Source organism: Rhizobium sp. 05L429 (assembly GCF_056397645.1).
In genome coordinates, this window is the sequence record NZ_JBFTNV010000039.1 from 1 (window position 1) to 112,485 (window position 112,485).

General features: G+C 61.1%; 115 protein-coding genes and 1 pseudogene (1 of these 116 only partly in view). 55 read left to right on the top strand and 61 right to left on the bottom strand.

The window, feature by feature from the left end; genetic code table 11:
* A partial coding sequence (locus tag AC1DNW_RS29955; RefSeq protein WP_477855275.1) for a porin occupies positions 1-920 on the top strand: 920 nt, incomplete at its 5' end.
* A gap of 441 nt (positions 921-1,361) precedes the next feature.
* Entirely contained in the window at positions 1,362-2,294 is a 933-nt protein-coding gene (locus AC1DNW_RS29960; RefSeq protein WP_113301419.1) for a LysR substrate-binding domain-containing protein, read from the top strand.
* Here AC1DNW_RS29960 and AC1DNW_RS29965 read toward each other — a convergent pair.
* Together AC1DNW_RS29965 and AC1DNW_RS29970 are read right to left on the bottom strand one after the other, a co-directional pair.
* Positions 2,263-2,976 carry a DNA alkylation repair protein gene (locus AC1DNW_RS29965; protein ID WP_477855276.1) on the bottom strand — a complete coding sequence of 238 codons (714 nt, stop codon included), beginning with the start codon at positions 2,974-2,976 and terminating at the stop codon, positions 2,263-2,265. The genes AC1DNW_RS29960 and AC1DNW_RS29965 overlap by 32 nt on opposite strands.
* Before the next feature lie 13 nt (positions 2,977-2,989).
* Positions 2,990-3,859 (bottom strand): NAD(P)-dependent oxidoreductase, encoded by an 870-nt coding sequence (locus tag AC1DNW_RS29970; protein WP_477855277.1) that lies wholly within the window; start codon positions 3,857-3,859, stop codon positions 2,990-2,992.
* Positions 3,860-4,123: 264 nt separating this feature from the next.
* On the opposite strand from AC1DNW_RS29970, the gene AC1DNW_RS29975 reads away from it, so the two are divergent.
* From AC1DNW_RS29975 to maiA, 5 genes are all read left to right on the top strand, one after another.
* Positions 4,124-5,089 carry an aliphatic sulfonate ABC transporter substrate-binding protein gene (locus AC1DNW_RS29975; RefSeq protein WP_113301422.1) on the top strand — a complete coding sequence of 322 codons (966 nt, stop codon included), beginning with the start codon at positions 4,124-4,126 and terminating at the stop codon, positions 5,087-5,089.
* Positions 5,090-5,296: 207 nt separating this feature from the next.
* Positions 5,297-6,472 (top strand): FMNH2-dependent alkanesulfonate monooxygenase, encoded by a 1,176-nt coding sequence (ssuD, locus tag AC1DNW_RS29980; protein ID WP_477855278.1) that lies wholly within the window; start codon positions 5,297-5,299, stop codon positions 6,470-6,472.
* Positions 6,473-6,512: 40 nt separating this feature from the next.
* Positions 6,513-7,364: an aliphatic sulfonate ABC transporter permease SsuC gene (gene ssuC / locus AC1DNW_RS29985; RefSeq protein WP_477835252.1), complete on the top strand. Its 852-nt coding sequence runs from the start codon at positions 6,513-6,515 to the stop codon at positions 7,362-7,364.
* Positions 7,365-7,374: 10 nt separating this feature from the next.
* Complete coding sequence (locus AC1DNW_RS29990; RefSeq protein WP_477855279.1) at positions 7,375-8,196, top strand: ABC transporter ATP-binding protein; 822 nt, start codon at positions 7,375-7,377, stop codon at positions 8,194-8,196.
* A gap of 150 nt (positions 8,197-8,346) precedes the next feature.
* Complete coding sequence (maiA, locus tag AC1DNW_RS29995) at positions 8,347-8,997, top strand: maleylacetoacetate isomerase (RefSeq protein ID WP_113507683.1); 651 nt, start codon at positions 8,347-8,349, stop codon at positions 8,995-8,997.
* Positions 8,998-9,012: 15 nt separating this feature from the next.
* On the opposite strand, the gene AC1DNW_RS30000 is transcribed toward maiA, so the two are convergent.
* The 6 genes from AC1DNW_RS30000 to AC1DNW_RS30025 form a co-directional block, all read right to left on the bottom strand.
* Entirely contained in the window at positions 9,013-9,696 is a 684-nt protein-coding gene (locus AC1DNW_RS30000) for a glutathione S-transferase family protein (protein ID WP_113308393.1), read from the bottom strand.
* A 70-nt stretch (positions 9,697-9,766) separates the two neighbouring features.
* A complete protein-coding gene (locus tag AC1DNW_RS30005) occupies positions 9,767-10,588 on the bottom strand; it encodes a class I SAM-dependent DNA methyltransferase (RefSeq protein WP_113308411.1) in 822 nt (273 codons plus the stop codon).
* Positions 10,589-10,631: 43 nt separating this feature from the next.
* The gene (locus AC1DNW_RS30010; protein ID WP_113301428.1) at positions 10,632-10,898 is read right to left on the bottom strand and encodes an usg protein; all 267 of its coding nucleotides are present in this window, start codon (positions 10,896-10,898) and stop codon (positions 10,632-10,634) included.
* A gap of 162 nt (positions 10,899-11,060) precedes the next feature.
* The gene (locus AC1DNW_RS30015) at positions 11,061-11,891 is read right to left on the bottom strand and encodes an ABC transporter permease (protein WP_477855280.1); all 831 of its coding nucleotides are present in this window, start codon (positions 11,889-11,891) and stop codon (positions 11,061-11,063) included.
* Positions 11,888-12,694 carry an ABC transporter permease gene (locus AC1DNW_RS30020; RefSeq protein ID WP_113301430.1) on the bottom strand — a complete coding sequence of 269 codons (807 nt, stop codon included), beginning with the start codon at positions 12,692-12,694 and terminating at the stop codon, positions 11,888-11,890. Before AC1DNW_RS30020 ends, AC1DNW_RS30015 begins: the two co-directional genes overlap by 4 nt.
* A 113-nt stretch (positions 12,695-12,807) precedes the next feature.
* Positions 12,808-13,581, bottom strand: coding sequence for a transporter substrate-binding domain-containing protein (locus AC1DNW_RS30025; protein WP_113301431.1), 774 nt, complete (start codon positions 13,579-13,581; stop codon positions 12,808-12,810).
* 326 nt (positions 13,582-13,907) lie between these two features.
* Here AC1DNW_RS30025 and AC1DNW_RS30030 point away from each other — a divergent pair, with 326 nt between their 5' ends.
* Positions 13,908-16,142, top strand: a complete 2,235-nt coding sequence (locus AC1DNW_RS30030; protein WP_477855281.1) for an OmpA family protein — start codon at positions 13,908-13,910, stop codon at positions 16,140-16,142.
* A 252-nt stretch (positions 16,143-16,394) separates the two neighbouring features.
* On the opposite strand, the gene mobB is transcribed toward AC1DNW_RS30030, so the two are convergent.
* The 3 genes from mobB to AC1DNW_RS30045 are packed head-to-tail and all read right to left on the bottom strand — an operon-like array spanning position 16,395 to position 18,498.
* A complete protein-coding gene (gene mobB / locus AC1DNW_RS30035) occupies positions 16,395-16,928 on the bottom strand; it encodes a molybdopterin-guanine dinucleotide biosynthesis protein B (RefSeq protein WP_477855282.1) in 534 nt (177 codons plus the stop codon).
* Between the two features lie 14 nt (positions 16,929-16,942).
* Positions 16,943-17,572: a molybdenum cofactor guanylyltransferase MobA gene (mobA, locus tag AC1DNW_RS30040; protein ID WP_477855283.1), complete on the bottom strand. Its 630-nt coding sequence runs from the start codon at positions 17,570-17,572 to the stop codon at positions 16,943-16,945.
* A 17-nt stretch (positions 17,573-17,589) separates the two neighbouring features.
* A complete protein-coding gene (locus tag AC1DNW_RS30045) occupies positions 17,590-18,498 on the bottom strand; it encodes a DMT family transporter (RefSeq protein WP_477855284.1) in 909 nt (302 codons plus the stop codon).
* Between the two features lie 312 nt (positions 18,499-18,810).
* On the opposite strand from AC1DNW_RS30045, the gene AC1DNW_RS30050 reads away from it, so the two are divergent.
* Entirely contained in the window at positions 18,811-21,366 is a 2,556-nt protein-coding gene (locus AC1DNW_RS30050) for a methyl-accepting chemotaxis protein (RefSeq protein ID WP_113308409.1), read from the top strand.
* A gap of 117 nt (positions 21,367-21,483) precedes the next feature.
* On the top strand, positions 21,484-21,690 hold the full coding sequence (locus AC1DNW_RS30055; protein WP_113301435.1) for a CsbD family protein: 207 nt from the start codon (positions 21,484-21,486) through the stop codon (positions 21,688-21,690).
* Between the two features lie 166 nt (positions 21,691-21,856).
* Here the strand turns inward: AC1DNW_RS30055 and AC1DNW_RS30060 are convergent, their stop codons facing one another.
* Entirely contained in the window at positions 21,857-22,639 is a 783-nt protein-coding gene (locus tag AC1DNW_RS30060; protein WP_477855285.1) for an SDR family NAD(P)-dependent oxidoreductase, read from the bottom strand.
* A 125-nt stretch (positions 22,640-22,764) separates the two neighbouring features.
* Positions 22,765-23,811, bottom strand: coding sequence for a GTP 3',8-cyclase MoaA (moaA, locus tag AC1DNW_RS30065; protein ID WP_113308387.1), 1,047 nt, complete (start codon positions 23,809-23,811; stop codon positions 22,765-22,767).
* A 136-nt stretch (positions 23,812-23,947) separates the two neighbouring features.
* Here moaA and AC1DNW_RS30070 point away from each other — a divergent pair, with 136 nt between their 5' ends.
* Both AC1DNW_RS30070 and AC1DNW_RS30075 read left to right on the top strand, forming a co-directional pair.
* Positions 23,948-24,322 carry a gamma-butyrobetaine hydroxylase family protein gene (locus AC1DNW_RS30070; protein WP_113308386.1) on the top strand — a complete coding sequence of 125 codons (375 nt, stop codon included), beginning with the start codon at positions 23,948-23,950 and terminating at the stop codon, positions 24,320-24,322.
* 33 nt (positions 24,323-24,355) lie between these two features.
* Positions 24,356-25,543 carry a low temperature requirement protein A gene (locus AC1DNW_RS30075; RefSeq protein ID WP_113301438.1) on the top strand — a complete coding sequence of 396 codons (1,188 nt, stop codon included), beginning with the start codon at positions 24,356-24,358 and terminating at the stop codon, positions 25,541-25,543.
* Here AC1DNW_RS30075 and AC1DNW_RS30080 read toward each other — a convergent pair.
* Positions 25,540-26,007, bottom strand: coding sequence for a MarR family transcriptional regulator (locus AC1DNW_RS30080; RefSeq protein WP_113308385.1), 468 nt, complete (start codon positions 26,005-26,007; stop codon positions 25,540-25,542). The genes AC1DNW_RS30075 and AC1DNW_RS30080 overlap by 4 nt on opposite strands.
* A 45-nt stretch (positions 26,008-26,052) precedes the next feature.
* Here AC1DNW_RS30080 and AC1DNW_RS30085 point away from each other — a divergent pair, with 45 nt between their 5' ends.
* Both AC1DNW_RS30085 and AC1DNW_RS30090 read left to right on the top strand, forming a co-directional pair.
* Positions 26,053-27,003: an alpha/beta hydrolase gene (locus tag AC1DNW_RS30085; protein WP_477855286.1), complete on the top strand. Its 951-nt coding sequence runs from the start codon at positions 26,053-26,055 to the stop codon at positions 27,001-27,003.
* Positions 27,004-27,051: 48 nt separating this feature from the next.
* Positions 27,052-27,663 carry a pyridoxamine 5'-phosphate oxidase family protein gene (locus AC1DNW_RS30090; RefSeq protein ID WP_113308383.1) on the top strand — a complete coding sequence of 204 codons (612 nt, stop codon included), beginning with the start codon at positions 27,052-27,054 and terminating at the stop codon, positions 27,661-27,663.
* Between the two features lie 152 nt (positions 27,664-27,815).
* Here AC1DNW_RS30090 and metG read toward each other — a convergent pair whose 3' ends face one another.
* Entirely contained in the window at positions 27,816-29,363 is a 1,548-nt protein-coding gene (gene metG, locus AC1DNW_RS30095; protein WP_477855287.1) for a methionine--tRNA ligase, read from the bottom strand.
* Positions 29,364-29,561: 198 nt separating this feature from the next.
* Positions 29,562-30,467 carry a LysR family transcriptional regulator gene (locus tag AC1DNW_RS30100; protein WP_113308381.1) on the bottom strand — a complete coding sequence of 302 codons (906 nt, stop codon included), beginning with the start codon at positions 30,465-30,467 and terminating at the stop codon, positions 29,562-29,564.
* A gap of 115 nt (positions 30,468-30,582) precedes the next feature.
* Between AC1DNW_RS30100 and AC1DNW_RS30105 the strand changes: the two genes are divergently transcribed.
* From AC1DNW_RS30105 to AC1DNW_RS30115, 3 genes are all read left to right on the top strand, one after another.
* Complete coding sequence (locus tag AC1DNW_RS30105) at positions 30,583-30,963, top strand: DUF2255 family protein (protein WP_113308408.1); 381 nt, start codon at positions 30,583-30,585, stop codon at positions 30,961-30,963.
* A 126-nt stretch (positions 30,964-31,089) separates the two neighbouring features.
* Positions 31,090-32,073 (top strand): aldo/keto reductase, encoded by a 984-nt coding sequence (locus tag AC1DNW_RS30110; RefSeq protein ID WP_477855288.1) that lies wholly within the window; start codon positions 31,090-31,092, stop codon positions 32,071-32,073.
* A gap of 114 nt (positions 32,074-32,187) precedes the next feature.
* Positions 32,188-32,571, top strand: coding sequence for a GFA family protein (locus tag AC1DNW_RS30115; RefSeq protein ID WP_477855289.1), 384 nt, complete (start codon positions 32,188-32,190; stop codon positions 32,569-32,571).
* 12 nt (positions 32,572-32,583) lie between these two features.
* Here AC1DNW_RS30115 and AC1DNW_RS30120 read toward each other — a convergent pair whose 3' ends face one another.
* On the bottom strand, positions 32,584-33,738 hold the full coding sequence (locus tag AC1DNW_RS30120) for an ROK family transcriptional regulator (protein ID WP_113308378.1): 1,155 nt from the start codon (positions 33,736-33,738) through the stop codon (positions 32,584-32,586).
* A gap of 190 nt (positions 33,739-33,928) precedes the next feature.
* Between AC1DNW_RS30120 and AC1DNW_RS30125 the strand changes: the two genes are divergently transcribed.
* The 6 genes from AC1DNW_RS30125 to AC1DNW_RS30150 all read left to right on the top strand — a co-directional run bounded on the left by AC1DNW_RS30125 (position 33,929) and on the right by AC1DNW_RS30150 (position 39,937).
* Entirely contained in the window at positions 33,929-35,239 is a 1,311-nt protein-coding gene (locus AC1DNW_RS30125; RefSeq protein ID WP_113308377.1) for an extracellular solute-binding protein, read from the top strand.
* A 62-nt stretch (positions 35,240-35,301) separates the two neighbouring features.
* Positions 35,302-36,192: a carbohydrate ABC transporter permease gene (locus AC1DNW_RS30130; protein WP_113301445.1), complete on the top strand. Its 891-nt coding sequence runs from the start codon at positions 35,302-35,304 to the stop codon at positions 36,190-36,192.
* 9 nt (positions 36,193-36,201) lie between these two features.
* Entirely contained in the window at positions 36,202-37,119 is a 918-nt protein-coding gene (locus tag AC1DNW_RS30135) for an ABC transporter permease subunit (protein ID WP_113308376.1), read from the top strand.
* 1 nt (position 37,120) lies between these two features.
* On the top strand, positions 37,121-38,218 hold the full coding sequence (locus AC1DNW_RS30140) for a sn-glycerol-3-phosphate ABC transporter ATP-binding protein UgpC (RefSeq protein ID WP_113308375.1): 1,098 nt from the start codon (positions 37,121-37,123) through the stop codon (positions 38,216-38,218).
* A gap of 11 nt (positions 38,219-38,229) precedes the next feature.
* Positions 38,230-39,060 carry a glycerophosphodiester phosphodiesterase family protein gene (locus AC1DNW_RS30145; RefSeq protein WP_113308374.1) on the top strand — a complete coding sequence of 277 codons (831 nt, stop codon included), beginning with the start codon at positions 38,230-38,232 and terminating at the stop codon, positions 39,058-39,060.
* 16 nt (positions 39,061-39,076) lie between these two features.
* Positions 39,077-39,937, top strand: a complete 861-nt coding sequence (locus AC1DNW_RS30150) for a glycerophosphodiester phosphodiesterase family protein (RefSeq protein WP_113308373.1) — start codon at positions 39,077-39,079, stop codon at positions 39,935-39,937.
* A gap of 60 nt (positions 39,938-39,997) precedes the next feature.
* Here AC1DNW_RS30150 and AC1DNW_RS30155 read toward each other — a convergent pair whose 3' ends face one another.
* Both AC1DNW_RS30155 and AC1DNW_RS30160 read right to left on the bottom strand, forming a co-directional pair.
* On the bottom strand, positions 39,998-40,396 hold the full coding sequence (locus AC1DNW_RS30155) for a cupin domain-containing protein (RefSeq protein WP_113308372.1): 399 nt from the start codon (positions 40,394-40,396) through the stop codon (positions 39,998-40,000).
* A gap of 130 nt (positions 40,397-40,526) precedes the next feature.
* Positions 40,527-41,387 (bottom strand): NmrA family NAD(P)-binding protein, encoded by an 861-nt coding sequence (locus AC1DNW_RS30160; RefSeq protein WP_113308371.1) that lies wholly within the window; start codon positions 41,385-41,387, stop codon positions 40,527-40,529.
* A gap of 257 nt (positions 41,388-41,644) precedes the next feature.
* Here AC1DNW_RS30160 and AC1DNW_RS30165 point away from each other — a divergent pair, with 257 nt between their 5' ends.
* Positions 41,645-42,163 (top strand): 2'-5' RNA ligase family protein, encoded by a 519-nt coding sequence (locus AC1DNW_RS30165; protein ID WP_162748456.1) that lies wholly within the window; start codon positions 41,645-41,647, stop codon positions 42,161-42,163.
* 14 nt (positions 42,164-42,177) lie between these two features.
* Here AC1DNW_RS30165 and AC1DNW_RS30170 read toward each other — a convergent pair whose 3' ends face one another.
* Complete coding sequence (locus AC1DNW_RS30170) at positions 42,178-42,339, bottom strand: YjiS-like domain-containing protein (protein ID WP_113308369.1); 162 nt, start codon at positions 42,337-42,339, stop codon at positions 42,178-42,180.
* Positions 42,340-42,508: 169 nt separating this feature from the next.
* Between AC1DNW_RS30170 and AC1DNW_RS30175 the strand changes: the two genes are divergently transcribed.
* Positions 42,509-43,399 (top strand): LysR substrate-binding domain-containing protein, encoded by an 891-nt coding sequence (locus AC1DNW_RS30175; protein ID WP_477855290.1) that lies wholly within the window; start codon positions 42,509-42,511, stop codon positions 43,397-43,399.
* Between the two features lie 17 nt (positions 43,400-43,416).
* Here the strand turns inward: AC1DNW_RS30175 and AC1DNW_RS30180 are convergent, their stop codons facing one another.
* The gene (locus AC1DNW_RS30180) at positions 43,417-43,806 is read right to left on the bottom strand and encodes a YkvA family protein (RefSeq protein ID WP_113308407.1); all 390 of its coding nucleotides are present in this window, start codon (positions 43,804-43,806) and stop codon (positions 43,417-43,419) included.
* A 176-nt stretch (positions 43,807-43,982) separates the two neighbouring features.
* Here AC1DNW_RS30180 and AC1DNW_RS30185 point away from each other — a divergent pair, with 176 nt between their 5' ends.
* A complete protein-coding gene (locus tag AC1DNW_RS30185) occupies positions 43,983-44,279 on the top strand; it encodes a hypothetical protein (protein WP_477855291.1) in 297 nt (98 codons plus the stop codon).
* A gap of 21 nt (positions 44,280-44,300) precedes the next feature.
* On the opposite strand, the gene AC1DNW_RS30190 is transcribed toward AC1DNW_RS30185, so the two are convergent.
* The 3 genes from AC1DNW_RS30190 to AC1DNW_RS30200 all read right to left on the bottom strand — a co-directional run bounded on the left by AC1DNW_RS30190 (position 44,301) and on the right by AC1DNW_RS30200 (position 46,562).
* Positions 44,301-44,528 (bottom strand): hypothetical protein, encoded by a 228-nt coding sequence (locus AC1DNW_RS30190; RefSeq protein WP_477855292.1) that lies wholly within the window; start codon positions 44,526-44,528, stop codon positions 44,301-44,303.
* A gap of 160 nt (positions 44,529-44,688) precedes the next feature.
* On the bottom strand, positions 44,689-46,032 hold the full coding sequence (locus tag AC1DNW_RS30195; RefSeq protein ID WP_113308366.1) for a GAF domain-containing protein: 1,344 nt from the start codon (positions 46,030-46,032) through the stop codon (positions 44,689-44,691).
* A complete protein-coding gene (locus AC1DNW_RS30200; protein WP_477855293.1) occupies positions 46,029-46,562 on the bottom strand; it encodes a hypothetical protein in 534 nt (177 codons plus the stop codon). Before AC1DNW_RS30200 ends, AC1DNW_RS30195 begins: the two co-directional genes overlap by 4 nt.
* Positions 46,563-46,672: 110 nt before the next feature.
* Between AC1DNW_RS30200 and AC1DNW_RS30205 the strand changes: the two genes are divergently transcribed.
* A complete protein-coding gene (locus tag AC1DNW_RS30205) occupies positions 46,673-47,380 on the top strand; it encodes a hemerythrin domain-containing protein (protein WP_113308364.1) in 708 nt (235 codons plus the stop codon).
* 240 nt (positions 47,381-47,620) lie between these two features.
* Here AC1DNW_RS30205 and AC1DNW_RS30210 read toward each other — a convergent pair whose 3' ends face one another.
* From AC1DNW_RS30210 to AC1DNW_RS30225, 4 genes are all read right to left on the bottom strand, one after another.
* A complete protein-coding gene (locus AC1DNW_RS30210; RefSeq protein WP_113308362.1) occupies positions 47,621-47,770 on the bottom strand; it encodes a hypothetical protein in 150 nt (49 codons plus the stop codon).
* Positions 47,771-47,846: 76 nt separating this feature from the next.
* Complete coding sequence (locus tag AC1DNW_RS30215) at positions 47,847-48,725, bottom strand: NmrA family NAD(P)-binding protein (RefSeq protein ID WP_113308361.1); 879 nt, start codon at positions 48,723-48,725, stop codon at positions 47,847-47,849.
* 62 nt (positions 48,726-48,787) lie between these two features.
* Positions 48,788-49,684: a helix-turn-helix domain-containing protein gene (locus AC1DNW_RS30220; protein WP_113308360.1), complete on the bottom strand. Its 897-nt coding sequence runs from the start codon at positions 49,682-49,684 to the stop codon at positions 48,788-48,790.
* 92 nt (positions 49,685-49,776) lie between these two features.
* The gene (locus AC1DNW_RS30225; RefSeq protein ID WP_113308359.1) at positions 49,777-51,330 is read right to left on the bottom strand and encodes an acetolactate synthase large subunit; all 1,554 of its coding nucleotides are present in this window, start codon (positions 51,328-51,330) and stop codon (positions 49,777-49,779) included.
* 153 nt (positions 51,331-51,483) lie between these two features.
* On the opposite strand from AC1DNW_RS30225, the gene AC1DNW_RS30230 reads away from it, so the two are divergent.
* Entirely contained in the window at positions 51,484-52,707 is a 1,224-nt protein-coding gene (locus AC1DNW_RS30230) for an alpha/beta fold hydrolase (RefSeq protein ID WP_113308358.1), read from the top strand.
* Here the strand turns inward: AC1DNW_RS30230 and AC1DNW_RS30235 are convergent.
* Positions 52,645-53,574, bottom strand: coding sequence for a LysR family transcriptional regulator (locus tag AC1DNW_RS30235; protein WP_113308357.1), 930 nt, complete (start codon positions 53,572-53,574; stop codon positions 52,645-52,647). The two genes, AC1DNW_RS30230 and AC1DNW_RS30235, sit on opposite strands and share 63 nt — an antisense overlap.
* Positions 53,575-53,671: 97 nt before the next feature.
* On the opposite strand from AC1DNW_RS30235, the gene AC1DNW_RS30240 reads away from it, so the two are divergent.
* A complete protein-coding gene (locus AC1DNW_RS30240) occupies positions 53,672-54,418 on the top strand; it encodes a sulfite exporter TauE/SafE family protein (protein ID WP_113308356.1) in 747 nt (248 codons plus the stop codon).
* Positions 54,419-54,427: 9 nt separating this feature from the next.
* Here AC1DNW_RS30240 and AC1DNW_RS30245 read toward each other — a convergent pair whose 3' ends face one another.
* The gene (locus AC1DNW_RS30245; protein ID WP_113301064.1) at positions 54,428-54,820 is read right to left on the bottom strand and encodes a RidA family protein; all 393 of its coding nucleotides are present in this window, start codon (positions 54,818-54,820) and stop codon (positions 54,428-54,430) included.
* A 130-nt stretch (positions 54,821-54,950) separates the two neighbouring features.
* Between AC1DNW_RS30245 and AC1DNW_RS30250 the strand changes: the two genes are divergently transcribed.
* Together AC1DNW_RS30250 and AC1DNW_RS30255 are read left to right on the top strand one after the other, a co-directional pair.
* Positions 54,951-55,841 carry a LysR substrate-binding domain-containing protein gene (locus AC1DNW_RS30250; protein ID WP_477855317.1) on the top strand — a complete coding sequence of 297 codons (891 nt, stop codon included), beginning with the start codon at positions 54,951-54,953 and terminating at the stop codon, positions 55,839-55,841.
* Between the two features lie 113 nt (positions 55,842-55,954).
* Positions 55,955-56,266: a hypothetical protein gene (locus AC1DNW_RS30255; protein WP_113301137.1), complete on the top strand. Its 312-nt coding sequence runs from the start codon at positions 55,955-55,957 to the stop codon at positions 56,264-56,266.
* Positions 56,267-56,279: 13 nt separating this feature from the next.
* On the opposite strand, the gene AC1DNW_RS30260 is transcribed toward AC1DNW_RS30255, so the two are convergent.
* Positions 56,280-56,495 (bottom strand): hypothetical protein, encoded by a 216-nt coding sequence (locus tag AC1DNW_RS30260; protein ID WP_113308354.1) that lies wholly within the window; start codon positions 56,493-56,495, stop codon positions 56,280-56,282.
* A 255-nt stretch (positions 56,496-56,750) separates the two neighbouring features.
* On the opposite strand from AC1DNW_RS30260, the gene AC1DNW_RS30265 reads away from it, so the two are divergent.
* Positions 56,751-56,948 (top strand): hypothetical protein, encoded by a 198-nt coding sequence (locus tag AC1DNW_RS30265; protein WP_113308353.1) that lies wholly within the window; start codon positions 56,751-56,753, stop codon positions 56,946-56,948.
* Between the two features lie 171 nt (positions 56,949-57,119).
* On the opposite strand, the gene AC1DNW_RS30270 is transcribed toward AC1DNW_RS30265, so the two are convergent.
* Positions 57,120-58,049: a LysR family transcriptional regulator gene (locus AC1DNW_RS30270; RefSeq protein ID WP_113308405.1), complete on the bottom strand. Its 930-nt coding sequence runs from the start codon at positions 58,047-58,049 to the stop codon at positions 57,120-57,122.
* Positions 58,050-58,180: 131 nt separating this feature from the next.
* Between AC1DNW_RS30270 and AC1DNW_RS30275 the strand changes: the two genes are divergently transcribed.
* Positions 58,181-59,599, top strand: a complete 1,419-nt coding sequence (locus AC1DNW_RS30275) for an MFS transporter (RefSeq protein WP_477855294.1) — start codon at positions 58,181-58,183, stop codon at positions 59,597-59,599.
* 89 nt (positions 59,600-59,688) lie between these two features.
* On the opposite strand, the gene AC1DNW_RS30280 is transcribed toward AC1DNW_RS30275, so the two are convergent.
* Positions 59,689-61,506 carry a chloride channel protein gene (locus AC1DNW_RS30280; protein ID WP_477855295.1) on the bottom strand — a complete coding sequence of 606 codons (1,818 nt, stop codon included), beginning with the start codon at positions 61,504-61,506 and terminating at the stop codon, positions 59,689-59,691.
* A gap of 85 nt (positions 61,507-61,591) precedes the next feature.
* Here AC1DNW_RS30280 and AC1DNW_RS30285 point away from each other — a divergent pair, with 85 nt between their 5' ends.
* Together AC1DNW_RS30285 and AC1DNW_RS30290 are read left to right on the top strand one after the other, a co-directional pair.
* Positions 61,592-62,038 (top strand): MarR family transcriptional regulator, encoded by a 447-nt coding sequence (locus tag AC1DNW_RS30285; RefSeq protein WP_113308350.1) that lies wholly within the window; start codon positions 61,592-61,594, stop codon positions 62,036-62,038.
* 25 nt (positions 62,039-62,063) lie between these two features.
* Positions 62,064-62,519, top strand: coding sequence for a MarR family winged helix-turn-helix transcriptional regulator (locus AC1DNW_RS30290; protein ID WP_477855296.1), 456 nt, complete (start codon positions 62,064-62,066; stop codon positions 62,517-62,519).
* 7 nt (positions 62,520-62,526) lie between these two features.
* On the opposite strand, the gene AC1DNW_RS30295 is transcribed toward AC1DNW_RS30290, so the two are convergent.
* Entirely contained in the window at positions 62,527-62,901 is a 375-nt protein-coding gene (locus AC1DNW_RS30295; protein ID WP_477855297.1) for an HIT family protein, read from the bottom strand.
* Positions 62,902-63,114: 213 nt separating this feature from the next.
* On the opposite strand from AC1DNW_RS30295, the gene AC1DNW_RS30300 reads away from it, so the two are divergent.
* Positions 63,115-64,779, top strand: a complete 1,665-nt coding sequence (locus AC1DNW_RS30300; RefSeq protein ID WP_113301071.1) for an arylsulfatase — start codon at positions 63,115-63,117, stop codon at positions 64,777-64,779.
* 104 nt (positions 64,780-64,883) lie between these two features.
* Entirely contained in the window at positions 64,884-66,338 is a 1,455-nt protein-coding gene (locus AC1DNW_RS30305; RefSeq protein WP_477855298.1) for an MltF family protein, read from the top strand.
* Positions 66,339-66,383: 45 nt separating this feature from the next.
* Here the strand turns inward: AC1DNW_RS30305 and AC1DNW_RS30310 are convergent, their stop codons facing one another.
* From AC1DNW_RS30310 to AC1DNW_RS30320, 3 genes are all read right to left on the bottom strand, one after another.
* Positions 66,384-66,956: an OmpA family protein gene (locus AC1DNW_RS30310; protein WP_477855318.1), complete on the bottom strand. Its 573-nt coding sequence runs from the start codon at positions 66,954-66,956 to the stop codon at positions 66,384-66,386.
* A 10-nt stretch (positions 66,957-66,966) separates the two neighbouring features.
* Positions 66,967-67,389, bottom strand: coding sequence for a hypothetical protein (locus AC1DNW_RS30315; RefSeq protein ID WP_113308346.1), 423 nt, complete (start codon positions 67,387-67,389; stop codon positions 66,967-66,969).
* A gap of 117 nt (positions 67,390-67,506) precedes the next feature.
* Positions 67,507-68,142, bottom strand: coding sequence for a LysE family translocator (locus tag AC1DNW_RS30320; RefSeq protein ID WP_113308345.1), 636 nt, complete (start codon positions 68,140-68,142; stop codon positions 67,507-67,509).
* Between the two features lie 286 nt (positions 68,143-68,428).
* Here AC1DNW_RS30320 and AC1DNW_RS30325 point away from each other — a divergent pair, with 286 nt between their 5' ends.
* The 3 genes and pseudogenes from AC1DNW_RS30325 (at position 68,429) to chrA (ending at position 72,068) form a co-directional block, all read left to right on the top strand.
* Positions 68,429-69,913, top strand: a complete 1,485-nt coding sequence (locus AC1DNW_RS30325) for a DUF1254 domain-containing protein (RefSeq protein WP_477855299.1) — start codon at positions 68,429-68,431, stop codon at positions 69,911-69,913.
* Between the two features lie 33 nt (positions 69,914-69,946).
* Positions 69,947-70,720, top strand: a pseudogene (locus tag AC1DNW_RS30330) (DMT family transporter); the annotation flags it as partial.
* Between the two features lie 106 nt (positions 70,721-70,826).
* The gene (gene chrA, locus AC1DNW_RS30335; RefSeq protein ID WP_477855300.1) at positions 70,827-72,068 is read left to right on the top strand and encodes a chromate efflux transporter; all 1,242 of its coding nucleotides are present in this window, start codon (positions 70,827-70,829) and stop codon (positions 72,066-72,068) included.
* Between the two features lie 15 nt (positions 72,069-72,083).
* Here chrA and AC1DNW_RS30340 read toward each other — a convergent pair whose 3' ends face one another.
* Positions 72,084-72,953 (bottom strand): acyl-CoA thioester hydrolase/BAAT C-terminal domain-containing protein, encoded by an 870-nt coding sequence (locus AC1DNW_RS30340; RefSeq protein ID WP_477855301.1) that lies wholly within the window; start codon positions 72,951-72,953, stop codon positions 72,084-72,086.
* 59 nt (positions 72,954-73,012) lie between these two features.
* Here AC1DNW_RS30340 and AC1DNW_RS30345 point away from each other — a divergent pair, with 59 nt between their 5' ends.
* On the top strand, positions 73,013-73,801 hold the full coding sequence (locus AC1DNW_RS30345; protein WP_113308342.1) for a class I SAM-dependent methyltransferase: 789 nt from the start codon (positions 73,013-73,015) through the stop codon (positions 73,799-73,801).
* Here AC1DNW_RS30345 and AC1DNW_RS30350 read toward each other — a convergent pair.
* Positions 73,798-74,610, bottom strand: a complete 813-nt coding sequence (locus AC1DNW_RS30350; protein WP_477855302.1) for a class I SAM-dependent methyltransferase — start codon at positions 74,608-74,610, stop codon at positions 73,798-73,800. The two genes, AC1DNW_RS30345 and AC1DNW_RS30350, sit on opposite strands and share 4 nt — an antisense overlap.
* A 55-nt stretch (positions 74,611-74,665) precedes the next feature.
* A complete protein-coding gene (locus AC1DNW_RS30355; protein ID WP_113301079.1) occupies positions 74,666-75,406 on the bottom strand; it encodes an ROK family protein in 741 nt (246 codons plus the stop codon).
* A gap of 156 nt (positions 75,407-75,562) precedes the next feature.
* On the opposite strand from AC1DNW_RS30355, the gene AC1DNW_RS30360 reads away from it, so the two are divergent.
* Positions 75,563-77,971, top strand: a complete 2,409-nt coding sequence (locus AC1DNW_RS30360) for a glucan 1,4-alpha-glucosidase (protein WP_477855303.1) — start codon at positions 75,563-75,565, stop codon at positions 77,969-77,971.
* Between the two features lie 141 nt (positions 77,972-78,112).
* On the opposite strand, the gene AC1DNW_RS30365 is transcribed toward AC1DNW_RS30360, so the two are convergent.
* Positions 78,113-79,183 carry a GGDEF domain-containing protein gene (locus AC1DNW_RS30365; RefSeq protein WP_113308340.1) on the bottom strand — a complete coding sequence of 357 codons (1,071 nt, stop codon included), beginning with the start codon at positions 79,181-79,183 and terminating at the stop codon, positions 78,113-78,115.
* A 360-nt stretch (positions 79,184-79,543) separates the two neighbouring features.
* Here AC1DNW_RS30365 and AC1DNW_RS30370 point away from each other — a divergent pair, with 360 nt between their 5' ends.
* Entirely contained in the window at positions 79,544-79,780 is a 237-nt protein-coding gene (locus AC1DNW_RS30370; RefSeq protein WP_113308339.1) for a hypothetical protein, read from the top strand.
* 13 nt (positions 79,781-79,793) lie between these two features.
* Here AC1DNW_RS30370 and AC1DNW_RS30375 read toward each other — a convergent pair whose 3' ends face one another.
* From AC1DNW_RS30375 to fumC, 3 genes are all read right to left on the bottom strand, one after another.
* Positions 79,794-81,401, bottom strand: a complete 1,608-nt coding sequence (locus AC1DNW_RS30375; RefSeq protein WP_477855304.1) for a fumarate hydratase — start codon at positions 81,399-81,401, stop codon at positions 79,794-79,796.
* A 478-nt stretch (positions 81,402-81,879) separates the two neighbouring features.
* Entirely contained in the window at positions 81,880-83,163 is a 1,284-nt protein-coding gene (locus tag AC1DNW_RS30380; RefSeq protein ID WP_477855305.1) for a carbohydrate porin, read from the bottom strand.
* Between the two features lie 211 nt (positions 83,164-83,374).
* Entirely contained in the window at positions 83,375-84,766 is a 1,392-nt protein-coding gene (gene fumC / locus AC1DNW_RS30385) for a class II fumarate hydratase (RefSeq protein ID WP_113301085.1), read from the bottom strand.
* A 418-nt stretch (positions 84,767-85,184) separates the two neighbouring features.
* Here fumC and AC1DNW_RS30390 point away from each other — a divergent pair, with 418 nt between their 5' ends.
* Together AC1DNW_RS30390 and AC1DNW_RS30395 are read left to right on the top strand one after the other, a co-directional pair.
* Positions 85,185-87,074, top strand: coding sequence for a L,D-transpeptidase family protein (locus AC1DNW_RS30390; RefSeq protein ID WP_477855306.1), 1,890 nt, complete (start codon positions 85,185-85,187; stop codon positions 87,072-87,074).
* A gap of 640 nt (positions 87,075-87,714) precedes the next feature.
* On the top strand, positions 87,715-88,152 hold the full coding sequence (locus tag AC1DNW_RS30395; RefSeq protein WP_162748455.1) for a hypothetical protein: 438 nt from the start codon (positions 87,715-87,717) through the stop codon (positions 88,150-88,152).
* 8 nt (positions 88,153-88,160) lie between these two features.
* Here the strand turns inward: AC1DNW_RS30395 and AC1DNW_RS30400 are convergent, their stop codons facing one another.
* Positions 88,161-88,877 (bottom strand): HAD family hydrolase, encoded by a 717-nt coding sequence (locus AC1DNW_RS30400; protein WP_477855307.1) that lies wholly within the window; start codon positions 88,875-88,877, stop codon positions 88,161-88,163.
* A 193-nt stretch (positions 88,878-89,070) separates the two neighbouring features.
* On the opposite strand from AC1DNW_RS30400, the gene rpiA reads away from it, so the two are divergent.
* The 3 genes from rpiA (at position 89,071) to gor (ending at position 91,862) form a co-directional block, all read left to right on the top strand.
* On the top strand, positions 89,071-89,769 hold the full coding sequence (gene rpiA, locus AC1DNW_RS30405; protein ID WP_113301089.1) for a ribose-5-phosphate isomerase RpiA: 699 nt from the start codon (positions 89,071-89,073) through the stop codon (positions 89,767-89,769).
* Positions 89,770-89,786: 17 nt separating this feature from the next.
* Positions 89,787-90,368: a DUF2059 domain-containing protein gene (locus tag AC1DNW_RS30410; RefSeq protein ID WP_113301090.1), complete on the top strand. Its 582-nt coding sequence runs from the start codon at positions 89,787-89,789 to the stop codon at positions 90,366-90,368.
* 108 nt (positions 90,369-90,476) lie between these two features.
* Positions 90,477-91,862: a glutathione-disulfide reductase gene (gor, locus tag AC1DNW_RS30415; protein WP_113308335.1), complete on the top strand. Its 1,386-nt coding sequence runs from the start codon at positions 90,477-90,479 to the stop codon at positions 91,860-91,862.
* A 47-nt stretch (positions 91,863-91,909) separates the two neighbouring features.
* Here the strand turns inward: gor and AC1DNW_RS30420 are convergent, their stop codons facing one another.
* Entirely contained in the window at positions 91,910-93,193 is a 1,284-nt protein-coding gene (locus AC1DNW_RS30420) for a pilus assembly protein TadG-related protein (protein ID WP_113308334.1), read from the bottom strand.
* A gap of 254 nt (positions 93,194-93,447) precedes the next feature.
* Between AC1DNW_RS30420 and AC1DNW_RS30425 the strand changes: the two genes are divergently transcribed.
* Positions 93,448-94,824 (top strand): class II 3-deoxy-7-phosphoheptulonate synthase, encoded by a 1,377-nt coding sequence (locus tag AC1DNW_RS30425; protein WP_477855319.1) that lies wholly within the window; start codon positions 93,448-93,450, stop codon positions 94,822-94,824.
* A 189-nt stretch (positions 94,825-95,013) separates the two neighbouring features.
* On the opposite strand, the gene AC1DNW_RS30430 is transcribed toward AC1DNW_RS30425, so the two are convergent.
* Entirely contained in the window at positions 95,014-95,826 is an 813-nt protein-coding gene (locus tag AC1DNW_RS30430; RefSeq protein WP_113308333.1) for a hypothetical protein, read from the bottom strand.
* Positions 95,827-95,904: 78 nt separating this feature from the next.
* On the opposite strand from AC1DNW_RS30430, the gene AC1DNW_RS30435 reads away from it, so the two are divergent.
* Positions 95,905-96,381, top strand: coding sequence for an NUDIX domain-containing protein (locus AC1DNW_RS30435; protein ID WP_113308332.1), 477 nt, complete (start codon positions 95,905-95,907; stop codon positions 96,379-96,381).
* Between the two features lie 182 nt (positions 96,382-96,563).
* Positions 96,564-97,850: a tyrosine--tRNA ligase gene (tyrS, locus tag AC1DNW_RS30440; RefSeq protein ID WP_477855308.1), complete on the top strand. Its 1,287-nt coding sequence runs from the start codon at positions 96,564-96,566 to the stop codon at positions 97,848-97,850.
* A 32-nt stretch (positions 97,851-97,882) separates the two neighbouring features.
* Here tyrS and AC1DNW_RS30445 read toward each other — a convergent pair whose 3' ends face one another.
* Both AC1DNW_RS30445 and AC1DNW_RS30450 read right to left on the bottom strand, forming a co-directional pair.
* A complete protein-coding gene (locus AC1DNW_RS30445) occupies positions 97,883-98,641 on the bottom strand; it encodes an NUDIX hydrolase (protein WP_477855309.1) in 759 nt (252 codons plus the stop codon).
* Positions 98,638-99,120, bottom strand: coding sequence for an HIT family protein (locus AC1DNW_RS30450; protein WP_113301094.1), 483 nt, complete (start codon positions 99,118-99,120; stop codon positions 98,638-98,640). The genes AC1DNW_RS30445 and AC1DNW_RS30450 overlap by 4 nt, the downstream gene beginning before the upstream one ends.
* Before the next feature lie 136 nt (positions 99,121-99,256).
* Here AC1DNW_RS30450 and AC1DNW_RS30455 point away from each other — a divergent pair, with 136 nt between their 5' ends.
* Positions 99,257-99,640: an NUDIX hydrolase gene (locus AC1DNW_RS30455; protein WP_162748454.1), complete on the top strand. Its 384-nt coding sequence runs from the start codon at positions 99,257-99,259 to the stop codon at positions 99,638-99,640.
* On the opposite strand, the gene AC1DNW_RS30460 is transcribed toward AC1DNW_RS30455, so the two are convergent.
* Positions 99,637-100,092 carry a GNAT family N-acetyltransferase gene (locus AC1DNW_RS30460; protein ID WP_477855310.1) on the bottom strand — a complete coding sequence of 152 codons (456 nt, stop codon included), beginning with the start codon at positions 100,090-100,092 and terminating at the stop codon, positions 99,637-99,639. The two genes, AC1DNW_RS30455 and AC1DNW_RS30460, sit on opposite strands and share 4 nt — an antisense overlap.
* 84 nt (positions 100,093-100,176) lie before the next feature.
* A complete protein-coding gene (locus AC1DNW_RS30465) occupies positions 100,177-100,926 on the bottom strand; it encodes an aminoacyl--tRNA ligase-related protein (RefSeq protein ID WP_113308327.1) in 750 nt (249 codons plus the stop codon).
* 387 nt (positions 100,927-101,313) lie between these two features.
* Here AC1DNW_RS30465 and AC1DNW_RS30470 point away from each other — a divergent pair, with 387 nt between their 5' ends.
* A complete protein-coding gene (locus AC1DNW_RS30470; protein ID WP_113308326.1) occupies positions 101,314-101,688 on the top strand; it encodes a DUF4440 domain-containing protein in 375 nt (124 codons plus the stop codon).
* A 111-nt stretch (positions 101,689-101,799) separates the two neighbouring features.
* On the top strand, positions 101,800-102,195 hold the full coding sequence (locus AC1DNW_RS30475) for a GFA family protein (protein ID WP_113308325.1): 396 nt from the start codon (positions 101,800-101,802) through the stop codon (positions 102,193-102,195).
* A 41-nt stretch (positions 102,196-102,236) separates the two neighbouring features.
* Here AC1DNW_RS30475 and AC1DNW_RS30480 read toward each other — a convergent pair whose 3' ends face one another.
* Positions 102,237-102,488, bottom strand: coding sequence for a DUF6894 family protein (locus AC1DNW_RS30480; RefSeq protein WP_113301100.1), 252 nt, complete (start codon positions 102,486-102,488; stop codon positions 102,237-102,239).
* A 101-nt stretch (positions 102,489-102,589) separates the two neighbouring features.
* Here AC1DNW_RS30480 and AC1DNW_RS30485 point away from each other — a divergent pair, with 101 nt between their 5' ends.
* Positions 102,590-103,309 (top strand): Crp/Fnr family transcriptional regulator, encoded by a 720-nt coding sequence (locus AC1DNW_RS30485; protein ID WP_113301101.1) that lies wholly within the window; start codon positions 102,590-102,592, stop codon positions 103,307-103,309.
* A 61-nt stretch (positions 103,310-103,370) separates the two neighbouring features.
* Here the strand turns inward: AC1DNW_RS30485 and AC1DNW_RS30490 are convergent, their stop codons facing one another.
* The 9 genes from AC1DNW_RS30490 to AC1DNW_RS30530 form a co-directional block, all read right to left on the bottom strand.
* Positions 103,371-104,312 (bottom strand): MBL fold metallo-hydrolase, encoded by a 942-nt coding sequence (locus AC1DNW_RS30490; RefSeq protein ID WP_113308324.1) that lies wholly within the window; start codon positions 104,310-104,312, stop codon positions 103,371-103,373.
* Between the two features lie 105 nt (positions 104,313-104,417).
* Positions 104,418-104,618, bottom strand: coding sequence for a type 1 glutamine amidotransferase family protein (locus AC1DNW_RS30495; RefSeq protein WP_113308323.1), 201 nt, complete (start codon positions 104,616-104,618; stop codon positions 104,418-104,420).
* Positions 104,619-104,719: 101 nt separating this feature from the next.
* Positions 104,720-105,550, bottom strand: coding sequence for an alpha/beta fold hydrolase (locus AC1DNW_RS30500; protein ID WP_477855320.1), 831 nt, complete (start codon positions 105,548-105,550; stop codon positions 104,720-104,722).
* A gap of 382 nt (positions 105,551-105,932) precedes the next feature.
* Entirely contained in the window at positions 105,933-106,724 is a 792-nt protein-coding gene (locus AC1DNW_RS30505; protein ID WP_477855311.1) for an aminoglycoside phosphotransferase family protein, read from the bottom strand.
* A 30-nt stretch (positions 106,725-106,754) separates the two neighbouring features.
* Entirely contained in the window at positions 106,755-107,996 is a 1,242-nt protein-coding gene (locus tag AC1DNW_RS30510) for an MFS transporter (RefSeq protein ID WP_477855312.1), read from the bottom strand.
* Positions 107,993-108,631, bottom strand: a complete 639-nt coding sequence (locus tag AC1DNW_RS30515; RefSeq protein ID WP_113308319.1) for a winged helix-turn-helix domain-containing protein — start codon at positions 108,629-108,631, stop codon at positions 107,993-107,995. The genes AC1DNW_RS30510 and AC1DNW_RS30515 overlap by 4 nt, the downstream gene beginning before the upstream one ends.
* Before the next feature lie 83 nt (positions 108,632-108,714).
* Positions 108,715-109,254 (bottom strand): type 1 glutamine amidotransferase family protein, encoded by a 540-nt coding sequence (locus AC1DNW_RS30520; protein WP_113308318.1) that lies wholly within the window; start codon positions 109,252-109,254, stop codon positions 108,715-108,717.
* 79 nt (positions 109,255-109,333) lie between these two features.
* Positions 109,334-112,057, bottom strand: a complete 2,724-nt coding sequence (locus AC1DNW_RS30525) for an ATP-binding protein (RefSeq protein WP_477855313.1) — start codon at positions 112,055-112,057, stop codon at positions 109,334-109,336.
* Positions 112,058-112,174: 117 nt separating this feature from the next.
* On the bottom strand, positions 112,175-112,485 hold the 3' portion of the coding sequence (locus tag AC1DNW_RS30530; protein WP_113301109.1) for a DUF1003 domain-containing protein. 226 nt of this gene lie beyond the right edge of the window; only the last 311 of its 537 coding nucleotides appear in the window; the start codon falls outside the window, past its right edge; it ends in the stop codon at positions 112,175-112,177.

The following is a 112,485-nucleotide window of genomic DNA, read 5'->3' on the forward strand; positions in this document are numbered from 1 at the left end:
CTTACGGCACCGGCTACTTCTACATCCCGGGCACGGAAACCTGCCTGAAGATCGAAGGCTACATCCGTTTCCAGGTTAACGTTGGCCCGAACGCCGGCGGCACCTCCGCCACCAACGACTCTAGCTGGGATGCTGTAACCCGTGGTCAGGTTCAGTTCACGGCCAAGAGCGACACCGAGTACGGTCCGCTCACCGGCGTAATCGTTCTCCAGGCCAATGCCGACAACGCTTCCAACCAGGAAACGATTCTCGACTCCGCTTACCTCGACGTCGCTGGCTTCCGCGCCGGTCTCTTCTACTCCTGGTGGGACGATGGTCTCTCCGGCGAAACGGACGATATCGGTTCTGTCGTAACGCTGCATAACTCGCTCCGTTATCAGTACGAAACCGGTTCCTTCTACGCTGGCCTCAGCGTCGACGAACTGGAAGACGGCGTCTTCAAGACCGGCGAAGCTCCGAACAATGTCGGCGTTGCCTTCGGCATCGGCGGCACGGCTGGCGCCTTCAGCTACCAGGTTACCGGCGGCTGGGACTTCGACAACGAAGACGGCGCTATCCGCGCTATGGGTACGGCTGAACTCGGCCCGGGCACGCTCGGCCTCGCTGCTGTCTACTCCAGCGGCCCGAACTCCTACTACTCGCAGGCTGAATGGGCAGTTGCTGCCGAATACGCCATCAAGGCAACGGACAAGCTGAAGATCACCCCTGGTGTTCAGTACTACGGCAACTACTACGGTACCCCGGTCACGACCGGTGTTGCTGACGACTTCGAAGGTCTCGGCGATGCTTGGAAGGTCGGTCTGACGGTTGACTACCAGATCGTTGACAACTTCTACGCCAAGGCTTCCGTCCAGTACCTGGATCCGGAAGATGGCGACGACGTCACGACCGGCTACTTCCGTCTGCAGCGCTCGTTCTAATCTGAACGACGGAACCCCCGGCTTCGTGCCGGGGGTCTTCCAACCCATGAGTTTCTGATCAGAATGACCTCCGATCAGTAACGAGGGACTGGTCCGGTTTTCCCTGCTGGGCCAGTCCTTTGCAGCTGAAAAACGGATATAGGACTTGGAGCGCCGCCACGCTCGCCGGTTTCATCTTTCAGCGGCCTTTTCTCGGAATTTTCCCTGGTCGCACGCACACTTAAAATATGAATCTACCTGTTGTCTTTGATTAGTCGCGCCACATCATATTGCGCGATATGCATCCTGTCGTTGAATGATCTTTTCCGGAAAACTGCGCGTTTGGATAGGTTTTATCCTGGCGGATTCGATGCCATTAATTTGACTGTAACGTGACAGGTGAGGCGTTATAAGCATTTTCAGAGGCTGGCATTCATTAGTGCTGTCGGGTAGGTTTCGATAATGGACGATCTTAACGACTACTTTTATTACGCCGCCGTCGTCTCCAGCGGTGGGTTTGCTTCCGCAAGTAGAACTCTCAAAATACCCCGTTCAAAACTCAGCAGGCGCGTCAGCCGGCTGGAGGATTGCCTGGGCGCAAGACTGATCGAACGCTCCACACGTCACTTCCGGGTGACAGAGATCGGCCAGGCCTTCTACGAACAGTGCCAGACGATTCTCCGAGAAGCCGATCGTGCCAAATCGATCGTCACGGAAGCTCAGTCCGATCCGCAGGGGATCGTCCGCATGGGGTGCCCGCTTGGCCTCGTCGATATTTCGCTCGGCGCAGTTCTGCCCGAGTTTCTGGAGCGTTACCCCAAGATCAAACTGCAGATCATCGGCTCCGACCGGCGCACCGACCTCATCAATGAGCGCATCGATGTCGAAGTGCGGGCGGCCAGTGAGCCGGAAACGCAGACGAGCCTGACGATGCGCAAGCTCGACCGGGCGCGCCGCATCCTCGTCGCCAGTCCCTCGCTTGTCGAGCGCATGGGCGAACTCGGCTGTGTGGATGAACTCGGCAATGCACCGACGCTTGCCATGTCCACCTGGATGTCTTTCCACACCTGGGAATTGGTCGGACCCGATGGTGAAAAGAAGGTCGTGCGGCATCAGCCGCGGCTTACCTGCCGCAGCATGACGGCGATCCTCGACGCCGCACGCGCCGGTGTAGGCTACGGGCTGATCCTCGAACATGCCTGCGCGTCTGACATACAGACCGGCCGCCTGGTTCGCGTGCTGCCGGACTGGCAGACGGTGGAGAGCCAGTTCTATCTCGTCTTCACGACGACCAAGGGCATGCCGCCGGCGGTGCGCGTGCTGATCGATTTCCTCGTCGAGAAATCCAAGCAGCATCAGATCGTCACGACGAATGCGGCGATTGCGGCGCAGTAGGGTTCAGCCGCGACAGCAGCTTTTCGCCGGTCAATTCCCTGACCGCATCCTTGCCGATCCAGTGGGCGGTCTTGTCCGTGCTTGCGGCAAGGCGCTCGGCAAGGGCGAGGGCAGGCCTATGACAGATGCTGCTGCGTTTGCCGATATTGCGGAGCGCCCAGTTGACGGCCTTGCGGACGAAGTTTCTGTTGTCGGTCGCGTGGGCCTCGATCAGCGGCAGGAAGGCAATCAGGCTTTCGTCCGGATCCTTCTTCCTGTGCACGGCAGCGCCGGCGATCATGGCGAAAGCGGCTCGCCTGACGAATTCGCGCTCGTCGGCAGCAAAGTCCGGGATCAGCGCGTCGAGCTTCGCCTCGACGAACAGATCGGCGGCGCAATCGACAATTTCCCAGGAGTTGAAATCAGCGGCGAGGGTGCGGGCCTCCGTGGCCGTCAGTCTCTTCGGCTCGAAGGTATAGAGCGCCAGCAAGCGCGCTTCGCGGATATCGCTTGCCCACAGCTGTAGCGCCCTGACATGATCCTTCTTCGCCAGCCGGGCAATCTTCTGCAGGTCGGGATTGGAGATGCCGATGGCGGTTTCCGTGACGATGCCGAAACGCGCCATGCCGGCGATATTCTCTTCAGAGCGCAGCGTCTGCAGATGCTCGATCAGGTCTACTGCGCTCGAAGAAGGGCAGATCATCAGGAACGCCAGATCATTTTTCGAGGCGGGCGAGCAGCGAGGACGTATCCCACCTGTTACCGCCGAGCGCCTGTACATCGCCGTAGAACTGGTCGACGAGTGCCGTCAGCGGCAGCCTGGCGCCATTGCTGCGGGCCTCGGTCAAGATGATGCCGAGGTCCTTGCGCATCCAGTCGACGGCGAAGCCGAAATCATATTTGCCCTGGTTCATGGTCTTGTGACGGTTTTCCATCTGCCAGGAGCCGGCCGCACCCTTGGAGATGACGTCGACCACTTTTTCGATGTCGAGGCCGGCGCGCTTGCCGAAATGCACGGCTTCGGCAAGGCCCTGCACGATGCCGGCGATGCAGATCTGGTTCATCATCTTGGTCAGTTGGCCAGAACCTGCCGGACCCATTAGGCCGACCATGCGGGCATAGGCGTCGATGACGGGCCGCGCCATTTCGAAGACGGCTTCATCGCCGCCGCACATGACGGTCAGTACGCCGTTTTCCGCACCCGCCTGGCCGCCGGAAACCGGCGCATCGATGAAGTCGACGCCCTTTGCCTTGGCAGCTTCGTAGAGTTCGCGGGCGACTTCGGCGCTCGCCGTCGTGTTGTCGATCAGCACGGAGCCGCGCTTCATAGACTTGAGCACGCCGTTTTCGCCTGATGTTACCGAGCGCAGATCCTCGTCATTACCGACGCAGACGAAGACGAAATCGCAGTCTGCGGCAGCTTCGGCAGGCGTCGAGGCGGACTTGCCGGAGAATTTTTCCACCCAGGCGGCGGCTTTTTCCGCAGTGCGGTTATAGACGGTGACGTCGTGGCCGCCCTTTGTCTTCAGATGCCCCGCCATCGGGAAACCCATGACGCCGAGACCGATGAAAGCGACTTTCGCCATATGCTGTCCTCCGTAACTGCTTGCAGACTGGTTTCGAGGATTAGCGGAAACGGCTGATGACGGAAAGCCGCAAGGAGGGGCGAGGCGGCTTCTCTTGGAACAAAATTTCTCCAAGCCGAAAGAAATGGGGTCAGGAAAGTTTCAGCGATCGCGAATATGGTAATTTTAATTGTCGATCTAACTTATAGACTAAATCATCATCATCCCATCGAAACGAAGAGGTCGACGCATCAGCAGCGCCGGCCAACTAAAATGGGGATAGAGATGATTACACGTCGACAGACGCTCGGGCTTTTCGGGGCCGCTGCCGCGACCGTCATTCTACCAGCAGTTCGGCCGGCCCGCGCCGCCGCCACCGAATTCCGCATCGGCTGGCAGAAGAACGGCGTACTGGCACTCGCCAAGCGTCGTGGCGCCTTGGAAAAACGGCTTGCCGATCAGGGGATTACGGTGAGCTGGTCGGAATTCACGTCCGGCCCGCCACTGCTCGAAGCGCTCGGCGCCGGCGCTCTCGATTTCGGTGCGACGGGCGACGTGCCGCCGCTCTTCGCGCAGGCAGCAGGCGGTGCGCTCTATTATGTCGGCGTTTACAGGGGCAGCCCKGCGGGCTCGGCCATCCTGGTGCGCAAGGATTCGCCGATCAAGACACTGGAGGATCTGAAGGGCAAGAAGGTTGCCTTCAAGCGCGGCTCCAGCGCCCATAACGTAACGGTAAAGGTCTTACGCAAGGCGGGGCTGAAGCCCGACGATGTCGAGCAGCTCGATCTTGCGCCGCCGGATGCGGCCGCTGCCTTCAAGAACGGCAGCATCGATGCCTGGTCGATCTGGGATCCCTATCTCGCCATCGCCGAAGCCGATCCGGATACACGCATCCTGACGACGGCCGAAGGCATCGTCGATTCCTACAGCTACTTCCTCGCCAACAAGGATTTCACCGACGAGAACGGCACCGTCATCGTCAATGTGCTGGACGAGCTCGCCAAGGTCGGCCGTTCGGCGCAGGACAATCTCGATGCGACGATCAAGGAGCTCTCGGAAATAACAGGCGTTCCCACCGAAGTGACGAGTGTGACGCTGCAGCGCCCCGGCGCCGATCTCGGCAGCGTGACGACGGTGACGGACGCGGCAGCCGCCTATCAGCAGGCGCTTGCCGACGAGTTCTACAATCTCGGCATCGTGCCGAAAAAGCTGACGACCGGCGATATCGTCTGGCGTCCGAAGGCGAGCTGATAGCCGCCCAGGCTAGCTTACTCTCCTGCAGCTTGGGGCGGGGTCCTGCGGGCCGCGGCATGGGAGCATACCCATGCTGCGGAACGAGGCAAAATTATTCTCCAGACCGAGGCAGAATAGCAAATTGATATTGTCGATATAATTGGTCGCCTATGTCACGATATCCCCAATGGCTGATTTCAGATATCCATAGCAAGGAATGCGCTCATGACCGCTTCATCCGACCCGATCAATTTCCTCTGGTTCATCCCGACATCCGGTGACGGCACCTATCTCGGTTCCACCGATCTCAATCGCGCCCCGGAAATCGGCTATTTGACGCAGATYGCCCAGGCGGTGGACCGTCTCGGTTATTCCGGCGTGCTGCTGCCGACGGGTGTCGCGTGCGAGGAATCCTTCGTGATGGCCTCGGCGCTGGCTGCCAAGACCGAGAAGCTGCAGTTCCTGGTCGCCATCCGTCCGGGTACGGCATCGCCCGCCTATTATGCGCGCCTTGCCACCACGCTCGACCGCATCTCCAACGGCCGCCTGCTGCTCAACATCGTGGTCGGCGGCAGCCCGGCCGAGCTTGCCGGCGACGGCATCCATCTGCAGCATGACGAGCGTTATGCCCATGCCGAMGAGTTCTTCCATGTCTTCGAAGAGCTGCTCGAAAAGGGCGTGGCCAGCTATGACGGCAAATATATCAAGGCGACCGAAGCCCGCCTCGGCTTTCCCTCGGTGCAGACGCCGCGCCCGCCGCTCTATTTTGGCGGCTCTTCGGATGCCGGCATCGATTTCGCCGTCGGCCGCGTCGACAAGTATCTGACCTGGGGCGAGCCGCCGGCGCAGGTTGCCGAAAAGGTTCAGAAGGTGCGTGCCGCTGCCGCCGGCAAGGGCCGTGACGTTTCCTTCGGCATCCGCCTGCATTTCATCGTCCGCGAGACGGACGAGGAAGCATGGGAGGCAGCCGATCGCCTGATCCGCCATCTCGATGACGAGACGATCGCCGAGGCGCAGGAGCGCTTCGTCAAGGAGTCCGACTCCGTCGGCCAGAAGCGCATGGCAGCGCTCCATGGCGGGCGCCGCGACAAGCTCGAAGTGTCTCCGAACCTCTGGGCCGGTATCGGTCTGGTGCGCGCCGGTGCGGGTACTGCGCTCGTCGGCTCGCCGAAGACGGTTGCTGCGCGCCTCAGGGAATATCAGGAGGTCGGCATCGATACGGTCATCGGCTCCGGCTATCCGCATCTGGAAGAGGCCTATCGCGTAGCCGAACTGCTCTTCCCGGAACTCGGCATCGAGCGGGACGCACAGCGCCTGAGCTTCAACAATGAGTTCGGCCGCAAGAAGGTCTTTGCCGGCGGCAGCCATGGCGGCAACCTGAAGGTCGTTTCCGGCTCCTGATGCCGGAATTGCTCTGAACCAAAGCGCGAGGATATCATCCATGTCGACTTTCGATACGCCGTTTGCGCGAGTTGCCGCTGAAGCCGGCAAGCCCAAGGCAGGTGGGGGCAGGGCAGGTTTCCACCTGCCGCTGCCCGGCCGCGACAGGTTGTTGCCCTATCTGGTGCCGGTTGCGATCATCGCGCTCTGGCAGATCGGCTGTTCTCTCGGCTGGATTTCCTCGCGCATCATGCCATCGCCGGCCGATGTCGCCTCGGCCTTCTGGACGACGACGATGTCAGGGCAATTGCCTGAAGACGTGCTGGTGAGCAGCGCGCGCGCCTTTGCCGGTCTGCTGGTCGGCGGCTCCATCGGCTTCCTGCTCGGCATCGCCAACGGCGTATCAAAGCTTTCCGAACAGCTGACCGATACGACATTGCAGATGCTGCGCACCATTCCGCATCTGGCGATGATCCCGCTCGTCATCCTCTGGTTCGGAATTGGCGAGGAATCAAAACTGTTCCTCACCTCGCTCGGCGTGCTCTTCCCCGTCTATCTCAACACCTATCACGGCGTTCGCAATGTCGACCGCGACCTGATCGAGATGGGCAAGGTCTATGGCATGAGCGGCTGGACACTGTTTCGCAAGGTGATCTTTCCCGGTGCTCTTCCGTCGATCTTCGTCGGCCTGCGCTATGCGCTCGGCATCATGTGGCTGACGCTGATCGTGTCGGAATCGATCGCTGCTTCCGCGGGCATCGGCCATATGGCCAATAATGCCCGCGAATTCATGATGACCGATGTCGTGGTGCTGGCGCTCGTCATCTATGCGGTGCTCGGCAAGCTCGCCGATGTCGTCGCCCGTGCACTGGAGCGCCAGATGCTCAAGTGGAACCCGGCTTACGCCAAGTAGGAGACAGGTCATGACCGTCATCACGCATGAGCGTTTCCATCCTTCCGAACCGGTGGAATTTACCGAGAGCCCGACGGTAGCGGCAGGCGCAGGCGCCGCAGCGATCACGCTTTCCGGCCTCGAAAAGAGCTTTGATGCCAACCGGGTATTGCGTGGCATCAACCTGCATATTCCGGCCGGCCAGTTTGTCGCCGTCATCGGCAAGAGCGGCTGCGGCAAGAGCACGCTGCTGCGCATCCTGATGGGCCTCGACGAACCGACCGGTGGAGAGATCAGCTTCGAAGGTGCCGATGGCGCCGAGATCCAGCCGAATGCCCGTATCGTCTTCCAGGAGCCGCGGCTTCTGCCCTGGCTCAGTGTCGCCGACAATGTCGTGGTTGGGCTCGGAGAAGGCGTCGAGAAGAGGCGGGCGCGCGAGGAAGCAAAAGCCGTTCTCGATGAAGTGCAGCTTGCCGAAAAGGCCGGCGAATGGCCGGCGCGCCTTTCCGGCGGCCAGCGTCAGCGCGTGGCGCTGGCCCGCGCGCTCGTCAGCAAGCCTGGCATTCTGGCCCTCGATGAACCGCTCGGTGCGCTGGATGCTTTGACCCGCATCAGCATGCAGCAATTGCTGAACCGTGTGTGGCGCGAACTCGGCTGCACCACCGTGCTCGTTACCCATGATGTCAGCGAGGCCGTGCACCTTGCCGACCGGGTGATCGTATTGGAGGAGGGGCGCATCGCGCTCGATCTCGCCATTCCCTATCCGCACCCGCGCCGCCACGGCAATCCGGCGCTTGCGGAGCTCGAAGGGCGGCTCCTGTCGGCGATCCTCGGGAGCGATGGCGGGCACTAGGCTCGCCATTCGTCGCCTTCCGGAAGGCGGGCAAGTGACATTGCGTCGCTGCAATGGCACGAGGCGAGACGCGAGGGCGGATCATCCGCTAGATAAGGGCAGGTCCGCATCATCGCGAGACCTGGCATTCAATCAGAGCGGATCACTCCCATGACCATTCAACTCTACGGCTTCTGGCGCTCAAATGCGGCTTTTCGCGTCCGCGTCGCGCTTGCCCTGAAGAAACTGCCTTTCGAGGAAATCGAAATCGATATTCTCTCCGGGCGTCAGTTCGATGCTGCTTATGCCGAAGTGAACGCCGAGCATGTCGTGCCCACGCTGGTTCACGAAGGCCATCGCGTCTTTCAGTCGTTGGCGATCATGGAATATCTCGACGATATCCATCCGCAGCCCCGCCTGATGCCCGAGGATGCCAAGGAGAAAGCCTATGCTCGGTCGCTGGCGCTGGTTGCCGTCGCTGATGCCCACCCGCTGATCGTGCCGCGCGTGCGCAAACATCTCGGCCAGGCATTCGGCGCAGATGCATCCGCGATCGAGACATGGTGCCGGCATTGGACGACGGAGGGACTTGCGACCTACGAGCGCCTGCTCACCCGGCGCCCTCCGGCACCGTTTGCGCTCGGAGGGGCCCCCGGCATTGCCGATATCTGCATCGCCGGCCAGATCGTCTTGGCCGAGTTCAACAAGATCGACCTATCGGCCTTTCCCTCCCTGGCAGCTCTCGGGAGACGCTGTTTCGACCTTCCGGAATTTGCGCAGGCCCATCCGTCTCGGCAGGCCGGCTACTCGAACGCTCACTAGCAAGGCGGGCGCCCGCTATTCCTGCGGCCGGAACTCGTCCGGCAGATTTTCCTTGTAGGGGTAGAACTTGAAATAGGGCAGCGCCTCTTTCAATGCTCGGGCGAAGGAGGGGCGCTCCAGCAGGCGGCGGTAATAGGCTTCGAGGCCGGGACGTTTTTCGGTGAAGGGCACCAGCGTGCGGGCGTAGAAGAGGGCCGGGGCTGCGGCGCAATCGGCCATGGTGAAGGCGTCGCCGGTGATCCAGGCTTTTCCGTCGATCTGCTTTTCGACCATGTCATAGGCGAGGGACAGCATGCCGCGCGCTTCATTGACGCCATGCGGATCGGCCGCCCCTTCCGGGCGTATCCGGTCGATGACGATTTTCTGCATCGGCACCTGCACATAGAGATCGAAGAAGCGGTCCCAGAGGCGAACCTGCAGGCCGGCATTGGTCTCCTCGGGGACGAGGGATACCGGGCCGGGATAATGCCGGTCCAGATATTCGACGATGACGCTGGTTTCGGGAACCGTACTGTCGCGCGTCTCGTCGCGCAAAATGGGAATCTTGCCGACCGGCCAGAAGCGCAGCAGATCGGCGCTCGACTGTTCGTCGGCGAGATCGACGAAGCGATTTTCGAAGGGCGTTCCGTTTTCGTAGAGGGCGATCAGCACCTTGTGGCAGAAGGAGGCAAGCGGATGCTGGTAAAGAACGAGCGCCATGCGTTGACCTTTCCTGAGAAAATCAGGTCAGGACATTAGCAAGGCGCCCGTAAAATGCCACATGGCACGTTCAGCCCGTGTAACGCGCCGTCACCAGATGGCCGGGGCTCGGAAGGCCTTCCTGCATGCGCACGTTGATCACCATCATCTCGATGAGCTCGAAACCGGTCGCAGCCAGGCGCTCGCGAATATAGGTCTCGGTATGGATGAAACGCTGGTGCGGACCGACCATGTAGGAGCGGGTTTCAGCCGGCTCTTCGGGCAGGGTTTCGGAGGAGAAGATGAAGATGCCACCGGGATTCATATTCTCGGCTGCGCCGAAAAACAGCGGCTCCAGCGCGCCGAGATAGGGCAGCACGTCGGTGGCGGTGATCAGGTCGAAGGGGTCCTCGTCATTGTCGTCGAGGAAATCCTCGACCTCGGCGACGAAGAGCGTCTCATAGATTTCCTTCTCGTCGGCGATGACGACCATGTTTTCGGAGATATCGATGCCGATCATCTCCTCGCAGAGATCGTTCAGCGCGCTGCCGGTGAGGCCCGTGCCGCAGCCGAGATCGAGCATGCGCTTGAAGGGGCCGAGCTTCAGATCCTGCAGGCGCTGGCGCACGAGCATCGGCACATGATAGCCGAGCTGCTCTACAAGCACATCTTCGAAGACTTCGGCATGCTGATCGAAGAGAGTTTCCACATAAGCGTCCGGCGCTCGAACCGGCGTTTCGCCGCGGCCCATGGAAGCAATGCGGACGGCCGCGCCGCCGTGATCGTCGGGATCGATTGCCAGGACTTCCTGATAAGCCTCGACGGCCGCATCGATATCACCGGCTTTTTCAAGCTCGAGAGCGCGGTTATAGGCTTCCGCGAGAGCGTCTTCGTCGATCTTCTTTTTGTTCATGCGGGCGTTGTAGAGCCCACAGCTTACCATCGCAACTGCAATTTCAGTGCAGTATGAATTCGCCCTTAAGGGAGCGCCATTCCGTTGCTGAAATGAGCCTGCGGTGGATATAGCGCACCGAATGCAGCGGTCCGTCCAGTTTTTCCTGCCAGAACTTCAGGAAACCACGCATTTCCGGAAAGTCCGGGGCGAGGTCGTAGTCCTGCCAGACATAGGTCTGGAGAAAGGCTGGGTGATCCGGCATGTGATAGAGGATCTGTGCCGTTGTCAGCCCGTAACCCTTAAGCTGCTTTTCCATGTCCTTGTGCATGTTGTCTCGCTTCTTCTTGTTCCCACTCAGCGCTTATTAACGCAGTATGAAATGAGATCACGCCGTGGTTAACGGAAGCTTGACAGATACCGCATAGAAGAGCTATTTATTTTTGATTTCAATGACTTGGCAGCAGGAATGGGAGAGTGCTGCCAAGCCTCATCAACGCTTCAGGTGGCGCGTCAGACGGCGTTCGATCCAGTTCCAGAGGTGGCGCAAGGCTTCCACGATGGAGAGATAGAAGATCGCCGCCCAGAGATAGGTCTGGTAGTCGAAGGTGCGCGAGAAGGCGTAGCGCGTCTCGCCCATCAGGTCGAGCACGGTGATGATGGCGACGACGGCCGAACCCTTGATGAGCAGGATGATCTCATTGCCATAAGGGCGCAGCGCCACAATGAAAGCCTGCGGCAGGACGATCTTGCGGAAGGCGATGGCCTTGTGGATGCCGAGGGCAGCCGCCGCCTCATGCTGGCCGTGGGGCACGCTTTCGATGGCGCCGCGCAGGATTTCCGCCTGATAGGCCGCGGTATTGATGGTCATGGCGAAGACGCCGCAAAACCAGGCATCGCGGAAGAACCACCACAGACCGACCGATTCCAGCTGTGGCCGGAACGCGCCGAGGCCGTAATAGACCAGGAAGAGCTGGGCCAGCAGCGGCGTGCCACGGAAGAAATAGATGTAGCCGTAGGCGAGCCAGTTCAGCACGCGGTTTTTCGACATGCGCGCCATGGCGAGCGGCAGCGACAGGACTGCGCCGCAGACGACGGAAAGGMCCACGATGCTGAGCGTCATCCACAGGCCGTGCAGATAGCGAGGCCCATAGCGGGTAAACTTCTCCGGATCCCAGCCATTGATGACGGCGTAGACCAGGAGTGCGGCAAGCAGTGCCCAGAATGCCACCAATATATTGCCGGCGAGGCGTGAGGCCGTGACCGGCTTTGCCACCGCGCGGGGTGCCGGCTGCGGGGGAATCAATGTTTCAGCGTAGCTCATCGACGAACCTCCGAGCGCTTGGCCCAGCGGTCGACATAGACGAGCAGGAAAGACGAAAGGATGGCGAGCGCCAGATAGAGACAGCAGGCAATACCGTAGAAGAAGAAGGGCTCCTTGGTCACGCGCACTGCGACGCTCGTCTGGCGCAGGATATCCGCAAGGCTGATAATCGACACATAGGACGTATCCTTCAGCAGCACCATCCAGAGGTTCGTGAGGCCCGGCAGGGCAATGCGCACGAGTTGGGGCAGAACGATGAGGCGCAGCGTACGACCACGGTGCAGGCCAAGCGCGTCTCCCGCTTCATACTGCCCTTTGGGAATGGCGCGGAAGGCCGAGAGCAGCACTTCCGAGCAATAGGCGGAAAAGACGACCGACAGTGCGATTACGCCGGCAAGGAAGGCATTGATTTCGACCGGCGGACCACTATAGCCGGCGAGATCCAGCAGATACTGGATGAGGATCTGCATGCCGTAATAGATGATGAAGAGCGTCAGAAGCTCCGGCAGACCGCGGAAGATCGTGGTGTAGACGCCGGCCGCAAGCCGCAGCGACTTTTCTTCCGATTGCTGGCCGAGGGCGACCAGAAAACCGATGACGAGGCCGATCGGCAGGGTGACGACCGCCACCGAAACGGTGACCTGCAGGCCGAGTGCGATCTCATCGCCCCAGCCGGTATCGCCACAGGCAAGAATCGTCGACTGACCTAACCAGGTGAAGATGCCGACGGGCCCGCACAGTGGATCGACGATGTGCACAATCAGGCTCCAGAAGGAGCCAAGCGCGGAAAATAATCCGCCCATGCCAGAATTCCCCTCACGGCTTTTGCCGTTTTGATATTGCCACCTTTGTCAAACAAAAATGGCGGAAGAGCAAGCCTTCCGCCATTATCTTCATCGGCCAGATAGCGAATTTATCATTCGCCGTAAACGTCGAAATCGAAGTACTTTTCCTGGATCTTCTTGTACTCGCCGCTGGCGCGGATCGCGGCAATCGCGGTGTTCAGCTTTTCCTTCAGCGGGTCACCCTTGCGGATGGCGATACCGGCGCCGTTGCCGTTGATTTCCTTGTCGACCGGCAGGGTCGTCAGGATCTTGCAGCAGGAGCCCGCGTCGGACTTGACCCATTCGGAGAGAACGACGACGTCRTCGATGACGGCATCGACGCGGCCGCTGGAAACGTCGAGCTTATATTCGTCAGCCGTCGGGTAGAGCTTCAGCTCGGTGTCGGCGAGATGCTTCTCGGCGTAGTTGGCATGGGTCGTGGAGGTCTGCGCGCCGATCACCTTGCCCTTGAGGCCGGCAACATCAGTGATCGTGGAGTCCTTCGGCACGGCGATTGCCGGCGGGGTGTTGTAATACTTGTTGGAGAAGTCGACGAGCTTGAGGCGCTCGGGCGTGATCGACATGGAAGAGACGATCATGTCGAACTTCTTGGCGTTCAGAGCCGGGATGATGCCGTCCCAGTCCGTGGACACGAAGGAGCAGTCGGCCTTCATTTCAGCGCAGAGCGCCTTGGTGATATCGATATCGAAGCCTTGAATGGTGCCACTGGCGTCGACGAATTCGAAGGGCGGATAAGTCGAGTCCGTGCCGATCACATATTTTTCGCCGTCGGCAAGAGCCGCGCCGGCAAAAAGAGACATTGCCGCCATCGAGGCAGCAGCAAGGAGCTTGGTGGAAATGCGCATGAGGATCCTCTCTGTTGGTGGCTCCGGGTCTTTTTGTTTTTCGCCGGAGACCGCACACTTCGACGGTGCCACCACCGTCTTGCGGCGATAATCAAACCTTTTTTCGCAAAAATGCAACAGGAATCCCCGAGCAGTTGTGCGCTGCAATCTGCGGCCGTTATGAACGCCGCCCGACTGCAATGTTCAGCTAGGGTTAATCCTCCCCTACCTAGCTTCCGGAACAAATCGACATTTTGGCGCTTTCGGATTCGGCCGATGCTTAAAATGCCTTGATTGCGGGGCAGTGAGCCCCGGTCGAAGTCAAAACAAGGACGAGGAAACCCCTGATGGGCATGAAATCCAGACTGTTTGCCAGTGCGGCCTTTCCGCTGCTTTCCCTTGCCTTTGCGGTGCCGTCGGTGGGCGCTTACGCCGCAGTGAGCAGCGTGCCGCAGGGCGCAGTTCGCCCCGTTGTCGAAGGAAGCTACGAGGTGGCGCAGGATGCGCCTTCGGAAGAGGAACTTCTGAAAAAGAAGAAGCAGGAACTGGAGCAGCAACAGCAGCAGGAGGCGCCTGCCGAAAAGCCGCAGCAGAGCGAAGCACCCGCCGAGAGCGCTCCGGAGCAGAAGCCGAAGCGTCAACGCGAGCCCGAACCGCAGGCGGCACCAGAGGCCCAGGCGCCGGCCGCTGAAGAACCCGCCCGTCCGCGCCAGCGCCAGCGCGAAGCCCAGCCGGAACAGGCAGCCCCCGATCAACAGGCGCCCGCCACCGAGGAACCGCAGCGTCCGCGCCGCCAGAAGCAGGCACAGCCGGAACAGCCGGCCGAACAACCTCAAGCAGAGCAGCCCCAGGCCGAACAGCCAGCACGTCAGCGGCCGCGCGACCGCAACAAGCGGAACAGCGAACAGGCCGCACCGGAGGCCCAACAGCCGGCCGAACAGGCTCCGGCCGCCGGCGAGGCTACCCAGCCCGCCGAAAAGCCGCGCCAGCGCCCGCAGCGCCAGAAGCCTGAAACCACCGAACAACCGGCAGAGCAGACCACGCAACAGCCTGCCGAGCCGCAGCAGGGCGGCAAGCGTCCGGCCGCCGGCGGCAAGAAGCCCGCGGCCACCGAGCAGCAGGCGGCACCAGCAGGCGAAGCGCCTATGCCGGCCGAGAAGCCCGCAGCGGCTGAACAGCCCGCAGGCGAGAAGCCTGCCGCCGAAAAACCTGTTCCGGCGGAGAAGCCGGCGACCGCTGAAAAGCCTGCCGCCGGCGCAGCGCCCGCCGATGGTCAACAGGCCGAGCAACCTGCCGCAGGCCAGCAGCCCGAACAGCCCGCGGTCAACGCACCCCAGCCGGGCGAACCGCCGGCAGCAGCCGCGCCGCAGCCGGCCGAACAGGCGATCCCTGCACCCGAAAAGGTCACGCCGCAGGAGCTGGACCGCCGCAAGGAGATCGCTAAGGATCCTGCCAAGAGCAACGAGACCATCGTCCTGCCGGTCGAAAATGGTGCCGCCGTTCTCGACAGCGACAAGGATGCCGATCGCAGCCAGGGCAGGCAGGGCCGTCGCGATCGCGATCGCCAGCGCGCCGACAGCCGGGATTTCAAGCTGCCAACCTCGGATGCCGAGGCGCAGTCACTCAGCGCCACCCAACAGCGTGCGCCGGTGCAGATCGAGGCCATCACGCGTGAAGAAGGCCGGCGCATCGACCGCCGTCCTCAGTTCGCCCAGCCGGATGGCGCGCGTTATGGCGAGCGCGCGGACGACAGCCGCGTCATCATCCAGTTCGGCAACCGCACCGTGGTACGCAGCGATGACGACCGCCGCTTCCTGCGCGACGGCGAACGGCCAAGCTATGAAGAGCTTTCGGGCGATCGTTACCGCGAAACGATCATGCGGCCCGAGGGCTATCGCATCGTGACGCTCCGCAACCGCTATGGCGACATCATCCAGCGCTCGCGCGTCGATGCCCGCGGCCGGGAAGAGGTGCTCTATTATTCACCTGAGCTCTACGAGGATCCGGATCGCGACTATTTCGAGGATCCGGGTGCCGACCTGCCGCCGATGCGCCTGCGCGTGCCGCTGAACGACTATATCATCGACACCAGCACCGATCCGGACCGTGACTATTACGAGTTCCTGAGCGAACCGCCCGTCGAGCCGGTCGAACGCGTCTATTCGCTGAACGAGGTGAAATATTCCGCCCGTATCCGCGACAAGGTGCGCCGCATCGACCTGGACACGGTGACCTTTGCGACGGGCAGTGCGGAAATCCCGATGACCCAGGCCCGCACGCTGCGCAAGGTGGCCGACGCGATCAACGAAGTGCTCGACAAGAACAAGAGCGAGACCTTCCTGATCGAAGGCCACACGGATGCGGTGGGTTCTGACCAGAGCAACCTGATCCTCTCCGACCAACGCGCTGAATCGGTCGCCAACGTGCTGACGGACGTCTACGGCATTCCGCCGGAAAACCTTGCGACGCAGGGCTATGGCGAGCGCTATCTGAAGGTGAATACGGTCGGACCGAACCAGGAGAACCGACGCGTGACCATCAGGCGTGTCACACCTCTGGTGCGGCCGGTGGCGCAGAGGTAATTGGTTACCGGTGTGATTGAGGAGGGCGGGGTCGCGAGACCTCGCCCTTTTGTTTTGTGGATTCGACGGCGCGGCGCGTCTTCCGCTTCTCCTCAGCGGGGAGAATGTGGCCCGAAGGGTCGGATAAGGGGCCGCACAGTAGAACATGTGCCGTCTTCGCTWCCGCTCAGACGTTCGCTCCTGGCGTCGCTCACCGCCTCATCTGTCCTATCGGACATCAGCCGGGGTCGAGCCGCGGGTCTTGACCCGTCCTCAGGACCCCCGCTGGGGCGAAGGGGGAGCAAGCCCAACCGTCTGTGCAACAAAATCCGCGATCGCGGCTGTATCATCCAAATCAAACACCGCGAGCCCTGCAGCATCCTCCACCTCATGATCCGCCGCAATCGCCACGATATGCGGATCCTCCGGCGCCAGAGGATCGCGTCTCGCCGCCGCCAGCCGCCGTGCCTCGATCTTCGGGATCGGCTCGCGCTTGTAGCCCTCGATCAGCACGAGATCGCAGGGCGCCAGCCGCGCCAATATCTCCTCGAATGTCGGCTCTGCCGCACCGCGCAACTCGTGCATGATCGCGTAGCGGGTGCCCGAGACGATCGTCACCTCATGCGCGCCGGCCTGGCGGTGGCGGTAGCTGTCGGCGCCGACCTTGTCGATGTCGAAATCGTGGTGGGCGTGCTTGATGGTGGAGATGCGATAGCCACGGCGGGTGAATTCCTCGACGAGGCGAACCGCAAGGCCTGTCTTGCCGGAATTCTTCCAGCCGGCGATGCCGAAGATCTTCTGTGTCATCCCCGCATCTTTTGTCATGCGCGAAGTGCCTCCAGCCAGCGTTCGGCCTCCATTAAATCATCAGGCGTGTTGATGTTAAAGAAGGGGTCGAGGACGCTGGCGCGGGTCGGATGCAGCGGGAAGGGCACTTCCGTAACGTCATGACGCAGGAGGAAGTCTCGCACGCGGCGCTTGTCGTCGGTCTTCACCCATGTTGCGAGATCGGCCGCCAATGCGGTTGGCCACAGGCCGAAGACCGGATGGCTGCGGCCTTGCGAGGCGGCAATGGCGATACGATCCGGGTGGTCGAGCGCGGTCACTAGCCGGCTAACGAGATCAGTGGGAAAGAAGGGGCAGTCGACCGAGACGGTGACGACATGGGTGGCGGGCAGGCCCGCGCCATAGACCATCGCCGCATGGATGCCTGCCATCGGACCCGCCTTGCCGGGAATGCGGTCGGAAACGACCGGCAGGTCGTGGCCGCCGACTTTATCGGCATTGATGGCGATCTGCGTGATCTGTGGTGAAAGGCGGGACAGCACGTGGTCGAGCAGGCTGCGGCCGCCCAGTGTGACGCCCGCCTTGTCGCGGCCCATGCGCGACGAGCGCCCGCCGGCCAGGACGACGCCCGGAATGGTCGATTGGTCGAGCACGAAGTCAGTCATGGCGATCCCTCGGACTATCACACGGGCGAGCGGGGCGCCGATTCCTGCGCGACCGGCGGCACATGGCGCTTGGCTTCACGATAGAACGTATAGAGGCCAGACGCGATAACGATGGCGGCACCCACGAGCGTCCAGAAGTCAGGCACTTCTGCAAAGAAGAAGAAGCCGAGCAGCGAGGAGAAGATCAGGCTCGTATAGCGGAAGGGCGCGACKAAGGAGATTTCGCCGGTGCGCATGGCGACGATGACCGACTGGTAGCCGACGAGAACAAGCACGGAGGCGAGCAACAGATGCGTGAGCGAGGTGACGCTGACCGGCTCCCAGCCGCCGAGGAAGGGGATCATCAGCGCGCCGAAGATCGCGACAGAGATCGCCGTCACGGTCGTGATCATCAGCKAGGGAATGTCCTTGCTGATGCTGCGGGTAGCGAGATCGCGGCCGGCAGTGGAGGCGACGCTGCCGACGCAGAGAAGGGCGGCGGCGGTAAAGCCCTCGGGGCCGGGGCGAATGATGATCATGACGCCGATGAGGCCGACGAGGATTGCCATCCAGCGACGCCAGCCGACAGGCTCCTTGAAGAAGAGTGCCGCGCCGAAGGTGACGACCAGTGGCAGGGACTGGAGGATCGCCGAAGCATTGGCGATCGGCATCATGCCGAGCGCGGTGATATAGGTGACGGCTGCAATGATCTCGCAGGCGATACGCAGTGCGATGATGGGTTTGACCATGACCCGCCAGGGCCGCAATGCGCCGAACTTCCAGGCGATCAGATAGACGAGGATACTGGTGAAGAGGCCGCGCAGAAACATGATCTCCCCGGCATTCATATAGGAAATGACCGATTTGGAGAGTGCGTCGCTTGCGGAAAAGCCCGCCATCGCCATGCTCATATAGATGGCGCCTTCGGTATTGCGTGATCGCGGCATGCTGGAGAATCCCTTACCTTACAAGCCCTTTTAGAAGGGAACGGACGACAAGGGAATCGGAGGAATGCCACACCTCGGATAATTCGTTGCTGCAGTGCGGCACAACCTGCCGTAAGGAAAAGCAAATCCTTGTGCACCTGCGGCAAATATTAGAAATATAAGGATAATTCCCAAATCTTCCGGTTGCGGATTAAGGTTGTATCAACCGATTCAGCCAAAGATGCGACCACTCTCCATGATGGAGGATGCCGCCGAACCATCCGGAATGATTGCGGAATGGACGGTTCCATCAGTTTCAAGGCGCCGCTTCCCATGCACTTCATCGACCGACTTCTGCAAAGCCGTCGTATCGTCACCAAGGTCCTGCTGTTCGTCATTCCGCTCGTCGTTCTGATCGCCGGCGTCGGCATCCTCGGTTACCACACGGCCAATATCCTGAACGGCCACATGACGGTGACGCGGGCGACGATCGAGAACATCTCCGATTTCGAGAACCTGCAGGCAGCGCTGCAGGAATTCGTGTCCGACCCGTCGGATGCGAGCAAGGCGGATTTCGGCAAGGCGATCGATGCGCAGGAGAGCGGCGTGGTGCGCCTCAACGGCCTGCTGAAGACCGACGACCAGCACAGCCAGCTCACCGAAGTCAGAGGCCTTGCCGCCGCCATGCGCAAGCAGCAGGAGGTGCTGTGGGGAGTGCGCCAGCGCGAAGATGCAAGCGTTGAGGCTATGAACAAGACGGTGCAGGCGATCTCTGTTGCGGCTGAGGAGGCCGGCGGCCAGACGGATCTGGTTCGCAAGGATTTCACCGACAAGGAAGTCTTCGCCAAGGCACTGCTTTACGATACCGCCGCCTTCAAATCGCTGACCGACATCATGGGCGCGATGCGCGTCGATATCCAGATGGGGTTCACGCCGGAGGAGCAGATCGAGGCAGCCCAGCAACACATTGCAAAGATCCTTGCGCAACTCGATGTCGCCAAGAGCATGGTGTCCAAGGACGGCCAGCCGCTGATCGGGCAGGTCTCCGAGACAGCCGGCAAGCTCGATGCTCTGTTGAACGGTACCGGCACGCCGGATGAAAAGGCTTCCGGCATGGCGCCGATCCTGACGGGTTTCGTCAACACCGAAGGGCAGATGACGCTGCAGGCGGCCAAGAACAGCGATACGGCATCTGCCCGCTTCGTCAGCCTCGACAAGAGCATTGCCGAACAGCGCGAGTTGCTGACCTCGGTCGATCAGGTGCGCGAGATCACCGACCGCCTGCAGGTGCATGTCAGCCAGATGCTGAGCGCACGTGTTGTCGCGTCGCGTGAGGTCGTTCTCGCCGATCTCAAGGCGCTGACCGAAACCGCGGCGAAGATTTCAGCACTCGGCGCCAACGATGCGGTCATGAAGGCCCTCTCGGACGAGGTCGCCTCGGCTGCCGCTTCGCTGACATCAGGTTCGGCCGACATGCTGAAGGCGGCTGCGGACTGGAAGGCGGCCCGCCAGCAATCCTCCGAAATCCTCTCCGGCGCCATGGCCTCGCTTCGCCAGTTCGTAAGCCAGGCGCAGGAACTCGGCAAGGAAGACAGCGAGCGTTCGGCCAACGTCTCCGTCTTTGCGATGATCCTCGGCACGCTGCTTGCCATCGTCGGCGGGTTGATGCTGGTCGAGACGCTGCGCGGCCCGCTGAAGCGCGTCTCGGATGTGATGACACGGCTTGCCAATGGCGATCTCGAAGTCGCCATCGAAGGCCGCAGCCGCGGCGACGAAATCGGCGACATGGTGCGCTCGGTCGCCGTCTTCCGGGATGCGGCGGTTGAAAATGTCCGCCTCGAAAAGGAGGCCGAAAGTGCGCGGGCGCTGTCGGCCGATGAAACGAACCGCCGCGCCGCCGAGCGCGCCCGTATCGAGGCCGAGCAGAAGCAGGCGCTGAATGCGCTCTCCGACGTGCTGCAGCAGCTCGCCGAGGGCAATCTGGAAGCGGGCATGCGCAGCGATCTCGCCGACGATTTCGTCGAGATGGCCGATACTTATAATCACGCCGTCGAGGCGCTGCGCCAGACGCTGTCGGATGTGCGCGGCGCGACTGTCGAGATCAAGGGTGGCACGGGCAACCTTGCATCTTCCGCCGACGATCTTGCCCGCCGCACCGAACAGCAGGCGGCCGCACTTGAAGAAAGCTCACGAGCGCTGCGTCACCTCAGCGACGTCGTGCGCTCCACCGCCGACCGCGCCAAGCAGACGGCGCATTCCGTCAACGAGACGCAGGTTTTCGCGACCCGCTCCGGCGAAGTCGTCGCCAAGGCTGTCGATGCCATGGGCGAAATCAACCGCTCGTCCGACAAGATCGCCACGATAATCGGCGTGATCGACGAGATCGCCTTCCAGACCAACCTCCTGGCGCTGAATGCCGGCGTGGAAGCCGCGCGTGCAGGTGAGGCGGGCCGCGGCTTTGCGGTCGTTGCGCAGGAAGTACGCGAACTGGCCCAGCGCTGCGCCAAGGCGGCCCGCGAGATCAAGGAACTGATCTCGGCAAGTTCCGGCCAGGTGCAGAGCGGCGTGCAGCTGGTCGAGGAAACCGGCCGGGCGCTCGCCGAAATCATCAGTCATGTCGGTGGCGTACAGCGCCTCGTTGCCGAGATTTCAGCGGCAACCGGCGAACAGTCGACCGGCATCCACGAGGTCAGCAAGGCGGTGCATGACGTCGAGCTCATCACTCAGCAGAATGCGGCGATGGTGGAAGAAAACAACGCCGAAATCCAGGGCCTGCGCCAGCGCGTCGACATGCTCTCCGACAAGGTCAACCGCTTCCGCACCGGCGGCGAGGACGAGGTGCGTGGCTATCAGCGCGCGGACGGCCGCTGGGGCGGCCGGGCTGCTTGAGCTAGCCCATCAGGATGATGTCGAAGAGCCCGCGGTCTTCGGACCGCGGGTTTTTTCTTTTGAACAATTTGGCGATCCGGTCGTTTTCCAACCATGTCCAACAAAGGAGATTTTGGAATGGATTGGAACCGTGTTGAAGGCAACTGGAAGCAGATGAAGGGCAAGGTCAGGGAACAGTGGGGCAAACTCACTGACGACGACCTCGACCAGATTAATGGTCGACGGGAGCAGCTCGAAGGCAAGCTCCAGGAACGCTACGGCTATGAAAAGGATCGCATCCGCAGCGATGTGGACACCTGGTACAACGGCCAGTCCTGGCACTGATAACAATCTAACGTCAGTAGTAATTCCACATCAGAAAGACTTGGCCCCGCTTTTGCGGGGCTTTTTTTGAAGCCTAGCCCAGCGTTGTCCTCGCGATGCTGAGGACCCGCGCCAAATCCCATATGGAGCTTTGCGTTACAGAAGGGGTCCAGGGTTCGCGGTAGCTTCAGCTCATATAGCCGCCATCCAGCACCAGCGGGCTGCCCTGCATGAACGATGAGGCGTCCGAGCAAAGCCAGAGCACACCTTCGGCAATCTCGTGCGGCGTGGCGATCCTGCCGATCGGCGTCTGGGCGATGATGGCCTCGGCGATCTCGGGACTCTTCTTCATATGGCTCTCGACCGCGGGCGTATTGACCCAGCCGGGACAGATCGCGGTAATGCGGATGCCTTCGCGCGCATATTCGAGTGCCGCACTTTTCGTCAGCCCGATAACGCCGTGTTTTGCGGCTGCATAGGCCGCGCCGCCCGGAAAGGGATAGCCGCGCAGGCCGTCGACGGATGAATTGTTGACGATGACGCCGCGACCGTTCTTCTGCATGGCCGGGATCTGATGGCGCATGCAGAGGAACACCGATGTCAGGTAACCGTCGATGGTCTTGCGCCAGGCATCTTCACCGAGGTTTCCGACTGGTGCGCCACGCCCGCCGCTGCCGCCATTATTGAAGGCGTAGTCAATCCGCCCATGTTGCTTGAAGATACCGGAGATCAGCCGTTCTACGGCCTTGCCGTCAGCCACGTCGCATTCGATCCAGCTGGCGCGGTCAGCCGGCAGGCTGGCAAGCGCCTGTTTTGCGCGCTTCTCGTTGCGGCTGGCGATGACGACCGTTGCGCCCTCACGCGCAAAGCCCTGCGCGGTGGCAAGGCCGATGCCTGACGATCCGCCTGTGACGAGGGTGATCTTGCCCTGCATTTCCGGGTAGCGTTTCGGTGGGAGATCAGCGGGCATTCGACGGCTCCTGTTCACGCAGTTATCACATGGGACAGCGCCTTGCCGGTCCTTCGCGTTGCTCGGGGCATTCGTGACTGCAATCGATCACTGGATCGATTGCTGCCGCTCTGCGGGACCGTCACTTACCCGCCGGTAACACTCATATGCCGGGCGACAGCCGGCCGCTTGTGGGTGCGGTCGATGATGAAATCGTGGCCCTTGGGCTTGCGGGTGATGGCCTCGTCGATTGCGGCGTGGAGCAAGCCGTTGTCTTCGGTGCCTCGCAGTGCTGCGCGCAGGTCGGCGGCATCGTTCTGGCCGAGGCACATGTAGAGTGTGCCGGTGCAGGTGAGGCGCACGCGGTTGCAGCTCTCGCAGAAATTATGGGTGAGCGGGGTGATGAAGCCGAGGCGGCCGCCGGTCTCTGCGACCTTGACATAGCGGGCAGGGCCGCCGGTCTGGTAGTCGATATCGGTGAAGGAGAACTGCCGTTCCAGATCGGCCCGCAGCTTGGAGAGCGGCAGGTACTGGTCGGTACGATCCTCTTCGATCTCGCCCATCGGCATGGTTTCGATGACGGTGAGATCCATGCCGCGGCCATGCGCGAAGCGCAGCATGTCGGGCATTTCCACCTCGTTGAAATCCTTCAGCGCCACGGCATTGAGCTTGATCTTCAGGCCGGCTTTCTGGGCGGCATCGATGCCGTCAATGACCTTGGCGAAATCGCCCCAGCGAGTGATCCTGCGGAATTTTTCCGGATCGAGCGTGTCGAGCGAAACGTTGATGCGGCGCACGCCGCAGTCATACAGCTCCTCGGCGTGACGGGCGAGCTGCGAACCGTTGGTGGTAACAGTCAGTTCATCGAGGCCCGAGCCGATCCGGCGGCCAAGCTGGCGCACCAGGTGCATGATGTTCTTGCGCACGAGCGGTTCGCCGCCGGTGAGCCTTATCTTGCGCACGCCCTTGGCGATGAAGGCGGAACAGAGCCGGTCGAGCTCTTCCAGCGTCAGCAGATCCTTCTTCGGCAGGAAGGTCATGTTTTCCGCCATGCAATAGGTGCAGCGGAAATCGCAGCGGTCGGTGACGGAGACGCGAAGATAGGTGACCGCCCGCCCGAAGGGGTCGATCATCGGTGATGCATCCGCAACCAGCGGCGCAGCATTGCCTATCGTTCCGACTCTGGTGTTCACATCAATCTCCGTGCTCTCCTCAATGTGGGCATATGCTATTGTGGCGTCAAGGGAAACAGGCCTCGGGGGCAGGCCAATTTGAGCTTGCGCTGAAAAAGATCAGCGCCTACTCCTCGCAGAAGAAGAGGACATAGTGATGAGCGATATCTGGCCTAGCGAAATCAGGGTCTCGAAAGACCGCCAGAGGCTGGTGGTCAGCTTCAATGACGGGCAGAGCTTCGATCTCTCGGCCGAGCTGCTGCGCGTGCAGTCGCCGTCTGCCGAAGTGCAGGGGCACGGGCCGGGGCAGAAGGTAACGGTGCCTGGAAAGCGCAACGTCGCCATCGTCTCCGTTATCCCGACAGGCAATTATGCCGTGCGCATCGGCTTCGACGACATGCATGACACCGGCATCTACACATGGACCTATCTGCGCGAACTCGGCGAGCGCGGCTTCGAACTCTTCTCGGCCTATGAGGAAGAGCTTGCGGAAAAGGGAATGAGCCGCGACGTGGCGGAAAAGCCGCGCTGATCGCAATAAACTGAGGGGCAGACGAGGGGGCACATGACGGAAACACATAATAAGAGCTGGCTGCGAGCCCACGGGCATACCGGCAGCAGGGTCACATTCCTGGAACTCTTCTTCGATCTCGTTTTCGTCTTTTCCATCTCGCAGCTGTCACATGCCCTCTTTGCGCATTACACGCTGCTGGGTGCCGCCGAAGCCGCATTGATGATGTTTGCCGTCTGGTGGGTGTGGATCTTCACCGCCTGGGCGACGAACTGGCTCGATCCGGAGCGCATGCCGGTACGATCAATGCTGATCGTGCTGATGCTGCTCGGCCTCGTGCTGTCGGCCTCCATTCCCGATGCCTTCGGCGAAAAGGGCCTGCTGTTTGCCTGCGCCTATGTGCTGATGCAGGTCGGCCGCTCGGCCTTCACCACCTATGCGATGCGGGCTTCCGGCCGTTCGGCGACGATCAATTTCGTGCGCATCACCACCTATTTTGCCGTTGCCGGCATATTCTGGATATCAGGCGGTCTGCTGGAGCATGAAGCACGGCTGGTCTGCTGGGTAATCGCGCTCCTGATCGAATATTCCGGGCCGGCGCTCGGCTTTGCGGTGCCGGGCCTCGGCAAATCCAAAACGGAAGAGTGGGACGTTTCCGGCGCGCATATGGCGGAGCGATGCGCGCTCTTCATCATCATCTGCCTTGGCGAGGCGATCCTCGTTTCCGGCCGCACTTTCTCCGAAATGGAATTCTCGGCCATGACCGGCGTGGTCTTCCTGATCGGCTTTATCGGCACGGTCGCCATGTGGTGGCTCTATTTCCGCTTCGGCCATGAGCGGGCGGCGCATCGCATCGAGCATGCCGATACGCCGGGGAGCCTTGCACGACTGGCCTTCACCTATGCCCATATCCCGATCCTTGCCGGTATCATCGTGCATGCCGTGGCGGTCGAATGGATGTTCGAGCATCCGCACGAGGCGGGCAATCTCGCCGTCGCCGCCTCCGTTCTCGGCGGCTCCGGCCTCTTCCTGATCGGCAATCTCTGGTTCAAGGGTGCGACCAGCGGCCGCCTGCCGCTCTCCCATCTCGCCGGCATCGTGATCCTCATCCTCTGCACATTCTTCGCGCCCTTCATGCAGGTCTATGTGATGGGCATTCTGGCGGCACTGGTGCTGATCATCGTTGCAGCCTGGGAATACAAATCGCTGACGCGCGGGCCGGCGGGGCCGGTGCTCCACTAACCCTCGTCTCTCAAATCCTGCAGCAGCACACCGATGATGCGCTCCATCGAATCGGCGGTTGCCATGCATTGCTCGATCGGCTCGGCCGAGAGCGTGCGCTCGATGAGGCCGGTCTGGATGGCCATGGCCTCCTCGGTCAGCTTGCGGCCCTCTGATGTCAGGTGCAGGCGCAGCACGCGTTTGTCGCGCTCGTCGTCGCGGCGCACGATCAGGCCGCGCTTTTCCATCTGCGGCAGCAGCATGCTCATGTTCGAGCGGCCGACCAGCAGTTTGCGGGCCAGCTCCTGCTGCGAAATGCCTTCGAAGCGGTAGAGATTGACGAGAATATCGAGATGCGGCGGCTTGATATCGAGATCCGATAACGAGCGCGCCAGGGATTGTTGCATGAGCTGGCAGGCGCGAGCCACCGCGATCCAGCTGCGAAAACGCGGATGATCCCAGGGTAGGGATTGATTTTTGTTCATCGTTGTACTTTATTGTTCAGTGTTGAACATTATCGGAATCCCATCATGGCAAACTTTGCGCTTGAGGTCACCCGCCTCGGATTTTCGCTCATGCAATCCGTTTCGCCGCGTCTGGCGGGCGAGGCCGCCTTCCGGCTCTTCTGCCGCACGCCGTCTGCCAGACCGAAGGGCGAGAAGGCGAGGGCGGCGCATGCAGCGGGTGTTGCCAAGCTCGCCGGGGCTGAGCGCTTCCTGCTGCCCGTCGATGGCAGGCGCGCTCATGCCTATAGGCTGAACGGCGGGGCGCTCGGGCGGCGCAAGCGCTATCTCGTCACGCATGGCTGGGGCTCCGGCATGGCCTATATGGCAGATCTCCTGACGATGCTGGCGGATACCGGCGCGGAGGTAATCGCGCTCGACTTTCCGGGCCACGGCCGCGCCGGCGGGCGCTTCCTGCATATGGGGCTGGCCGTAAAGGCGATTGCGGCGGCGCAAGCCCGCTTCGGTCGCTTCGATGCCGTGATCGGCCATTCCTTCGGCGGTGCGGCACTGATGGTTTCGGCCTCCCGCATGCTTCCTGATGTAAAGGCCGTTTCGGCCGAGCGCATGGTGCTGATCGGTTCGCCGAGCGAAATGCACTGGCTGTTTACCGATTTCGGCCGGATGCTGCGGCTGAGGCCGGCGGMTCAGGCCGCACTCGAGGATGTCGTGCAGCGCGTCACCGGCCGGAGACTGGAGGAGTTCGACGCGGGAAAGACTGCCGCAGGCATCGGCAAGCCGGTACTGGTCATCCACGCCGAGGACGACAAGGAAGTCAGTGCCGCCCATGCGCGGCGTTATGCGGCTTCCGGCGGGCATGTGCGCCTGTCCTGGGCCAACGGCTTCGGCCACCGACGCATCATGTCGGCCGCCCCTGTTCTTGGCGAGGTGGCGGCGTTTCTGGCGGAGGCAAACATCAAGAAACCTGCTGAGATCATTCCGATTTTTGAGCTTCCGGCGCGCCGCGCATCGGTGTAGCGTCCGGCCGGTCGCAGGGCAGGCGGCCGGCACCATGGCGGGACACAGATGAAGATCATCAGCACTATCGACGAGCTCAACGAAATCTATGGCGCGGGACTGTCGCAGGCCTCCGTCGACAAGGTGACGAAGGTGCTGACGCCGCTCTATCGTGGAATGATCGAGATCTCGCCCTTCGTGGCGCTTGCGACCGTCGGCCCTGATGGCCTCGACTGCTCGCCACGCGGCGATCTCGGCGGCGTGGTGCGCATCATCGACGATACGACGCTGCATCTTCCCGACTGGCGCGGCAACAACCGTGTCGATTCGCTCTCCAACATCGTGCGCGATCCGCGCCTTTCGCTGATGTTCCTCATTCCGGGCTCCAACACGGTGATGCGCATCAACGGCCGCGGCGTCGTTTCCAACGACGAGGCGCTGCTTGAAAGTTTCGAGATGGACGGCAAGCATCCGCGCACCGTCGTCGTCATCAGCATCGTCGAGGTCTATTTCCAGTGCGCCCGTGCTGTGATGCGCGCCGAGCTGTGGAACGCCGAGCATTTCGTCGACCCGGCGAACCTGCCGACGCCAGGCCAGATGCTGAAGGATGCGGTGGGTGATTTCGACCACGAGACCTATGATCGCGAATGGCCGGTGCGGGCTGCAAAGACGATGTGGTGAGGTGAGGGCGTCACCGGGGTGACATAGACTAAAAGACCCGCCACAAACCCCTCCCCACAAGGGGGAGGGGTTTTGACAAGACATGCCGGACAGCCACTCATCTCCATGTTCTCGGACAGGCCCGACGTGTCGAAGAGATGCAGGAGACTATGTCAGGCCGCTACTCTTCTCGGAAAGAGCACGGCGTCCGATGCTGTTCTGACACCATCGACGACAWGCTCCTCCCCATAGAGTCGAGGCACCTGAATCCCCAGCCTTCCGTGCAGCGCCCCAGCCGAACGCGGCAGGAAGGGCAGGAGGCAGCGTGCGACGATCGCCAGCCCATAGACCTGCTCGGCAAGGCATGCACCGAGACGATTGACTGTCACCTGCCGTTCAGCGGGCGTGAGGTCGCCAAGCAGCGCCTTCGCATCCGCCCATGGTGCGCGTTTGGCAAAGCGCCGGTTCGCCTCACTGACAAAGGCGAAGATATCGGCAAGACCGACATGCAGCTCATAAGCATCGAAAGCCGCGGCCACCTTCTCTGGAAGCCGCGCCGCCTCCTGCGTGAAATCACTCTCCTGCAGCGGCGGAACGACCCCGCCGAAAGCAGACGAGACAAGCGCCAGCACCCGGTTGGCGAGATTGCCGAGCTGGCCGCCTAGCTCTCCTGTCCATGCGGCTTCCAGACGGTCGGCAGAGAAGTCGCCATCGTCGCCCGAGCGTATATGCCGGAGCAGATAATAGCGCAGTGCATCCGGCGTGCCGTAGGCATCGATAATGCTATCCGGATCGATACCGTTGCCTGCCGATTTGCCGATCTTCCTGCCATCGACCGTTACATAGCCATGCACCGATATCGACGACGGCGGCGGCAGGCCGGCCGAGAGCAGGATGGCCGGCCAGTAGATAGCGTGGAATTTCGAGATGCCCTTGCCGACGATGTGGATGCGCTGGCCGTCACCTGCCCAGTAGCGCTTGAAGAGTGTCTGATCGGAGCCGTAGCCGAGCCCCGTCAGATAGTTCGCGAGCGCGTCGAACCAGACATAGACCACCTCATCTCCATCAGGGACGGGAATACCCCAGCCGCGCGCCCGCTCGGTGCTGCGTGAGATGCTGATATCCTGAAGGCCGCGTCGCAGAAGGGCCACCACCTCGTTGCACCGGTGCGCCGGAACGATCGTGAGTTCGCCGCTCTCGATGAGCTGCAGGATCCGGTCACCATAGCGGGACAGGCGGAAGAACCAGTTCTCCTCCCTGACAAGTTCGAGGGGGACGCCATGTTCTGGGCATCGGCCGTCAACGAGTTCTGCGGCCTCGTAGAATTGCTCGCAGCCGACGCAATAGAGGCCTTCATAGGCCTTGCGATAGAGGTCGCCATTCTCAGCACAGGCATTCCACAAGGCGTGCACGCAGGCGACATGCCGCGGGTCACGCGAGGTGCGCACGAACTCATCATTGGAGATATCGAGCCGCGTCCCAAGCCGCTCGAAGCGGTCGGCATTCACATTGACGAAATCCGCCACGGGCAGGCCGGCAGCTTCCGCCGAGCGGACGTTCTTCAGGCTGTTGTCATCGGTGCCGCCCTGAAAGCGGACATTTTTGCCGAGCAGGCGGAAGTGGCGGGCATAGGCATCGGCCTGCACGAGTTCGAGCGCAAAGCCCACATGCGGGGCGGCGTTCACATAGGGGATCGAAGTGGTGATATAGGTCTTGTTCATCGGTTGATCCTTTCGAGGGCTGGTTGCCCCGCGAGACGGATCGTCAAATGAAAAGACCGCCTCGAGGGCGGTCGTTGTGCATTCTGGACGCACGAAACCCGCCACGCTATGAGCGCAGCATCATCACTGACGTGTTGATGACGGTTCTGTCCATGTAGGATGTGGTATCATCGGGCGCGAAATCAGACAAGCGCGGTCTCAGGCATTTTCCGTAGGATGAAATTTCAATGCCTCAACCAGCATCGTGAAGGCGGGCGAGGGATGCCGTCTTGACGGGTAGTAGAGGTGATAGCCGGGAAAGGGTGGCGACCATTCATCCAGCACCTGCACGAGACGCCCGCTGTCCAGATATTGCCTGACGACGTCTTCGTGGACAAAGGCCAAGCCATAACCATCGAGTGCCGCCCTGATCATCTGCGGCACGCCATTGAACGCGACCTGCCCGTCGACCCTGACGCGCATCTCATGTCCGCCGCGTTCGAACTCCCAGGGGTAGAATCCGCCATAGGTTGGCAGGCGTATGTTGATGCATCGATGCGCCGTCAGCTCCTGCGGCGAGGCGGGCGCCGGTCTTTCCGCCAGATATGGAGGAGCGCCCACGACGATCATTCGCGCCAGCGGCCCAATGCGAACGGCGATCATGTCTTTTTCCACTTGGTCGCCAAGCCGGACGCCGGCGTCGAAGCGCTCAGCAACAATGTCCGTCAAAGCCAGATCTGCGATCAGCTCGACCTTGATATCGGGATAATCGGCCAGGAATTTCGACAGCTTCGGCCACAGAAGCGTGTCGATCGCATGYTCGCCCGCGGTTATCCTGAAACTTCCCGCAGGCTTTTCCCGGTATTCGCTCAGCGCCGACAGTTGTGCGTCGATGCTGCCGAATGCCGGGCTGAGGGTTGCCAGCAGTTGTTCGCCTGCCGTCGTCGGCGCGAGGCTGCGCGTCGTACGGGTCAACAGGCGAACGCCCAACCGTTCCTCCAGCCGGCGAATGATGAGGCTCAGCGACGACTGCGATGTTCCCAGACGCGCAGCCGCCTTGGTAAAACTCCGCTCCTCGGCAACCGCCAGAAACGCCATGAGATCGCCCAGATCCTCGCGCCGCATTTATTGACCTCCGATATAAGTCCAATCTCATATTACCGCCTAATCGAAACAAAAGGCAGGGTCTATGGTGTCGGGCAGTGACACCAGCCTGCCAGTAATGGATGGAGCCTCGATCATGGCATGGTCAAAAGACGAACTGACGCGCATCTCCGTCTCCGATGATCTGCATATTTCGCCTTTCCGTCATGGCGGTGTCACCTATGGCACGCCGACGTGGATCTGGTCGGCCGTGGTCGACGGCGCCCTGTTCGTGCGCGGTTACAATGGCCAGGCTTCGCGCTGGTATCAGGCGGCGCTGAAGCAGAAAGCCGGGTGTATCAGCGCAGCAGGCATGACGGCGGACGTCACGTTTGAGCCGGTTGCTGATCCGGCAATCAACGACAGGATCGATGATGCCTACAGGGTGAAATATGCCGGAAGTCGCTACCTCGATCCGATGATCGGGGCGCGGGCAAGGGCCGCCACGATCCGCGTCGAAGCGGTCCGCACCTCATAGACCCGAATGGACGAAGCATTGCCGAACTCTCATACCTCGCACCACACGTCAGGTCTGACGGTAACATGCGCCTCATCCGCAATCGGTCACACTGCACAATCCGTGCATCGAGAACAGGAGAACCAAATGGAAAAGCGCAAACTCGGACAGGGCCTTGAAGTCTCGGCATTGTCGCTCGGCGCCATGGGATATGGAAAAGCCCGTGAACTGCCTGACAGGACCGAAATGATCTCGCTCATGCGCAGCGCAGTCGAGCGCGGGATGGACTTCTTCGACACGGCCGAAGTCTACGGCCCCTTCACCAATGAAGAAATGGTCGGCGAAGCCCTGGAACCGCTGCGTGATGAGGTCAAGATCGCGACGAAGTTCGGCTGGGATGTCGATCCTGTTACCGGCATCCATCATGGCAGCGTCAACAGCAAACCCGATCATATCCGCCGTGCGGTCGAAGGCAGCCTCAAGCGTCTTCGCACGGATCATATCGATCTGCTCTATCAGCATCGGGTCGATCCCGATGTACCGATGGAAGATGTAGCGGGCGTCGTGAAAGATCTGATCGGCGAGGGGAAGGTGCGCTGGTTCGGCCTTTCGGAGGCTGGTGCCGGCTCCATTCGCCGCGCCCATGCCGTGCAACCGGTCGCAGCACTGCAGAGCGAATATTCGCTCTGGAYCCGTGAGCCCGAAGCTGAGGTGATCCCAACGCTCGAGGAACTCGGTATCGGCCTGGTGCCGTTCAGCCCGCTGGGCAAGGGTTTTCTGACCGGGAAGATAGGCACGGGGACGGAGCTCGATAAATCGGATATGCGCAACAACATTCCGCGCTTCGCACCGGAAGCGCGCGAGGCCAATCTGGGGCTGGTCGACCTCATCCGGCGCATCGGCGAAAAATACCATGCAACGCCGGCGCAAGTGGCGCTTGCCTGGCTGCTCGCACAGAAGCCCTGGATCGTTCCCCTGTTTGGCACCCGCAAGCTGGAGCGCTTCGAGGAGAATATCCGATCGCTGAGCGTTCAGTTGACGCCTGATGATCTCAAGGAAATCGAAACGTCCAATATCAAAATCCAGGGTGCCCGCTATCCCGCCGAGCACATGCGTCGCGTCGGGCTTTGACCGGCGGCCATGTCGCTTCGGTTTTAGCTGAAGGCCGGCATGGCTGCTTTCCAGCCATTGTAAGCTATCCTGCGCTGTCTTGAAGCGCATTGAGGATGCGGTGGCGATGGAAGCGTGAGAACCGGCGGCTGCGCGTGCGCCGCAGTCAGGTACGAAGTCGAAGGCGAGCCGTATCAATCCGGGCTCTGCCACTGTACCAAATGCCGGAAGCTGACCGGTTCCATCTTTTCGGCAACGGCGAACTGGCGGCGCTCGAAGTTCAAGATGGACGGCGAGATCAGCACCTACGACAAACGGTCGTTCTGCCCAATCTGCGGATCGCGGCTGTTCTTCATGTTCGACGATGGCGTGGAAGTCTTTATCGGCACCCTGGATCAGGCACCGAACGACATCCACCCCATGGTCGAKGTCTGGACCATCCGCCGCGAACCCTGGCTGCCACGGGTTCCGGATGTCCGGCTCTACGATGAAGACGAGCACGCGCCGTCAGATCGGTAGGCACGCGGGTTGTCAGTAGAAGGTCGATTTGAACGGAACGATTGCCGAGCCCATGGCGGCGGCGTCGCCTGAAATATCCGACACAATGAGCTTGGGGTGCGGGCGAGGCACGCCGTAGCGCGGGCGGCCGAAAAGTTCGGTGCGTTCGCTCAGCATCTGTGCCAGTCCCGGCGGCACCTGGCCGCCGAAGACGATTGCCTGCGGGTCGTAGATCGCCCAGATGGCGTTGATGAGACGGTTATAGGCGGGTGTGATCTCCTCGACCCATTCCGCCACGCCCGGCCATTTCGGATCGAAATTCCTGCGCAGGTAAGGGATCGACGGCACGTCGACATTGTGGCGCTTGAGCTTCTCCAGGAGCAGCTGCAGGGCAGGGCGTCGGATCATCTCCTCGTCGTCATACATGCCCGAGAATTCGCCGGCATTGCCGTTGCCGCCGGCCAGAAGTTCGCCGTCGTTGATCAGGCCGCCGCCGAAGCCGTAATTGAAGCTCAGATAGGCGAAGTGCTTGATGAAGCGGCCGGCGCCGAACATCGCCTCGGCGACAGCGCCGGCGCTACCGCCGTTCAGCAGCCAGACGGGCTTTTTGAAGAGATCGCTCAGAAGCGGTCCCAGCTCGATCAGCGACCATTCATGCAGCGGCATCGAGGCATTGTATTTTGTCCCTGATATCAGAGCGCCCGCAATGCCGAAGCCGATGCCGAAGAAGGTCTCGTCATCGAGGCCGTTCAGCTGCTGCATTTCGGCAATGCGTTCTTGCACGCGATCCAGCGCCTGGTTCATGCCCAGCTCCCTCAGCGAGATGTCGCTTTCACCGAGCACATTGCCTGACAGGTCCACCAGGCAGATGTCGACCACGTCGGAATTGACGGAAATACCGGCCGAATAGGCATGGAGTCCGTTGAGCCTGAGCATGGGGCTCGGCTGGCCGCGGCCGAGGCCCGGCTTGGGAGACCCCAGCGAAACGATACCGCGCTCGACGAGCTGGTCGATGATGCGATGGACCGATTGCTGTGTCAGATCCGTATGGCCGGTGATCTCGGATCGCGACAGGCCGGGGTTGCGCCAGATAAGCTTCAGCAGGCTGCGTTCATTCGCGGAGACGACGATTTCTTCTCCCGGACGCCGGAACCGGGACGCAATCAACGGTTCGGGAAAATAAGCCATGACGCACCTCGAATATACTACAAAAGTGTAACTGCAACATATATGGCAACCGCAGGTGCCTGCATAACGGGCTTTATGCTCTCAATCAAGTCGAACTACGTCATCGATTTGTTACACACAAAGTGTACTAACACGGCCGTTCACGATCCGGACGCTGATCCGGCGGGTTTCAAATTCAGGCGAGGGCAAAATGAAGATTTCCATTCTGGTGGCTGCGGCCGCCCTGATGACGGCTGCGTGTTCTTCTGCGCAGGCTGCCAATTTCGAATTCTGGTACGGCAATACGGGAAGCGTCGAAAAGGCGATCCTGGCGCAATGCGAAGCCTTCAATGCGTCGCAATCTGCCAATCACGTCACCTGCGTCGGGCAGGGGAGCTATGAAGTTTCCATGCAGAAGGCGATTGCCGCCTATCGCTCGAACAAGCATCCGGTGCTGATCCAGTTCTTCGATGCCGGCACACTCGACCTGCTTTTGTCCGACGCCGTCGTTCCGGTTCAGGACGTGCTGCCCGATGTCGACTGGAACAGCTACATCAAGGGCGCGCGCTCCTATTACGAAACATCAGGCGGCAAGCTCTATTCGCAGCCCTATAATGCCTCGACGCTGCTCTTCTACGTCAACAAGACGGAGCTCGAAAAGGCCGGCGTCACCGAGATGCCGAAGACCTGGGAAGACATCATCGAAGCTGCGCGCAAGCTGAAGGCATCAGGCCATGAGTGCCCCTACGTCACCAATGGCGAGCCCTGGTCGATGTTCGAACAGTTTTCAGCCCGTCACGGCCTGCCGATCGCTTCGCAGCATAATGGTTATGACGGCTTGAACGCCGAATATGTCTTCAACACCACCTTCGTCGCCAAGCACCTGCAGAACCTCGTCGACTGGCGCAAGGAAGGTCTCGTGAAGATAGCCAGCGACACCAAGGCCGGCAATTACACGGCCGCCTTCAATTCCGGCGAATGCGCGATGATGGAGAATTCCTCCGGCTCCTACACGGACTCGTCCAAGGCCTTCGACGGAAAGTACGAACTCTCCGTCAGCCTGACGCCGATGTACAAGGGCTATGAGCGCCACAACACCTTCGTCGGCGGCGCCTCCATCTACATCATGAAGGGCCACGAGCAGGCCGAGATCGACGGCGCCAAGGCCTTTCTCGATTTCCTGCGCAAGCCCGAACAGCAGATGTTCATGACCGCCTCCACTGGCTACGTGCCCGTCACCAATGACGTGCTCGATGCGATCGCCAAGAGCGGTGACGCCGGTTCGCGCAAATATGCGACAGCAGCCGTCGGCATCGAATCGATGAACGAGCCCGGCACGCCCGATACGCGCGGCATCCGCCTCGGCTTCTACGTGCAGTTCCGCTCGGTGCTGCTGGAAGAAACCCAGAAGGCATTTGCAGGCACGCAGACCATGCAGGTGTCGCTCGATAACGCCAAGAAGCGTGGCGACGAACTGCTACGCCGCTTCGAACAGACCTACAAGACAGCAAAGCTGCCCTGATCCATCTCCGGTGYGGCGCTTCCCCGTCGTCGCACCGGCTTTTCTCGAAATGGACATGCATGATGTCGTCGGAATCTTCGCTTTTCAGCCATCGCTGGCTGCCGCTTTTATTGGCCGCACCGTTGCTGCTGCTGATCCTCGTCTTCTTCTATGCGCCGATCGTCCAGGCCTTCTACTGGTCCTTCTTTCTTGAAAGACCCTTCGGCGGCGGGTCGGAATTCGTCGGCTGGGATAATTTCCGCCGTGTGCTTGCCGATCCGGAATTCTGGAATGCCGGCTGGCGCACCGTCGTCTTCATGGTAGTCGCCTCGTCGCTCGCGGTCGCTCTGCCGCTGATCCTGGCGGTGGCAGCGGACCGGAAGATTCGCTTGTCGATGACGGCCCGCAACGTGCTGGTCTGGCCGAAGGGGGTGGCGGGTGCCTCGATTGGCGTCGTCTTCGCCTTTGTCTTCAATCCCTTCGTCGGCATACTGGCGCCGATCAACCATTTCTTCCCGGGCGCATGGGCACCGGGGCTCGATGGCACTGACGCTTTCATCACACTCATCGTCGCGCATGTCTGGAGCGGCATTCCCTTCAATTTCGTCATCCTCCTCGCCGGGCTGCAGTCCATTCCGCGCACGATGTATCAGGCGGCCGCCATGGATGGCGCAGGACCCTGGCGGCGCATCTTCGATGTGCAGCTGCCGCTGATCATGCCGCAGCTTTTCCTGACGCTGGTGCTGGAATTTACCGAAAGCGTCACCTCCGCCTTCGCGCTGATCGACACGATCACCAAGGGCGGACCGGGCGGGGCCACCAATCTGCTGGTCTACAAGATCTTTACCGATGGTTTCAGCGGTTATGACCTGTCGGGCGCCTCCACCCAGACGGCCATCCTGATGGTCTTCGTCGTCCTCCTCACCGCCGCGCAGTTCCTGCTTCTCGGCCGCAGCATCAATTACGAACGGTAAGGGCCAGCCATGATCGAAAATGCTCGCTCGCTCAATTTCGCCGCCAGCGCCATTCTGCTCGTCGGTATCGTCTTCATTCTCGGGCCGCTCTACCTGACGCTCGCCAATGCCTCGCAACCTTACGAGTTTCTGCTGCGCAACGGGCTTGCCTGGTATCCCGGCGATCATTTCATCGCCAATGTGACGCGCGTCTTTACCGAGACGCGCATCCCGATCCAGATGCTGAACAGCATGCTGGTGGCGCTTTATGATGCCTTCTTTACCTGCATGCTATCCTTCCTCACGGCCTATGCGCTCGTCTGTTTCCGCATCCGTTGGGCCGGCATCGCCTTTGCGGCGATCCTCGCGACGATCATGCTGCCGATCGAGATCCGCGTCATCACCACCTATCAGGTGGCGGCCAATGTCTTTTCGCCGCTGAATGCACTGCTGGATCTGACCGGCGCCAATGCGCTGATCGAAGGCCTGTTCGGCGCGCCTGTTCATCTGGAACTCAGCGTTCTCGACACGCATTTCGGCCTTGTGGCGCCACTGGTCGCGCATGGAACCGGCACCTTCCTGTTCCGACAGTTCTTCCGCACGCTGCCGGCTGATCTCTTCAAGGCGGCGCGCATGGACGGGGCAGGGCCGATCCGCTTCCTCTTCCATATCCTGCTGCCGATCTCGCTTAGCAGCTTTGCCGCGCTCTTCGTGCTGACCTTTCTCAGCGGCTGGACGCAATATCTCTGGCCGCTGGTTGCGGCCTCCAAGCCAGAGATGACAACCGCCGTCGTCGGTCTGGCGCGGCTCGCACCCGACATGGAGGGCGAAATTCCAGACTTTCCGATGATCATGGCCGGTGTCGTGGTCGTCTCGATCATTCCCCTTGCGATGATTGCGCTCCTGCAGCGCTACCTCGTGCAAGGCCTCGTTCTTTCGGAGAAATGACGTGAACGCCATCGATACCGCCATCCGCACCGCGGCCACCAACATCACGCTTTCAGGCGTCACCAAGGCGTATGATACAAAGGCTGTCGTCATCCCGCCGCTCGATGTCGAGCTGCGTGCCGGCGAATTCACCGTCGTGCTCGGTCCGTCGGGCTGCGGAAAATCCACGCTGCTGCAGATGATTGCCGGGCTTGAGGCCGTCAGCGGCGGCAAGATCCTGTTCGGCAATCGCGAAGTGCAGGGCCTGGAGCCGAAGCAGCGCGGCTGCGCAATGGTCTTTCAGAATTATGCGCTCTATCCGCATATGACCGTGTTCCAGAACATGGCCTATAGTTTGCGCGTCGCCGGCCTTCCGAAGGCCGAACGCCAGCAGCGGGTCGGCGCTGTCGCAGAAATGCTCGGTCTATCAGCCTATCTCGACCGCAAGCCGGGGCAGCTTTCGGGCGGGCAGCGCCAGCGCGTGGCGATCGGCCGGGCGATCGTGCGTGAACCCGGCGTGCTGCTCTTCGACGAGCCGCTTTCCAATCTCGATGCGCAGCTGCGCCACGACATGCGCGTCGAACTCGCCGATCTGCACAGGCGCATTGGGGCCACGACCGTCTTCGTGACCCATGACCAGGTGGAGGCGATGACGCTTGCCGACCGCATCCTCATCCTCAACAGGGGCAGCGTCGAGCAGTTCGATACACCGAAGGCGATCTATCATCGCCCGGCCTCGGTCTTCGTCGCAAAGTTCATCGGCGCGCCGCCCATGAACATTCTGCCTGTCACCGGCGACGGCTCCGTGTTGCGTCTGGCTGACGGGCAGGCGGTTGCCGAACACCACAAGGCCGGCGAATTTCAGCTCGGCATCCGCCCTGAGGATATCGCCGTCGAAACGGGTGGGCCGATCAAAGGCCGGCTCAAGCATTTCGAGGATCTTGGCTCGCATACAGTGCTATCAGCCGATCTCGCCGGCGCGCCCGTTCGTATCGCCACACCTTTCGGCGCGGATATCGATTCCGCAACCGAGCTTTCCTTCTCCTTCCCGCGATCCCGGCTGCACCTGTTTGATGGCGAGACAGGCCGTGCCATTCCGGATGCATTCGCCACGCATTGAAAGACCTCTCCATGAACTACACAAACTACGTGCGCGACCCCAGCAGGGATTGCGCAGTCGCGGCGCATCGCGGCATTTGGCGCAACGCGCCGGAAAACAGCCTCCCTGCCATCGAAGCGGCGATCCGTGCCGGTTGCGATATCGTCGAGATCGACGTGCGCCGCAGCGCCGATGGCGGCCTCTTCCTGCTGCATGACAAGACGCTGCATCGCATGGCGGGTATCGACGAGATGCCGGAGACACTGACATCCGCGCAACTGGCCGGCCTGACGCTGAAGAACCGCGATGGCGGCGAAGGCAATGAGATGACGGGCGAAAGACTGCCGAGCCTGCGGGATCTCTTCGATCTCACCCGCGATCGCATCTTCCTGCATCTCGACGTGAAGGACCGGACCGTCATTCCCGAGGTCATCGCCTGCGCCCGCGATATGGGCGTCGCGGCCCAGGTGGATTTCTGGGGCAGTCTTCGATCGGCCGAGGATCTTGCCTGGGTGCGCGAGGCGATCATCCCGCACGGCGTGCTGTTCATGGCCAAGTCACGGATCGGCGCTACGCATGCTGAGGCCGAGCTGGATCTGCTGTTCCAGCTCGCGCCTGATGTCTGCGAAGTCTGCTTCGACCGCATCGAGGATATCGCCGGTCTCCAAGCTCGCGCCCGTCAGACGGGCATGGCGCTCTGGGCGAACACGCTCGATTCCGTGGCCTTTGCCGGCTTTACAGATACGACTGCCATGCAGGATCCCGACGCCATCTGGGGCCGGCTCATCGAAGCCGGCATCTCGCTGATCCAGACCGATGAACCGGTCGCACTGAAATCATATCTCGCCAGCCGCCGCGGCTGACACATAAGGAAAGACCATGAGCTACAAAGACTTCATCGCCGACCCGAACCGTTCCTGCGCCATCGTTGCCCATCGCGGCGCCTGGCATGGCGCGCCGGAAAACAGCCTGGCCTCCATCGAGAAGGCCATCGCTGTCGGCGCCGATATCGTCGAAATCGACGTGCGCAAGAGCGCCGATGGCGAGCTTTTCCTGATGCATGACGACACGCTATTGCGCATGGCCGGAATCGACCGCGACGCCGAAACCTTCACCATGTCGGAACTACAGGCGATCGCACTGCGCGAAGACGATGGCGGCGAAAGCCGCGCCATCTCCGACCAGCGCATTCCGACATTGAAGCAGGTTTTCGAGGCCATTCGCGGCCGCATCTTCGCCGATCTCGACCTGAAGGATCGCGGCCTGTTTTCGGAAGTCGCAGCCTGCGCCCGCGAGATGGGCGTGGCGTCCTCCGTCGACCTCAAGACCGTCGTGATGAACCACGCTGACATCGACTGGGTGCGTGCCCAGAATATCGAAGGCGTGCCGTTCATGGCGATGGCGCAGTTTTCGGCTGACAATGTCAGCGAGAGGCTGGCACTGCTTTCGGAGCTCAAGCCCTTCATGTGCGAGCTGCGCTTCGACGATCTCAGGACCATCGCCGACAACCAGCAGCTCTTCAGGGATGCCAGTATGGCAATCTGGTTCAACACGCTGGATATGGCGGCGAGCGGCGAATGGACCGATCCGAGGGCGCTCATCGAGCCCGACGCCGTCTGGGGTCGCCTGATGGATGCCGGTATCAGCACGATCCAGACCGACGAGCCGGCCGCCCTGCGACGCTATATCGAAGCGCGGAAAGTATCGCGAAAGCCGGCTGAGACCCTCGTCGCCGGTTGATCCTCTCCTGATGCGCCGGCCACCCGCCGCAAGGCGAGGTGGCCCGCATGGTCCGCCGGGTTATTTCACAGGCACGACAAGCGGCGAGCCCTTCGTGGCGATGTAGGTCGCCAGTTCCGAGGCCTTGCCGTCGCCGACATTTCTGGCCGAATGGGCAACGCCCGTGGGGATGAACAGCGACTGGCCGGCCTTCAGCGTCACCGGCTTTTGGCCATCCAGCTGATATTCCAGCACGCCATCGATGACATAGGCGATTTCTTCGCCTGGATGGTTGTGTTTGGGCGCAGAGGCGCCTGGGGCGAAATCGACCCGGACCTGGATGGCCTCATGGCCGGGCACGTCGATATCGTTCTGCACGAGGTCGGTGCGCTGGATTGGCTGCTCGGCATTTGCCCTGGTCAGTTGCATCGTGCCGGCGATGACGAGAGCGCCCGCTGCCATGATCATGATTGTCCTCATCTGTCTGTCCTTCCGTCCCTAGCTTGAGCCCCTGATCGGGCGACGGGGTTATTTGAACAGACGGATGAATGTGAAATGTTTCAGAAGAGGGGGCTTTTTGTATCGCCGTGTATCTGTCAGACGCTCACCGTCAAGGATTTGCCTCAAGCGCCCCGAGATGCTGATCGAGCGTCATCCTGCCCCAATGACGACGCTCGGGCATTTCGAAGCCGGTGTCGATGGTGACTTCGGTCATCTTCGCGTAACAACGGGCGGCCGCCCATGAGAAGCCGAGCCCGAGATAGTATTCCTCGAATTTTTCACGAGGGATCGTCTCGACCGTGACCGGGAGCCCGAGACGCGATGAGAGGGTCTTGGCGACGTCGGCGAAGGAATAGCGCTCCGGACCTTCCACATAGTCTATGCCGACATCATCGACTGGGCTTTCCAGGCGAGCGGCGGCAGCCTGTCCGAGATCCCTTGGCGAAACCATCGGTATCTTCATGTCTGCGGGGAAGGGCGTGGGCAGGCGCCCGGTCTCTCTCGCGGGCTGCAGCAGCATGTCGAGATTGGTGAAGTAATAGGCGCCGCGGTTGATGGCGGCCGGAATGCCGCTTGCCTTCACGAGGCGCTCGAATTCATAGAGCACAGAGAGATCGCCGATCCCGTCGCCATCCAGCGCTCCGTAGGTCGATGCCACGACGAGCTTCTCGAGCCCGGAATCCTGGAGTGCTGCGGCAATGCTTCTGACGGTCTTCAGTTCCTCGGCGTTGGTATCGCGTCCGGTATCGGCCGGTGGATTCAGCAGGAAGGCTCGACGCCCTTTTTGCAGGATGGAACGAAGCAGCCCGGTATCCGCCACATCAGCAACGAAGGGTTCAACGCCGTCTTGTTCGATGGCCGCAGCCTTCTGCGCGCTGTGAACGACGGCGATGATTTTCTCGCCAGACCGTCGCAATGTGTCGATGACGGCAGAGCCTATGTTTCCGGACGCACCAAGGATGACATACATGGTGAAACCTCGCAGGTAGCAGATGCATAACTGCGCTGACCGTTTGAGGTTCCGTCACCGATATCGCGGAGCGGGCGACAGCACGGGCAAGGGCAGGTGTGTCCGGGGATGCCCTTGCGGAAGTCCGTTCGGCCCCGGACCGAAGGCGGCTGCGCGGGTCTGAATATCCTGATAGGAATAACGGACGGGTGAGGCTTGGCCTGGACCGGAATAGTGCTGCCAACGCTGCAGGTGACGTTTTGCCTTTTGCCGTTTTCATGGAATTGGATCCGTACGGGGCCGCAGGCCTTCAGCCGATTATCGAGCATGTGGAGCGTATTTCGCCCAATGCCGCGACACCGCGCAGCTTGAACGTTGACCCGCATATAACGCTCGCCGTTTATGACGGGCTCGACCCTGAGCCTCTCGCAAGGGCGCTCGACCACTTCAGCGCGGACATGCGCGCTCCCAGCGTCAAGCTTTCGAGTATCGGTCTTTTTCCCGGACCAGCATCGGTTCTATTCGCCGCGCCTGTTGTCTCTGCGGAGCTGCTTGCCCTTCATCGAGATTTTCACGAGGCAGCCGCCTCGGCAGGGGCGGCGTGCTGGCCCTATTATCTTCCGGGAAACTGGGTGCCACATGTCACGCTCGGTGAGCAACTGAACCCCGAGGAGGCCGGGGCGGCAATCAGCGGCGCGATTGGTCTCTGGCAACCGGTGGCCGCAGGCTTGCACCGGATCTCACTCGTTCGCTTCCATCCGATCGATCTGTTGTGGCATCGGCAATTGCCGGGCTGAGCCTGTTTGGTCGCTTACGAGCGCCAGAAGGGCCGGTGGCTTTCCTCGTAAGCGGCATCCCGTGTCATGCCGAAATCCCTCAGCGTTTCGTCGGGCAGGGTATCCAGCTCACGGGCGAAGAGGCGTCGCTCGCTCCAGCGTTCCAGCCACAGGCGGAGCGTGTCTGTCATGTGCATGATGAAATTTCCTTTCTCTGTTGGCAAAACTCACCTAACATTAACGAGGTCTTAAGCGGCAATTTCCATTCGTTTTGCTTGGATGTCATGATTTTATGGCAGTATTCGAAGCTGGAAAAGCGCGTTATCTTGACCGTATCCGTTAGAAAATCTCACATATAGGAAATCCATGKCCCGCAATCTGCCGCCGCTGTCTTATCTCCGGGCCTTCGAGGCCACGGCACGTCTCGGCTCGGTGACACGGGCAGCCGACGAACTGGGGCGCACGCATGGGGCGGTTTCCAAGCAGCTGCAGCTTCTGCAGGAGCAGCTTGGGATTCCTGTCTTCGAGAAATCGGGAACGGGGCTTCGGCTGAATGAGGACGGCGCGGCGTTTTTTGCCACCGTGTCGCGCGCCTTCGATCTTCTGGAGGAGCGCTATCACGAGCTGAAGGCGAGCCGGAACGAGGCGAGTGTGCACATCGCCTGCAGCGCCACCTTCGCCATGATCTGGCTCGTACCGCGCCTGGCGGAATTCTACAGCCTCTATCCGAACTGCCGCGTGCAGCTTTCGATGTCGTCAAGCACGCGTGACGGCGGCACGAACCGGGCAAGGGACGGCGTGGATTTCACGCTGAGCTGGGATCGCCTGTCGCGTCCGCAGGTGAAGGGCGAATTCGTGCCGCTCGCCTCCGTCTCCTTCGGCCTGGTGTCCGCACCGGATTATCCCGTCCGCGCCGAAGGCGAGGAATTAAGCTTCCCGACCCGCATTTCCCCCGACCATATGAGCGAACAATGGACGAGCTGGCAGGCGGCGACCGGGCAGCGGATCTCGGCGCAGTCAGAGCTCTATTTTCCGCATATGCATCTCTGCGTCAGCGCGGCCGTCACCGGGCTTGGCGTCGCGCTGGTCGAGCGGCGCTTTGCGCTCACCGAGCTGAAGAGCGGCAAGCTTGTGGAGCGATCGGAATTCCTGACATACGAAGACGGTTTCGTGGCGATCATGAAGCCCGGCCGGGCGCTCTCGCCGGCTGCCGGCCATTTTCTCGACTGGCTGCGCGACGCCTTCGTGCGGGAATAGCCCGGCGGAAGCTCGCTTCAGCGACGAAACAGGTCCCACGCAAGCCAGATGCAAAGAGAGGCTGCAAGCAACCAGATGATCACAATCGCCACAAGGCCGGAACGGCTGAGCGGGCGCTGCGCGCGTTGCGTGGCCATGTTCCTGAACTCCGACATCAGAGGCGCAGGAATGAGGCGGATGGCTATGAGGATGCCGAGCGGGACGATGATGAGATCATCGAGATAGCCGAGTACCGGCACGAAATCGGGTATGAGATCGATTGGCGAAAGCGCATAGGCAGCAACGGCGCCGGCGACGATCTTGGCCACCATAGGCGTGCGGCCGTCCCGCGCGGCAATCCAGAGTGCGACGACATCGCGTTTCACGCTCCGCGCCCATTGCTTCGCGGCCGTCAGCCATTTGTCCATTATTGCGACACCTATCTGTTTGAGCATTCGGGCTGGATCATTGCAGGCGTGGTCTAACAGTTGATCCATTGAGTGGAAGTAGGGCCGAGCCCGAATGTTTTCTGTTTGTTCTTTTTCGCCGTTCAGTTACATTGCACTCGTGCGCGACGCCGATTTTCGCGAAAAGGGAGGTTGTCATGAAGGTGGTATTGTTTGGGATTTTCTTGCTGGCCGCCGGGAATGCGTCTGCTTCCTGCGACCTGGTTTCGGCTCCGTGCTCCACCGACAGTTCGGGCAATACCTATATCAGAGAGCAGAATCTCGGCGGCGGCTACAAGACCTATCGAAACGGGGATCTCTACTCGCAGACGCATCAGCAGCTCAACGGCAGCTATCGAGAKACCTATTCAAGCGGTGGCTACCGGACTTATTACAGCGATCCCAACCGCAGCGACCCCTATCAGGATAACAGGAAGAGCAGGGACGGACACTGAGGGCGCTCTTGCGACTGAGACTCAAAGAGCGGAAAGAGCGTCCAAAATTATCTCCAGACAATTTGACGACAGGCTGAGAAAGGCACCGACAACAATGCCTACGAACCCGAGCGCCAGCGCACCGACAAATCCATGATGCTCCCAGCCATATTGGGCTGCCATCTGCGTTACTACCGCCACGACCAGAAGCGTCCAGACGATCCTGACGGCGAAGAGCAGGCGGCGGAGCACTGGCTTGTCTTGCATCATGGCAGAGCGGAAATTCCGTGGAACGCCTCGTTTCCTCAGATGTAGGTTGCAATTTCGAGTTTCACCAGAGGCTGCCTGCCGTCTTCTGCGGAACTGGCTATCGGGCGACGACGGCCGTGCGGGGCAAAACCGCGCAGCCTCTTGCCCCTTGGCCCCCAGGTCAGTCTTCCACCAACTCAATCTCGGGACGGCCGGCAAGGGTGAGCCGCAGGCGGCCGCGGTCAGCGCGCTCGAGCATGATCGGGCCCGCCTTTTCCTCCAGTCGCCGGCGCAGCAAGATCAGCCGGGTCTCCAGATTGTCCTTGAAATCCGGCAGTTGCAGGCGCCGGTCGCGGCGTATCTCACGGTTCAGAAAGTCCCGCTTGCCGGTGCGCGCATAGTCTTCGAGGAAGTGCAGGAGCAGCCGCCCCGGCACGCCGCGGATGAGATAATCGTCGTCGACGAACAGCGAGCCGTCGCGCGGATAGAAGCGCACGGCGATGCGCCGACCGGCGGGCAGCCTCACGGCCTCGTCGGCCGACGCTTCCGCCTTCTCGCGCCACCCCGTCTCCGCCCGCTCGCGTTCCTCGGAAAGAAACGAGAGCGCGGTGGCCAGATGCGCGGCGATCACGGTCAGCGCCTCCTCGTCGCGATGGCGGAAGGTGAACCGCTCCGCCGATTCCGAAAACAGCACGCCGACGAGCCTTCCCCGCGCGACAAGCGGCAGCGCGATCTGGCTGAGCGGCTTGTCGAGCGCCGGAAGCGGGATCGGCGTATCCTCGACGCCCGCCATGGCCCGCACCGCCTGGATGTAGCGCTGACCGCGACTGAGGTCGGTGATCCGCACATTGCGCCGCCGCTCAGCCGCAACCCCGATAATGCCGCGCCCGGACGGAACCTCGGCGCCAAAGCCGAACTGGTCATAGCCGCGGCTGGCGATCGTCGTCAGCCCGCCGCGTTCGCCGTCCGGCACCAGCACCATCGAATAGCGGTAGCCGAAAAGCTCGCCGAGGCCCTCAAGCGTCACGTCGAGCAGCGTTTCCGGCTCGCTGCAGTCCGACATCCGCGCCGTCAGCCTCGCCACCCTGCCCATCAGGTCAGGCAGCACGAGCGGCTCCGGCTCGACTAGCGGATTGGCGGCCGGCACGGCCCGACAGTCCTCCACCCGGTAGATGTCGACGGCGCGCAGCTTCATGATTCCGGTCATCCGGCTTTCCAGGATCGCCAGATGGATCGCCACCCCCTCGAAGGTCTCGCTCTCCGTCTCGGAGCGCTCGAACACCAGGTCGAGCACGTGCTGCTGGCCGCTATAGCCGTCGACCACCATCACGGTCGCGAGCCCGTTGCGCGCCACATTTGTGGCGGTCTTGGAGAAGAACTGGTTGGAGAGAGCGACATGCGTCTCGTCTACGTAATGCACGTGCGAGAGATAGGAGACATTGGGCATTCCGTCCGCATCGGTGGTGGCGATAACGGAGGGAATGATGCCCTCGAAACTGTCCCGCAGCCTTTCGAGCGGAATCATGCGACGGCTTCCGGCGTCAGCCTGCGTCCGGCGCCCGGCCCCGGCGTCTGCTCGAAGATCTCCTGCGGCTCGATCGTCAGGCAGACGAGTTCCTGGTCCGAGAGCGTGCTGGAGAGCTGCATCCGGGTGACCCCGAGCGCCAGCATCCGCGCGAGCTGTTCTGCGACATAGGCCTCACCCAGTGTCCGGAAGGCGGCATCCGCCAGCCCCGCCTCCAGGACCCGGCCCTTGATCTGGCAGGCCTTGTAGTCGGCGGCCCGCACATAGGTCGTGGCAATCGGCCGGCCGGCCAGCGCCTCGCCCACGGCATCAGGCCATTGGCTGCGGGAGGCGAGAAAGTGCAGATGCCCGCTCTGCCGGTCGAAGCGCACGCCGGAGCCGCGGCCAATCATTGGCCGGCCGGCCTCGTCGCGCGTCGCGAACAGGATCATGACGGGACTTTCTATGAATTCCGCGAGTTCCGGCCCCAGCAATGCTTTTCCCCCCGATATGCGGCGATGATAATTAGATAGGATATTCTTAGCAATCATCGCAATTGCTTAGGATGGTTTTAGGAAGCGCCTCGCAAAGGCCTCGGTTATCTCACGGCCATCAGCCCGGCGCACAGGAAGAGGCGCCGGCCAACGAGAGGAAAACAATCATGAGCCACGAATTCTCGCTTACCAGCATCCCCGATCTCAACGGCCGCTACGACATTTACGGCGCGATACACAAGGGCCTGCGCAAGGCCGGCTGCGACCTGCTCGGACGCCTCGGCACGGCCGATTTCCAGAATGTCGAGGAGACGGTCTTCCTGATCGGCGACCTGCGCCATTACCTGATGCTTGCCGCCTCCCACGTCAGTCACGAGGACGACCACATCCACGTGGCGCTCGCCGCCAAGGGCGTCTCGACCGTCACGCTGGACGAGCAGCACGACGACCACCGCACGGCCTTCCGCGAGCTGGAAGAACTGATCGCCGCCTGGGAAAAGGCCTGGCCGCTGCACAAGTCCGCCTGCGGCCGCAAACTTTATCTCGCCTTTGCCGCCTATATCGCCGACGACTTCGCGCATATGCATGAGGAGGAGGCGGTGACCGGCCCTCTGCTGTGGCGCAACTTCAACGACCAGGAAATATTCGGCATCGAAATGCGCATCATCGGCTCCCTGCCGCCGGAGAAGAGCATGGCCTTCATGCGCCTCATGATCCCGGCGATCAATCCGGCGGAGCGTGCGGCACTCCTAGGCGCCATGAAGAAGGATGCGCCGCCGGAAATCTTCCAGGCTGTCATCGACTTCGCCGTCCGTCCGGGGCTTTCGGCGGGCGACTTCGCCAAGCTTGCCGACGCGCTGAAGCTGGCGGCCTGAGAAGATTGCTGCGGGCGGAGGATCGAGGCTCCGTCCGTGGCATCGCCGAGAATTTCCGGAGAAGAACCATGTGCAAACCGAACGGCGAGGCCGGCATCCCGGCCGAGTGTCCGCGCCGCGGCGATTGTCGCGGCTGCCTTATGCTGCCTTCAGCCATGGCGGGTGAGGGGATCGCCGCGCGTCCCGGGCGCCCGCCGCCCGCGTCGGTCTTCCTGGAGACTCCGAAAAACAGGAACCGCTCTAGTGATGCTTGAAATACTGCACCTCGCGCTCATGCTTCTCTGCCGCCTCGCGGGTCTTGAAAGTGCCGAGATTCTTGCGCTTGTGCGTCTTCGCATCAGGCTTGCGGGAATAGAGACGATATTCTCCTGACTTCAATTTCCGTATCATGTGAACCTCCTGTGCTGAGGGGTAAATTCCCCTCAGGCTTATCCGGTTCCGGCTGATTGCGAAGATCGCCTTTCGGTCACTGTCCAGTGACAAACGGCCGAAGCGCGTCGATCAGTTCGGTGGTGCCTTGGCGAACATCGCGCGCATTCGGCTCGACGTCGATGAGGCCACCCCTGCTATGCACGTCGTAGAGCTCGGTCAGAAGATCGGCAGCGCTGGCGCTCATCACTCGGCCCAGGCTTTCCCGCCATTGCGAGCGGGGCAGGGCTTCAGCAATGATCGCGCGCCCCAGCAACTGGCTCAGCGCGGAGGCCACGTCGCTTGCGCTATAGCGGCGCGGGCCTTCTGCGTGAACAATCTGTTCGCGCGTTTCGATGTCGGGCCGAAGCAGGAGATCTACGGCAATCCGGCCGACATCCTGCGCCGACACGTTGGGGATCTGCTTTTCGACCGGGTCATGAAAGCTCGGCAGAATGCCGGTTGCGATCGCTGCCGGCGCGACGCGAGCCCAGCCTTCCATATGCTCAGCCGACCGCAGGAATATCCGGCGCATATCCAGTTGGCGAAGGCGCTGTTCAAATTGGTAGAACATGCTCGGCATGGCGAAGCCTTCGCCGAGATGGGCGCCGTAGTCGGAAATGGCAAGCATGAGGGCCGGCCGCGCTTCTTCCAATGCCTCGGCAATGCTCTCGATCGAGCGGCGCATATCGCCTTTCATGTCTTCGGCTCGCGGGTCGGCCGGCAGAATGACCTGAACGCTGTCCGCACCTGATATCGCTCCGGCAAGCGCCTTGGCGTCCTGCAGATCGACAAAAGCGACATCGCAGCCGATGGCGGTCAGGCGGTCAGCCTTTGCCGGATCGCGCAGGATAGCGCGCACGGGCACACCTGCCTCGCGCAGCGCCTTGGCGGTCGAATAGCCGATCTTTCCGGCGGCTCCGAGGATTGCAATCATGTGTTTCTCCTTGCTGATGGTGCGCAAGGACTAGAGGGGCGCGCCAGAGGCGTCGCACATATTCAGGCCGGTCTTTGCAATTTCGGGCGGAATTCGCCGACTTCGCGCAGGATCTCGCCGGGTGTCTGGCCGGTGAGCCGGCGCATGGTGGTTGCCATATGGCTCTGATGGGCAAAGCCCGCGGCAAGCGCAATCTCGCTTGCGGCCATATCCGTCGTCGTCATCAGGGCGCGGGCATATTCGACGCGGCGGCGGATGACATATTGGTGCACGGAAACGCCGGTGCTGTTGCGAAACAGGCTCTTCAACCGTGTGACACTGACACCAGCAACGACCGCAAGGTCTGCCAGATGCAGCTTCCGGTCCAGATGCGTCTCGATGAATTCCGTCAGCATCCGCAATTGCCGGGCCGAGAGTTTCGGTTCGCGGTTGATCTCGGGCCGAGGCGCGCCGTCGCTCGCCGTTTCGATCAGCCGGATGGCGAGCGCGTTGGCGAGAAGATCGATATAAAGCGGATCGGAGGGCGTATCGGCTTCCAGATCCGCCTTGATCGCCCGGCAGATCGCCTCGATGCCGGTGTCACGCAGCTGAAATCGCGGCTGCAGCTCGATCTTGCCGGCATCCCGGCCTAGATCTTCCGCGACCTGTTCCAGCCGCGAGGGATCGAGACTTACGCGCAGGATCCGGCAATCGGCATCATCCTCCCAGGACCCGTCGAGACCGGCCGGGATAACGTCGATATCGCCCGGCTTTTGCACGCGGATCATCCGGCGGCCATCGCAACTGCAGTCGGCGTTGACAGGCGGGCCAAAGTGGATGCCCAGACGATGCATGTCACCGCCCGGTGCACGAGAGAGGCCGCGGGGAATATGCAGGAATTCGGCAGCGAGCCCACTCCACGCCCGTCCGGCGCTGGTCAACAGGATCTGCGGTGACGTCTGCAGGGATGGAGCTGTCATAATATGTCTTTGCTTTTGGCTTTTGGCTCTTAGCTTGGGGCCTGGATGCTACGTCTCAACCGCCGGCTTGCCAACCGGGTTTACCGTCGCAATCAGATGATCGCTTCGATGAGGAATGGACCGCGGCGCCTGAGCGCGCTTTCGAAAAGATCGGCGAATTGCTCGCAGCTATGTGCGCCCGCGGCATCGACGCCCATGCCCTTGGCGACCGAAACCCAATCCCAGGCCGGGTGATCGAGGTCCATCATCCGCCTTGCATTCTCGCCGATGCCGTTGACGCCGACATTGCGCATTTCGGCATGCAGCACGGCATAGGCGCGGTTGGCGAAGATGATCGTCACCACGTCGAGGTTTTCGCGGGCCTGCGTCCACAGGCCCTGCACCGTGTACATGCCGCTGCCATCCGCCTGCAGATTGATGACCTTGCGATCCGGGCAGGCGATCGCGGCACCCGTCGCAAGCGGGATGCCGCAGCCGATCGAGCCGCCCGTGTTCATCAGGTAATCGTGCGGCGCAGCCGCGGCCGTGAGCTCGAAGAAACGGCGGGCCGAAGTGATAGCCTCTTCGCAGACGATGGCATTATCAGGGAGCCTTTCCGCCACCATCACGGCGACTGCATCTTCGGTCAGATGTCCGAACGGGACGATATAATCGGAATCGGTGATTGTCCGCCGCTGTGGTTGCGATGGTTTGACGCCGAGTTCGTCCCGCAGCGCCTCCAGCGCGCCTTTCAAATCCTCTCCATGTTTCGCCAATGTGAGGACCTTGCAGCCGTTGCGCACCAATCGTCCCGGCTTGCCCGGATAGGCAAAGAAGGCGACGGGTTCGGGAGCGCCGACGAGCACCAGAACATCGATATCGGCAAGCAGTTGCAGGGCGTCGTCGATCGGGTAGGGGATGCGGGTCGGGGTGACACGGCCGCCGCCGCGCTCCATCCTAGCCAACAGCACTTCACTGAAGAGACGTACATCCTTGGCCGCGGCAATCGCGCCTGATATCTCCAGACAGTCGGCGCGGGCAGCCGCCCCGCTGACGAGAATAGCGGCCTCGCCCGGCGTGTTACGAATGGCGTTGGCAACCTCGCGCACGGTATCCATACTGACGGCTGATGGCGCTGGAGGAGACACCTTAAGCGGTTGCGCGGAAGCGACTTCGCCCCAGGCGGCATCTGCCGGCAGGATGAGCGTTGCCACACCAGGAGGTGACAATGAGGCACGGAAGGCAGCCTCCGTCGCGTCTGCCACATCCTCGGGACTGCTGATGCGACGCACCCAGTTGGACATCGGCGCAGCAAGGCTTTCGATATCCGATGTCAGCGGCGCATCGAGGGCAAGATGATAGGAGGCGTGGTCGCCGACGATGTTGATGACGGGAACTCTTGCCCGGCGGGCATTGTGGAGATTGGCAAGGCCGTTCGCCAGCCCCGGTCCGGTGTGGAGCAAGGTCGCCGCCGGTCGGTCGGTCATGCGCGCATAGCCGTCCGCCGCTCCGGTGACGACGCCCTCGGAGAGACCGAGAATGCAGCGCATGTCGGACTTGCGGTCGAGTGCCGCCACGAAATGCATTTCCGACGTGCCGGGATTGGCAAAGCACACCCTGACATCGTTTGCCAGGAGCGTGTCACACAGGCTGTCTGCACCATTCATGGCCGTTTCCTCCCGTATCATAGCCTCGCACGGGAAGAATATAGGCACAACCTTGAATAATGCATCCGGCCGGCGCGAGCTTTCGTGACAGTGCCGCAAGCCGCATCTATAATCATTGCGGTCGCAGCCTCGGCAGCCATTGGGGAGTTGGCGATGAGCATGCAGTTCAGGAACGAGTTGCATGAGGATTTCGGCAGCTGGCCGATCGCCTATATTCCCTATGGCGGGGCGGATTTCGGCGAGATCCGGGCCGTGGCGGAAGCCGTCGGCGATGGCGATCATGCCGCCTTTTACGAAGCGTGGGTTTCGGCCGGCGACCGGCTGAAAGGCGAAGCGGAGGCCGCGCTTTCCGGGGGCCATAAGGTCAGCGCGCGCGAGCTTTATCTGCGGGCAAGCGTCTTCTACGCGGCGTCCTATCATCCGCTCTACGGAGCGCCTGTCGACCCGCGTCTGCTTTCCGGCTTCCGCAAGCAGACGTATGCGCTGGAGACGGGGCTTGCGCTCTCGGCGCCGACGATCGAGCCGCTTGCCATTCCGCTCGGCGAAACGCCGATGCCTGGATATTTCATTCCGGCGCATGGTCTCGAGCATGAGGTGCGGCCGCTCGTCATCTTTAACAACGGCTATGACTGCACCATCACCGACACCTATTTCGCCTGCGCCGTCGCAGCCTCGCGGCGCGGCTACCACAGCCTGCTCTTCGACGGCCCCGGCCAGGGCGCCATGCTCTACGAGCACGGCATCCCGCTGCGGCCGGACTGGGATGTGGTCATCCGTGCGGTGGTGGATTTTGCGGTGAACTATCCGCTCGTCGATCCTGATCGTATCGCCCTCAGCGGCTGGAGCCTCGGCGGGTTTCTGGCTCCGCGCGGGGCGGCGGGCGAGCCGCGCATTGCGGCGCTGATCGCCGATCCCGGCACCTGGAGCATTGCCGACGGTTTTCGCAAGATCATCGTCCAAAAGTTCGGCGTGCCTGCGGAAGCGGCGGCCGATCTCGGCGCTCTCGACCAGACACTGCTCGATACGATGGATGCCTTCATCCGCAACAATCCGGTGCTGAGCTGGAAGGTGGTGCAACGAGGCTTCTGGGTGCATGGGGTGGATAACCTCAGGGCCTATCTCGCCTCGGCCGAGCTTTTCACCATGCGGGGACATGCGGAGCGCATCCAGTGCCCGACTTTGATCACCCAGGCGGAGAATGACGGGCTTGCCGCCGATGCCGGCTTTTTCTTCGATACGCTGCGCTGCTCCAAGACCTTGCTGCGGTTCACCGCCGAAGAAGGCGCGGATGGCCATTGCGAGATGAAGAACCGGTCACTGCTCAACAGGCGGGTTCTGGACTGGCTCGACGAGCAATTCGGGCCGGGCACCAGCTAGATGGTCCAGAAGGCTGCGGGCATGGACGGGCAATTCCGCCCTTTGCGCCGTGCAGACTACCAGCTGCCGTGTCGCCCAATCATCCGACAGGCCGAGAATGGCAATCCCGGATGATCTTTTCTGGCGGCGGCCCGCCGTCTCCGGGACGATCCCGATCCCGGCGCCTGCACCAGCCAGCCGGCAGATAGCCTCGAAATCACGCAGCCGCACCCGGGTCTTCAGCCTGATGCCGATGCGGCCTGCCTGCGCATCGATATGGTCCTGCAGGGCACCGGCGGCGAGGCCGATGAAATGTTCATCGACGAGATCGGCGAAGCGGATACTGCTCTCCAGGGCAAGAGGATGGCTGTTGCCGACAACGACGACGAGGCGATCGATCGCGAAAGGTCGCGCCGTCAGGCCGGCCATATCAGTCGCGGCAGAGAGGATGCCGATCTCGGCATGGCCAGCCGCGATGCTTCTGGCAATCTCGACGCTCTGTCGCTCCTTCAGTTGCAGATCCACCTGCGGGTTGGCGGCCATCCAGGGTGCGAGCCGTTCAGGCAGATGTTCCGATATGGCTGCCGTGTTGGCGAGAATGCTGATCGTCGAGCGCAACCCGCGTGCATATTCGCCGAGTTCACCACGCATCTGCCTGATCTGTCCGAGGATCACGCGGGCATGGTGGGCCAGCGCTTCGCCGGCCTCCGTCGGGGAGACGCCACGCCGGCCGCGCTCCAGCAGGGTGACTTCGCCAAGCGCCTCCATGTCGCGCAGGCGCTCGCTCGCAGCCGCCAGCGACAGCCCCACGTCCGCCGCCCCATGGGTGATACTGCCGGCATCGACGACGGCCAGAAACAGGCGAAGGTCGGTAAGATCGAAACGCATCTTGCAAGGATAGGCCAATTTCAGCCTTCGGACCAGCCGAAGGCCGGCCGAGGGACTTCCGCATTGTGCCGGTATCGGAAGCTGCTAGCGATGCGGCATGTCCGATCTTTCCATCAGCTTCATCCTCGCCGTCACGGCCACCTTCTTCATCGCCGGCATCGTCAAGGGTGTCACCGGCATGGGACTTCCAACGGTCGCCATGGGGGTGTTGGGTGTTTTGACCTCGCCGCTGACGGCCGCGAGCCTGCTCATCGCGCCGTCGTCAGTTACCAATATCTGGCAGCTTTTCGCAGGGCCGGCCTTCCTTCCGCTCCTGCGCCGGTTCTGGCTCATGACGGCGGCCATCTTTTTGGGAACGATGCTCGGTTCGGCGTGGCTGACAAGCGGCGATACCAGCCTCACGACCAGAGGACTTGGCGTGGTATTGGTGCTCTATGTGACCTATGCGCTGTTTGCCTGCGAGCTCCGCGTGCCCAAGGCAATGGAGCCATGGCTTTCGCCCATCATCGGTGCGGTGACTGGACTGGTGACGGGCAGCACAGGCGTCTTCGTCATTCCGGCCGTGCCTTATCTGCAGGCGCTGGGGCTTGCGAAGGACGATCTGGTGCAGGCGCTGGGCCTTTCCTTCACCATTTCCACAATTGCGCTTGCGTCATCGCTTGGGCTGCGCGGCGCCTTCAACACGGGTGATCTGGCGCTCTCCTGTCTCGCCATCCTTCCGGCGCTTGCGGGCATGGGGGTGGGGCAGATGCTGCGCCGGCGGATTGCGCCTGAAACTTTCCGCCGCTGGTTTCTCATCTGCCTGCTGCTGCTCGGCGCGGGGATGTGTCTGGGACCACATTGAAACCGCCCATCAGCCGTGCCCTTCATCGATTGCGGCAATCGCTTCGATTTCGATCATGGCCTTGGGATCATAGAGCGCCTTGATCTCCGCGATCGTGTCGGCGGGGTAGGGCTCGGAGAAATATGTGCGGCGCAGTTCGACCACATCAGGGAAATGGCCCATATCGGTGACGAAGATTGTCACCTTGATGACGTCTTTCAGGCTTGAGCCGCCGGCCTCCAAAGCGCGGCGCAGATTGGCGAAAGCCTGTTCGCCCTGGGCGCGGAAACCGCCATCGACGATCCGACCACCGTCATCGGCGCCGGCCTGGCCGGAAATGAACAGGAGATTGCCGAACCTGATTCCCTGCGACAGCAGGAATGGTGCGTAATTATCCGGCTCGGTGACGATACGTTCCAGCATTGATTCACTCCTTGTGAGGGCCGATGATCGAGATGGATTCATCTTCCTGACCTCAGCCACCTGAAGAGAATGGGGCTGTTTCCTTGCCTCGACAAACTCCAAATCGTCAGTTATCGAGTGAATCTAATTCATCCATGGTGATCATGCGCAGACTTCCGCCGCTCTCCGCGCCTTCGAGGCAGCCGCCCGCCTCATGAGCTTCAAGCGGGCCGCGGCGGAACTCAGTGTCACGCCCACAGCCATCAGCCACCAGATCAGGTCTCTGGAGGAGCATACGGGTCTCGTCCTGTTCGGTCGGCAGGTGCGCAAGGTGGTGCTGACCGAGGCGGGTGCGCAGCTGTACCCTGTTCTGCGGGACGGGTTCGACGCCTTCGAGGCGACGCTCGATCGCCTGGTCCAAATCCGCAAACGCGCCAGGGTGACGATTTCAGCCACAAACGCGTTCACCGCCAAATGGCTAGTCCCGCGGGTGGCACGTTTCCATGCCTTGCATCCGGACATCGACCTTCAGCTGCATGCTTCGGACGAAGCGGTCGGGCTTGCGGACAATGGCGTCGATATTGCCATCCGGTACGGTCGGGGGCCCTATCCCGGCCTGAGCGCTGAGGTGATGTTCGCCGACGACTTCGCGCCCGTGGCCAACCCGCTGTTCGGTGCACTGAGCATCGAGGATCTGAGTAGAGTGCCGCTGATCCATTTTCAGTGGCGGCGAAATCACCCGCTCAACCCCACCTGGGAGCGCTGGTACTCGGCGGCCGGTATTGTCCGGTCGCAGCCTCAGGGACAACTGTATTTTTCTGACGAAAGCCATGCCGTTCAGGCTGCTGTTGCCGGACAGGGGATAGCGTTGTTGAGCTTGGCCCTTGTGCGCGACGAGTTGCAAGCCGGGCACCTCGTCCAGCCGTTTGGCCCGACCGTTCCCGGCCATACCTACCATATGGTCATGAATATCGATCCGCCGCCTGGCGCCAGCGTCCCCGCCGCGGCCGAATGGCTGCGTGCGGAGATTGCGCGCGGTTGATCATTCGGCGTTTCCGCGTGCAGCACCCGCCGCCTTGTTTTAGCCCCGCTCGCCCATCACTAAGCAGATCCCACGCGATGGGCGATTCCTTTCCGTTCAACAAGGGTTTGAAAATGATCAAGAAAATGACGATCGCGGCGACCGCGATGCTGCTTTCGGCTCACTATGCCGGCGCCTCCAGCGATGCCGCGTGGAATGCGCTCTTCGCAAAGGTGAACGGCACCTGCATCGGCCAGTCGGGCATGGATACGCCCGAGGCGACCGCTCCTGTTGTCTTCGACGATGCGACGGGCAAGGTCGCCGTGCTGTTGCGCGGCTCGATGGGCAAGGGCAAGAGCAAGGTCAAAAACGTCAACCTGATCTGCCTCTACGACAAGAAGACCGGCAAGGCCTCGATCGAGGAATATCGCTGGCTCGGCCGGTAATGCCTTGCGGCCATCATGCGCGCGCATGATGGCCCGCTGCCTGCAAAAATATGCCGGTCCTGTCGTTGCCCGGCACCAGCCGAATGGCGATTGCGCCCGCCAGCAGGACAAGCAGCACGCCGGCGGTCATCAGGCTCGTCAGAAAACGCCGATAAGCCTTGCGGCTTCGGGTATGGGCAATGATTTCGCGTTCACGCGCCAGATACGTTACGCCGCTGCGGCCGAACATGAGTTTCCTCCTTGGCATTGTCGACAGGGTTGCGGGAGCGAGTCTGACGAAAAGCCCATAGGAAATCGATATTGCTGCGGGGCGGGGAATATAGGAATTGCATCAAGGCCGGCGGGCCAGTGACAGCCCGGATGTCTTTATGGGAAGCCTATGCCGGCGCCCTTCCGTCCCAATCGAAAACATATGCCCGAATGAGTAGCTTTGCCTGGCGMGGATGATCCTTCGTCCGCTCCGACAACGCGAAAGGAAAAGGCGATGTATGGTCGTTGGTGGGCTTATTACATGCAGGCGCGCTTGCGCCATGTGGATCCGTCTCAGCCGTCCTGGAACGCGCAGCGCAGGACCGAGGTGACGTTCGATCATACGGACGATCTCTGGATATTTCTCAGGCTCGCTCTGGTTCTCGCCGTCTTCTTTGCCGGCCTTGCCTGCATCCTCTGGGTCGCGAGCTGACGGGACTGTGAAGCCAATCGAGCTGGATGAGACATCGAGGGGGCGTACCGTTTCGCGAGCGGGACGCCGAGCATTTCCCGGTCGTCGCCCCCTCGAAAAATGGGCCTTTGTGTTTGATATTTAAGACAAGATTTAACAAGCGATTTCAGGGCGGCTCATTTCCGACAAAAATCAGGAAGCTTGCGACGGAGCCACACCTGCCTGGAAAGCATCTAATCGGGCGGCGAGATGCTCGGCTACGAAATCCACAAAGGCCCGAACCTTCGGCGATAATTGGCGATTTGACGGCCAGACGAGCGACAATGAACCAAACGCGACCATGTATGAGGTCAGGGCGGGAACGAGCAATCCGCCGCGGATATGGGCTGCCGCTACATAGACCGGCAGGTGGGCGATTCCCAAACCATCCAGCGCGGCCCGCAAGCCGGCATCCGTATTGTTGAACGTCAGACTCCTCGGCAAGATCAGTTTTTCGTTCGGAGGAGCAAAAGCCCAGGGCGCCAGGCGGCCGCTGGTTGGATATTTGAAATGGACGCAGGCATGCCCGGCAAGGTCGGCCGGCGCGGTTGGCAGCGTATGGCGATCGAAATAGCCGGGACTTCCGCAAACCACAAAATGCTGCTCGCCGAGACGGCGGGCGATCAGACCGGTATCGGCGAGTTCTCCGCTACGAATGGCAACATCCACCCCTTCCGCCACCAGATCGGCGACGCGATCCTCAAAGTCGATATCCAGCTCGATCTCGGGAAATCGTTCCACAAAGGCCGGCAGGATCGGCATCAGGAGGTGATGACCGACGATATGCGCGACGCTGATGCGCAGGCGTCCCCTGGGGCGCTTCCGGCTTTCTATAATGCTTGTCTCTGCATCTTGGAGGTCGTCGATGATGCGCTTGCAGCGTTCGTAAAAGGCTGAACCTTCCTCGGTCAGGCTGATATTGCGCGTCGTTCTGTTGAACAACCGAACGCCAAGCCGTGCTTCGAGGCGAGCGATGGCCTTGCCGATAGCCGATGGAGAAACACCGGCGACGCGGGCGGCCGCGACATAGCTGTGTCGCTCGGCGGCGTGAACGAAGGCGGTAAGACTGCTGAAACTATCCATGATCGCGCCATAAAGGACATTTTGTCCTTTATGTAAGTCCATTTTCCCGAATTGATCAACATTCAAGACAAGATATCGTTTTCTCCACAGGAAGCCCAATTCTGTTTGCTTCCCTTCAGGCGGAGAAAAAGATGAAGTCGATACATAGGAAACGTCAGTGGGCGGGAGCCAATTCATCACTTGCGGTGCTACTGGCCGGAAATTTCGTCACCATCCTTGATCTTTTCATCGTCAACGTGGCGTTGCCGAATATTCAACGGGACTTGCACGCCTCGAATGCCGAGTTGCAGATGATCATGGTCGCTTACAGCGTATCTTACGGCGCCATGCTGCTCAACGGCGCGCGGCTGGGCGACCTCTATGGCCGGCGGCGTATGTTTCTCTCCGGCATGGCAATCTTTGCACTGGCGTCCCTGCTGTGTGGCGTCGCCTTGTCGCCCTGGAGCCTTATTGCCTCACGAGCACTGCAAGGCATCGGCGCAGCCCTGCTGATGCCGCAGGTCTATGCGTCGCTGCGATTATTGTTCGATGGTGACGAGCGTCGGCGGGCCTTTGCCGTGATGGGCGCTGTGCAAGGCGTCGCAGGTGCGGCCTCGCAACTGCTCGGCGGCGGTTTGATGGCACTCGACATTGGCAACCTCGACTGGCGCCTGATCTTCTTTGTCAACCTTCCCATCGCCGCCTACGCCCTCATTGCCGGGAAATGGTTCATTGTTGAAACCAGAGACGCTGCATCGGCAAGGCTCGACCTCATGGGAGCACTACTCGGCGCCTCCGCACTCACGGCAATCCTCCTGCCAGCAATGGTGGGGCAGGAACAACATTGGCCATGGTGGGCGATCATCKGCCTATTGTCGTCTGTGCCTTTGTTCGTCGCCTTCATCACCTATGAAAGCCGCTTGATGCGATGCGGCGGCGTCCCGATCATTGATCCCTCGATTTTCAAGAACGACGGTGTCGCCATCGGCATGTCGGCGTCGTTTCTGTTTTTCTCGGCGATCAGTTCGTTCTCGCTGTCGCTGACGATCTTTTTGCAGGTCGGCCTTGGCCAGACCCCTCTACAGGCGGCCATGCTGTTTTTGCCTTCCACAGTCGCATTCTTCGCCGGCTCCCTGGTTTCGGCCTCTTTAGCGAAACAGTTGCGGCATCAGGCGCCAACACTTGGCATGGGCATCTTCGGCTTCGGCTTGCTGATCGCGGTTATCGACGGCTTTGTCGGGGGACAGAGATGGGCGTTGACTATCTCGGTGATTCTCCAGGGATTCGGTCAGGGAATTATCATTCCGCTTCTGCTCAACATGGTTCTGAGTACCGTAGCAAATTCCGAAGCCGGGATGGCGTCAGGCGTCTTCAGTACGACACAAACGGCAGGTTCGGCTTTCGGCGTGACGATCGTCGGCGTGATCCTGTTCGGCATTAGCGACGGAAGCGGCGGCGGTGTCTATGGGACTGCATTCGCGGTCGCGACACTCTATAATCTGGTCGCCGTTACTCTAGGTCTGTTTCTCTTTCGCGCATTGCAAAGGGGCAACAACGGGTCACGCGCATAGGGCGGGGCCTGCATCCGCTGTATTGAGGCGGCTCTCCGCCGTCACAGGCTGACGGCGGCTTCCACTGGATACCATCAGGCGCTTGGGCTTCAGGTGCGCCCTGCATTCATCTGCCGGCGCGGCCCGAAATAGGGCTGGCGCTCCGTCTCGGTCGCTCGTAGCGAATGGCGCAGCCGCAGCAGGTCCTTGCGGGCGACGAGGCCGCGCAATTGCCCATTTTCCGCGTCGACGATCGGAATGCGGCCGGCATCCGTCGCCAGCATCAGATCGGCGACATAACCGACCGTATCGTCAGGATGGGCTAATGGTAGCGAGCTGTCGGAGACGAGATCGCCGAGCGTCTGGTCGGCAAGCGTACCATCCTGCTGCCAGCGCAGCGCGTCGCCGCGCGAGACCAGCCCCTTCACGATGCCTTTGCCGTCGACGACGGGATAGACGCGGTGGGTCTTCGGCGTCGCGACGAAGAAGCTGGTCGCTTCACCGACCGTCATCTCGGCCGGGAAAGTATCGACTTCCTTGATCATGATGTCGCGGGCGCGAGAAAACTCGAAGGGGTCGATGCCGTATTCGCGGGTGATGTGCTGGCCGCGGCGGGCGATCTTTTCCGTCAGGATGGAGCGGCGCAGCAGCAGCACCGTGACCGCATAAGCGGAGACGGTCGCCGCCAGCAGCGGCAACAGCGCCGAAACGTCGCCTGTCAGTTCCAGGGCGAAGAAGGTGCCCGTCAGCGGCGCGCGCATCGTGCCACCCATCATGGCGGCCATGCCAAGCAGAGCCCAGAAGCCGGGATCGCCGGGAAGGAAAATGCCGACCAGCCAGCCAAGCGCGCCGCCGAAGATCAAAAGCGGCGCAAGCACGCCGCCCGAGGTGCCCGAGGACAGGGCAATCAGCCAGATCGCCGCCTTGACCAGCAGGATCGTCAGCACGGCGGCCGGCAGGATTGAGCTGTTCAGCAGGCCGTCGATGATATCGTAGCCAACGCCGAGCGCGCGCGGCTCGATCAGGCCGCCGAGGCCGATGAAGAGACCGCCGAGAGCCGGGCACCACATCCAGTGGATCGGCAGGGCCTCGAAGAGATCCTCGATCTTATAGAGCAGCGTCGTGAGGATACCGGATTGCAGGCCGGCGATGATGCCGACAGCGGCGCAGAGCAGGATGCCCCACCAGGGCAGGTCCATATTGAATTGCTTCGGGAACAGCGGGCCGGCCTGAAACAGGAAGGGACGCCAGCAGACCGACACGCAGGCGGCGACAGCAACCGGGATAAAGCTTCGCGGCTTCCATTCGAACAGCAGCAGTTCGACGGCAAGCATGATGGCGGCGATCGGCGAGCCGAAGATCGCGGTCATGCCGGCGGCCGCACCTGCGACCAGCAGCGTCTTGCGCTCGGCCGAACTCAGATGGAAACACTGGGCAAAGAGCGAGCCGATCGCGCCGCCCGTCATGATGATCGGGCCTTCGGCGCCGAAGGGACCGCCGGTGCCGATCGAGATCGCCGATGAGAGCGGCTTGAGGATCGCCACCTTCGGCGACATGCGGCTGCCGCCGATCAGGATCGCCTCGATCGCTTCGGGAATGCCGTGGCCGCGGATCTTTTCGGAGCCGAAGCGGGCCATCAGGCCGATGACGATGCCGCCGATAACCGGGACCAGCACCATCCAGACGGAGCGCGGCGCCTGAGCCATCGAGACGGYAGCAATGCTGAAGCGGTGAAACCAGACGAGGTTCGTCACCAGCGAGATGAGGCTGACCAGAACCCAGGCGGCAAATGCGCCGCCCGTGCCGACGATCAGCGCCATGCCGACGAGGGCGAGAACGCGCTTGTCCGTGGTGAAATCCCCGGCCTCGCGCCGGGAGAGGCCACCCATGAAGTCATGGGGGCGATGTGCGTTTTTTTGGGGAGGCATTGCAGGTCCTGTTGACGGCTTCGTTCTTGACGCAAATATATCGTAGTACGATATAAATCAACAGCCAAAACCAGGAGCTGGAATCATGCCGAACAAAGACCGCGCTCTATCCGAAATCGAATATGAAGCGCTCGCCAACCTGAGATACAGGATCCGCAAATTTCGCCAGTTCAGCGGGAAGGCAGCCGAAAAACTCGGCTTGACGCGACAGCAGCATCAGGCGCTGCTGGCCATCAAGGGGTTGGGCATCGGGGGGCGCATGACCCTGTCCGATCTCTCGGACAAGCTTTTTCTGACGCCGGATAAAGCAGCCGAACTGGCGGCTTCGCTGCAGGAGGCCGGCCATGTCAGCATCGATGTCAGACAGAAGCGCCGGCCAGCCGTCCTGTTGACAGCACAGGCAGAAGAGCTATTGCACCGTCTGACGCCCGCCCATCTCTACGAGATCCGCGAGATGGCGCCGGAACTGATGCAGGCGCTGCGCATGCTTGGGGATCACCGGCAGATGGAAGTGGCCGCATGGATGCAATGAGCGGATGAAGCGCCCTGGGGGACGCATGGTGAACACGCCTGACAATGACCTGACGGATGCCGATTACGAGGCGCTGTCCAACCTGCGCTATACGCTGCGCCGCTTCATGGATTTCAGCGCTTCGGCCGCGCTGGAAGAGGGGCTGCCGGCACAGCAGCATCAGGCGCTGCTGGCGATCCGCGGCCATCGCAGCGTGGATGCGATGACGATCGGCCTGCTTGCCGAGCGCCTGCTGATTGCGCCGCATTCGGCAACCGAACTCGTCGGCCGGCTGGTTGCTGCCGGCTATGTCTCGCGCCGGACAGACCCGGCCGACAAGCGGCGGCAGACACTGGAGCTGACGGAAAAGGCTGATGATGCGCTGAAGCGGCTCACCGCCATTCATCTGACGGAAATCCGGGAGATGGCGCCGCAGCTTATCAACATGCTGCAGAGCCTGCAGAAAGGCGACAGCCCCAAGAACGATCCCTGGCCGAGCTGACAGGCAATCAGATCCGCCTGTTGGTGGCCTGCTTCAAGTGGTGGCGAATGCCGTGGCCGGCAAGCGGCTCGTCGGCGAAGCGGCCAATGACATGCAGATGGGCATGCTGGACGGTCTGTCCCGMAACCTCGCCGACATTCCAGCCGATATTGTAGCCGTGCGGTTCGGATCTATCTAGATGGGCGCGCGCATTCTCCAGAAGGTCGAAAGTGTCGAACCATTCCTCTGATGTCAGGTCGAAGGGCGTTGCGACATGCCGGAACGGTATGATGATACCGGAGCATTGCAGCACCTGATCGGTCGTTTCGAGGAAATAGCAGCTGTTGTTGGAAAAGAGCGGCGGGGCTTTTTCCGTACGGTTTGCGGCACAGAAGGGGCACATGGGCATCATTCCTGACCATATCAAGTCATTGCTACGGGCAGGCAATAGCGCGCGGTAGCGAAGGATATGTGACAGGCTGATATCAAGGGCCTGAGGGAAAGCCCGGACCGTTAACGCGGCCGTTTACGCCCAGTGTTTACCGTAACGTACTTCCGCGATCATGGAATTTGACAAAACATTCGCGTGCAGGTTTCATCTCAAGGAGAGAATTCGATGAAAGACGTCGACATTCAAAAGCAGGATGACCCGATCGTGCCCGTCAGCCGCCGCGATCTTCTGCTGGGCGGCACGTCGCTGGCTCTCACGGCTCTCGCCGTATCGGCCGCAACCGGACAGGCTGCCGCACAGACGCAGCAGGCGACGCCGGCACAGGGTGGCGCTTCGGGAAAGCCACCGAACATTCTCGTCATCTTCGGCGACGATATCGGCATTCCGCAGATCAGCGCATACACGATGGGCCTGATGGGTTACCGCACGCCGAATATCGACCGTATCGCCAGGGAAGGGGCGATCTTCACGGATTCCTATGGGCAGCAGAGCTGCACGGCGGGGCGTGCTTCCTTCATCCTCGGGCAGGAGCCATTCCGCACCGGCCTTCTCACGATCGGCATGCCGGGCGATCCGCACGGCATCCAGGACTGGATGCCGACGATCGCCGACGTGATGAAGACGAGGGGATATGCGACCGGCCAGTTCGGCAAGAACCATCTTGGCGACCAGGACCAGCACCTGCCCACCAAACACGGCTTCGACGAGTTCTTCGGCAATCTCTATCACCTGAATGCCGAGGAAGAGCCGGAAGGCTATTTCTACCCGAAGGACCCGGCCTTCCGCCGGCAGTTCGGCCCGCGCGGCGTGATCAAGTCTAGTGCCGATGGGAAGATCGAAGATACCGGCGCGCTCAACACGAAGCGGATGGAAACGGTCGACGAGGAATTTCTCGGCGCCGCCAAGGATTTCATCGATCGGCAGGCAAAAGCGGAGAAACCTTTCTTCGTCTGGTTCAACGCAACACGTATGCACATCTTCACCCATCTGAAGCCAGACTCTCTCGGCAAGACGGGCAAAGGCATTCATGCCGACGGTATGGTGGAGCATGACGGCCATGTCGGCCAGCTGCTCGATCAACTGGATCAGCTCGGGATCGCCGACAACACGATCGTTCTCTACACCACCGACAATGGGGCCGAGATTGCCCTGTGGCCGGATGGGGCGATGACACCTTTCCACGGCGAAAAGGGTACGACCTGGGAAGGCGGCTTCCGCATTCCGATGATGGTGCGCTGGCCGGGTGTCGTGAAGCCCGGAACCGAGGTCAACGATATCGTCACGCTGATGGACTGGATGCCGACCTTCGCGGCTGCCGCCGGCATGGACGATCTGAAGGAGCAGATGAAGGCCGGTTTCACGTCGGGCGCCAAAAACTTCAAGGTGCATCTCGACGGTTATAACCTGCTGCCGATGCTGAAGGGCGAAGTCAAAGCCGGACCGCGTGATTCCGTCTATTATTTCGACCAAGGCGGCAATCTCAACGCCATCAGGTGGAACGACTGGAAGCTCAGCTTTGCGATCAACAGCGAAGGCAATATCGCCACCGCGACGCGCGAGGTGCCGGCCTGGGCCAACATCGCCAACCTGCGCATGGATCCATATGAGCGCGGAATGAAGGAGGGTGGCGGCGCTGTCGACTTCCTTGCCCGCAATATGTGGCTGCTCGTGCCGGTGCAGGCGAAGATCAAGGACTTCTTCTCCGATTTCGATCAGTACCCCTATCAGGAGGGCAGTTCGCTGAATGCGAGCGGCATCAATTACAGCCTGCTGCGTCAGCAGGCGGCCCTGAAACGGCTGAACGATCTGGAGCGGCTGGCGCCGCAATAGTCCTCCCGAGACCGTCGCGGGAGTGCAGCCGGAGCTGCCGCGACGGAAGAGATCAAAACCGCAGCGATACAAATGCGTTCATCGCCGATGCTGGGGAGGCCTCGATGAGCTCGTTTTTGAAGATATTGTTCGTCCTCGTTCTGGCCGCCGTGTCGCTGGGGACAAGGCCGGCTTCGGCCGAGACCCCGGCGCCGGTGCAGAAGCCTGATCTTATCGACAAGCACGTGATCGATCTCGGCAAGATGAAAGAACGCCGCATCGTGCGCGTGCTCGTGCCCTACAGCAAGACGATCTATTTCGTCGACAAGGGCCGCCAGTATGGCACGGCGGTGCAGTTCGGGCTGGAGCTCGAAAAGGTCCTCAACAAGAACAGCAAGAAGCAGATCGACCGCGTCAACATCGTCTTCGTGCCGATGGCGCGCGACAGGCTGCTCGACGCGCTGAACGAGGGCTATGGCGATATCGTCATGGCCAACCTGACGATCACCGACGAGCGGCTGAAGCAGGTGGATTTCGCCGATCCGCTTTATGAAAATGCCGAGGAGGTGCTGGTCGCCGCTCCCAACAGCCCGGCGATCGCCAGCCTCGACGATCTCTCGGGCCAGCATATCGCGGTGCGCGCCTCCAGCAGCTATTACGAGCATCTTCTGGTCCGCAACAAGGAGTTGACCGCAGCAGGAAAACCCGAGATCGGCATCCATGTGATGGATGAAAGCCTCGAAGACGAGGACCTGATGGAGATGGTCAATGCCGAGCTTCTGCCGTTCACGGTCGTCGACGCCTACAAGGGGAATATCTGGTCGCATGTCTTTGCCGACATGAAGGTGCGCCAGGATATCGTGCTGTCCTCCGAGGGCAAGATCGCCTGGGCGATCCGCAAGAACAGCCCGGAGCTGAAGGCGGAACTGAACGCCTTCGTCGCGACGCACAAGGTCGGCACGACTTTCGGCAATATCCTGCGCAACACCTTTTACAAGCAGGACAAGATCATCAAGCGCGCCTATTCGCCCTCCGACGTCGCCCGCTTCCAGACGCTGGTGGAGATCTTCCGCAAATACGGCGGCAGCTATTCCTTCGACTATCTGATGCTGATGGCGCAGGGCTATCAGGAATCGCAGCTCGACCAGTCACGTCGCTCGCCGCGCGGCGCCGTCGGCATCATGCAGATGCTGCCTTCGACGGCGAAGGACAAGGTGATCGGCATCAGCGGCATCGACAAGGACCCTGATCGCAATGTCGAGGCGGGCGCCAAATATCTGCGCCACCTGATCGACACCTATATCGACGATGACGGTCTGGACGCCAAAGACCGGCAGCTTTTCGCCTTCGCCGCCTATAATGCCGGGCCTGGCAACCTGCACAAGTTTCGCGACAAGGCAAAGGCGATGGGCCTCGACCCCAATGTCTGGTTCGGCAATGTGGAGAATGYCGCCTCCGAGATCGTCGGGCGGGAAACCGTTCAATATGTCAGCAACATCTATAAATATTACGTGGCCTATTCGCTGCTCGTGGCGCGCATGGGGGAGCGGACAAATGCTGGCCAGCCTGTCCAGAAATAACCGTGCCGCCGGCTGTTGGAATCAGCAGCACGGTGGGTCTCTTCCTTAGGGTTTGCGCGTGAAGACGCCGAGATTGTAGAGCTGGACGCGCCTGTTATCGGCGGCCTCCGATTTCGAGCCCTCGATCGGGAAATATTCGCCGACCCCGACCGCATAGAGACGCCCGGCATCGACGGCGAAGGTGGTCGAGAGAATCTCCTTGATCGCCTCGGCCCGCTGCTGGCTGAGGTCGAGATTATGCTGGTCAGTGCCGGTCGAACTCGTATGGCCGACGACGAGGAACTTGTAGGCCCAGAGGTTCGGGTGGTGCAGTGCATCGGCGATCATACCGAGCGTGCGGTAGGATTCGGGCTCGATGGCAACGGAATCATTAGCAAAGGCGATCTCGACCACCATCTGGGGCAGGCGCGCGACCTTGCTCCAGTTCGGCAGGCCGGACATCTGTTTTCCGGACCCGTTCATGGCCTCCTGCCTGAGCAGTTCGACATCGACGATGGGCGCTGCCCCCTGCAGCTTGCCGAGCCCGTTGATAATGCGTTGTTCGGAGACCTGCTGTGCGAGCGCAAGCGCAGGGACGAGGAAGGCGGCGGCAAGGCCGGCGAGGGCGGTTTTTCTCATCGTCATGACCTTACCTCCAGCCCGCATCTGATATCGTCTGGCTGCATTGATTGCTGACCGTTTTTGTCTTGCCGGCGAGGCATGCAAGAATGTAGCCGTCGCCCTTCACGCCGTTGCAGCGCCGCGCCATGTCGGTGGCGCAGACCTTTTTATATGAGGACTGCGCCTGTTCGCGCTTCTGGATCGATGCCGCCACGCTCGCAAGTGTGGTTGTGCAGGTCGGCGATACCTTGGCGGAGTTCTGCGCGAGGCAATCGGCAATCCTGTTATTGCCGAGATTCATCCCCTTGCAGAACTTCCTGATATCGGCACCGCAATCTTTCGCGAGCACCGTGATCGCGTCGGCATAGCTGATGGTGTCGGCCTTTGCGGCACCCGTCCAGGCAATGGCGGCGATCGCCGCCGCACCAATCAGTTTCGGTCCTTTCCGCATGCGCAAGCCCTCCTGCTGCGGCCGCCGGAATGGCGTCCCCTCGAGGCTTATTGAATGCAGATCGGGYGAGTTCGGATAAGTACGTTACCGTAAATCAGACCCGTAAATTCGGGGTAGTTACACGCTGGCCCGCCGATAGAGTGCCAACGAGCCGGCAAGCGTCAGCAAAGCGCCGCCACAGATACGGTCGAGCCAGAGCGCGCCCGACTTCCGCAACAGCCGGACGGCCTGCGAGCCGAGCAATGCGTAGCCGAACATGACCATGAAATCGATGGCGGCAAAGACGAGGGCGAGCATGGCATATTGCTCGACCTGCGGACCGGCGGGATCGATGAATTGCGGCAGGAAGGCCGAGAAGAACAGGTAGCCCTTGGGGTTGGTGACGGCGACGAGAAAGCTCTTCAGGAAAATCGTCACCGGCGAAGCGGACGCATTGCCGCTTTCAGAGCGCAGCGAAACATCCAGCGTCCCCTTGGAGCGCAGCAGCATGACACCCAGGAAGGCGAGGTAGCAGACACCCACCCATTTAACGACGGTGAACCAGAATTCCGAGGCGGCGAGCAGGGCACCAAGACCCAGTGCGACTGCGCCGATCAGCACGAAGTCGGACATGACTGCGCCGATCATGCCCGATATCGCCCGGCGCACCCCGAATTTCGAGCCGTTCGTCAGGGCCAGAAGCACGGTCGGGCCGGGTGTAGCGATGCCGATGAATGCCACAAGCGCAAATGCAAGAACGGTCATCTCAGTCATATCGTCCTCCTCCGTGTCAGGAATCGAGTTATGGCATTCACCTGACATTTGCGGAAGGGCCTTCAATGAAAGCCAATATCCTGCTCCGGATCAAAGCACAGATCCATGTATCCTGACCATTTACGGCGCCGTTTACTGTAACTTACTTCCGGAGATTCGCCCCGTATGTTTCGCTTTGATCGCTCAGCAAGTCCTCAGTACCTTCGCTATCCTGGCCTTGCCAAAGATGCGTCGGCATCAATCGAGGCCCTGCCGGGTTTTTCATTTCGTTCCGGGGGAAACGCACATGACAATCCAGTTTGGGATCAGACGCCTGTTGCGAACGCCTATCTCGTTCGCTTTCCTGGCAATTGCTTCGATGGCCATTTCGGCCCCCTCTGAGGCCGGGGCCGCTTCCCTGACCGAAGAGGAAGCGCGTGAGATCGGCATCGAAGCCTATGTCTATTTTTATCCGTTGATATCGATGGATATCACGCGCAAGCAGCTGACCAACATGGAACCGAAGGAGGGAGCGATTGGCGGTCCGGCCAACCGCTTCGCCAATGTCCGCGCATTTCCGGCGGCGGACATGAAGGCCGTAGTCCGGCCGAATTTCGATACGCTCTATTCGAGCGGCTGGCTTGATCTCACGAAGGAGCCGGTGGTGGTTACCGCACCGGATACCGGCGGTCGCTATTACCTCCTGCCGATGCTGGACATGTGGACGGATGTGTTTGCCGCGCCGGGTTGGCGAACGACCGGAACGTCAGCCGGAAACTTCTTGATTGCCTCGCCCGGATGGAGGCCCGAGCTTCACGATACGTTCGGCGAATTCAAGCTGCCTGATGGGACTGAACGGATCGATGCTCCGACGCCCTATGTCTGGATCATCGGCCGCACCAAAACCGATGGCCCTGACGACTACGATGCCGTTCACAAGGTCCAGGACGGCTACAAGATCACYCCGCTGTCGCAGTGGGGCAAAGACGCCAAGCCGGCCGCGGTCAAGGTAGACCCTTCCGTCGACATGAAGACGCCGCCGAAGACGCAGGCCGATACGGCTTCGGCGGAAGACTATTTCGCTTACTCTGCCGAACTCCTGAAACTTCATCCGCCGCACAGCACCGATCAGCCGATCATTGCCCGCATGAAGCGGATCGGCATCGAGCCCGGCAAGAGCTTCGATCTTTCCAAGGCCGATCCTGTCGTCCAGAAAGCGCTGAAGACGGCGCCGCAGGATGCGCAAGCGCTCATGGGCTGGAAGCTGAAGACGTTGGCACGCGTGGTCAATGGCTGGTCGATGAATACGGACACGATGGGCGTTTATGGCAATTACTACCTGAAACGCGCGATCATAGCGCAACAGGGGCTTGGCGCCAATCTGCCTGAAGACGCCATCTATCCGCTGAATCTTGCGGATGAAACCGGCAACCCGCTGGACGGGCGAAGCAATTACACGATCCACTTCGAAAAGGAGAACATTCCACCAGTCAACGCTTTCTGGTCGGTCACCCTCTATGACAGTGACGGCTTCCAGGTCGCCAACCCGCTCAACCGTTTCGCGGTCAGCAGCTGGATGCCGTTCCAGTTCAACGCGGACGGCTCGCTCGACCTCTATTTCCAGACGGAAAGCCCCGGCAAGGACAAGGAATGGAACTGGCTGCCGGCGCCGAACGGCCCGTATAATCTGACGATGAGGCTCTATGCGCCGAAGGGTAGCGCGCTGATCGGCAAGTGGAACCCGCCACCGGTGACGCGTGCGGCTCCGGCGGCTCCGCTCGCTGCTCAGTGACAAGGCCAAATGCATCGGAGGCTTGGCGGTGCGACATTCATCGCCGGCGGGCTGCTTCTCGCCATCATCGGCTGGCGTGGCCTCAAGCTGCCCCGCGACCGAAAGACATGGGTCTACTTTCTGTTTCAAGCCTGCCTCAACAGCGTCTTGCCCTTTACGCTGATCGCCTGGGCCGAACGAACGACCGATGCCGGTCTTGCCGCAATCCTGAATTCCACGACGCCGATCTTTGCCTTTCTGATCACGGCGCTGATCACCCGGCATGAAGCGCTCACAGCCCGCAAGCTTTTCGGCGTGTCGGCGGGATTGATCGGAACTGCCCTGATCATCGGCGTCGGTGCGCTCGGCAGCATCGGACAGGCACTCTGGGCTCAGCTTGCGATCGTCACCGCCACGATCTGCTATGCGGGTGCCGCGGTCTTCGGGCGGAATTTCAGAGGGCTCGACCCAATGATGCCGGCTGCCGGCTCGCTGATATCAGGCGCGGTGATTCTCCTCCCGGTCAGCGTCATCGTCGATCATCCCTGGACGTTGCAGCCGAGCCTCCATTCGCTGCAGGCGCTCCTTGCGCTCTCCGTCTTCTCGACCGCGCTCGCCTTCGTGATCTATTTCCGTCTCGTGCAGACGCTCGGTTCGGTGGGTGCCACGGCCCAGGCCTATCTGAGGGTCCCGATCGGCGTTGCGATCGGTGTGATCTTCCTCGGCGAAACGCTGTCTTCCACGGCAGGCCTTGGTCTTGCCTGCGTCATGGCCGGTGTCATCGCGATGACGCTGCCCACACGAAGGCGGTTCCGTCAGGCTGCCTGATCCGCGCCTCCAGGACCACAAGATCTGCAACGGTTTATTCGACTGACATCGAAAATCACCTGTTGTCATCGTGCCGTCATTGATGATGAGGATACGGGTCGGCACAATGGGGGATATTGGCGTGGATGCGAAGGAAATKACTGAGGAGCAGACGGCTGTTCCATCGGCAGGCACGCCTGCGGAGGTCTTCGGCGCCTTCCTGAAGCTTGGCCTCACCTCGTTCGGCGGACCGATCGCGCATCTCGGMTATTTCCGCGACGAGCTCGTCACGCGGCGCAAATGGATCGACGAGAAGGGCTATGCCGATCTCGTCGCCCTCTGTCAGTTCCTTCCCGGTCCTGCATCGAGCCAGGTCGGCTTTGCCATGGGCCTGCTGCGCGGCGGGCCACTGGGGGCGCTTGCAGCGTGGAGCGCATTCACGCTCCCATCCGCGCTGATCCTGTTCATCTTCGCAACCGCCGCCACCGCGCTCGACAATCCTCTCGGGCAGGGTCTGCTGCACGGATTGAAGCTCGTTGCCGTCGCTGTCGTTGCACAAGCCGTCTGGGGCATGGCCCGATCGCTGACACCCGACAGGCCGCGCGCCGGCATCGCGCTGGCCGCCATTTTCATCGTGATATCAGCGGGGGCGCTCGGTCAGCTCGCAGCCATCGTCCTGGGTGCCGTTTCAGGGCTCGCCCTTTGTCGTGGGGCCGCGGTCGAGCAACGGACAGATTTTTCGTTCGGAATATCGAGATCTGCTGGCGTCACCTGTCTGCTGGCGTTCCTGCTCCTGMTGTTCGGTTTGCCGCTCATCGTTTCCATCATGGATTCGCAAGGGCTGCGCCTTTTCGATGCCTTCTATCGCTCGGGTGCTCTGGTGTTCGGTGGCGGACATGTCGTCCTGCCGCTGCTCGAGACGGAGGTGGTGCGGCCGGGCTGGGTTTCGGAAAACGCGTTTCTTGCCGGTTATGGTGTTGCGCAGGCGGTGCCCGGTCCGCTCTTCACGTTTTCCGCCTATCTCGGGGCGGTGACAGGTCCGTCTCCCAATGGTGTCACAGGCGCAGCCATCTCTCTGGTCGCCATCTTTCTGCCGGGCTTTCTGCTGCTGCTCGGCACCCTGCCTTTCTGGGACAGGCTCAGCACCTATCCGCTGGCGCAGGCGGCCATGCGTGGCGCAAACGCGGCTGTGGTCGGCGTCTTAGGTACGGCCCTCTACAATCCGGTATGGACAAGCGCGGTCCTCACATCGGCCGATTTTGCCCTTGCCCTGTCCGGCTTCCTGCTGCTGGTGGTCTGGAAGGCGCCGCCATGGATCGTCGTGGTGCTGATGGCAACGAGTGCGATCCTGCTGCAGCTTTCCGCCTGAACCGTATCGGGCCAGTCAATCCTTCTTCAGCAAGGCGGCTTCGATCGCCGCCCATGCCATCAGACCAAGCCTTGCATCCGCAATGTCGGTGCCGCCATGGGCACGAAGGCTGGAGCGAGGCGTCGTCTCGCCGGGGAGCAGCACGCGATGACCTGCCTCGGGGTCAACGATCAGTGACACAGGCCTGCCACTGTCTTCCCGCCGGTGGGCAAGCGCGCCGGCGAAGCTGTCCGATGGCCAGAGCGCATCGTCTCCGCCAGCCACGAGCACAAGGTTCGCGGCGGCTTTTTCGACGGGAATCCGCGCGCGCCGCAGGGTTTCCTCGTCCCTCGCCAGGCACTGTTCGAAGAAGGAGCGATAGGACACCAGCCCATCGCGATCAATCCGTTCCCAGGCGAGGTCGGCAGGAACGAAATCCAGCGGCTTTCCCTTCCAGGACCAGGATGAGCGTTCCGGCCAGGCAATGCCGTCCTTGCCGGGACCGATATTGCCCCAGACGACCGAGGTCGGGCTGATCGCAATAACGTCATCGACGCGCGGGTCCAGGGTGGCGACAAGCAGGGCCGCTTCGGCGCCTTTCGAGGTTCCGACGAAGACGATGCGCCGGCAGCCCCGCGCAATCAGGTAGTCCGTAGCGTCGGCGAAGGTCTCCAGCGGGATTTCGCAGATGCCGGGCGACTGACCGGGACCACCGAACCATTGCAGCGCCAGCGCCTGCGCGCCAGACTCGGCAAGCAGTCTGGCACGATCGATATCCACTCTGCCGCTGGAACCACTGAGCACGACGACGCCGGTCTCGCCTGCATCCGGCCGGGAGACGAACACCCCGTTGATCCAGCCTTCGAGCCGTTCGATTTTACAGCCGGCCATCGCGCCTGTTACCATACTGACATCCTGTTGAATTATGGAGTGGTTCTCGACTGGAACAGAGGGCGGAGCCTATCATGGTCGAGAAGCCGCAGGAACGCACCGGGGCATCGTTCGAGGATGCCGATGTCGTCAGCAATTATCCCTTCCGTCCGCCATATCCCGAGGCGGTTTACGACAAACTGCTGGGCATCGCGCCGAAACGCGCCTGCCTGCTGGATATAGGCTGTGGCCCCGGCAAGATTTCACGGCCGCTCTCACGGCATTTCGAAAAGGTCATTGCCGTCGATCCGTCGCGTCACATGATCGAGCTCGGCCAGAGCCTGGAGGAAGGGCGCGCGCGCAATCTTCACTGGATCGTCGGTTTCGCCGAGGATGTCGATATCCCCGATCGTCCCGATCTCATCGTTGCCGCCGCCAGCATTCACTGGATGGATCACAGGCGTCTTTTCGCGCGGCTGAAAACCTATGCTGCCGCCGATCACCGGGTGGCCGTCATATCGGGAGATGCGCCTTTCCAACCGGCCTGGGAGGCCGATTGGCAGTCTTTTCTCGGCAAATGGGTTCCGGCCATAACAGGCGAGGCGTTCGATCCCATTGGCAAGCGAGAGGGCTGGTCGGCGTACAAGGCGTTCCTCGACATCGACGGCTCCGAGCATTTCCACTCCGCTCCATTCGAGCAAAGTGTCGAAGACTTCATTCGCTGCCAGCATTCGCGCGATACGTTCGCGCCATCCCATCTGGGCGGCAGGATGAACAAGTTCGACCGAGAGCTCGGCGAGATGCTCGCTCCCTATGCTCGCGAGGGAAAACTGAGTTTCATCGTCAGGACGAAACTGGTCTGGGGCTCGATCAGGCAGGTCTAGGCCGCTGCCATGATGACGTGGGCCTGAATTTTGGCGGCAACCTCGCTGTCGCCATGCCGGGCGGCAATCGCGGATGCGGCATAGTCGGTCGCAACGTCCAGTTTTCCTGGAGCTCTGGCTTCGATTTCGCTGCGAAGGACGGTTCCCTGGCAATAGGCGAGGGCAGGAATCCGAGGCGAAAATGCGCGGCTTTGTTCGGCCTTCGTTTCGATCACCACATGGGAGAAACCCGMCTCTTCCAGCTCGGCGCAGATCAAGGCTTTGTCATGATAGCCGTGCGGCGTGCGGACCAGGAAGCGTGGCGGATCGTCCGGAAACATCGTCGCAAGGGCGGTCGTCACATCGTCGGCAAAAACATTCTCCTCGAGGCGGTCCCATACGTTGAACAGGAAACGTCCGCCGGGCTTCAGGACACGCTTTGCTTCGCGGTAGCCGGCTATGCGGTCCGGGAAGAACATCGCGCCGAATTGACATAAGACGAGATCGAAGGCGGCATTTTCAAACGGCAGTTTCAGAGCATCCGCCTGGCGCCATTCCAGGCGATCATCGAAGCCCTGTTGCGAAGCAGCGTAGTCGAGCATCGACTGGTTTAGATCGGTGACGATATAGCGTGCGTCCGAGGACAGTTTCGGCGCCAGTGCGCGGGTGACGACCCCGGTGCCTGCTGCGATTTCCAGAACTGCGCCGGGCGACAGGGATGCCGCTCTCTGAGCGAGATCCACGGCGAAGGGCGCGAAAATCAGCGGGACCATATAGCGGTCGTAGTTTTCCGGGATCGAGCCGGTGAACAGCTTGTCCGTTTCCAGCATTGTCATCACCCTCCGCCGCCCAATACGGCTTCAAGCACATCGGTTTCACTGCCGCTCACAGCCGCAAGCTGTCGTCCAGCCAGACCCGGAAGCCGCCGCGGAAGGCGTTTTCGTTGCTGCCACGCCGGCATTTGAGCGGCAGATCCTTCAGCTTTTCGACGTTGCCGCCCCCGATGACGATATAGTCGGGCAGCAGGGCGGCGGCCAGGCGATCGGCGACGTCGAAGACCGATTTTCGCCATCTGCCCTTGCCGCGACCTTCGAGGCCCCGTTCGCCGACATAGTCCTCGAATGTCGCCTTCTTATAGGGCATATGCGCGAGTTCGAGCGGCAAGCAGACGTTCTCGGCGATCATGGCCGAGCCGAGTCCGGTGCCGAGGCCAAGGAAGAGCATGCGGCCGGCCTCGTAGCTGCCGATCGCCTGCATCAGCGCGTCATTGACCACGCGCACGGGCTTGCCGAGAGCTTTTTCGAAATCGAAGCCCTTCCATCCCGGGCCGAGGTTGAACGGATCGGCCGCAGGGCGGTGGGCGACAACGGCGCCGGGATAGCCCATGGCGACGACGTCATAGTGCCAGTCGGCGGTCAGATCGGTAAGGGCTGCCACCATCTTCGCCGCCGTCATCTCGCGCCCCGATACGACCGAGCGCCTCTCGCTGCCGCTGCTGAGTTCCGCCTTCAGATGCGAGCCACCGATATCGACGGCGAGCACGATGCGGCCGTCCGGCGCAGCAACCTTGGGCTTGGCTCGCTCACGCGCCTGCTTTGCCTGCGATGCTTCCATTGTGTCAACCATGGCTGGCGCTCCTCTCCGGGCTGTACCCTCATTCCCTCCCGCGCCATTCTATCGGGCACAAGATCGTAGCCGGCTGTCAAGCCGGTATATTGCGGATCGCTTAATTTCATCTCAGGATGGCAAGGAAGATGCGCAAACATAGCGGAGGAACAGCACTTGGCCTATCCGACACTGCCACCCGGTTCCGTCGAGCCACCAGGCGCGCCGGGCATCGAGCCCCGATGGACGTCCAGCGACAAGAGTGCTGTTGGTACCGCCGTCAGTTCGGCGAGCTGCGTCTGGTTCACGGCAAGCCACGGCATCCTCAACGAGATCTACGCGCCGCGCCTCGACATGGCCTGTATGCGCGATTTCGGTTTCATCGTCACGGCGGAGGGCTATTTCTCCGAGGAGAAGCGCGATGCCGATCACAGCGTTCAGGCGATCGAGGACGGCGTTCCGGCTTTCCGTCTCGTCAATTCCGCCCGCGACGGACGATATCGCATCACCAAGACCATCTTTTCCGACCCGGAGCGTGAGGTGGTGCTGCAGGACATCCACTTCGAGGCATTGAGGGGCAACCTTTCCGACTACAGGCTGCATGCGCTTGCTGCCCCGCATCTCGTCAATGGCGGTGCCGAGAACAGTGGCTGGTCCGCCGATTTCAAGGGCAGGCAGATGCTCTTTGCCGAGGGATCCGGGCGGTCGCTCGCCATTGCCGCTTCGGTGCCTCTGCTTGCCCGGTCAGTGGGTTATGTCGGCATTTCCGATGGCTGGCAGACGCTGTCGCGCGGCAAGGGATTGAGAGAGGATTATTGCGTTGCTGCCTCCGGCAATGTCGCGCTATCAGGCACGCTTGATATGCAGGCGGGTAAGGGGCGGGCGCTGATCGCCATCGGCTTCGGCACGCAGCCGGAAGAGGCTGCTCTGCGCGCGCTGCTCAGCCTCGAACAGGGCGGCGAACCGGCGCTGAAACATTACTGCAGCGGATGGCGGGAGTGGCAGGCCGGGCTGCTTGCGCTCGACGAACCGCATGATCCAGATAAGCTGAACCGCTACCGCGTCAGTACCGGCGTGCTCGCCACCCACCGAGACGATGCCTCCGGTGCCATCATCGCCAGCCTGTCCATCCCCTGGGGTTTCAGTAAAGGCGATGACGACCTTGGCGGCTATCATCTGGTGTGGACGCGCGACCTGGTGGAAACGGCGGGCGGTCTGCTCGCGGCCGGGGCCACCGCGGATGCGCGCTCCGTTCTCGACTATCTCTCCGTCATCCAGGAGGCGGACGGCCATTGGGTGCAGAATGCCTGGCTGGACGGCAGGCCCTACTGGCATGGCATCCAGATGGACGAAACTGCCTTTCCGATCCTGCTCTACGACATGCTGCTGCGGGCAGGCGCGATTAATGCGTCAGAGGCCGGCCGCTATCTGCCGATGATCGAGGCGGCTGCGGGCTATCTCGTCAGAAACGGTCCCGCCACCCAGGAGGATCGCTGGGAGGAAGATGCCGGTTACTCGCCGTTCACGCTCGCCGTGGAGATCGCCGGGCTGCTTGCGGCGGCCGATGCACTGGAGGCGGCCGGGCGGCTCACGGCGTCGCACTATCTGCGCGAGGTGGCCGATGGCTGGAACGAGCGCATCGAGGAGTGGACTTACGCCACCGATACGGAACTGTCGCGTAGTCTCGGCGTCGAGGGCTATTACGTGCKCATCGCTTCGGCCACGGATGGCGCCTCGTCGCTGGGGCGTGACTTCATTCCGATCCGCAATCGCGACGATCTCGGCGAGGTGCTGGAGGCGGACCTGCTGATCAGCCCGGATGCTCTGGCGCTGGTGCGCTTCGGCCTCCGGGCCGCCGACGATCCGCGCATCCTCGGCACGGTGGCGGCAATCGATGCGCAATTGCGCCGCGACCTTCCCGCCGGTCCCTACTGGTATCGCTACAATGACGACGGCTACGGCGAGCGCATTGGCGGCGCGCCTTTTGCCGGAAGCGGTGTCGGCAGGCTCTGGCCACTGCTGACCGGCGAGCGCGCCCATTACGAACTCGCCGCCGGACGAGTGGACGAAGCGCGGCGGATGCTCGCTGCGCTGGAGGCTTCGGCAAGCGAGGGAGGGCTCTTGCCCGAGCAGATATGGGATAGCGAGGACGTGCCGGCACGCGAGCTTTTCCTCGGCCGACCCTCCGGCAGCGCCATGCCGCTCGTTTGGGCGCATGCCGAACACATCAAGCTGCTGCGGTCGCTGCGCGATGGCACGATTTTCGACATGCCGCCCCAGACCGTTGCCCGCTATGTCGCGGCAAAGCCGGCGCAGGCACCCTTTTCCTGGCGGCTGACGGCCCGGCGCGATCAAATGCCGGCGGGCCGGCGGCTCCGCATCGAACTGCCCGAGCCTGCGCTGGTGCGCTGGTCCACCGACGGCTGGGCAAGTGCCACCGACAGTCCATGCCGCGACACGGGCTTCGGCATCCATGTCTTCGATCTKGCGACGGAAACGCTCGGCCCCGGTGTCGTCGACTTCACGATCTTCTGGACGGATGCGCAGCGCTGGGAAGGCACGGATTTCAGGGTCGAGGTGGTTTGAAAGGCAGCGCGGCCTGCACTTAAGAAGCCTGCATAAAGGAAGCGGCCGTTTCCGGCCGCTCAAGAGACTTATTTCATTTTTTCTGTATTTCCGGAAGTATTGCCGGAAACTCGGGATCAGGCCTAAGCCAAACCCAGGGGATCAGGACTTGTAGATCAGCCAGCTCTTGGTGAATTCCTTTTGCATGCCGTCCTCATAGACGACGGTGCAGTTGCGGCCGGCATTCTTGGCGCTGTAAAGCGCGATATCGCTCCTGGAATAGAGCTCGCCGGCATCATCGGCATGTGAGGCCATGCAGATGCCGATGGAGACCGTGACCGGGCCGTAATTGACGCGGGTGCGGGAATTCTTGAAGGGGGTGGATTCCAGCGTGCGGCGGATGCGCTCGGCGATTGCAGTCACTTCGTCGAGCGTATTGCCGTCGATGATGAGGGCGAATTCCTCGCCGCCGGTGCGGGCGACGAAGACGTCGCGGCGGACATTGGTGCGGATGACGGAGGCAACCGTCGCCAGCACCTTGTCACCGACCGGGTGGCCATAGGTGTCGTTGATCTTCTTGAAATTGTCGATGTCTGCGAGAAGCAACGCCGTGACCGGGCGCAGCGCAGGATTGTTGAAGACGGCGGCCAGCCGGTCGTCGAAGGCGCGGCGGTTGGAAAGGCGCGTCAGCGAATCCGTGTTGGCGATGCGCTTGTATTCGTCGAGTTCCTTGCGGACCTGATCCATCTCCTGCGAGCGCTGGACCATGTCTTCTACGGTCTTTTCGCCGTGAGTGATCGTATCGCCGGTTGCCTGGGTGAGCAGGTCGATGGCGTTTTCGATGAGGTCGGCGCTGCTCGTGCTCTTGGAGCTGATGCGCTTGCAGGTCTCGTTGAGCAGCCGGTTATAGCTTTCGAGCGAGGTCTGCTCCTGGCGCAGCACGCGGAGCAGGCCTTCCAGTTCGCCGGCGATGCGGCTGTGCGCGTCGTCGAATATCTTGGCTGGCGCCGTGTGTGAGCAGTGCTGCGTGCCGAGCACGTCGAGTTCCGCCTGTGTCGCCTGGCTGCCGAGAGCGGCAAGGTCGCGGGTGAGCGCGGGATTGGAACCGATATAGGCCTCGTAGAAGAGTTCGTAATTGCGGGGAATTGGCGCAACGCCCATGGAGCGCATGGCATAGGTGATCTGACCCGCCACATCGGGAACCTGCACCTTGGGCGCGACGGCCGTATTCATTCCGGCAACTCCTCAGTTCTTAAGCAATCTTCTATTTGTTAGCTTAAATTTCTTGGGAAAAGATTAAAGCCACATATACCAAAGATTACATACGATAAGTTTGACAGGTCGCAATACAACGATCAGCCCTATGATTTTTCTCAAAGATTTGTAAGTTCGACAGTACCGAAGACACCTCCTATGCGCGAGTGTCTCAAAAAAGTTCAGTCGTTTTTCTATTTTCAGGGATTGTTTTCGTTTTGTTGACGGTCGGTGTCTGTTGTCTGATCTACTGGCGGGAAGCGCTAAGTGACAGATTCCATCTCAATAAACCGGATTTACGGGGACCGGAACGCGGCCCCCTGTTGAAGGCATGAGATCATGGAATCGTCTCGCCACACGTCGCCCGCCATTCTTGCGCTCGCCATCGTCGCCGGCATTGCTTTCCTTCTACAGCAAAGCGGCTTCTTCAACGGCATCTTCAGCACCGACATCCTCGCCAGCGTGGATGCGGAGGATATGCTGAGTGCGGCCGATTTCGCGGGCATGGAAAAGCCCGTAACTCAGGCCGTGACGGCGGCCAATATCGATGTCGCCGAGACGGCTTCCGTTCGATAGCCTGCCTGAAGTATCAGCCGAGGTTCAGCTCCTGGAAGAAGTCGTTGCCCTTGTCGTCGATGACGATGAAGGCCGGGAAGTCTTCGACCTCGATCTTCCAGACTGCTTCCATGCCAAGTTCCGGATATTCGAGAACATCGACCTTGCGGATGCAGTCCTGCGCCAGGCGGGCGGCCGGGCCGCCGATCGAGCCGAGATAGAAGCCCTGGTGCTTCTTGCAGGCTTCGCGCACGGCGCGCGAGCGATTGCCCTTGGCGAGCATGACCATCGAGCCGCCGAAAGACTGGAACTGGTCGACATAGCTGTCCATGCGACCGGCCGTCGTTGGGCCGAAGGAGCCGGAAGCGTAGCCGGCAGGGGTCTTGGCCGGGCCGGCATAATAGACCGGATGGTTCTTCATATAGTCGGGCATGCCTTCGCCCTTTTCCAGCCGCTCGCGGATCTTGGCATGCGCCAGGTCGCGGGCGACGATGATCGTGCCGGTCAGCGACAGCCGCGTCTTGACCGGATGCCTGGAGAGTTCGGCAAGTATATCGGCCATCGGACKGTTCAAGTCGATGCGAACGACGGATTCAGAGAGCTTGGCCTCGTCGATCTCGGGCATGTACTTGGAGGGATCGGTTTCCAGTTGCTCGACGAAGATGCCCTCGCGGGTGATCTTGCCCTTGGCCTGGCGGTCGGCGGAACAGGAAACACCAAGGCCGATCGGCAGCGAGGCACCGTGGCGGGGCAGGCGGATCACCCTGACGTCATGACAGAAATACTTGCCGCCGAACTGGGCGCCGACGCCGAGGCCCTGCGTCAGTTTGTGGATTTCCTTTTCCATCTCGATGTCGCGGAAGGCATGGCCGCTTTCGGAGCCTTCGGTCGGCAGCTCGTCGAGATAGCGGGTCGAGGCGAGCTTGACGGTCTTCAGGTTCATCTCGGCGGAGGTGCCGCCGATAACGATCGCCAGATGGTAGGGGGGACAGGCTGCCGTACCCAGCGTCAGGATCTTCTCCTTAAGGAAGTCCAGCATGCGGTCATGCGACAGCAGAGAGGGCGTGCCCTGGAACAGGAAGGTCTTGTTGGCAGAGCCGCCGCCCTTGGCGACGAAGAGGAAGTCGTAGCTGTCGGTGCCTTCCTCATAGATATCGATCTGCGCCGGCAGATTGTTCTTGGTGTTCTTTTCCTCGAACATCGTGATGGGGGCGAGCTGCGAGTAGCGCAGGTTCTTCTTTTCATAAGCGTCGAGCACGCCCTTCGAAAGAGCAGCCGTATCGCCGCCTTCCGTCCAGACGCGGCGGCCCTTCTTGCCCATGATGATCGCCGTGCCTGTATCCTGGCACATGGGCAGCACGCCGCCGGCGGCGATATTCGCGTTTTTCAGCAGGTCATAGGCGACGAAACGGTCGTTATCGGTCGCCTCGGGATCGTCGAGGATCGAAGTGAGCTGCTTCAGATGGCCGGGACGCAGCAGATGGTTGATATCGGCAAAGGCGGTTTCGGCGAGCAGACGGATACCTTCGGGATCGACTGACAGGATCTCCTGGCCCTTGAAGCTGTCGACCGAGACATGGTCGCTGCTGATCTTGCGGTAAGGGGTGGAATCGGCGCCGAGGGGGAAGAGATCGTCAGCCATCGAAGTGACCTTTCTAGTGGGATATTTTGGAAGCGGTCTAAATCTGGTGGATGGCAAAATCAATCGGGAAGGGGTGGTGGAGCGTTGGCAAAAATGCCGCGCCTTCCTCGCTCATTCCTGTACCCTCGTGCCGGCACAAGGGATGTCACAGCGATGAGGGATGATGGGGAACTGCCTTCGCCTCATCGAGACCGAGCCATGTGCGGCAATCCGCTACTGTCTCCACCTCAAACAAAAGAGGCCGGCAGAGCCGGCCTTTCCATCATCATTTGACCCATCAGCTCACATCGAGGTGGTCATCGTCTCCGGGCACACCATCGCGGCAATCCTTATCGAGGCAACATGCGGCTACCGGATCGATCAATGGGCTTGAGTCCACAGCATCGGCCCGAAAATCGGAATCGATTTTCGCAAAGTCTAATGCGTAGATTCAAAGAGTTAGAGCGTCCCTAGTGCGTCCGAACGGACGCACGGCACTCTAGAATGTTGCCGAGGTTTTCAATCCCAATACGACAACGTCGTCATTGTCGCTGGTGCCGCCGGGATGGCGGATATACTGGAGATTGGGACGGATGAGCAGCCCGGCATGCGGGCGATACGTGTAGTAGAGCTCGGCAGCGTATTCGGAACCACGCGGATCGTCGGACGTCGAGGCGCGACTGTTGACGTGCGTGGTGCCTATGGCGAAGCCGATGTCATCCTCCGGACGCGATTTGAAAAGCCCTGTGTAGACGACGCCCGCAGCGATCTGGCGATCGGTGGTCGATGTACGCTTGTCGGCCATGACAAGGTTGAGGAACAGGCTGAGATTGTCCGTCATCTGCTGCTGGAAACTCAGGTAGCCACCGTATCGTCCCCGATCCCGGCGTGCAGGCAGGCCCGTAATGGCAAAAGGATCGCCATTGACGTCGTCAGCGATGTCGTCGGCGTTGGAGGTGTCGTACCAGCCGCCGATCTTGTAGCTGCCGGGCAAGGTTCCGCCTCCGAACTTCGGCAACCAAGCCAGTTCCACGGGGATCAATGCGCCCGTGGAATGACTGAAGAACACCGGCAGAACCTGATCATCAACCCCTAGATATTTAGGGTTTACGTCATAGACGCCAACCTGGAAATATCCGAAGCCAGTCAGATTGAACTTCGCCCGCGTCGCCCACTGGCTGATCGGCCAGTTGTAGATGTAGTCTCCGACAAGATTTCCGAGATCCGAACCGCAAAACGTCAGGTTCTGAAAATCGCACGGGAACGAGGCAAAATCCTCGTTGACGGGCATTCGTCCAATCTTCCAGTCGATAAGACCGTTCGCAAACTGCTGCTGGTACCAGAAGTCGGTCAGTCGGATGGTCTGTCCGCGGCCGTAGACCTCCTGTACCTGCTGCAGGGTTCCGAGCTGCGCGTCGTCACTCAGGTTCCGGCCGGTGCGCTGGGTGAGCGTGACCTGGAATTTGGCGTCGGGGACCCCAAGCAGCCGGTCGAGATCGAAGGTCACTCCGGCCGAATACTGGTCGGCATATCTGCTCTTGCTATCGATGCCGCCGACCGGGTTGTAGGCGAACTCCCCGACATAACCGAATTGGAAATCGATGCCCCTGTCCCGAAGATTGGTCCGAGCCCCGTTCCAGTCGCCGAACAGCCACGGCTCCGGATCGCTGACGGGTGCTGCGGCTGGAGAAACAGGAGCAATCGCGTCTCCGGCTTCGACGACGCCAGTTCCGTCGAGCGCGATGAGCATGATGGCGGCCACGGCAAGCTTTGAGCACTGCACTCCGGTCATCCTCCGAACTGGAAGGTAGCCGCGCGATCAGGCCGCCGTCCTTCCAAAAGATTCTCCGATTCGTCAGAGTATGGTAGCCTATTCCAGCTCCGGTCGATTGCACAATAGTGTCGGTCAATCATCGCAACCCGCCACATTCGGTCGCCAGCCTAAAACAAAGGCCGGCAGAGCCGGCCCTTTCATCATCATTCAATCTGTCAGCTCACATGGGACTGATCATCGTCTCCGGCCGCACGATCGCGTCATACTCTTCCGACGTTACCAGCCCGCTCGCCAGCGCTTCTTCCTTCAGGGTCGTCCCGTTCTTATGCGCCGTCTTGGCGATCTTGGCGGCTGCGTCGTAGCCGATCTTGGGGGCGAGTGCGGTGACGAGCATCAGCGAGCGCTCGAGGCCGGCCTTGATGTTGTCTTCGCGGGCTTCGATGCCGACGACGCAATTGTCCGTGAAGGAGACGGCGGCGTCGGCGAGCAGCTGGACCGACTGCAGGAAGTTGTAGGCCATCATCGGATTATAGACATTGAGCTCGAAATGGCCCTGGCTGTCGGCGAAGGTCAGTGCCGCGTGGTTGCCGAAGACGTGGATGCAGACCTGCGTCAGCGCCTCGCACTGCGTCGGGTTCACCTTGCCGGGCATGATCGAGGAGCCGGGCTCGTTTTCCGGCAGTGCCAGTTCGCCAAGGCCGGCGCGCGGGCCGGACCCGAGCAGGCGTATGTCGTTGGCGATCTTGAAGAGGGCAGCGGCGGCGGCATTGATCGCGCCGTGGGCGAAGACCATCGAATCATGCGAGGCGAGTGCCTCGAACTTGTTCGGCGCGGTCACGAAGGGCATGTCGGTGATGACAGCGATCTCTTCGGCGACCTTCTCTGCAAAACCGACCGGCGCATTGAGCCCGGTGCCGACGGCCGTGCCGCCCTGGGCGAGCTCGCAAAGGCCGGGCAGGGTCATTTGGATACGCTTGATGGCGGAGCCGACCTGCGCGGCGTAACCAGAGAATTCCTGACCAAGGGTGAGTGGCGTCGCATCCTGCGTGTGGGTGCGGCCGATCTTGATGATGTGGCTGAACTCGGTGACCTTCATGTCGAGCGCCGCATGCAGATGCTTCAGCGAGGGCAGAAGATGATGGGCGATCTGTTCGGCGCAGGCGATGTGCATGGCCGTCGGGTAGGTATCGTTCGACGACTGGCTCATGTTGACGTGATCGTTCGGATGTACCGGCTTCTTGGAACCCATGACGCCGCCGAGCATTTCTATGGCGCGATTGGAGATCACCTCGTTGGCGTTCATGTTGGATTGCGTGCCGGAACCGGTCTGCCAGACGACCAGCGGGAAATGGTCATTCAGCTTGCCGTCGATCACTTCCTGGGCCGCATCCACGACAGACTTGCCAATGCCAGCATCCAGCTGGCCGAGCGCCATGTTGGCACGTGCTGCAGCCTGCTTGACGATTCCGAGCGCACGCACGATCGAGAGCGGCTGTTTTTCCCAGCCGATCTTGAAATTGCCGAGAGAACGTTGCGCCTGCGCGCCCCAATATCGGTCGCTGGCAACTTCGATCGGGCCAAATGTATCGGTTTCGGTGCGGGTGGAGCTCATGGCTTCGTGCCTTCCTGTCACATGCTGTTAAGGGCAGTCTTTGAGGATGAGGGACTTATAGGGTGGAAAGCTTTCCAAGAAAACCGGACGCAGTGCGAAATATTGAAACCGGTTGTCATGTTTACCGGCGTATTTCAGCGTGTTCTTTCGGTCACGCTGGGAAATTAATGCAAATAGCGTCACAAAGCACACTTTCTCGTAGCGGAAAATTCGGTAAAAAATTAACTAATAATTTCATAATTTTGTGTGAACTTCTGCACGGCGCTTGCGTTCGACCCCGTCACACAAAGTTGAGCCTGAAAGTGCTGGCGGCGCGGGCCGGTTTCTGATGAATGGGCCGCAGCTGCCGGGAATTCTGGAAGAATTGATCTGAGCCTTTTTACTTGACAACAGCATGGTACTGGGACTGGAAAACAAGATGAAGTTCGTTTTGAAAAGCGCGGTTTCCGCATTGGCACTTTCCTGCGTGATGGGCGCGGTTCCTGCGCATGCCTATACGCTGATGGACATGCTGCGCGGCGACCGGGCAAGAAGCGGCCAGAGCACGATCATCATGGACCCCTCGGCTCCGGTTCGCGGGAATCGTAACGGCCTTGGCGGCGATATCGATCCGGAAGCCGCACTGCCGAAGGTTTCCAGCCCGCGCTACTACACATACAAGACCGAAGCCTTGTTGCTCGTCGATACGACGAAGTTTGCCGATCCAGTCGTGACCGGCGCGGTCGCCGACGTGTCGGGCGCTGCCACGACCGATGGCGCTCCGCAGCGCCATTTCCTGACGGAAGCCAAGGTTCGCGCCAATACCGATGTCGCCAAGGCCCTGCAGGGCTATTACGGCGACGGCAAGAACCCGCTCGTCTGGGTTTCCAGCGAAGGTGTCAGCGAGCGCGGCAAGGCTGCGCTGACCGTACTTGCCGATGCGGCAAGCGTCGGCCTCGATCCGGCCGATTATGCCGTGTCCGAGCCGACGATCGATCCGGCCAATCCGGATCCCGATCTCCGCGACCGGGCGCTGACGCAGTTCGAACTGGCGCTTTCCTCCAAGGTTCTGGCCTATGTGCAGGATACGACGCGCGGCCGCGTCGACCCGAACAAGCTCTCCGGATACMATGATTTCCAGCGCAAGGTCGTCAAGCTCGATCCGGTGCTGAAGCTCTCCCGCCTGAGCCCCGACGTTGCGGCCTATCTTTCCAGCCGCAATCCAGACAGCACGCAGTTCCTCGCGTTGAAGGCCGAGCTTGCCAAGCTGCGCGCCGCCGACGGCGGGAACGAAGCGCCGATCACCATTTCGCTCACTTCCTTGCTGCGCCCGGGCGACAGCTCGACGGAAGTCGCCAACATCGTCAAGGCGATCCAGAAGCACGGTTCGGAAGAGCTGAAGACCGCGCATGCGGCCACCTTCTCGGCCTATACAGGCAGCAGCGACTATTCGCCCGAGATCGTGTCACTGGTCGAGGACTTCCAGAAAGAACATGGCCTGAAGCCCGATGGCGTGATCGGCCAGGCGACTGTGCGCACCATGACCGGCGGCGACACCAATGCGTCCAAGGTCKACAAGCTCGTTGTCGCGATGGAGCAGGCGCGCTGGCTGCCTGACGATCTCGGCCCGCGCTACGTGATGATCAACCAGCCGGCCTTCATGGCCTATTACTATAACGACTCCAAGCAGCAGCTTGCGATGCGCACCGTGGTCGGCGGCAAKAACAACCAGACCTATTTCTTCGACGACGAGATCGAGACCGTCGAGTTCAACCCGTTCTGGGGCGTGCCGCAGTCGATCATCATCAACGAGATGCTGCCGAAGCTGCGCTCCGACCCGAACTATCTGGACCAGATGGGCTATGAAGTCGAAGTCGGCGGTCGCGCCGTTCCGTCCTCCAGCGTCGACTGGTACGGCTCGACGCAGAATGTCTCGGTGCGCCAGCCGCCGAGCAGCGACAATGCTCTCGGCGAGTTGAAGATCCTGTTCCCGAACAGCCACGCCATCTATATGCACGACACGCCCTCGAAGAGCTTCTTCAAGCGTGACATGCGTGCACTGAGCCACGGCTGCGTCCGCCTTGCCGACCCGCGCGCCATGGCGGCTGCCGTTCTCGGCACGACGGTCGATGATGTTGCGAAACAGATCGCCACCGGCCAGAACCATGCTGTTAAGGTGCCGCAGAAGATCCCGGTCTACGTGTCCTATTTCACCGCATGGCCGAACAAGGACGKCGTGATCGAGTATTTCGACGATGTGTATGGTCGCGATGCTTTTGTGGACAAGGCGTTTGATGTGACGACGAAGTCACGTGGGGCGCAGATCTGACTCCAAGCGTTGGATGGGTAATTGGGCGGGCGGTCTTCGGGCCGCCCTTTTGTTTTGGGCGTCTGCGCACGAAAAATCTGAGGAGAGGGTGTACCGTGGGCCTCTCATCCGCCCCTTGGCTTGCAACGACATGAGACACTTTGATTGGGAGCGAGGCGTCGCGACAGCGTCCCTTCTACCCAGCGGGAGAAGGTGCCTGCGGGATGCTGACGGGAAAGCGCTGCGCTTCAACGAGCGGTCCCTTCTTGATCGAGATAATTCAGGTGAATGAGAGTGCAAACGGACGGATAGCTCCACTATCCATCGGATGATCGCTAACTTCGATATTCAACAGACTCGCATACCGCCCTATGGTGAGGCTTCAACATGCCGKGGTTGAGGGGATCAGATGAGATGGACTTTTTTGACGGGAGTGGCGCTTGCTGCGTCCCTCGCCGTGGCGTCAGCCAATGCAAGCGAAGACAGGCTCGATTCCGCGCTCGGCACAATGAAGGTAATAGGGGAACCACTGCTCCTGGAAGACGGCCGACACGCTGGTTGCCAGTACACATTCGTTGTTCTCACGCGAGATCGGGTCTACCGGCACGGGCAGTATTTGAGGATTGCCGGATCGGTCAGTGTCATAAGAACGAGCGATTTCGTGGATTCACCTGCGCAACATGCCGTCAACACGATGTTAAAGCTGGTTGTCAATGAGGTTGCCATCTCATCCGACGGCCGGTTGAATTTGACGCCATCGGCTCCCTCGCGAGCCTACCTGCTGGGTGAGAATATGCAGAGCCATATGGACAGGCTCGACGAACCCAGGAATACCGAGACGCCCGGAAGCGTGACATTGATGCTTGATGCCGATCCGACGATGAAAATATTGAAGGAGGCGGCGAAGTCCTCTCACAAAATCGCTGTYGCTTTCAACCAGCGAGGCGGCAACAAGGACATAACCATTCCAATTGAGCTCGATGTAACGGATTTCGGGTTGAATGGCGAGAGGACACGGTCGGATGAAGCAGAGCGCAACTTTGCACGCTGTATGGGGAGTGTCTTCAGGGATATTCCATCGGCACGGATGGCCGAGTGAGCCCTGCCTCAGACAGCAACCTTAGCAGCAGAATCCCGCAGCAAACTCTCCACGAGTTCCACCGTCAGCTCATCGAAATGCGTGATGATCACATCCGGATCGAGGCTGGACACCGGCACATCCGAATAGCCGAAGGGTACGGCAATCGCCGGCACACCGGCATTTTTCGCGACGGCGATATCGTTGATGCTGTCGCCGATCATCACGGAGCGGGCAATGTCCCCGCCGGCGCGCTCGATGGTACCGGTGAGGTGGCGGGCGTCGGGCTTGCGGTGTTCGAACGTATCGCCGCCGGTGACCGCGTCGAAATAATGCGTCAGGCCGAGCTTCTCCAGCAGGCCGCTAGCCAGGCCCTCGAGCTTGTTGGTGCAGACGGCAAGCCTATAACCCGATGCCTTCAGGCGATCCATCGCAGCGACGAGGCCGGGATAGGGCTCGGTATGCCCCGGCATGTTTGCGCTGTAGTGGGCTACGAAGCGCTCGACGAGCGGGGGCAGGGCTTCAGGCGAGATTGGGTGACCCTGCAGCTTGCAGGCGCGCTCTATCATCACACGGGCGCCCTGGCCGACCAGGTGCGTGAGGTCGTCATAGGTGACAGGCGCTAGATCAAGCGCCGCGATCGTGTAGTTCAGGCTTTCGACCAGATCGACATGGGTATCGAGAAGCGTGCCGTCGAGATCGAAGATGACAAGGGCGTTTCTGGTATGTTCGGGAGCGATGGTCAAAGTGGTGCCTTTTTGCGGGTAGGATCATCCGGGAGTAGGCGATGAACGGGCGAAAAGCAACGCCAGGATATCAGAGAGAAACGTCGCAGCCGAAACGGGTGGCTTTCAATCCAAAGACGATGATTTTGGCTTTCGTTTGCAATACGAGCCGTGTAAACAGCACATCCAACGCAACATCAGGAGCTGGCGGCGCATGGATGCCCGCGAAATGAAGATCAAGGCCGCCGAGGCCGCGCTTGTCCATGTTGAATATGGCATGCGCCTTGGAATCGGGACCGGAAGCACGGCAGAGGAATTCGTCCGTCTGCTCGCTGAAAAGGTTGCAGCCGGCTTCAGGGTCGAGGGCGTCCCGACGTCCGAACGCACCGCTCGGCTCTGCGTCGAACTCGGCGTTCCCCTGAAATCACTGGACGAGCTACCACAGCTCGATCTCACCATCGACGGTGCTGACGAAGTCGATGCAGGCTTGCGGCTCATCAAGGGTGGCGGCGGTGCGCTGCTGCGCGAAAAGATCGTCGCTGCAGCTTCGACGCGGATGATCGTCATCGCTGACGAGAGCAAGCTCGTCGATACACTCGGCGCCTTCGCGCTGCCGATCGAGGTCAATCCATTCGGCCTCGTTTCGACGCGCATGGCTATCGAAAAGACCGCCTCGCGCCTCGGTCTGACGGGCGAACTGAAGCTTCGCCAATCCGGTGACGGAGAGTTTACCACTGACGGCGGACATCTCATTATCGATGCATCTTTTGGCCGCATTCCTGATGCAGAGGCGCTTTCGAGGGAACTGAATTCCATACCCGGTGTCGTGGAGCACGGGCTTTTCATCAACATGGCGGCGCTTGCGATCATTGCCGGTCCTGCAGGTGCCCGCACGCTGCAGGCAAACAGATAACAGGAGCATAGAAACTCATGATGAACATTGCAGGCCTTGGCCGTCTTGCCGCTGCGACCATCGTTCTTTCCGGGCTTGCCTTCGGCTCTGCCGCAAGAGCGCAGGAAGCATCCGAGGAGCAGCTGAAGGCTGCCCGCGCGGCCATGGACGCGATCGGCGCAACCACCCAGTACGACAACATCCTGCCGGGTCTGGCCGAACGTCTGAAGGCCGGTCTCATCCAGGATTCGCCGAACTATCAGGATGTCATCTCCGCGACCGTCGATGCGCAAGCGTTGGCTCTGGCGCCGCGCCGTGCCGACCTCGAAAAGGAAGCAGCTCTGACCTATGCCAAGGCTTTCACGGTCGAAGAGCTGAAGGCGATCGCCGATTTCTACAATTCCGACATCGGCAAGAAGCTGCTGCGCGACGGCCCGGTTGCCTCGCGCGAAACCGCCAAGGCTGCCGATATCTGGGCGCAGGGCATTTCCCGCGACCTCGAAAAGCAGAGCAATGTCGAGCTTTCCAAGGTCATCAAGGCTCCGCCGGCGGCAACCGAAAGCCCGGTTGCACCGGCTGCCCCGGCTCCGGCCGCCGCACCGGCACCAGCCAAGCCGTAAGGCCGCCTTCACCTTTCGCAAAAGCCCGGCATCGTCCGGGCTTTTGTTTTTCTACAGCTCACTCCTATATGTGAACCACCCACGCAGCGATTCCCTCCGGAGATCATCATGCCCACCTTCGACTACGACCTCTTCGTCATCGGCGGCGGTTCGGGGGGCGTGCGCAGCGCGCGCGTCGCAGCCTCGCTCGGCAAGAAGGTGGCGATCGCCGAGGAATACCGCTACGGCGGCACCTGCGTGATCCGCGGCTGCGTGCCGAAGAAGCTCTTCGTCTATGCTTCTCAGTTCCACGAACATTTCGAGGATGCAGCCGGCTTCGGCTGGACGGTCGGCGAAAGCTCGTTCGACTGGAAGAAGCTGGTTGCCGCCAAGGACGGCGAGATCGCGCGGCTGGAAGGGCTCTACAAGAAGGGGCTTGCCGGCGCCAATGCCGAGATCCTGGAGACGCGTGCCGAGCTCGTCGATGCGCATACGATCAAGCTCCTGAAGACCGGCGAGACGGTGACGGCCAAGACCATCGTGATCGCGACCGGCGGCAGGCCGAACCCGCATGAGGCGCTGCCCGGCCATGAGCTCTGCATTTCCTCCAACGAGGCCTTCCATCTCGAAGAGTTGCCGAAATCCATCCTGATTGCCGGCGGCGGCTACATTGCCGTCGAATTCGCCAATATCTTTCATGGCCTCGGCGTCGAGACGACGTTGATCTATCGCGGCGCCGAAATCCTCTCGCGCTTCGACGAAGACCTACGCCGCGGCCTGCATGAGGCGATGGCTGCAAAGGGCATCCGCATCCTCTGTCAGGATGTGATGCAGCAGGTAACGAAGGGCGAAAACGGCCTCGTCATCGAGACGCTGAAGAACGGCACGCTCAATGCCGGTATCGTCATGCTGGCGCTCGGCCGCGACCCGAATACGCAGGGGCTTGGGCTCGACAATGCCGGTGTCGCCGTCAACGAGCGCGGCGCCATCCTCGTCGACGATTATTCGCGCACCAATGTCGAGAACATCTATGCGCTCGGCGATGTCACCGATCGGGTACAGCTGACGCCGGTCGCGATCCACGAGGCTATGTGCTTCATCGAGACCGAATACAAGAACAATCCGACCAAGCCGGATTACGACCTCATCCCGACGGCAGTCTTCTCGCAGCCGGAGATCGGCACTGTCGGGCTATCAGAGGAAGAGGCAGGCAAGCGCTACAAGGAGCTGGAAGTCTATCGCGCCCAGTTCCGACCGCTGAAGGCTACACTCTCCGGCCGGGCGGAAAAGATGATCATGAAGCTGATCGTCGATGCCGCAAGTCGCAAGGTTGTCGGCGCCCACATTCTCGGCCACGATGCCGGCGAGATGGCGCAGCTTCTCGGCATCACGCTGAAGGCTGGTTGCACCAAGGACGATTTCGACCGCACCATGGCGCTGCACCCGACGGCGGCCGAAGAACTGGTGACGATGTATGCGCCGAGCTACCGCATCCGCGACGGCCAGCGGATCTGATCTTTTGACAGGATCGAGCCTGCCGCACCAGCGGMAGGCGAGGGTGGTTAGCTGGTCAGGCGCGGCGCGCGGATGACCTTCAGGAACAGCTTCTTCATCGCCTCGGCGATGCCGTCGGTCGGCGACACCTCGAAATAGAGGCCGGGCGAGGCGCAGGCCGCCATGCGCGAGGGGATTTCGTTCTGGAAGGGCTTGATCCAGTCATTGTACCAGTTGTTGCTCGGCAGTGGCAGGTAGGTGGTGTAGAGCACGGCGATCTTGACGCCGCGATCCTTGAGCGGCTTGCAGAAAGACGTATCGATCGGCTCCTGGCAGCGGCCGCCGGTAGTCTTCTTGGTGCATGTCGACGGCTTATAGCTGTCGCCGACACCATCGGACACGAAGAACAGGATCTTCTCGGGGCTGATATTCGACGTGCCGTCGCCCGAGGGATCGATGATGGTGTTCATCTGCGTCATGGCGCCGTCGAAGCTGGTGAGCTGGTCCTGGTTGTAATTCTGCTTAGGAATGGTCATCAGATCGACGGCGTCGGTATAGTTCTTCACCTTATTGAGATCGGAGGTGAGGCCCGAGATCGTCGTCAGCTTGGCGTCCTCGGCCTTGGTGCCGAAGGTGTAGACACCCATGCGGAACTGGTCGGCGCTGACGCGCTCGTTCTTGGCCGTGTCGGTCAGCGCCTGGGTTGCCTGGCGTACCACGTCGATGCGCATCGCAACGCCAAGGCTCTTGGCAATCGTGTAGTTGTTGGTGCTCTGGTCCATCTGGTGGCAGGCAAAGGCACAGCCCGTCTTGGCCTCCAGCTTGGAAACGTCGGTCGGGGTCGCTCCGACGCCCATGGACGGCGTATTGTCGAGCAGGATGTAGAAATCCATGAACGAGGCGGTCTGGTATTCCGCCGTCGCCGTGCCCGATATGGTGATCGCGTCCTGGCCGAGAACGTGCATGAAGGTGGTGGGCACGGTGGCGCTGAAGGTCACCGTCGAATTGAGCTTGTTGGCCGTCTTGGTGACGTCGATGCTCAAATTCACCGGCACCGAGGTCAGCTCGCCGGACATCTGCGAGAAGAAGATGCTGCGGGCATCCGTCTTTGCGACGGAGATGGTGCCATTGCCCTGCATGATCATGGCGGCTGCCACCGCATCCGATTTTTCGGAAATCGACCCGACGGCGGCGGCATCGGCGGCGGCGTAGAGCTGGGTGCGCAGGCTCAGCGCATGGGCATAGTCCAGCGCCAGCCCGGCGGTGCCGACCAGGGGCACCATCAAAAGCGCCGTCATGATGCCGAAATTGCCAGACCGGTCCGATAGGAAAGCGGACGAAACGATACCCATGCTGAACCCCTATTTTATTAGGGTATTCTGTACGTTCAAAATCTAAATTAGCCGGAAAATAGCATGGTATACGTCGTCTTAACGCTAGTTTCGGCGCCATATTGACGCGGCCGGACCGGCGTTGCGAGCCGCYGACGGAAACTCTGTAGGGCGCTGAATGCGCTAGGCAAGGGGAGCCGAAAGGTTTATAAGCCGCCGCACTATTTAACGGGCAGGCATCCGGGGCAAACCGGATGGGGAAGCAGATGAGTGACATGGCACAGAATTGGACCCCCAGCAGCTGGCGGAGCAAGCCCGTCCAGCAGGTTCCGGACTATCCTGACGCGGCCGCGCTAGCTGCGACGGAAGCCGTGCTTTCCACCTATCCGCCGCTCGTTTTTGCCGGTGAAGCCCGTCGCCTGAAGAGCGCTCTTGCCAATGTGGCCGAAGGCAACGCCTTCCTGCTGCAGGGTGGCGACTGCGCCGAGAGCTTCCTGGAACATGGCGCCGACAATATCCGTGACTTCTTCCGCGCCTTCCTGCAGATGGCCGTCGTGCTGACCTTCGGCGCACAGCTGCCGGTCGTCAAGGTCGGGCGCATCGCCGGCCAGTTCGCCAAGCCGCGCTCGGCACCGATGGAAACGATCAACGGCATTTCGCTGCCGAGCTATCGCGGCGACATCGTCAACGGCATCGAATTCACGCCGGAAGCCCGCATCCCGGCCCCGGAGCGCCAGCTCGACGCCTACCGCCAGTCGGCCGCGACGCTGAACCTGCTGCGCGCCTTCGCCATGGGCGGCTATGCCAATCTCGACAACGTGCACAAGTGGATGCTCGGCTTCGTCAAGGACAGCCCGCAGGGCGAGCGCTACCGCAAGCTTGCCGACCGCATCAGCGAAACCATGGATTTCATGAAGGCGATCGGCATTACTTCGGACAACAATCCGAGCCTGCGCGAGACCGATTTCTTCACCAGCCATGAAGCGCTGCTGCTCGGCTATGAAGAAGCGCTGACCCGCGTCGACTCCACCTCGGGCGACTGGTACGCCACCTCCGGCCACATGATCTGGATCGGCGACCGCACGCGTCAGCTCGACCATGGGCATGTGGAATATTTCCGCGGCATCAAGAACCCTGTTGGTCTCAAGTGCGGCCCTTCGCTGCAGCCCGACAACCTGATCGAACTGATCGACGCGCTGAACCCGGCCAACGAAGCCGGCCGCCTGACGCTGATCTGCCGCTTCGGCCACGACAAGGTGGCGGACAACCTGCCGAAGCTCATCCGCGCCGTCGAGCGCGAGGGCAAGAAGGTCGTCTGGTCCTGCGACCCGATGCACGGCAACACGATCACGCTCAACAGCTACAAGACGCGCCCCTTCGAACGTATCCTGTCGGAAGTCGAAAGCTTCTTCCAGATTCACCGCGCCGAAGGCACGCATCCGGGCGGCATCCATATCGAGATGACCGGCAAGGACGTCACCGAATGCACCGGCGGCGCCCGCGCGGTAACGGCCGAAGACCTGCAGGATCGCTACCACACCCACTGCGACCCGCGCCTCAACGCCGACCAGGCGCTGGAGCTGGCCTTCCTGCTGGCCGAGCGCATGAAGGGCGGCCGCGACGAGAAGCGGATGGCTGCTGCCAACGCGTAAAGCGAGGCGGGTAGTGAGTAGTGAGCAGTGAATAGATTTGAAAAGCCCGGCCGAGCGCCGGGCTTTTTGTTCCAACGAAATCTGCCGATTGCACTGTCGTCATACTCGGGACGAGCCCGAGGATGACGTCGAGTAAAGAGCAGGCTTGTCGGCAAGCTGAGCCTGATCCTCTGTCAGCCATTATAGATATCACTGCACTTGAACATGCAGATGGTCGTCGTGACGAGCGGCACGACACCCCTGAAAACGCACATGATCGTCAGTAATGCCGAGCGCATCTTTCAGGTGAGGTTCCAGGAAAATCTTTTCTACCCCGAACCCGGTCACCCCCTCGGTGGTCAGCCAATCGATCGCGGCAACAGTCCGTTGCTCCTCAATCCGGTAGGCTGGAAACAGCGGCTGGAAAACATTGAGGTCCCAGCGTCCCGTCAGCCAGTCATTCCGCCCCTTGCATTGCTGCTCGTCATCAGCACCGGGCTGCTCGAAAGCGAAATAGCCAATCGGTGAGCGGGTCACGCCATCAAGGAAGTTGCCGCCGGCATCCTTGTAATAGTAGGCGAAGTCGAGCTTCCTGCCATCGGCATGCGACAGGTGCGGCAGCAGGGGAAACCCCGTCAAGAACGGGAAGTTGGCATCCAGCGCGACCGTTGTCGTGCCGGGGAATTGCCTGTCCATATTATTGGCGAGGGCATGGGCCAGATCCCGCATGCCGGGAGTGACATAATTGCGGTTGAGGGCGCAGTAGATCGTTGAGCGAAGGACAAGCTTATCCGAAACGCCTGCCAGACAGGGCAGGGATACACGCCCGAAGATCGGTGCAATGATGCTAGCGACAAGCGTCAGGCTGGTATAGGCGAGCAGGAAGATCGCGAGCTTCGCCACCAATCTGCGCACGCTCCACAGGTGTGCAACCGCAAGGCTCATGAGATAGGCGATACCGCCGATCTGGGTGAGCAGAGTCAGAAAGACGACGATTGCGAAGCGGAAGGCGAAACGAAGCATCTGATGCTTTTTTAGACCGGAAGTTGCGATTATCTTCCATTGCCATTCTCATGAGCGATGACACAAGAGGTAAGTTTGATGCGAATACGTCCGTCGGCACGGCTGCTTCTGCTCGATCAGTTCGGCTGCGTCCTGCTTTTCAAATTCGTCTTCAGATCTGGCGCACTTGCGGGGCGGCAGTACTGGGCGACGCCAGGGGGCGGGCTTGAAGAGGGTGAGACCTACGAAGAAGCGGCTCTGCGTGAACTCAGGGAGGAGACGGGCCTTCATGCGGATCGGGTGGGTTCATCGATCGGCAGCCGGTCTTTCGAGCTGCAGCTACCCGATGGCGAACTGGTGCGCGCCGAGGAGCAGTTTTTTGTGGTGCACGCCGAACGCGGTGCGATCTCCGATAGCGGCTGGACGGAGCTGGAGCGCGAGGTGATGGCCGACCATCACTGGTGGTCCGCAGAGGAACTGCTCGGCAGTACCGACATCATCTTTCCGGACGGAATTTTCGATCTTCTGGAGGTGGCAGCCTCTCAGTCCGCAGTGCCGAGTGCCGTGCGTCGGTGATGTAAGCCCTTGTGGCCGCATCGCAGGCCCTGTATGCAGGCTGCATGACCCGTATTCCGACCCTTTCCGGCCTGTATTACGCGCTGCTCCCATAGAGCGGCGACGGTCATCTACGACACCCGAAACGCCGCACGGTCGGCGGCGTGTGTTTCAACAGAAGGTCTCCGGCCTCATCGGCCCCAATGGAGACCCTTGTGACCATCAATTTTCAACCATCCACCAGTCCCCGGTCGGAGTTTCTGCGCGTTCTGACGGAGCGCGGATTCATCCAGCAATGCACCGACCTCGAAGCGCTTGACAACAGGCTCTGCGCCGGGATCGGCACCGCCTATAACGGCTTCGACCTGACGGCCGACAGCCTGCATGTCGGGCACCTCATTCCCATCATGATGCTGCGCTGGTTCCAGAAGACCGGCAACAGGCCGATCGCGCTGATGGGCGGCGCCACGACGCGGCTTGGCGATCCGAGCTTTCGCGATACGTCGCGTCCCTTGCTCAGCGAAGAGCAGATTGCGCAGAATCTGACCGGTATCCGGCGCATTTTCGAACGTTTCCTGACCTTCGGCGATGGGCCAACCGATGCGCTCATGGTCAACAATGCCGATTGGCTTGGTGGTCTCAAATACCTGGATTTCCTGCGCGATGTCGGCCCGCATTTCTCGGTCAACCGCATGCTGACATCCGAAAGCGTGCGCCAGCGGCTGGAGCGCKAGCAGTCGCTTTCGCTGCTCGAATTCAATTACATGGTCATGCAGGGATACGACTTCCATGTGCTCGCAGAAAGGCACGGCTGCCTGCTGCAGCTCGGCGGTTCCGACCAGTGGGGCAATATCCTCAGCRGCGTCGAATTCGGCCGGCGCGCCGGCGGGCGCTCACTGTTCGGATTGACGGCGCCGCTCTTGACGACCGCCTCGGGCGCGAAGATGGGCAAGAGTGCGTCGGGTGCGATCTGGCTGAATGCCGACCGCTTGTCGCCCTACGAATTCTGGCAGTTCTGGCGCAACACCTGGGATGCCGATGTCGGCCGGTTCATGAGGCTCTTCACTGAACTGCCGCTGGATGAAATCGCACGGCTGGAAATGCTGCGCGGCTCCGAGATCAATGTGGCGAAGAAGGTGCTGGCGGACGAGGTGACACGGCTCTGCCATGGTGCAGGTGCAGCGACGGAAGCGTCCGAAACATCGCGGCGCATGTTCGAAGAGGGCGAGACCGCTGCCGGGCTGCCGACGATCGCTCTGAACCTGGATACCTTCCGCGAGGGTCTTCCGCTGGCAGACGCCCTTGTCGCCGCCGGGCTTGCAAAGTCGAAAAGCGAAGCGCGGCGGCTGATCATCGGCGGCGGAGTGCGGGTCAACAGCCGTSCCGTTCTCGATGAAACCGTACGGCTGGTCGATACGGATGTTGAGGACGGCGTCATCCGCCTGTCCGTCGGCAGGAAGAGACACGTGCTTTTGCAGCCCGGAGGATGACGCTATCGGACGGCCGCTATCAGCCGGCAACGCTAGAGTGAATGGCGTTGCCGGAAATGCTGCTGCAGAAAGCCCTGGCCCTTGAGAAAACTCCATGTTCGCGGTGCGCCGACAAGAGGACCTTCGTCGTTCAGGATATCACTCAGCGGTGACGTAAACAGTTCTGCAGCCTCGTTATGGTCAGGCGCGTGACGGGCGCCTTCGAGGATATCGGCGGCGATGGAGCGGCTGACCGTCAGCAGGAAGAGTTCCGGGTGGCAGAAGACGGGATCGTAGGCGAGGCCGATGGCGAAGGATTCGGGGCGCTGGAGATCAGTGACGGCGATCTCCTCGGCGATTTCGCGGGCCGCTTCGTCGAAGAGGTCGATGTTTTCACCGGTCGCGGGCTCGGCATAGCCGCCGACGAAATAGAGTGCACCGGGGTTCTGCTCGGCCGTGAGGCTGCGTTTCGTGACGATGACGCGCTGGTCTGCCGTTACCACAAGCGCGGTCAGGCCAAGCGGATCGGCGCGCTCGGCCTGCGGATACTCGTCCGCAAAACCCGGATGGCGGGTCTCAACATAGGCGGAAAAGGACGTGCTCGCCGCGTTTATCATCAGCCTGCCACCTTCGATGCGATGGGCGGCAAGGCGCAACAAGGTGCCATCAAAGGCGGCGGGATGGCGAGCAAGGAAGCTCTCCCAACCTGCCTTCCGCCTGGCCTCCAGCGCATCGGAAAGCTGGAAACTTCCTGAAAGCCGGCATTCGATATGGTCAACGGGGATGCTGAATGCTTCATCTGCAAATATCATGCGCGCATTGCCTCTCTCAGCAATTCGATGGTCTCGTTAAGGGATGGTCCCTGGATCGGCGGCGGCTCGGCGCGCTCGCAGAATTCCCGCCAGATGAAGAAGGTCAATTCCGCGCCGTCGGTCAGGGTTTCGCCCGTGCCTTCGGCAAAGGTCTGAAGCAGACGGTAGCGCTCGTCCTGCCAGAAGAGCGATTCCACCCAGTCATAAACGGGAATGATGTGGAAATGGATCGGATAGCCCGGCGTGTGGCCGTAGCGTCCGATATAGACGCGCTTTGCGCCGAGCATCGTACCAAGGGCCGTCTGCGCCTTCGCGAGCAACGGGCCGAGTTCGCCAAGCGCTTCAGCCGATAGCTCGGAGAGGTCATTGGTGAAGCTTCGGGAACTGACCACGAGATAGCCGGGCAGGGCGGAATTGATGCGATGGTTCACCAGCCAGCCAGGCGTTTCGGATACATGGAATTGCGGGGGGATTTCCAAGGACTGTTTCTCCATCGCGTGGGGCAGCCGCACGGATTCGCACTGTGGCCGACGATGACATGCTTCGACAAGGGCAAGGGGACGTGACTTTCGCCTGTTGTCGAGGCAGATTGCGGACGCATCGGGGGACATGTTTTTGACTGATATTGCATGCGCCATCTTCTGGCGGGAAGGCCGGGTTCTGCTGGTCCGGCGGGCAGGGCACAAGGCGCGCTTTCCGGATTGCTGGGATCTGGTCGGCGGCCATGTTGAGCCCGGAGAGAGCGCCGAAGCCGCAATGATACGCGAGGCAAAAGAGGAGATCGGGTTGACGCCGGTGCGATTTGGCAAAGTCGCCGAACACCGCGAGCAGGATACCATCTTTCATCTCTTTCTGGTGAGCGAATGGCAGGGCGGAGAGCCTGCATTGCTCGGCGATGAACATACGGCGATGCAATGGATCACCCCTGATGAAGCTGCGGCCCTTTACGATATGGGGCACCCGCAATGGTGTTCGATCTTCGACGGGCTTCAGGACTAGCCTGACAGGGACATCTGCATGAGGATGGTGCGTTCATCGCCATGATAGCGATCGCCAACCGCGGTGAAGCCGAGCTTGGCGTAAAACGGTTCGGCCGTCACAGAGGATTGGACGAGCAAGACGGAAAGCCCGGCGGAACGCGCGGCGTTCTCGATTTCCTGAAGCAGTCGCTTGCCGACGCCGMAGCCTTGCATGTCCGGAGCAATGAAGACGGTTCGCACATAACCTGCTTCCAGACTGGCCGTGCCGACGACAGTGCCGGACACGAGTGCGACGTAGACCCTGCGGTTTTCCAGAAAGGCTTCGATCGCAGGTGGGGCAAAGTTCTTCTCAAGGCGGGTAATGATCTCGGGCGAGTAGTCGCTTGCGTTGGACTCCCGCAAGGCACTCACGATTATCAGGCTTATCACTTCGGCATCGCCGCACTCCGCCTCTCTTATGCCGATATCCATAACCATCGCCCAAAACTCAAGACATATTGTTTTCACTATATTTTGCATGCGGACCGGATCCCCCGTGAATCCGGTCCGCATTCCTTACATGCTCGTTGCCATGTTCCAGTTGTAAACGCAGCGATCAAGGCCGATGGCGATTTCGAGCACGAGGACGTCGTGCTCCATGGCCGGTCCCTTCTTCGGCTGCGTCCTGTAGCGCTCCGGAAAGTCCGTGCGGCGCGAGATCGAGCAGACTTCCATCCACTTGTCGCCGTTATCGACTTCCACATCGACTGTCGTCTGCGAATAGGCCGGCAGCCGGTCGGAGGGCACGATGCGGGTCGGCAGCGGGATGAGCGCGGCGATCATACGGCGCACCGGTTCAAGGACAGCGGCGTGATAGTCGTTGCCGCTGTCGGCCGTATAGGCGCACTGGAATTCCAGCTGCCAGAACTCCTTCAGGCGCATATGCCTGGACGGCTGTTCCTGCTCGCGGCGATAGGATCGGCCAGCCTGCCAGACGCAGAGCGGCAGGCGCGTTCTCGAATGATTGCCGAGAATGTGCTGCATGTAGACGTAAGTCGACGGCGTCGTTTCCGGCCTCAGCACAAGCGGTGCGTCGGTTTCGGCGAGTTGCTCCTGCACCCAGATATCGGCATTGGTATAAGCGTCCGAGACGAGGGCGCGCGGCGTCAGCGCCGGGGCCTCGATCCGTCTGATATCCCAGGCCGGATTTGCTGACCGGAGGAAGCCTCGCACCTCCTCGGAGAAGAAGCGAACCATATGGTCGCGCATGTTGATTTCACGCTCTTCCCAGTGGACGAGCGAATTGACATTGAAAAGATTGAGCACGGTGCCTGTCTCCCTGGCAGCCCGAGAGCATTTCCGTTTTCTTCGAAACACAGAAAGGCTCTATCTGTTTTTTCGCGCAATTCCGGACGCAAAACCGCTGCTTTGCTGGAATTGCTCTTTGGCGGAGGGCTTTACGTCCAGCAGTTCGCCGGACACCTGGGGCATCCGGACGTCACGACTGGACGCGGAGACCTCGTCCGCCAAAAGCGCGCAGAACGGCAACCTGCAGGCAGGTGCGGTCAAGACGGGAGATGGGCGCGCTGTTGGAGCTCATGCCAGACTTCGTACTTGCGGGGCGGGCGCTTGTCAAACGGCTCGCATGCGTGCCGCATACGCGCTGCCGGATTGCGCATTGCACAGACCAGCATATCGAGACATGTTCGTGGGATGACAGATTTGCAGCTGGAAAACATTCTCGGGGAGTTATCCGAACGTGAACCGATCTTCCATAGACGGAAGTTCGGGACGACGCGGGCTGACCTCGAGCGCATGATCGATGATGCATTCTCGGAGATCGGCGCAAGTGGAAAGATCTACCACCGCGCCTATGTGATCGAGACGCTGCTGGAACGCTACAATAAGGAACCGGAGCAGCACGACTGGCCATGCCGCGATTTCAGCATTAAGCAGCTGGCGGCTGAACTCTACCTGCTCTCCTACATACTGGAAGAGCCCTGGCGCGTGACGCGCCGTTCGACCATCTGGCGCCGGACGGATGAAGGCTGGAAGATCGTCTTCCATCAGGGCACGCCGACGAGTTAGTGCCGTGCGTCTTTCTCAGCATCAGTTTTACTGAAGCCTTCGATCAGCGCTTTGGATTTGACTGGCGGGTGTCCCGACGTCAATCTTCCGATCGCTTCGGGGGGAACGGAAATGAGCGAACATCATGCGGGTGGATGCCTGTGCGGCGCTGTACGGTTTGAAGCGCGGGAGAAGCCCGATGTCGTGGTCGGCTGCCATTGCTCGCAGTGCCGGAGGCAGACGGGGCTTTATTATGCGGCGGCCGACGTGCCGGTTTCGGCCGTCACTATTACCGGCGAGGAAAACTTGCGCTGGTATCAGTCGAGCGATGAGGCCAGGCGCGGGTTCTGCTCGCAATGCGGCTCTGCGCTGTTCTGGCAGGGGCTCGGCCGGCCGGTCATTTCCATCCTGGCCGGCGCTTTCGACGAACCGAGCGGACTCCGCTTCGGCTATCATATCTTCTGCGCCGACAAGAGCGATTTCTACGAGATCCCTGATGGCGTTCCGCAATATGCAGGACGCCCATAAAGCGCCGCGCGTCCATTCGGACGCACAAGGGACGCTCTAATCTACGCATCAGGTCGCACGTCGGTCCACTCGTGGTTGAACGTGAGGGTCGATACCGAAAGGACCTTTCCGCCCTCGTCTCGCACCGTGACCGAAATTGTCGCGCGATCCGTCGTTGGCAGCTCGTCGCCTGCGACTCCCACCAAGATCTTCGCCACTTCGTGCACAATGTCGCTACGCCTGCCGATTTCCAGGCCATGGTCATCCCGTAGCGGACCGTCGCCATTGCGGAGATCAAAGTAATATCGGCTCATCGAAGGCTCCCTATATTTTGATAGGCTTAAAGCCTTGCATTGAAAAATGTTCCCTTCGCACAAATTCCATCGGATCATGAACCGATCCGAACGGGAATCTGATGATTGAAGCTCTTCTGCTGAATCTTCGAAGCCGCGATGTTCTGACTGCGGAAGAGAGCACCCGGTTGCGCGAAATAATTGTCAACGGCCGCTCCTTCATGCCTGGTGAAGACATCGTCGTTGAGGGGTCGCGTCCGGGTTACAGTACGTTGATGATCGAAGGCCTGTCTGCCCGCTACAAGGACATGACCGATGGCTCACGGCAGATCACCGCGTTGCAGGTGCCGGGTGATTTCGTCGACCTGCACGCCTTCCTGCTGAAGAAGCTCGATCATGGCATCGTCGCCTTGTCACCTTGCCGTGTCGCATTCGCTGATCATTCCGACTTGAAGAAAATTTCCGAAACCATGCCGCATCTGGCGCGGCTGTTGTGGTTGAATACGATCATCGACGCCGCCATCAATCGCGAGTGGATTTCCTCGATGGGGCGACGATCGAAGCGGGCTCATATCGCGCACCTGATTTGCGAATTGTATGTCCGCTTGCGAACGGTGGAGCAAGTTGACAACTGGTCGTTTCGATTTCCGCTGACCCAGGCCGAACTTGCGGATGCGATGGGAATTTCACTTGTCCACGTCAACAAGACTCTCCAGATGTTGAAACGCGAAGACGTCTTCACCTGGGAAAACCGGATACTGAGAATCATCAACTGGGATCGCCTGCAGGAGATTGCGGAATTCGATGACACATATTTGAGCTTGAGAGTGGAGCCGCGGTAGCGCCCGAACATGCTGCCGCTGGGTCAAACCTGCCCGCCTTTCCGCAACATGCGGGTCAAGTTTAAACCTTCACGAAGCGATAGGCGCTGTCCCTGCGCTCGGCATAACCGACACCGGGATAGGACCAGTGATAGCCGAGCAGCTTGATCTTTTCCGAAGCGGCGCGGTCGAGCAGCATACGGCGGTTTTTCAGTGCTGTTTCCGGATCGGTGTCGAAGCCGAAGTGCCAGCCCGGATGTTCGAAGAAGATCACGTCATTGGTGCAGGCGTCACCCGTGATGAGGAGACTGCCGTCGCCGGCAAGCTCGAAGGAAATGTGGCCCGGCGTATGGCCTGATGTTTCGATCACCTGCATTCCGGGCAGGATTTCCTGGCCGGCCTTGACGAGGGTGAGCCTATCCTTGACCGCGAATAGATCGCGTTGCGCGCCGCGGGCGAAACCATGAAGAGCTGATGGCATATGGGTTTCGTAGTCCTTGTCGGTCCAGAAATTCCATTCGGTCTCGCTGACGAAATACTGCGCGTTCGGATAGAGCAGCTTGCCATCGGCCGTGGTCGTCGCGCCTGAATGATCGGGATGGGCGTGGGTGAAGATCACCTTGGTGATTGCCTCGGGCTCGATATCCAGMGTCTTGAGGTTGGCGGCAAGCTTGCCCGCACTTGGCTGAAAATTCGTACCCGAGCCGTTGTCGATGAGGATCAGGTCGCTGCCGTGACGAATGAGCGGGATATTGGCCTGCACCGAGGCGCCTGCCGCATCGCCGCCGAGCCGCGCCAGGATCGACTGGCGTTCCTCCGGCGTGGCATCGGGGAGCAGGACTTCGGCGGGCAGGGTGATGAAACCGTCGCTGACGACGGTGATATCGAAGGCGCCATGCGTGACGCGATGAAACTCTGCCGCATAAGTGGCACGCGGCAAGGAGAGCGCCGCAGCACCGGCAAGGGCGCCGGCCAGCAGTTCGCGACGCGTGGCCCGCAGGCCGAGATCATCCGGATTGCTCATCTCTCGTCTCCCGTTTTTCACCGTGAAGAGACAATAGCAGACAAGCTGTGGGATTTCGCGATTAAAATTCAATATTATCAATGATTTACATTGATTTTCAGATCTTTACAGCGCTGTATCCCACAGCCATTCCTTGACGAGAGCGCGGCCCGCCTCTTTCTGCGCAGGACCGAATTTTGCGGCATCCTCACGCAGCGTCACGATATCGATCCTGGCGCCTGCCAGTTCGGCAGCATGGCCGACCAGCCAGCGTCCGAAACGCTGGCCGTGTAGCGGCGATCTTATCCGGTTTGTCGATGCTGACAAACTGATATCGAGATGAAAAAGGCGCGTGCGGGGAAGCCTTTCAAAACAAAAAAAAGGCGCGCCGCAAGGGCGCGCCTTCCATTGGTCGTCAGTAGAAAAACTCAGCCCTTGATGAAGGCCAAAAGATCCGGGTTGATGACTTCAGGATGCGTGGTGCACATGCCGTGCGGGAAGCCGGGATAGGTCTTCAGCGTGCCGTGCTTCAGCAGCTTGGCGGACAGCGGCGCGGAGTCGGTATAAGGCACGATCTGGTCGTCATCGCCATGCATGACGAGAACGGGAACCGTGATCTTCTGGAGGTCGTCGGTGAAGTCGGTTTCCGAGAAGGCCTTGATGCAATCGTAATGGGCCTTGGCGCCGCCCATCATGCCCTGACGCCACCAGTTTTCGATGACACCCTGGCTGACCTTGGCGCCCGGACGGTTGAAGCCGTAGAAGGGGCCGGTCGGGATATCGAGGAAGAACTGCGCGCGGTTGGCGACGAGGGCAGTGCGGAAGCCATCGAAGACTTCGAGCGGCAGGCCGCCGGGGTTCTTCTCCGACTTGACCATAACCGGCGGCACAGCGCCGATGATCACGGCCTTGGCGACACGGCCTTCCCTAGCGCGGGCGACATAGTGGACGACTTCGCCACCGCCGGTCGAGTGGCCGATATGGACGGCATTCTTGAGGTCGAGGTGATCGGTCAGCGCGGCGAMATCGGCCGCATAGGTGTCCATCTCGTTGCCTTCGAAGGTCTGGGTGGAGCGGCCGTGGCCGCGGCGATCATGGGCGATGACGCGGAAACCCTTTTCGAGGAAAAACATCATCTGCGCGTCCCAATCGTCGGCGCTGAGCGGCCAGCCGTGGTGGAAGACGATAGGCTGGGCGTCTTTGGAGCCCCAATCCTTGTAGAAGATCTCAGTTCCGTCCGTGGTCTTGATGAAAGGCATGGTCTGGCTCCGATTTTCTGGTGATATTGAACTGGTTGCGGCAAGCGTGGCTTTCGGCAGGGCAATGGCCGCGATGGCGGCGCCTCCTGCCAGAAGAACGTCCCGCCGTGTGGCATCTGCCGTCAGAGCAATGCTGCGCTCATTCATGCTTGCCTCCGTTTGGCATGCTTGCCTCCTTGCGGGCTTCTCAGCGCCTCTTCGACGAGGACAAGCTGACTCACTTCAGCCAGCGATACGAGTTAACCGTCGTAAATTGATGCAAAGCTATAATGACGGCAATGCGCCATAAGACGTACTAACCTCATGAAGACAGTATGTTATCCGCAAGCTTTTTCCTGTCGAAGCCACGAGGGCCTCCCGTGCGCCGAATTGCTCACGACCATCATCGCAGATTGCGCCAGATGGCCGGCCGGTTCGCCCTGAAGGACCTGGCCTCCTTCTTCCAATGCTCGAAGTGCCCGCCCTCCCGCAGTCTGGCTGCCGCGTCTCGACCGACCATCTTTTCGACCGCTGTCTCGTCGCCCATGTGTTCCAGAACCTCTGAAACCATATCCAGCAGGGCGGCATAATCGCTGGTGCCGTAGACTGCGCAGAGCAACTTGAGCCGGCTATTGCCGCCGGCAAGCTCGCGGGCGGATYGTTCGGCAAGATCTTCGGATGAATAGGAAAGCGGCGCAAACCAATAGGCGAGGTAGGCCACGTCTCTCAAATGCGGTCCCGGGCCTGCCAGATCGAAATCGATGATCGCCACCGGGAGACCATCTCGAAAGATCATGTTGTAGGGTGCGAAATCATTGTGGCAGATCACGTCGTTGCGTTCGGCAAGAGGGTAGGTGTAAGCCCAATTACCGTCCGGAGCGAAGTCCCGGATTCTGGTCGCATCATGCAGATTCCGCAGCATTTGGGCGGCTTCGATCAGGGCGGCGGTATTTGTCCAGAGCGTCTGCGGGATTGTCGCGGTGCCGGACATGTAAGAGAGGATTTCTCTTCCCTGATCGTCAATACCCAGGAAACGAGGCGCATCAGCAAAACCCCGGCGTTCCAGTTGCTCCAGCAGCCGATGCACATTCCGGCTATTCGGGCTTATCGAACGGCGTACCGTATCGCCAACCCTGACGACGCCGGCATTGATATTGCCGCCTGCGAGCGGCGTTTCGTCATCTGATGTCGGCATCGTCGCTCCCCGGTGGMCCCCAGGTTATCATCATGAAGACTGCACGTTATCCGCAAGCTTTTTCCTGTCGAAGCCACGGAAGCTGCCGTGCGCCAGGGGAGCGAGCGTGGCTGCGAGATAGGCGATGCCGGTGAGAAGCATTGCGGCGGACAGGCCCCAGGCATCGACCAACGCGCCGCCGACGAGGCCACCGAAGGGAATGAGCGCCCAGCAGAGGGCGGCATTCAGCGAGGTGACGCGGCCCATCAGCGGCTTCRGAATGCGCTCGAATAGGACTGACGTGATGATGGGATTGAGGAAGCCGGAGGCGAAACCGCCGATCGCGAGGATTGCGAAAATCAGGGCGAGGGGCGAATCCATCGCAAAGACGAAAAAGCGTGGAAAGCCAGTGAGCAGAAAGGCCACCGTGTAAACGAGAAGGCGTGGCATCCGCTCGCCGATCAGGGCCGCCATAGCTGCGCCGATCATGGACGCAGCGGAGAAGACGGCGAACAAGGTGCCGAGCAGGGCGGCGCCGTGGCCGGAATGCTGGGTCCAGACCGGCAGTAGTACGGCGTAATAGGCCTGATCGAGCAGGTTGGTTGTCGCCACCATCAGCACGATCGCTACGAGCACCGCATCACGGCGCATGAAGTGCCAACCTTCCGCCAGTTCTCGACCGTAGGCGGAGATGCCAGCAGCTTCAGCTTTCGGGGCATGGCGCACAGCTGGAATGCCGATCGCGACGACCAGTGCGGCAGCGGCGAAGGTGAGGGCGTTGACGGCAAGCGCCTGGCTCGGCCCGACAAGCGCAATCAGTGCGCCGGCGCCGGCTGCTCCTGCGGTCGATGCCAGGCGCTCGATCGCGCCGACGACACCGGTCACGCGCTCCAGCGGCACGGAGGCGAGTTCCGCGATGTCGGGAACCATGGATTGCTTGGCGGCATCCGATGGGCCGCGCAGCACGCCCATGGCAAAGACGATCGGCAGCAGGATCGGCATGGTGAGCAGGTCGAGGAGATGCAGCAGCGGCACGAGACCGACCGCGATCACCGAGGCGCTGTCGCAGATGATGGCGATGCGCTTGGGGCCGAGGCGGTCGATCAAGGGGCCGCCAAGAGCCTTGGCGACGACATAGGGCAGCATCTCCATCATGGCGACGAGACCGGTCAGTACGGGGCTGCCCGTCGTGCTCAACACCAGCCAAGGGATGGCGACGCCGGAGAGCCGTGTGCCCGAAATCGAAAGCGTTTCGGCAATGGCGAGCGCGATGAAAGGCTTGCGTCGGCTCATCGCTCGTTCTCTTCCTCGCCGTGCGGCACGCGGCCCGGATAGGGAAAGGCGTGCAGCAGCACCATGAAGGGCACCATATCAGGCGGCAACGGTTCTCCGAGGGGCGGGGCCTCGCTCATTGCTTCCATGACGATATCGCTCAGCCGCTTCGTCAGCGCCTCGGCCTTTTCTGAGGTCAGGGGAATGACGATGTCGCTTGCGGTGCTCGCCTTGCGCCATGCGAGCGGCAGTTCGGCATATTCCTCGACCGCCTTCTGCATCAGGCTGACCTGCAGGGAGAGGATCGCCTGCGTGAAGGCGACGTCCATGTCGAAGGCCTCGCCTTCGGTTTCGACCGCAGGCACCGAAGTGAGCTCGTGGCTTGCGCGCCACCAGCGGTCGCGGCGGGATGGTCCCGGCGCATCCTCGATGAAGCCGTATTGGGCGAGCTGGCGCAGATGATAGCTCGTCGCGCCGCTGTTGAGGCCGAGGCGTGTGGCGAGTTGGGTTGCGGTGGCGGGACCGTCGATGCGGAGCATGCCGAGCATGCGCAGGCGCACGGGATGGGCGAGCGCCTTGAGGGCGGTGACATCGGGGACGACGCGGCTGACGTTGCGGGATGTCGCTGACGTTGATGTAGGGACGGGCGCTTTCATAAAAACAGCCTACCATCGCAAACGATTCTTTGCAAAGATTCCTTTGCAAATAGTAATGCTGCTGTATCTCCGTCCAGCGACTTTTAATCTGTCGGCGCCATGCCCTTGCGGCGTTCGACCACGGCCTTGAGCAGCGCATGGGCAGGGAGAAGTGGCGAAGCCTGGCTGTCGCCGAGGATCAGCAGACCGGCCGCAGCCCCTTGCGGGGCAATGTCCAGATGCCGGCCGGGGATCATGGCGACGGGTTTGCCCGATTTCAGGAAGGCGCTGAGGGTGCGGGCAATGCCGTTATTGCCGGCGCTCCAGAGCGCACCGGCAAAACCGATGCAGAAGGCGGCGTCGAAATCCTCGACGACGATCTGGTCGAGGCGAAGCGTATCGGCGAGATCGTCGCGCGCCGAGCGATCGGTGAGGAAACGGCGGGTGGACGGGTCCGGATGGGTGGTCCGGCGCAGTTCGTCCGTCAGGTTGGGAAAGCCGCCTGATGGTGTGGCAAGCACCACCTCTGCCGGCGCATCCTTGAAAAGGTAATAGGCCGGCGCAATGTTGATGATCCTGACTTCGCTGTCGGCCCCATCCGCGGCAAGAACGATCAGAAAGCGGATGGGCAGTTGACCGTCCATTGGCATGCTCCTCTTGATGCGATCATGCATGGAGGTCGGGAAGCAGACGAGTTGAGAGTTGTAAATCGGTGTAAAGGCCTCAGCCGGCGGCGTCCGAGAAGTGGGCCGGTTCATGGCCGAGGGCTTCGAGATCGACGCGGATGCGCCGCTCCCAGCCGCGGGCGCCATCCTGCCTTGCGGCATGGAGCGCCGCCTCAAGGGTGGCTGATGCAGCATCCAGCGCTTCCGGGCCTTGTCCCTTCTCGGTGACAAGCGCCTTGATGCGCAGAAGCTCGGGCAGGCACCAGCGTTCGCCTGATGCGTCGCAATGGGCGAGCGCTATATCGATGACGCCATGGGCTTCCGCATGCTGGCCGATATTGGAAAGCGCCTGGGCTTCCACCGACTGGAAGAAGGTGCGGAAGAGGTTGAAGCCGGCATGCCGCAGAATGTCCATCGCCGGGCGCAGCTTTGCGAGGCATAGCCTATATTCGCCGGCCCGCAGGTGGAGTTCCGCCTCGAAGCATTCGGCATAGGTATGCCAGACATCGAGTGATAGCGCCTTGGTATGGTCGCGCAGCAGCTGGATGGCCGCGGCCGCTTCGCCGTTATCGCCCGACAGAAGCGTGAGCGGGCAGACGGCTTCGGCAAGCAGATTGCTGATCGAATGGTTGTGGCCGATATCGCTAGCGTAACGCATGGTTTCTTCGACCTCGCGCATAGCAGCGTCCTCGTCGCCCAGCATCCAGAGGCATCGGGCCAGAATGATGCGCGCCGTTACACGCTGGTCGAACTGGAAGCGCACGGAATGGCGGGCCTGCGGCACGTGCTCATATTCCGCCAGCATCGCCAGAAGCTCGCTGCGGGCCTCGGCATGGCGACCAAGCCAGTGGAGTGTCGCGGCCCTCATGCGCCTGCCGATGATGATGTCGGTGGGGTCGGAAGAAGAGGGTGCGAGTGCTGCGAAACGCTCCGTCAGTTCCAGGCCCTGACGCGGTTCAGCGCGGTTCACCAGATCAACCCAGAGCGCCCAGATGGCGCGAAGCTGATGGTCGACATCACCGAGTTMTTCAGAAATCCGCCATGCCGTCGTCCAGGCGGCGACGCCGAGTTCCGGTGCATGGGTGGCGCGAAGCTGCGGCCAGCCGAGCGCGGCGTAAAGTTTCATCCGGCTTTTCTCGTCAAGGCCGGGGCGGGCGTCGAGGAAGGCGATGGCATGGGTGAGTGCGGCCAGGCATTCGTCGAGCAGCGACAGGCGGAAGAAGAGCGGCAGAGCGGCAACCGTGAGCCGCACACCGAGAAGCGCATCGCCCGAAGTGCCGAAGGCCCAGTCGAGGGCTACTCGAAGGCCCGGAACCTGCTGGGCGAAATCCTCAGGCCATTGGTCCGGCGGAGCGGAATAGAGATCCTGCTCGGCACTTTCGAGTGCGGCGCAAAGATAGCCGGAAAACCGAGCCATGACATCGGGCAGCTCGCCAGTATCAGCCAGTTTCTCACCGGCATAAAGACGGGTCGTGTCCAGCAGGCGGTAGAGGGTTTCGTCCGTCGTCGTCTCGACCGCGACGAGCGATTTGGCGACGAGGGCGGCCAGCAGGTCCTCGGGCTCGCCTCCAGAGAAGACGGCAGCGGCGGCCTCTCCGGTGAAGCGGCCGCGGAAGACGGAGAGTTCGCGTAGCGCCTGCTGTTCCTCCAGTGACAGGATGAGGTAGCTCCAGTCGAGCGTGGCGCGCAGCGTCTGGTGACGTGGCAACGCGGTACGCCGCCCGCGCGTCAGCACGCGGAAGCAATCCGACAGCGAGCGGGAGAGGGCGGCGACCCCCATCGCCTCCAGCCGGCCGGCGGCAAGCTCGATTGCCAGCGCAATGCCGTCGAGCCTGGTGCAAATATCGACGACATCGGCAGCATCCGCATCCGTCAACGTGTAACCGCCAAGGCAGGCATCGGCGCGTTCGACGAAAAGCTGCACGGCGGGCGAGACAAGGGCGGCCTCGGCGGTGACGGCACCCTGCGGCAAATCAAGCGGCAGGAGACGGTAGACACGTTCGCCTTCGGCGCGAAGCGGCTCGCGGCTTGTCGCGAGGATATACAGATCAGGCGCTTCGGCCAGCAGGTCCTCGGCGAGCTCGGCGATATCGGCCACCACATGCTCGCAGCTGTCGAGCACGAGCAGCAGCTTGCGCAGCTGCAGATGAGCCGCGATCTCCCTTGATATATCGTCGCTGCGGGAGAGGATGCCGAGGGCGGAGGCGATGACGGTCGGTATCAAATTACCGGTTGCGACCTCCGAAAGATCGATCCAGACGATCTCGCCGTCGAAGCCGCCTTGCGCGATGACGGCGCGGGCAACGGTGGATTTGCCGATGCCGCCGGGACCGGCAATCGTCACGAGGCGCCCCTTGGCGAGCTGGCCTGATATGGCAGCGATCGGTTGCTCGCGGCCGAAGATGCGGGCGGGCAGGCGCTCGGAGCGAAATCTCTGAGATGCAGTGGCAGGCGCTGCGCCATTGCTGCGACGGCTGACGGGCGCGATGAAGGTATAGCCGCGGCCCGGGACGTTGGCGATGAATTGCGGCTCGCGTTTGATATCACCCAGCGCCTTGCGCAGCGCCGAGACATGGACACGCAGATTGGCCTCGGCCACGAAAGTATCCGGCCAGACCTGCCTGACAATCTCGGCATTGGTCTTCAGCTCGCCGGGATGGTGCAACAAAAACAGCAGAATATCGATGGCGCGGCTGCCGAGCGGCACGGCAGAACCTTCCCGCATCAGGCTCCGCCTGGCAGGTGCGATCGAAAACGCGCCGAAATGAAACTCTTCTGCCAAGCACCGCCCCTCGCGTAGTGCCGGCAGGTTGAGCCAAATGCTTGCGTCCTGTCAAATGAAACGCTGCGGCGGGGCAGAAATTGCGACGGGATTTCAGTTGTTTAAGACCGCGCTGTTTTAGCCTTGTCCCCGCTCTGCGAGGATGGCGTTCAGCCGGGAGACATCCTCGCGCAGCGCGGTGAGTTCTGTGAGCACGCGCATATCGATCTTCTGGTGCAGCGACAGCACCTCCAGCTCGGCCTTCAGGTTCACCTCGTAATCCTTGGCGGCCTCGAAACGGTCGCGCTCGGCCTGACGGTTCTGCGACATCATGATGATCGGCGCCTGGATGGCGGCGAGCATGGAGAGGATCAGGTTCAGGAAGACGAAGGGATAGGGGTCGAAGGCCCTGGTCATCAGGATGACCGTGTTGATGATCGTCCAGATCA

Coding starts and splice junctions, on each gene's coding strand:
- AC1DNW_RS29960 (WP_113301419.1), top strand. CDS start 1,362: ATGGACGATCTTAACGACTACTTTTATTACGCCGCCGTCGTCTCCAGC.
- AC1DNW_RS29965 (WP_477855276.1), bottom strand. CDS start 2,976: ATGATCTGCCCTTCTTCGAGCGCAGTAGACCTGATCGAGCATCTGCAG.
- AC1DNW_RS29970 (WP_477855277.1), bottom strand. CDS start 3,859: ATGGCGAAAGTCGCTTTCATCGGTCTCGGCGTCATGGGTTTCCCGATG.
- ssuC (WP_477835252.1), top strand. CDS start 6,513: ATGTCGACTTTCGATACGCCGTTTGCGCGAGTTGCCGCTGAAGCCGGC.
- AC1DNW_RS29990 (WP_477855279.1), top strand. CDS start 7,375: ATGACCGTCATCACGCATGAGCGTTTCCATCCTTCCGAACCGGTGGAA.
- maiA (WP_113507683.1), top strand. CDS start 8,347: ATGACCATTCAACTCTACGGCTTCTGGCGCTCAAATGCGGCTTTTCGC.
- AC1DNW_RS30000 (WP_113308393.1), bottom strand. CDS start 9,696: ATGGCGCTCGTTCTTTACCAGCATCCGCTTGCCTCCTTCTGCCACAAG.
- AC1DNW_RS30005 (WP_113308411.1), bottom strand. CDS start 10,588: ATGAACAAAAAGAAGATCGACGAAGACGCTCTCGCGGAAGCCTATAAC.
- AC1DNW_RS30010 (WP_113301428.1), bottom strand. CDS start 10,898: ATGCACAAGGACATGGAAAAGCAGCTTAAGGGTTACGGGCTGACAACG.
- AC1DNW_RS30020 (WP_113301430.1), bottom strand. CDS start 12,694: ATGGGCGGATTATTTTCCGCGCTTGGCTCCTTCTGGAGCCTGATTGTG.
- AC1DNW_RS30030 (WP_477855281.1), top strand. CDS start 13,908: ATGGGCATGAAATCCAGACTGTTTGCCAGTGCGGCCTTTCCGCTGCTT.
- mobB (WP_477855282.1), bottom strand. CDS start 16,928: ATGACACAGAAGATCTTCGGCATCGCCGGCTGGAAGAATTCCGGCAAG.
- mobA (WP_477855283.1), bottom strand. CDS start 17,572: ATGACTGACTTCGTGCTCGACCAATCGACCATTCCGGGCGTCGTCCTG.
- AC1DNW_RS30050 (WP_113308409.1), top strand. CDS start 18,811: ATGCACTTCATCGACCGACTTCTGCAAAGCCGTCGTATCGTCACCAAG.
- AC1DNW_RS30055 (WP_113301435.1), top strand. CDS start 21,484: ATGGATTGGAACCGTGTTGAAGGCAACTGGAAGCAGATGAAGGGCAAG.
- AC1DNW_RS30060 (WP_477855285.1), bottom strand. CDS start 22,639: ATGCCCGCTGATCTCCCACCGAAACGCTACCCGGAAATGCAGGGCAAG.
- AC1DNW_RS30070 (WP_113308386.1), top strand. CDS start 23,948: ATGAGCGATATCTGGCCTAGCGAAATCAGGGTCTCGAAAGACCGCCAG.
- AC1DNW_RS30075 (WP_113301438.1), top strand. CDS start 24,356: ATGACGGAAACACATAATAAGAGCTGGCTGCGAGCCCACGGGCATACC.
- AC1DNW_RS30080 (WP_113308385.1), bottom strand. CDS start 26,007: ATGAACAAAAATCAATCCCTACCCTGGGATCATCCGCGTTTTCGCAGC.
- AC1DNW_RS30090 (WP_113308383.1), top strand. CDS start 27,052: ATGAAGATCATCAGCACTATCGACGAGCTCAACGAAATCTATGGCGCG.
- AC1DNW_RS30105 (WP_113308408.1), top strand. CDS start 30,583: ATGGCATGGTCAAAAGACGAACTGACGCGCATCTCCGTCTCCGATGAT.
- AC1DNW_RS30120 (WP_113308378.1), bottom strand. CDS start 33,738: ATGGCTTATTTTCCCGAACCGTTGATTGCGTCCCGGTTCCGGCGTCCG.
- AC1DNW_RS30125 (WP_113308377.1), top strand. CDS start 33,929: ATGAAGATTTCCATTCTGGTGGCTGCGGCCGCCCTGATGACGGCTGCG.
- AC1DNW_RS30130 (WP_113301445.1), top strand. CDS start 35,302: ATGTCGTCGGAATCTTCGCTTTTCAGCCATCGCTGGCTGCCGCTTTTA.
- AC1DNW_RS30135 (WP_113308376.1), top strand. CDS start 36,202: ATGATCGAAAATGCTCGCTCGCTCAATTTCGCCGCCAGCGCCATTCTG.
- AC1DNW_RS30145 (WP_113308374.1), top strand. CDS start 38,230: ATGAACTACACAAACTACGTGCGCGACCCCAGCAGGGATTGCGCAGTC.
- AC1DNW_RS30150 (WP_113308373.1), top strand. CDS start 39,077: ATGAGCTACAAAGACTTCATCGCCGACCCGAACCGTTCCTGCGCCATC.
- AC1DNW_RS30155 (WP_113308372.1), bottom strand. CDS start 40,396: ATGAGGACAATCATGATCATGGCAGCGGGCGCTCTCGTCATCGCCGGC.
- AC1DNW_RS30160 (WP_113308371.1), bottom strand. CDS start 41,387: ATGTATGTCATCCTTGGTGCGTCCGGAAACATAGGCTCTGCCGTCATC.
- AC1DNW_RS30165 (WP_162748456.1), top strand. CDS start 41,645: ATGGAATTGGATCCGTACGGGGCCGCAGGCCTTCAGCCGATTATCGAG.
- AC1DNW_RS30170 (WP_113308369.1), bottom strand. CDS start 42,339: ATGCACATGACAGACACGCTCCGCCTGTGGCTGGAACGCTGGAGCGAG.
- AC1DNW_RS30180 (WP_113308407.1), bottom strand. CDS start 43,806: ATGGACAAATGGCTGACGGCCGCGAAGCAATGGGCGCGGAGCGTGAAA.
- AC1DNW_RS30190 (WP_477855292.1), bottom strand. CDS start 44,528: ATGATGCAAGACAAGCCAGTGCTCCGCCGCCTGCTCTTCGCCGTCAGG.
- AC1DNW_RS30195 (WP_113308366.1), bottom strand. CDS start 46,032: ATGATTCCGCTCGAAAGGCTGCGGGACAGTTTCGAGGGCATCATTCCC.
- AC1DNW_RS30200 (WP_477855293.1), bottom strand. CDS start 46,562: ATGATTGCTAAGAATATCCTATCTAATTATCATCGCCGCATATCGGGG.
- AC1DNW_RS30205 (WP_113308364.1), top strand. CDS start 46,673: ATGAGCCACGAATTCTCGCTTACCAGCATCCCCGATCTCAACGGCCGC.
- AC1DNW_RS30210 (WP_113308362.1), bottom strand. CDS start 47,770: ATGATACGGAAATTGAAGTCAGGAGAATATCGTCTCTATTCCCGCAAG.
- AC1DNW_RS30215 (WP_113308361.1), bottom strand. CDS start 48,725: ATGATTGCAATCCTCGGAGCCGCCGGAAAGATCGGCTATTCGACCGCC.
- AC1DNW_RS30220 (WP_113308360.1), bottom strand. CDS start 49,684: ATGACAGCTCCATCCCTGCAGACGTCACCGCAGATCCTGTTGACCAGC.
- AC1DNW_RS30225 (WP_113308359.1), bottom strand. CDS start 51,330: ATGAATGGTGCAGACAGCCTGTGTGACACGCTCCTGGCAAACGATGTC.
- AC1DNW_RS30230 (WP_113308358.1), top strand. CDS start 51,484: ATGAGCATGCAGTTCAGGAACGAGTTGCATGAGGATTTCGGCAGCTGG.
- AC1DNW_RS30235 (WP_113308357.1), bottom strand. CDS start 53,574: ATGCGTTTCGATCTTACCGACCTTCGCCTGTTTCTGGCCGTCGTCGAT.
- AC1DNW_RS30240 (WP_113308356.1), top strand. CDS start 53,672: ATGTCCGATCTTTCCATCAGCTTCATCCTCGCCGTCACGGCCACCTTC.
- AC1DNW_RS30245 (WP_113301064.1), bottom strand. CDS start 54,820: ATGCTGGAACGTATCGTCACCGAGCCGGATAATTACGCACCATTCCTG.
- AC1DNW_RS30255 (WP_113301137.1), top strand. CDS start 55,955: ATGATCAAGAAAATGACGATCGCGGCGACCGCGATGCTGCTTTCGGCT.
- AC1DNW_RS30260 (WP_113308354.1), bottom strand. CDS start 56,495: ATGTTCGGCCGCAGCGGCGTAACGTATCTGGCGCGTGAACGCGAAATC.
- AC1DNW_RS30265 (WP_113308353.1), top strand. CDS start 56,751: ATGTATGGTCGTTGGTGGGCTTATTACATGCAGGCGCGCTTGCGCCAT.
- AC1DNW_RS30270 (WP_113308405.1), bottom strand. CDS start 58,049: ATGGATAGTTTCAGCAGTCTTACCGCCTTCGTTCACGCCGCCGAGCGA.
- AC1DNW_RS30285 (WP_113308350.1), top strand. CDS start 61,592: ATGCCGAACAAAGACCGCGCTCTATCCGAAATCGAATATGAAGCGCTC.
- AC1DNW_RS30290 (WP_477855296.1), top strand. CDS start 62,064: ATGGTGAACACGCCTGACAATGACCTGACGGATGCCGATTACGAGGCG.
- AC1DNW_RS30300 (WP_113301071.1), top strand. CDS start 63,115: ATGAAAGACGTCGACATTCAAAAGCAGGATGACCCGATCGTGCCCGTC.
- AC1DNW_RS30310 (WP_477855318.1), bottom strand. CDS start 66,956: ATGAGAAAAACCGCCCTCGCCGGCCTTGCCGCCGCCTTCCTCGTCCCT.
- AC1DNW_RS30315 (WP_113308346.1), bottom strand. CDS start 67,389: ATGCGGAAAGGACCGAAACTGATTGGTGCGGCGGCGATCGCCGCCATT.
- AC1DNW_RS30320 (WP_113308345.1), bottom strand. CDS start 68,142: ATGACTGAGATGACCGTTCTTGCATTTGCGCTTGTGGCATTCATCGGC.
- AC1DNW_RS30340 (WP_477855301.1), bottom strand. CDS start 72,953: ATGGTAACAGGCGCGATGGCCGGCTGTAAAATCGAACGGCTCGAAGGC.
- AC1DNW_RS30345 (WP_113308342.1), top strand. CDS start 73,013: ATGGTCGAGAAGCCGCAGGAACGCACCGGGGCATCGTTCGAGGATGCC.
- AC1DNW_RS30355 (WP_113301079.1), bottom strand. CDS start 75,406: ATGGTTGACACAATGGAAGCATCGCAGGCAAAGCAGGCGCGTGAGCGA.
- AC1DNW_RS30365 (WP_113308340.1), bottom strand. CDS start 79,183: ATGAATACGGCCGTCGCGCCCAAGGTGCAGGTTCCCGATGTGGCGGGT.
- AC1DNW_RS30370 (WP_113308339.1), top strand. CDS start 79,544: ATGGAATCGTCTCGCCACACGTCGCCCGCCATTCTTGCGCTCGCCATC.
- fumC (WP_113301085.1), bottom strand. CDS start 84,766: ATGAGCTCCACCCGCACCGAAACCGATACATTTGGCCCGATCGAAGTT.
- rpiA (WP_113301089.1), top strand. CDS start 89,071: ATGGATGCCCGCGAAATGAAGATCAAGGCCGCCGAGGCCGCGCTTGTC.
- AC1DNW_RS30410 (WP_113301090.1), top strand. CDS start 89,787: ATGATGAACATTGCAGGCCTTGGCCGTCTTGCCGCTGCGACCATCGTT.
- gor (WP_113308335.1), top strand. CDS start 90,477: ATGCCCACCTTCGACTACGACCTCTTCGTCATCGGCGGCGGTTCGGGG.
- AC1DNW_RS30420 (WP_113308334.1), bottom strand. CDS start 93,193: ATGGGTATCGTTTCGTCCGCTTTCCTATCGGACCGGTCTGGCAATTTC.
- AC1DNW_RS30425 (WP_477855319.1), top strand. CDS start 93,448: ATGGCACAGAATTGGACCCCCAGCAGCTGGCGGAGCAAGCCCGTCCAG.
- AC1DNW_RS30430 (WP_113308333.1), bottom strand. CDS start 95,826: ATGCTTCGTTTCGCCTTCCGCTTCGCAATCGTCGTCTTTCTGACTCTG.
- AC1DNW_RS30435 (WP_113308332.1), top strand. CDS start 95,905: ATGCGAATACGTCCGTCGGCACGGCTGCTTCTGCTCGATCAGTTCGGC.
- AC1DNW_RS30445 (WP_477855309.1), bottom strand. CDS start 98,641: ATGATATTTGCAGATGAAGCATTCAGCATCCCCGTTGACCATATCGAA.
- AC1DNW_RS30470 (WP_113308326.1), top strand. CDS start 101,314: ATGACAGATTTGCAGCTGGAAAACATTCTCGGGGAGTTATCCGAACGT.
- AC1DNW_RS30475 (WP_113308325.1), top strand. CDS start 101,800: ATGAGCGAACATCATGCGGGTGGATGCCTGTGCGGCGCTGTACGGTTT.
- AC1DNW_RS30480 (WP_113301100.1), bottom strand. CDS start 102,488: ATGAGCCGATATTACTTTGATCTCCGCAATGGCGACGGTCCGCTACGG.
- AC1DNW_RS30485 (WP_113301101.1), top strand. CDS start 102,590: ATGATTGAAGCTCTTCTGCTGAATCTTCGAAGCCGCGATGTTCTGACT.
- AC1DNW_RS30515 (WP_113308319.1), bottom strand. CDS start 108,631: ATGAAAGCGCCCGTCCCTACATCAACGTCAGCGACATCCCGCAACGTC.
- AC1DNW_RS30520 (WP_113308318.1), bottom strand. CDS start 109,254: ATGGACGGTCAACTGCCCATCCGCTTTCTGATCGTTCTTGCCGCGGAT.